A 114,645-nucleotide genomic window follows, 5' to 3' on the forward strand; every position below is an offset into this window, starting at 1 on the left:
CCGAGCCTTATACGGTCTCCACCGGCGTGGTGGTGACCAAGAGCGATAACAGCGACATCACTTCTTTCCAGACGCTGAAGGGCAAGACCACCGCCCAGTCGCTGACCAGCAACTTCTATGAGACCGCCAAGGATGCCGGCGCAAAGGTCGAGCCGGTTGAAGGCTGGGCCCAGTCGATCACCCTGCTCAAGCAGGGACGTGTCGATGCGACCGTCAACGACAAGCTGACTTTCTTGGACGCGCAGAAGACCAACCCGGACGACAGCATCAAGATCGCTGCCGAATCCGAAGAGCAGAGCAAGTCCGCAGTTGCGCTGCGTAAGGACTCCCCCGAATTGGCCAAGGCCATCGATTCTGCCTTGGAGGAACTGCGCGCGGACGGTGAACTGGCAAAGATCTCCGAGAAGTACTTCGGCGAGGACGTCAGCAAGTAGCAAACTCTATAAGTAGACTGGCTCCACACGTACACGCGTGGAGCCAGCCTCATTTGCGTCAAAGGTAGTCCATGGATTCGAAATGGCAGTTACTACTCGACTCGCTCGGGCCCTTAGCGCTCGGTGCGATTACCGCAACGATTCCGCTGGCCTTGGTCAGCATGGCGCTGGGCTTGCTCATCGCCTTGCTGATGGCGTTGATGCGGATCAGCAAGAACCGCGTGATTTCCTCAATTGCCCGGGTATACATTTCGATCATCCGCGGCACCCCGCTGCTGGTTCAGCTGTTCGTGATCTTCTACGGCATGCCCTCGGTAGGGCTGACCATCGACCCGTGGCCCAGCGCCATCATCGCGTTCAGCTTGAACATCGGCGGCTACGCGGCTGAAATCATCCGCGCCGCGATCCTCTCGGTGCCTCAGGGCCAATGGGAAGCCGGCTACACCCTGGGCATGTCGCGCACCCGCACCCTGTACCGGCTGATCTTGCCCCAAGCTACCCGGGTGGCGGTGCCGCCGCTGTCCAACTCCTTCATCTCCCTGGTCAAGGACACCTCGCTGGCCTCCACGATCCTGGTCACCGAAATGTTCCGCAAAGCCCAGGAAATCACCGCTTCGACCTATGAGTTCCTACTGCTCTACTGCGAAGCGGCCGCCATCTACTGGGTGATCTGCCTGGTGCTCTCGGCCCTGCAGAACTCTGTTGAAGGAAGGCTCGAAAAGTATGTCGCCAAGTAACCCGCTGCTCAGCGTCACCGGCCTGCAGAAGGCCTTCGGCGAGAACCAAGTGCTCAAGGGCATCGACTTCACCGTTCATTCCGGTGAAGTAGTTGCACTGATTGGGCCTTCAGGCTCAGGCAAAACCACTGCACTGCGTTGCCTGAACGGCTTGGAAATCGCCGATGCCGGAACTGTTGGCTTCACCGGCGGCCCGGAAGTTTCCTTCAGCGCCGGACTGAAGCCCAAGACCGCCCAGATCCTGCGCAGCCGTTCGGCCATGGTGTTCCAAGGACACCACCTCTTCCCGCATCTGACCGTGCTGCAAAACGTGAGCATCGGCCCCATCGAGGTGCAAAAGCGCCCCAAGGACCAGGTGCTGGCCGAAGCTAAGAAGCTGCTGGCCCGGGTGGGCCTTGAAGCCAAAGCCGATGCCTACCCCAACTCGCTCTCCGGCGGCCAGCAGCAACGCGTGGGCATCGTGCGCGCACTGATGCAGCAACCGGACCTGTTGCTCTTCGACGAACCCACTAGTGCACTGGATCCCGAGCTGGTCGGGGAAGTTCTCACAGTCATCAAGGAATTGGCCCAAGAAGGCTGGTCCATGGTGCTGGTTACTCACGAGCTGGCCTTCGCCCGCGATGTGGCAGACACCGTGGTGTTCATGGATGGCGGAGTGGTCGTGGAGACTGGCCCGGCTTCCCAGGTGCTCAGCACCCCGGCTAATACCCGAACCCAAGCATTCGTACAACGTCTTTTGCACCCGTTCTAAAACCAATAGAGTGAGATCATGACCCAGGAAACGAATTCTTTGCTGACCGGCCTCATCGAGGGCTACGACTTCGAGTCTGAGTGCTTGGAGCTCGGGGCCGCACTGATCGACGGGAAGCCCGAGCCAAGCGCCCAGGTGCGCTTGCCCCTGAAGATGCTCAACCGCCACGGCTTGATCGCCGGTGCGACCGGTACCGGCAAGACCGTGACCCTGCAGACCATGGCCGAGCAGCTCTCTGTCGCCGGTGTTCCGGTTTTCCTCGCCGATATCAAGGGCGACCTGACCGGCCTGGCGCAATCAGCCAGCTCCTCGGAAAAGCTCACTGCCCGTCTGGCCGAGCTGGGCCATGAGTTCACCCCGCGCACCAACCCGGTGGAATTCCTTGCCCTGGGCGAAGGAGAAGGAGTGCCGGTTCGCGCCAGCGTCGACGCCTTCGGCCCGATCTTGCTTGCACGCGTCCTGGAACTGAATGAAACCCAGGAAGAGTGCCTGCAGCTGATCTTCCACTACGCCGACTCCCACCAGCTGCCACTAGATGACCTCAGCGATCTGAAAGCAGTGATCAGCTTCCTGCTCAGCGAAGAAGGCGCCGAAGCCCTCAAGGAACTAGGCGGCGTATCATCTTCCACCGCTTCGGTGATCCTGCGAGGCATCACCATCATGCAGACCCAGGGCCTGGATCAGTTCTTCGGCCAGCCCGAGTTCGACACCGCGGACTTCCTGCAGATCCGCGACGGTGCAGGGGTCATCAACATCCTGGAACTGCCTTCGGTCAGCGCCCAGCCGATGCTTTTCTCCACCTTCCTCATGTGGCTTTTGGCCGACCTGTTCGAAGACCTGCCCGAGGCCGGCGACCTGGACAAGCCCAAGCTGGTGTTCTTCCTCGACGAAGCCCACCTGCTGTTCAAGGATGCGACCAAGGCATTCACTGATGCCATCATCAACACTGTACGGCTGATCCGCTCCAAGGGCGTCGGGCTGTTCTTCATCACCCAGTCCCCTACCGACCTGCCCGATGAGGTGCTCGGCCAGCTGGGCAACCGCGTCCAGCATGCGATGCGCGTGTTCACCGCCAAGGACCAAAGCGCACTGAAGCAGATCATCAAGACCTTCCCTCAAGGCCAGCTGGATCTGAATGAGGCGCTGACCCAGGCCGGTGTCGGCGAGGCTGTGGTGACGGTCCTGAACGAAAAGGGTGCACCTACCCCGGCCGCTTGGACCAAGATGACTTCCCCGGGATCCAACATCGGTCCGGCCAGCGAGCAAGTGATGACCCAGGTGCGAGGCACTTCAACCCTTGCTGGGCAGTATGCGGCCGCGGTAGATCGGGATTCTGCGCGTGAAATGCTCGAAGCAAAGGCAGCGCAGTCCGCACCAGCTCCAGCGCCAGTTCCTGAATCGGCGCCGCAGCCGCGCCGGCAATCCGCTCCTCAGCGACGGTCTTCCAAGGAAGAGAATCCGATGATGGACATGGCAATGGATGCCGCCAAGGTGATTGGTCGGGAACTGATTCGCGGCTTCTTTGGCAATCGCAAGCGCCGCCGTTAATACGCTCACGTTGCAGCGCGCCGTTGACTGCCCTATGCCGGAAACCGGGTGGCCTGGCAGCAGATGAGCACTAGTGCATGACGAATTCCCCAAATACCGGGGCCGAAGAGGAAATATGCTGGCGAAAATGAAGAACTACTGGATCATCGCACTGGCCGCCAGCCTGACCGCCCTGGTCTGCGGCGGGGTGGCGCTATTCAACGCGGGCGTCATGATTGACGAAAATAACGTGCAAAACATCATGATTACCCCGCTGTGGTTCATCTTCGGCCTCGGCATTCTCGGGACTGTCATCGCGCTGCCCGGATGGGCCGCCAGTAGAAACAACGCCAGCTCAAGAGTTGGCTAAATGGTTGATGATCGGCGCAAAGGCAATTGGTACCGCACCGGGTGATGGATGCGGCCAAGGTGATTGGATGGGAGAAGAGTGGCGGCTTCTTCGGCAACCGCAAATGCCGCCGCCGTTAATACGCTCACGTTTCAGCACGCCGTTTACTGCCTCGGGGCGGAAACCAGATAGCCTAGCTACTGATGAACACTCGTAATTCCAAGCCGATCTCCGCTGCCCGACTAGCCCTGCGCTGGGCTCTGGCCGCAATGGTTGTGATTGTTCTGGTCTTAGCCGGAACGATTCTTGCCAACCGTACCCTCTTCTCCCCTCAGCACCAGGTGCAAGCCTTGCAGCAGCTGCTGGCCCAGGGCGAAGGCGCCAAGGCCTTGGGCTTGATGCAGGCCAAGGTCCCAGCCGGCGATGCGGTTGCCCTGAACGGGGAGGTCCTGAAGCGGACCCAGGCCGGAATTACGGATTTCACCACCGATGAGGCCCAGCCGGTAGAGGGCGAGGACCAGTTGCGCACCGTCACCGCGCATTACAAAGCCGACGGCGTCCAGAAGGAATCGAGCTACACGCTGCGCCACGACGGCAAGTCGTGGTTGCTCTTCGACAAGTGGGTTTTCGCGCCGAGCACGCTGCCTACAGTGAGCATCAAAGCCAACACGGTCAACGAGGTCACGGTCAACGAACAGAAGATCCCGCTGGCTGCCGGAGTGAGCACCCTTCCGGTTTTCTATCCTTCGATCCTCGATGCGAGCTTCAGCACCAAGAACTTTGCCGCCGATACCCGCGGCATGGTGGTCACCAAGCCGGCCAAGGAACCGGTAGAAATCGCATTGCAGACCAAGCCGACCAAGGAATTCATCGCGGCCATCAACGCCAAGGTCAAGAGCTACCTCGATAAGTGCGTCAGCGAACAGGTCCTGATGCCAGCTGGCTGCCCCTTCGCGTACACCACTTCGGCGCGCGTTAATCCGGCCACCATTGACTGGTCCATCGCAAAGTACCCAACCATTGAAGTGAACTACTACAACGGCGCCTGGGTGCTCTCCCCGCTCACCACCTCCGCCACCTTGACCTTGACCGAGCAGGATCTGCGGACCGGAGCCAAGGAAAAGAAGACGGTCAAGGACGAATATTCCTTCACTGCCAAGCTGACTACCAGTACCACCGAAGTTTCGGTGCGCCCGGTAGCCGATGGCGAACAGGTTGCCGGCTAGCGTCCGAGCATTTCGCGGAACTGGCTGCGCAGCGGCACCGCGTTGGTCTTGAACTTCTGCCAGACCAGCAGCGCGACCAAGCTGGCAGCCAGTGACAGCCCAGCCCCAATGCTCACGGCAACCTGGATTCCAAAGAGCTCGGCGAACCAGCCGATCAGCGGCGAGCCAATGGGCGTACCGCCCATCACCACCATCAGATACAGCGAGAGCACCCGCGCCCGGTATTGCGGCGGCACCGAGGTCTGCACCATGGTGTTGCAGCTGTTCAAGAAAGTCAGCGACCCCAGTCCCACCGGGATCAGTATCAGCGCAAAGGCAATGTAGTTGGGCATCCACGCGCTGCTGACACCGGCAACGCCGAAGAATACTCCTCCGCCGATCAGGTAGCGCCAGCGCGGCGCCGAACGCCGTGCGGCCAGCAGCGCACCGCCGAAGGTGCCCACGGCCATGATGGAGCCCAGGATCCCGTACTCCCCTGCACCTACGCCGTAGACCTCGGTGGCCATCAGCGCATTGGTCATCTGGAAGTTCAGCCCGAAGGTGCCGATCACTCCGGCTAGGAAGAAGATGAGCATCAGGTCCTTGCGGTTCTTCACGTAGGCGAAGCCCTCGCGCACCTGTCCCCTGGCGCGGGCAACCGGCTTGGACGGGTTCAGTGCTTCCTTGCGCATGAACACCAGCGAGGAAATCACCGCCAAGAATGAGCCGCCGTTGATCAGGAACGCCGGTCCGGTGCCCACCAGTGCGATCACTGCACCGGCCACGCCAGGACCTGCCAGACGGGCTAAATTGAAGTTGGCGCTGTTCAACGCGACCGCGTTGGCCAGGTGCGTGCCGGGAACCACTTCGGAAACGAAGGCCTGGCGGGCTGGGGCGTCGAAGGCCGCGCCGATGCCCAGCATCGTGGCCAGCACGTAGACATGCCACAGCTGTGCGGTGCCGGTGACGACCAGCAGGCCCAGGATCACCGCGCACAGTCCCATGAAGCTTTGGGTGAAGATCAGCAGCTTGCGCTTGTTGAAGCGGTCTGCGATCAGACCGGCATAGGGTCCCAGCAGCAGTACGGGCACGAATTGCAGGCCGGTGGTGATGCCGGTGGCTACCGCGTCGTGGTCGGTCAGTTCGGTGAGCACCAGCCAGTCCTGGGCTACGCGCTGCATCCAGGTGCCGATGTTGGAGACCAGGGCACCGATCACCCACAACCGGTAATTCGGTACTTCCAGTGCACTGAACATTTTTGACGACATGAACAATTGCCGGATCCCTCCGGCGCCTCCCGCACACCAGTCTAGCCACCTGGACGGAAAATTGCTGAGGTTTCCTCAGATTCCTGCGCGCCGCCGGATACGCCAAAGGCGCACCATTTCTGGTGCGCCTTTGGTTTCGTGCGAGCTAGTTCACCCCGCGCAGGTCCAGCAGCAATTCATTGTCGCCTTCAGCATCGAGCACGACCGGGATCCCCCAGTCCTGCTGGTACAGGTGGCAGGCCGCGTGATCCGGAATCTCTCCGCCTGGCTCGCCATCGCAGGCCGCGGCACGTGCGGTAATGTGCAGCACGCCGTCGGCAATTTCAGGATTCAGCTCCAGGGTGCGGGTCAGGCCCACCGAGGTTCCTGCGCCTTCCAGGATCAGTTCCTCGGGGCTGGCCGAGATCTTCAGCTGGGTCGGATCGCCCCAGCGGTCATCGAGCTTCTGCCCCTTGGGAGCCGCGAAGCGCACCAGGATCTCGTGCTTGCCGGCGCGGACCGGGGTCTTGGGACGCTGGGTCTGGCTGGCGCCCTCATCGACTACCAATGCTTCGGCAGGAATCGGGATGCGCACCAGCTGGTGGGTGTTGGTCTCCACGACCAGCAGCACCGGATCCCCATCCACGGAAGTGTCCACCAGCACATCGGCTGGCTCCTTCAGCCCCTTGGCCAAGGTGGATACGGTCTTGGTTGCCGGGTCGAAGCGGCGCACCGCACCGTTGTAGGAGTCGGCAATCGCGATCGAGTGATCGGGAAGCACTGCTACGCCCAGCGGGTGCTGCAGACGGGCCTGCTGCGCATCGCCATCGCGGAAGCCGAAGTCGAACAGGCCGGTGCCCACCGCGGTGTTCACGCTCTGGGCCTTGCCCTCTTCAACCTCGATCCAGCGCAGCGCACTGGTTTCCGAATCCGCGATCCAGACGTTCTGCCCATCTAAGGCCAGTCCCGAGGACTGGGCGAACCAGGCCTCGTCCGGTGCCCCGTCGGCCAGGCCTTCCAGCCCGGTGCCGGCGAACACCGAGACCGCTGAGGTACGCGGGTTGAAGGCGAAGATCTGGTGGGTGCCGGCCATCGCGATGATGACTTGGCCCGATGGGTGGTAGAGGACATCCCATGGGGAGGAAAGCGAAATGTTGGTGGCGTCGGTGCCCAGCTCGGTGCGCTGGACTTCCTGGCGCGCGTTCTCCGAATCCAGCAGGCGCTGCACGCCATTGCCGGCCAGGGTGCCCACAACACCGGTTTCCAGGTTCACCGAGCGCAGGCGGTGGTTCACGGTGTCGGCGACGATCACGTCGTAGCCTACTTCAGCGGCTAATTCTGCTGGCAGCGCGGTCAGGCCCTGCAGCTCGTTGAACTGCGCGGTTTGTGCATCCCCGTCGGCGTAGCCCTTGACTCCCGCACCGATGGTGCGCACCACGGTGGACAGGTCGCTGGCCAGCTCGACCAGGCGGTGGTGGCCCGAATCGCCCACCAAGAAGTTGCCGTTGGCCAGTGCGATGGCCTTGCCCGGGAAGCGCAGGTCGCCTTCGCGGGCTTCGGGGGCCACATACGGGCCGTTGCCGCGGTGCAGCGTGCCCTTGGCTTCATGCTCTGCAACCAGTTCCTCGATCAGCGAGCCCAGGCCCTGGGCATGGCCCTCGCCGGAGAGGTGCGCGACGATGTAGCCTTCAGGATCCAGTACCACCAGGGTAGGCCAGGCGCGGGCGCCGTAGGCCTGCCAGGTGACCAGTTCCGGGTCATCGAGCACCGGGTGGTGGATTTCGTAGCGTTCGACCGCCGCGGCCAGCGCATCCGGATCCGCTTCGTGCTCGAACTTCGGCGAATGCACGCCGACGGTGACCAGCACGTCCTTGTACTGTTCTTCCAGCGGACGCAGTTCGTCGAGCACGTGCAGGCAGTTGATGCAGCAGAAGGTCCAGAAGTCCAGGATCACGATCTTGCCGCGCAACGCTTCCAGGTCCAGTTGCTTGCCGCCGGTATTCAGCCAGTTCCGGCCCAGCAGCTCGCTGGCGCGCACCTTGTAATTGGCGCGGACGGATTCGGTAGCGCTCATGGTCTTCCTTTCGCAGTTGCCGCGGCTGCGGCGTTTGGAACCTCAATTATCTGCCACCGGCCCCCACGGGGACTAACGGTGTTAAGCAACATTGAGGAAATTGCGGGTTGCATGATTGGCAACCAGCAGTGCCCGGCTTCTATTCCGCTAGGGCAGCTGGGCGATCGCGGTATCCAAGATGCTGGTGGCCACCTGGTTGAAGGCGTCCTCTTGCAGCGAGGTAGCGGACATGAAGGAAACCATCACCACGTACTTCTGCGTGGACTTGATCAGCACCAGCGAATCCTGCGCATACTGCCCATCGCGGCTGTAGTAGAGCGAGGAGTCCGCACCGGCCACGGACGGGTCGGAGAATTTCAGCGTCTCCCGGTAATCCAGGCCGTTGAGCTTCACGGTCCGGCAGTCTTCCAAAATGGTAGCCACATTCGCGTTGTGCGCCTTGACCTTCGCCGCATTCCCATCGAGCTTCGCTACCTCAACGGAGCCGGTGATCGACTGGTTCTCATTGGTGAAGTCGGTACGCGCCGCTTCGGTGCCCAGCTGGACCGGCGACCAATTCAGGTCCTCGATCGGCGCCGAGCACTGCGAAGGCAGCACCACGATGTCCTTGAGCGTGTCGGTCGGGGCGGTGGCCAGGGATTCGAGGTCCTTGCCTTCGATCTTCGCGCTGGAGCCGAAGCCCAGCTCGGCGGCCATCACTGCCCCAGCGGTGGTCGCCACCTGCGCGGTGCTCAGTTCTTCAGGCTCTTCTGGCTTTTCAGTTTCCTGGCTCGCGCTGGGCGAAGCGGTGCCCTGCACAGCGATCTTGTGCGTCTCATCCTGCGGCATCTCGGCTTCGGAACAGGCGCTCAAAGCCAGCAGCGCGCCGATCGCGAGCGAGGCGGCAACGGTCTTCTTGGTGCTAGGCATTCGGGTCCCTCCGGTCAGCCTGCTTGAAGCGGGCGAACATTTCGTTGTAGGCGGCCAGCTCAGCGTCATTGTCGCGCTCTGCCTGCCGGTCGTAGCGTTTGGTGTCCTTCTTGTCCTGCTTCAGCCAGGAGATAACCACGAAGATGGCCAGGACCAAGGTGGGCACTTCGCCGATAGCCCACATCGCCCCGGCACCGACCACTTGGTCTTCCAGCGCGGTGCCGCCCCAGGTGCGGCCCATGTTCCCGAAGTAGTCCGGGGCCAGCAGGGTTTCGGTGCTCATCAGCGCCACGCCGAAGAAGGCGTGGAAGGCGACGGTAGCCAGCAGCACCACCAGGCGCATCGGGTACGGGTAGCGCTTGGGGACCGGGTCGGCATCCACCAAGGACAGCGCGAACAGGTAGCCGGTGAGCAAGAAGTGCAGGTTCATCAGCTCGTGGCCCGCGTGGTAGCGCATCGCTGGCTCCAGCAGCGGAGTGAAGTAGAAGACGACGATCGATCCGGCGAAATTCACGGCCGCGAAAATCGGGTGGGTGATCACCTTCGAATACGGAGAATGCACCAGGTAGAGGATCCACTCGCGCGGACCGCGGGTGCCGTCGCCGCGCGACGGCAGCACCTTGAGCAGCAGCGTGATCGGGGTGCCCAGCACCAGGAAGATCGGCACGATCATGGTCAGCGACATGTGGTCGACCATGTGGGTGGAGAACTGGATCTTGCCGTAGACGGCCACCGCGCCGCTGGTCACGTAGAACAGGGCGAACAGGCCCACGATCCAGCTGGCCAGGCGCAGCACGCTGGGCTTGTCACCGCGGCGGGCGAGGGTGATGAACGCCCATAGGTAGACGGCCAGGCCGAACAGGCACACAGCCACCCAGATCCAGTCCATCCGCCAGGTGGTGAACCAGCTGGCGGTGTCCGGGGCCGGTGGCAGGTCGTAGCCGGTGAGCAACCGTGCAGGGGTCGCTTCGACCGGCGGGGTGTCAGGCGTAGGCGGGGCGGTGCGGGCCAGCACGGTAGCCACCGACATCACCGAAGCCATCAGGATCACTTCGCCGAGCACTACCTGCCAGGCTGCACGCAGCGCAGTGTATTGGCCGGCCAGCAGCTTCGGGATCACGAAGCGGCGGTGCGCCAAGCCCAAGACGCCCAAGACCAAGGTGATCCCGAGCTTCGCCAGGACCAGGATGCCGTACGGGGTCAGCCACTGGTTCCAATCAGTGATGCGGATGACTGCCGAGGCCAGCCCGGAGCCGACCATCAAGAAGACCGCGAAGGTGGCCAGCACCGAATAGCGCTTGAGCACCACCCCGGCAAGCACCTGTCCGCGTTCCCGGCCCGGCGCTTCACCGATGAGGGCCGGAGCCAGCAGGGCCAGCACCATGATGCCGCCGAACCACAGGACCACAGCCAGCAGGTGCAGGCCGATGGAGTTCACCGCGGCGAAGTGGTCATCTCCCCCGGCGGCGTGGCCGATGAAGGCCAGCGGCAGGATGCCGAACAGCGAGAAGAACGCGGCTAGCCCCACGGTGGTCTTGGAGCGCATGGCCAGCGCCAGCGAGCTGGTGATTGCGGCGATCACCACCATCCAGGCCCAAGCCCGGCCGGTGGTGATCGCCAAGATGTAGTCCAGAATCGCGGCCGAATACTGCGGATCCATGCTCATCGGGATGCCGGCCAGATCCCAGAAGGTCAGCAGCATCACGGTGGCCGCGGACAGCGTCCATACCACTGCCGCACCGGCGGCGATGTTCATCGTGCGGGCAAAGGCCGGATGCTCGTGGCCTTCGGTGGTGCGGGTGACCTTGGCGGCCCGAGGGATGATCGCAGCACCGAAAATCAGTGCGGCGATGCTCAACGACATCGACGCGTGGTGGATGGCGCGGGAAATGGGCAGGGACCAGCGCACGAACGCCCCGGGATCGGCCAGTTCCGCCGGCCGGGCAATGCCGGTGAACAACACTGCTGCCAGGAAGACGATCGCCGCAGCGAAGATTCCGGGCAGGATGAAGCGGGTGGCTGTTACCGTGCGTTGTGCTGTATCCATAACCTTCTCATCATCTCATTTTTCCTCGGGCCGTGGCCGCTACGGAGCCTCGAAGACCCCGCCTTAGGCCTATCTCACACCGCCTCCAACCATGTCTGCCCCAGGTAGCAGCCTTCGCGCACCCCGGGCAGGATCGCGTACAGCCCCGAACCAACGGGCTTCAGCCAGGTATTCAGCGCGTCCGCAGCCGCCAATCGGTGCTGCAACGGGATGAAGCTGGTGGCCGGGTCGCGCTGGTAGCTGGCGAACAGCAACCCGGAGGTCTCCCCGGCGAAGTTATAGCCGCGCCGGTGGATCACCTCCTCCCCGCTGGCCGGACGGGCCAGGGCCACATGGGCGTTAGCCGCGATTTTCGGCAACCCGAGCTCGTTGGCGGCGTGCACGTCCACCGGGTCATCAACCTGCTGCCCCGACAGCGGTGCGCCGTCGGATTGCCGGCGCCCCAGGGCATAGTCGCGTCCGGCCCGGTCCACGGCGTCCCAGCCATCCAAATCCATTTCGAAACGACGCAACGCCAAGGTGGTCCCGTGCTCGATCCAGCTGTCCTGCCCGCTGCCGAATACCGCTGCCTCGCGAAGCTGCCCGGCAGGGTTATTGATCCCGTCCAGCTGCCCGAACAGGTTGCGGAAGCCGTGCTCAGCGGGCTGGATGAACCCGGTTTGGGCGAAGCGCCTGGTGGCCAGCCCGCGCAGGTTCTTGGACACCGCCCGCACCGCATGGTGCAGCACGGTGGGATCCTGCGCGCAGAACTGGATGAGCAGATCGCTTTGCCCATACCGTTCTTGCAGCTGGTCGCCGGGAAATTCGGGCATGGTGCCGATGTGGCCATGCCCGGCCACATCCAGCAGGGCCTGTCCCACCCCGGCAGTCAGGCTCAGCTGGCACGGCGGCTGCGCCATTTCCGGTTCGGTATCGGCGAGCACTCCACGCCCACTGGCCAGCCGGGCTGCGTCGTCGGTGAGCATCTGCAGCAGGGCTCGCAGCTGGTCCTTCTTGGACCCGGCGCGCCAGTGCAGGTCCCATCCGGCGAATACCGCATGCGTTTGCTGCGCGTCGAGGATCCCGCGCTGGTGCTTCCCGTAGAACGGCAGGTATCCGTCAGCATTGACTGCGGTGGCTTCGCGCGGGCTGCTCATCCGTCCGGTGCCAAACCCGGTCAGCATCCCGCCTAGCGCTGCGGCCGCGGAACTGCCCAGCACGAGTCGGCGCGGAAGCTCAGTGCTCGCCATGGCCGTGCTCGTCGTAGCTTTCCTTTGCGCCGTCGAAATTGCGGATCGGGAAGTCCACTTCCGCACTGGAGCCATCGGCGAATTCCAGTTGCAGCCTCACGCTCTGGGCGGCAAGCAGCGGCCGCTTCAGGTCCATGAACATGAAGTGGTTTCCGCCCGGGGCCAGCACGAGGTCCTGCCCGGGTTCGATCACCAGGTCCCCGTCAAGCTGTGCCATGCTCATGTCATGGCCGCTGCCGCGCATCTCGTGGATCTGGATTTCGTCACCGAGTGCGTTGCTGACCTGGTGCAGGGCCAGTGGCTGGTCCGAATCATTATGCAGGACGCCGAATGCGGCGCTCATTCCGGACTCGGCGGCCTTTGCCCAGGTCTCGCTGGCCACAAGCGCGTCGGCCTGGGTTTCCTTGATCTGCTGGTTCTCAACGGCGCTGGTAGCGTCGGCGCCTTGGGCGCAGCCGGTCAGCAGCAGGCCAACGGCCAATACGGCAATTTTGCGAAAATGCATGTTCTCAAGCTTTCAGATTCTGGCCTTTGGGCACGCCAAAGGCATCGGTGGCCGTGGGCGCACCGGGAAGACGTCGGTTATTTGGAGTTGCGCATGAACTTGGCCAGCACGCCGATGGCGCCGCCAAGGATGATCAGGCCGATGATGACCCATACGATCGGGCTCACCGAGCTGCCCAGATCCTGCAGCGGAGCGTTGGAGTCCTGCGTGGCAGGGCTTTGGCTGGCTTCAGGCGAGGCGGTAACCATCGTTGGAGCATCGAGGGTGAAGTTGATCTTGTTCTCGATCGGATGTCCATCGGAAGAGACGACGCGGTAAGCCAGGGAGTACTTCCCGCCTGCCAATTCCTCACTCGGAGTCACGATGACCTTCGTGCCCTTGGTTTCGGCCTCGGTCTGGACCTGCTGCCCGTCTCGGGTCAGGGCGATGACGGTAGCATCCACCCCGGACAAGCTCTGCAGCTCACCGGAGAATTCAAGGGTGATCTCCTTCGGAGCTTCCTCGATTGTTGCGCCGGCTTTCGGGGACGAGCCGATCAGCTGGTCGTGCGCGGAAGCAGCGCTGATTGAGGTGAACAGGGCCAGCAACGACAGTGCGAACACGGCGATCAGGCGCGTGGCGGTTTTTACGGTACTCATGAGGTTCCTTCCAAGCCCAAAATGGGCGCTTCGTTTCTTTGACTTATGCGGCAAGAACGAAGTGCGGAGGACCTCGGCGTTCGGGCAACCTGGCCAATTGCGCCAGCTTGAGTTGGAAGCGCAATGGGTAGTAGGCCGGGACGCGACGCGGCTCGGGAGCCAGAATGCGGATCAGGTGCAAGATCCGTCGGACCCTGGCCAACGTCAGGCAGCTGCCGAGCAATTTCAGCAGCCGTTCGCCGCAGGTGAGCACCGCAATGCTGACCAATGCTGCCAGCACATGGGCGTAAAACATCGATTCCGTGTGCACGTCGGCGTACTGGGCGGTGATGTGCTGCCCCAATTGCACGATGCGGCCTGTGTGCTGCGCATGCTCCATTACGGACAGGTCGCCACGCGGGTGGCTCATGACCGACAGGCTCAGATGGTAGAGCCCTTGGCTGGCGAGCACCACGAGGCTGGTCGCCCAGAGGGAGAATTTCTTGCCCACCAGAATTCCTGCGACGGCCGCCGAAATGCACGTAATGAGCACCATGGCGATCAGCGACAACGTGGTCGGCGCGCTATGGGCGTGGGCGGCGAAGGCGGTCCAGGTGCACACGCTTGCCGCCAACCAACCGGGAGCTACGCGGGTTGCGGGGGTGTGTGACACGGTGGGCTGCCATTTCTTTTGAGGGGGTTCGTCGACCATGCTCGATTCTACGCTAAGTAGAAGATGGGCTCAAACGGTTCCGAAAGCAAAAAGCCCGACCTGTTCCGGAACATTCCAGAACTGGTCGAGCCTGATGCAAAGCTTAAAGAAGCTTACTTCTTTGCTACAGCAGCCTTCAGCTTCGAGCCAGCGGTCAGCTTGACCGAGTGGCCTGCAGGAATCTGGATCGCTTCGCCGGTCTGTGGGTTGCGGCCGGTACGAGCTGCACGGTCGGTGCGCTCTACAGCCAACCAACCTGGGATCGAAACCTTCTCACCCTTGGAAATCTGGTCGACGAAAACCTCGAAGACTGCATCCAGAACACCGTTGACGGCAACCTGGGAGTTTTCGGTCTTCGCTGCAACAGCAGCAACAAGTTCGCTACGGTTCATAGCCAATGTATGGTCCTCCTGGACTAGTGATCCAAAGCCCGATGCCGGGCCCCGAACGCCGCACGGTCGCACGGTCTTATCAGTGAGAACATATCAAACGTTTCGCCCCAAAACGCCGGAAAACAGGCGAAAATCAGGGATTTTTTCAACTAATTGCAGATTTCTTGGCTCAACGGCATCATTTTTGGGGTCAACGCCGGGTTTTGCAACGTTCCTTAACGCACCAAGACCTGCCATCCCATCACGGAACAGCAGGCCTTGGAGAGCGTTTAAAGAAGCTTACTTCTTTGCTACAGCAGCCTTCAGCTTCGAGCCAGCGGTCAGCTTGACCGAGTGGCCTGCAGGAATCTGGATCGCTTCGCCGGTCTGTGGGTTGCGGCCGGTACGAGCTGCACGGTCGGTGCGCTCTACAGCCAACCAACCTGGGATCGAAACCTTCTCACCCTTGGAAATCTGGTCGACGAAAACCTCGAAGACTGCATCCAGAACACCGTTGACGGCAACCTGGGAGTTTTCGGTCTTCGCTGCAACAGCAGCAACAAGTTCGCTACGGTTCATAGCCAATGTATGGTCCTCCTGGACTAGTGATCCAAAGCCCGATGCCGGGCCCCGAACGCCGCACGGTCGCACGGCCTTATCAAGAGTTGAACTTACCAGCTGATGGTGACAAAAAGTGCATCGTCACGCGGATTTTGCTGACTTTTTAGGTTAAACCGGGGTGTCAAAATTCACCCGGAGCCTACAGGGCGAACGGATCCAGGCCTTCATTTGCCCGCACAAACAGCTGCCAGGCCTTGCTCTGAAGTTCCTTGCCCCTAGTCGCTTTCGCCGGTCTGGCCAGTGTGATTGCGCCCTTGGTGAGGTATTTGGGACCCAAGTAGCTGCCCCGCGGGGCGACATCAAGCTCCGGGGCCAGCGCCGCTTCCACCAACGCCACCGCACCTTCGTGTTTGCCCTGCGCGAAACTTGCCTGCAATTGGCCGGCCAACCGCTTGGAATACCCGGGTTCGTTGATCTGAGCGATCTGCGGGCTCAACCCGGAGACCGAGTATCCCGGGTGGATCGCCAGCGCTCGGCCGGGTAATTCCAGCTGGCGCAACCGGTGATCCAACGCGATGGTGAACGCCTGCACGATTGCTTTGGACTGCACATAGGCGCGGTAGGGATGGTAGTCGCGCTCCAGGGCCAGATTCTGCGGGTCGGTGCTGAGCATGCGAGTAGACATCGATCCCAGCCCGATGAATCTCAATGGCTGGCTGAAACGCTCGGCGAGTTCGCCAACCAGTCGGGCATGGCCGATGAAGTTAGTGCTCATGATCTGTTCATAGCCCAGCAGGCCCTCGTGGCGGATCTGCGGGGCGCGGATGATCCCTGCGTTGGCGATCAGCACATCCAGCGGCCGATGACGCAGCTCGGCGGCCAGCCCCATGGCTGATTCAATGCGTGCTGAGTCGTACTGCATGAATTCCAGGTCGGCGCCCGGTACCCGCAACCGGATCTGTTCCATGGCGGCCTCGGCGCGGCTCTGATTGCGGCAGGCCAGGATTACCTTGGCACCAGCTTGGGCCAGGCCCAGGCTGGCGAAGAAGCCCAGTCCGCTGTTCGCGCCGGTCACTACGACCGTTTTGTCCTGCCCCAACTGGGCCCAACGCTGCCGATTCGCGAAAATGTCCGTTGCTGGTTTGGAATAGGGCATCGCTGGCTTCATGGTTTACACGCTACTACAGCGGCACCTTCCCGGCCGGACGTTCTTGGCCAGAGCCGCCGGTGGCTGTCGTTGCCCGCCTGGCACCACGGTGGGATCATGGAGGGATGAAGCACAATGAGGATGCGGCACTGAATGCGGCTCGGTACCAGATGAAGCAGGAGCAAGAGCCGATGCCGGCCGATGAGTACGCGCAGGCAACCGCCATGGCTTCGGTGACCGAGCCGAAAACACCGTTGCAGATCTACGCTCAAGATGAGGCGTGGGAAGTGGCCAACTCCGTGCTCGATGAGGCGTTCGCTAGAGGCGACTTCGACAATTTGGCTCTGGCAGGCCAGAAGATCGATCACATCACCAACAATGATGATCCGGATTGGTGGCTGAAGTCGATGATGCGCCGCGAGCAGCTGACCGGGCTTGGTCCCCCGGCACTGACGTTGCGGGTGGAAGATGAGCATATGGCCGAGGTCCTGGATCAGCTGCCGACCAGTGCTGCAGTGCGTGCGCATGTGGAAGATTTCAATGCCCGCATCAAGGAAGCGCGGCTTCAGCTGTTGGGCGGGCCGCCGGTCATTACGCCCTTGCGTGATGCCACCACCGAGGTGCTCGCCTGGCAGCAGCGGCGGGCTTCAACGCCTGAACCGGCACCGGATGCATCGAAGAAGAAGCGGTGGTGGTGGCGGCGTTAAATGGCGAAGCCGCCCTCCCGAAGGAGGGCGGCTTGCTAAGTCAAAAGACTTGCAGGTCTTACCAGGAAGACTTGGTGATGCCCGGAAGCTCACCACGGTGTGCCATGTCGCGGAAGCGAACACGGGAGATACCGAACTTCTGGAAGGTACCGCGTGGGCGACCGTCGATTGCGTCGCGGTTGCGAACGCGGATCGGGGAAGCGTCGCGTGGAAGCTTCTGCAGGCCTACGCGTGCAGCTTCGCGAGCTTCGTCGGTTGCGTTTGGATCAACCAGGGTCTTCTTCAATTCGAGACGCTTTGCAGCGTAACGCTCGACAATGACCTTGCGCTGTTCGTTCTTTGCGATCTTGGACTTCTTGGCCATGTCTTAGCGCTCCTCTCGGAATTCAACGTGCTTGCGGACGACTGGGTCGTACTTCTTCATGACCATGCGGTCAGGATTGTTACGACGGTTCTTACGGGTGACGTAAGTGAAACCGGTGCCAGCGGTGGACTTCAGCTTGATGATCGGACGTACGTCCTTATCCTTCTTTGCCATTTTTAGAGCTTCACACCCTTCGCAATCAGGTCAGCAATAACAGCGTCGATACCGCGAGCATCGATTACCTTGATGCCCTTGACCGACAGGGTCAGGGTCACCTTACGGCGCAGGGAAGGCACGTAGTAGGTCTTCTTCTGGATGTTCGGATCGAAACGACGCTTGTTGCGACGGTGCGAGTGGGAGATGCTATGTCCGAAGGCCGGAGTAGTACCGGTTACCTGGCAAACAGCTGCCATGATCACTCCTCAGTTAGTTAGTAGTAAAATTCGGCGGTACTCGCGCACAGTGCCCATACCTAAATATCGACACCGCTTGATGCGTTATGAGTCCCGCCAACCAGTGAAACACCGTTAATACTGCACACTAGGAAGGTAACCAGGCTGGGTGAGAACCAACCGAAGAGCCTTAAAGTATGTAAGTCGGTGAACTTCGCAACCGGTCGAGCAATGTCCCCGTACTCAGTTGGCTACGATATTCGGTATTACGGGCAACGCGTAGTTGTTCGTCCGTTAGACGGCATAACAACACACGCGATTAACGCCTGATTAGCTTATCGAGAATTCCTCAGTGTTCCAAATCGGAGTTATCCGAATTCAGGATCCAATGATCCGCGTCAAGCGAGGTGGTAATTTTGCGTGCGATCCGGGTGAGATCGTTAACGTCCTTGTCATCGAGGGTATCGAAGAGAAGCCCGTGTACCGAAGCCACGTGATGCGGCGCCATCTGCTGCACAGCTTCCCAGCCAGCGTCCGTTAATGAGGCGATTTTCACACGCGCATCTTCGGCGGACTGCTCGCGTGCGACCCAGCCACGTTTCTCCAGCTTCTTCACCACGTGAGAGAGGCGGGACAGCGAGGCGCTGGTGCGTGATGCCAAAATGGTCATCGTCAACTGGCGATCCTTGGCTTCGGAGAGCATCGCCAGCATGTGGTAGTCAAACAGTGTGATGCCTTCCAGCCCCTGGAGGTCGGAATCCAAGGCAGCTGGAAGTAGTGTCATGACAGCATGTAGTCCAAGCCAGGCATCGCGTTCGGGCTGAGAAAGCCAAACTGGCTTATCACTCATGAAGTTTCCAATCATTTCAAGACCTGCATTCACAGGCCCGCAAGGTATCGACTCGTAGACCATATATTGTAGAGCTAAGTATTTGCTAGGCGCTGTGGCTCTCGCCTCGGTACCGGTATCCCGATTTTGTTGCGCAAATAGCGTTGACTGCCCATGCATGTGATCGTTTCCGCAAGCGATGATCCCGCGGGTGCTCTGGAACAGCACGGACCCTCCGAGGATAATCCAGACAAGGCAAGCTTAATGCAGATGCTGCGCCAGGCAGCTCCAAGATGCGAGCTAAGTAACGATCATGTTAGTGAATTTCTTTGTTTTTGACTAGCTTGTGCCTTAAGGCAAGAGGTCCGCACGCAACCGTGCAGACCTCTTGCTCCTAGGAATTTTCTAGCTGTTTCTTCTTCCGATAGCTGATCACCTGGCCGATAACCACCACGAGCAACGCGATAATGAACATCGCCGAGCCAATGACATTGGCCTGGGCCGGGATGCCGCGGGTCGCTGCGACGTAGATGAACTTCGGGAAGGTCTGGAAGATACCGGAGTTGAAATTCGTGATGATGAAGTCATCGAAACTCATCGCGAACGACAACAGCGCCGCAGCCACAATGCCAGGCAGCAGCAGCGGGAAGGTGACCTTCCAGAAAGCCATCTTCGGTGAGGCGTAGAGATCGGCGGCAGCTTCTTCAAGCCGCGGATCCAGGGAGGAGACGCGTGCCCTGACGGTCACGATCACAAAGGACATGCAGAATACGATGTGGGCGATGACGATTGTGGTGTAGCCCAATTCCCAACCGAGGTTCAGGAACTGTGCCAGCAGCGATGCACCAAGCACCACTTCCGGGGTAGCCAGCGGCAAGATGATCAGCACGTCGGTGATCTTGCGGAAGCGGAACTTGTAGCGCACCAGTCCAATGGCGATCAACGTGCCCAAGGCAGTAGCCACAATGGTGGCCACGGTGCCCACCTGCAGCGAATGCACCAGCGATTCGCAGACCGCCGGAGCCCCGCACGGGTTCTGCCAGTTATCCAGCGTGAAGCCGCGCCATTCCAAGTTGGTCCGGCCTGCATCGTTAAAGGAGAACACGAAGATGTACGCGATCGGGACCAACAGGTAAATGAAGGCCAGCCCGCCGACCACTGGGATGAACCAGCGTCCAATTTTCTGCTTCACGCTACATCAACTCCTCGGTGCCGAAGCGGCGGATATAAATCGTGACCAGGATCAGGATGGAAATCATCAGCACGAAGCTCAAGGCTGAGGCACCGGGGTAATCGATGACCTTGAAGAACCTGGAGTCGATGACCTGGCCGATCATGGTGGTATTGCGGTTATTGCCCAGCAGGGCCGCGTTGACGTAGTCGCCGGCAGCCGGGATAAAGGTCAGCAGGGTGCCGGCGAAGACACCGGGAGCGCTCATCGGCAGCGTGACCTTGAAGAACGAGGTCATCGGGCTGGCGTAGAGATCCCCGGAGGCTTCAAGCAGGCGGGTATCGAGCCGGCCTAGGTTCGCGTAGATCGGCAGCACCATGAACGGCAGGAAATTATAGGTCAAACCGGCGACCACCGCGAAAGGCGTGGCGGTCAGGTGCCCATCAGCCGGCAGGATCGCCAGGAATTTAAGGCTCTGGGCGATGAACCCCTCATCGGCCAGGATCTGCTTCCACGCCTGGGTACGCAAGATGAAGCTGGAGAAGAACGGGGCGATGAGCAGGACCAGCAAGATGCCCTGCAGCAGCGTCTTCTCGCGCAGCCGAACTGCCACCAGATAGGCCATCGGGAAACCGATCAGCAGGGCCAGGACCGTAGCGATCAGCGCGAACCCGAAGGAACGGATCAGATCCGGCCAGTAGGCGGCCAGCACGGTGGCATAGTTGCTGATTTCGAAGCCGGGCACGAACTCGCCAATTTCGGCGCCTTCGGGCTTGACGTACAGGCTCATCGCCAGCAGCACTACCACCGGTAGGGCGAAGAACAGCGCGAGCACCAGCATGCCCGGGGCAATCAGGAAGATCCCGGTGCGGCCCTTGCGCCGCTCGGCCCGGATCTCCTCGGCGCTGCGCAGGTCGGTCAGGCCCTTCTTGGTCATCACCGTCATGGCTGATCAACTCCCGCGTCCTCGTGCTCATTGCCGGCCAGCCCGAAGGAGTGCCGCGCATCCCAGGACAGGTAGACGGTGTCGCCTTCTTCGGCCGGCTGCTGCCCGCGGTTCTGCGAGAACGTGCCGATGGTGCCGATCCCGTCCACCTCGACCAGGTACTCGGTGGTGGTGCCGGTGAAGGACACGTCGATCACCGTGCCGGACAAGCGGTTCTCCCCCTCATAGCCTTCACGCGAGATCGAGATCTTCTCCGGACGTACTCCCAGCACCACTTCCCCGCTGTTCTGCACCGCCCGGTCCTCGGGAAGCAGGATGGTCTGGCCATTGACCAGCACGCTGAGCATTCCTGCGTTGTTCTGGGTCACCTTGCCCCGCATCAGGTTGGATTTGCCCAGGAAGTTCGCGACGAAGGCGGTTTTGGGCAGTTCGTAGAGCTCGCGCGGCGGGCCCATCTGCTCGATCTTCCCGCCGTTCATCACCGCGACCACGTCGGCCATGGTCATGGCCTCTTCCTGGTCGTGGGTAACGTGGATGAAGGTCAGGCCCACTTCGGTCTGGATGTTCTTCAGCTCCAGCTGCATCTGCCGGCGCAGCTTCATATCCAGCGCACCCAGCGGCTCATCGAGCAGCAATACCTGCGGCCGGTTGACCAGCGCGCGGGCCAGAGCCACGCGCTGCTGCTGTCCACCGGAAAGCTGGATCGGCTTGCGGTTGGCCAGATGCCCCAGCTCCACCAGCTCCAACCCGGCCTTGGCCTTCTCCATGGCCTGCTTGTCCTTCTTGCGCTTCAGTCCAAAGGCCACATTTTCCAGCACGCTCATATGTGGGAACAGCGCGTAGGACTGGAATACCGTGTTCACCGGACGCTGGTGGCTGGCCAGCCCGGTCACGTCCTGGCCGCCGATGGAGATGCTCCCCTCGCTGGGAGCTTCTAGGCCTGCGATCATCCGCAGCGTGGTCGATTTGCCGCAGCCCGAAGGGCCGAGCAGTGCGAAGAAGGTACCCGAAGGGACTACCAAATCCAGGTCCTTGACGGCCACGAAGCTGGCAAACCGCTTGGTGATGCCCGACAGGTGAAGGTCCGCTCCGGTAGTTGTCGTTTCGGTGCGCGATGCCAAGGTGGTCATACCCCAATCACTTCCTGGAACTGGTTCTGGAAATCTGTTTCTTCTTCCACCGACAATTCACGTTCGGTGGTTGCCCGCTTCAAGAAGTCCTGCGTCGGGAAGATCAGCGGGTCGCTGACCAGTTCCGGATCGATCTTCTCCATCTGTTCCTGCGCGCCATCCACCGGGCACAGGTAGTTCACGTAAGCGGCGACTTCGGCGGCCACATCGGGCTGGTAGTAGAAGTCCATGAGCTTCTCGGCGTTGGTCTTGTGCGTGGCACCCATCGGAACCATGAAGTTATCGCTCCACAGCAGTCCGCCCCGTTCAGGCAGTGCGAACTCCCATTTGTTCCCCTCTTCGAAGTTCAGCTGGGTGATGTCTCCGGAGTAGGCCAGGCCCGCGATCGCGTCCCCGGAAATCAGGTCCTGCTTATAGGAGTTGCCCTTGACCTGCCGGATCATCCCGTTGCCGATGTTCTTCTCCAGCACTTCCAAGGCGCTGGAGTATTCATCCTGGCCCCAGTTCCCGGCGATATCCACGCCCTGGTCGAGCAACAGCATCGGCATGGTGTCGCGCATTTCATCGAGCATCGTGATCCGGCCCTTGAGCGCTGGATCCCAGAGGTCCTCGACGTTTTCCAGGCCCTTGGGGAATACGTCCTTGTTCCACACCAGGCCGGTGTAGCCCGACTGCCAGGTCAGCGACTTCTTGCGTCCCGGATCGAAACGAACGTCCTGCAGCTGCGGCAAGAGGTTCTTGATATTCGGGATGTTTGCGTGGTTCAGGTCTTGCACGTAGCCCTGGCGGATGATGCGTTCGGCCATCCAGTCGGTGAGCACCATCAGGTCCTGGCCAATATCCTGGCCTGCAGAGAGCTGGGACTGCACCTTGCCGTAGTAGGAATCGTTGGAGTCGATATCCTCGACGTAGTTGGCCTCCAGCCCGCTTTCCTTCATGAAGCGCTGCAAGGTCGGGTACTTGCGTGTTTCATCGTCGTAATCCAAGTACAACGTCCAGTTGGCCCAGTTCACGATTTTTTCGGAATCCGAAAGGTCCTTCGCTGGGCTCAGCGCCGCGCTGGCTGCGGTGCCGGTGCTTTTGGTGCCGCAGGCCGAGAGCAGCCCGGCCAACGCCAGGCCCGCAGATCCGGCCAGTACCGATCGGCGTGATGCCTGGGCGGAGCCGATGCCGCGCAGCAGGCGCTGGCGTTGGTCATTGATGGCTCGCTGTCGAGTCATGTTTTTCCTTGCTTTCTATGCGCCGATTGCACTCTGGAATTCAGAGTTCAGCGTGGTTTCTTCATCCGCTTCCAGGGAGCGGAATACATGGGCCTTGGCCAGGTCCACATCGGTCGGGAAAATCAGCGGGTTGCCGACCAGCTCCGGATCGATCTTTTCCATTTCTTCCTTGGCGCCTTCCACCGGGCAAATGAAGTTCACATAGGCTGCGACTTCGGCGGCCACGGCCGGGTCGTAGTAGAAGTCCATGAGCTTCTCGGCGTTGGTCTTGCGCGGGGAGCCGACCGGAACCATCATGTTGTCGCTCCACAGGGTGCCGCCGGCCTCCGGGATGATGAATTCCCATTGGTCATCGTTCTCGAAGTTCATCTGCACGATGTCGCCGGACCAGACGATCCCGGCGATTGCATCGCCGGAGATGAAGTCCTGCTTGTAGGAGTTGCCCTTGACCTGGCGGATCTGGCCGTTGTCGATGTTCTTGCGCAGCAGGTCGGTAGCTGCACCGAATTCGTTCTCGCCCCAGTCCCCGGCGATATCCACGCCGTTTTGCATCATCAGCAGGCCGATAGTGTCGCGCATTTCATCGAGCACGGTGATCCGGCCCTTGAGCGATGGATCCCACAGGTCCTCTACGGACTTCATGCCCTTCGGGAAGGCCTTCTTGTTCCAGGCGATGCCCGCGTAGCCGGACTGCCAGGTCAGCGAGTGCTTGCGTCCCGGGTCGAAGTCGACTTCCTGCAAGCTAGGCAGCAGGTTGGCCGAGTTCGGAATGTTCGCCAGGTTCAGCTCCTGGGTGTAGCCCTGGCGGATCAGGCGTCCGGCCATCCAGTCGGTGAGCGTGATGATGTCCTGGCCGATGTCCTGGCCTGCTTTGAGCTGGCCCTGCACCTTGCCGTAGTACGAGTCGTTGCCGTCGATGTCCTCGACGTAGTTCACCTTGATGCCGCTCTGCTTGGTGAAGGCATCCAGCGTTGGGTAGGTCTTCTTCTTTTCGTCGTAGTCCAGGTAGAGCGTCCAGTTGGCCCAGTTCACGGTGGGATCCGAAGAGGAGATGTCCTTGACGGCTTCGGCGTTCTTGGTGCCGCTGCTTGAACCTCCGGTGCCGCAGGCGGCGAGCAGTCCGGTCAGGCCTAGGGCGCCGGCGGTGGAAAGCACCGAGCGGCGGGAGTAGCTGCGCTGTCCCATCGCCTGGACGAGGGCACGTACTTGCGGATCTTGCGGTAGTCGGCGTTGCGAGTGCGACATGGCTTCAGTCCTAACATCGGATGCAGTGTGATCGTCCACACATGAAAGTGTTGACGTTCATCCTGCCAGCAATGCACAGGTCCAACAAGACCTAGACGAAAGATTCCTTGTAAAAACTGCGTTACTAAAACTGAAATCTTTCAGAAATACCCCTTTCGCAACTGAATCAGTGAAGGTAGGGTCATTGGAAAGTCCCTTAGACCTAGGAGGTCGATATGACGTTGCCCCCGCACCCAGCGCAGGCCATTGATGAAATTTCCAAGGAGATCATCGAACAGCTGCAGGAAGACGGCCGCCGCTCATATGCGGCCATCGGCAAAGCAGTGGGCCTGAGCGAAGCTGCTGTGCGCCAGCGCGTGCAGAAGCTGGTCGAGAGCCGCGTTATGCAAATCGTCGCAGTCACCAATCCGCTGGAGTTGGGGTTCACCCGCCAAGCCATGATCGGCGTCGTCGCTGCCAATGACATCAGCGGCACCGCCGACCTGATCGCCGAATTGCCGGAGGTCGACTACTGCGTGGTCACCGCCGGCACCTCCGATATCCTCGCCGAGGTCATCTGCTCGAACGATGAAGACCTTTTGCGCGTGATCGGCACGATCCGTGGGATCGAAGGCGTGGTCAGCACCAACACGTACACCTACCTTTCACTCAAAAAACAGGAATACAACTGGGGAACACGATGAACACACCACGTGGTACCGATCGCCAGCAAGCCGCCCGCGATCACCTTTGGATGCACATGGCCCGGCACTCCGGGATCTCACAAGGCGGGCACGTGCCGATCATCTCGCGCGGCGAGGGACACAAGATTTACGACGATGCCGGACGCGAATACTTCGACGGGCTGGCAGGTCTATTCGTCGTCAATGCCGGACACGGACGTGCCGAACTAGCCGAAGTCATGGCCAAGCAGGCCGAAAAGCTGGCCTTCATGCCGCTATGGTCCTACGCCCACGAACCAGCCATCGACCTGGCCGAACGTCTGGCCAGCTACGCGCCGGGCGATTTGAACCGCGTCTTCTTCACCACCGGCGGTGGCGAAGCCGTGGAATCGGCCTTCAAGCTGGCAAAGCAGCACTTCAAGATGAAGGGCAAACCTGGCAAGACCAAGGTCATCTCCCGCGCACTGGCCTACCATGGCACCCCGCAGGGCGCACTGGCCATCACCTCGCTGCCGGATATGAAGACCCCGTTCGAGCCATTGGTCCCGGGCACCTTCCGCGTACCGAACACGAACTTCTATCGTGCGCCGGAAATGTTCGCCGATAACGAGAAGGACTTCGGGCTGTGGGCTGCTGAACGCATCCGCGAGGCCATCGAATTCGAAGGGGCCGATTCGGTAGCCGCAGTCTTCCTTGAGCCGGTGCAGAACTCGGGCGGCTGCTTCCCGCCGCCACCGGGCTACTTCGACCGGGTGCGCGAGATCTGCGATGAGTACGATGTACTGCTGGTCTCCGATGAGACCATTTGCGCATTCGGCCGCATCGGCTCGATGTTCGCCTGCAACGACTTCGGCTACGTGCCGGACATCATCACCTCAGCCAAGGCACTGACCAGCGGTTACGTCCCACTGGGCGTGATGGTCGTTTCCGATAAGCTCTTCGAGCCATTCACCAAGGGCGATAGCACCTTCTATCACGGCTACACCTTTGGCGGGCATCCGGTCGCCGCGGCAGTGGCCATGGCCAACCTGGACATTTTCGAGCGTGAAGGGCTCAACGAAAACGTCAAGAACAACGCCGACGCGTTCAAGTCCACCCTGTCCAAGCTCACCGATCTGGACATCGTCGGCGATGTGCGCGGCGCCGGCTACTTCTACGGAATCGAGCTGGTCAAGGACAAGGCGACCAAGGAAACTTTCAACGACGCCGAATCCGAACGCCTGCTGCGCGACTACCTCTCCCCTGCACTATGGGAAGCGGGATTGTATTGCCGAGCCGACGACCGTGGCGACCCGGTCATTCAGTTGGCTCCGCCGATCACGATCGGACAGCCGGAGTTCGACCAGATCGAGTCGATTCTTCGAACTGTCTTGAAGGAAGCAGCTAATAAAATCTAGTCAGACAAGGGTTCGCAGGCATTGCCTGCGAACCCTTATCTCTAGTCAGAGGGTGTTACTTCACGAAACTGCACTCAATTGGTACTTTGTGGCACACACCACTAGTCTGAGGTCATTAGGCGATTAAGATCGGCTTTTGGAAGATTGCAGGAACCTCATGACTTTGGAACCGACCAGAATCAGGTTGGCACGCGAACGTGCAGCGCTGAGCCGGTCCGCCTTGGCCGCCTCGCTGGGTATTTGCGAGCGCGAACTCGCTCATGCTCCCGAGGCTCTCTCCCTTGCCCTGGCCGAGGCGCTGGGCTGCGCACCGCAGTTCTTCCAGCTTCCAGCAACCCAGGCAATCGACATCGGACGAATCTTCTTCCGCTCCCCTCGACGCACCAGCACCGCGCAGAAGGTAGCCGCCGCCGCGCTGGGCCGCCACGGCGTGGAACTCTACAACTTGATTACCCAAACCTTCCGGCTCCCGCAGACCGAGGTCCCCGAGCTGTGTGGCTTCACCCCAGAAGATGCCGACGCGCAGCTGCGCACCGAATGGGCGCTGGGCTGCGGCGCACTGCCCGATGTCCTGCACCTGCTCGAATCCCACGGGGTGCGGGTGCTGAGCCTTCCGGCCTCACTGGAGGAGGTCAAGACCTTCAGCTTCTGGGAAGACGGCCAAGCATTTATCTTCCTGGCCTCCGGCAGCCGCAATGCACAGCGCCTGGCCCTGGCCCACGAACTGGGGCATCTGCTGATGCACTCCACGCTGGGCGAGAACCGCGAACAGCTGGCGGTTGCCGAACGAGAAGCCGATGAATTCGCCGCCCGGCTGCTCTTGCCCGCACTGTCCTTGCAGGTACGGGTTTCCGATTCCCTGCAGATCCCGCAGCTGCTCTTGCTCGAAGAGCATTTTGGGGCGCCGGCCAAGGTAATCCTGGCTCATGCGCGCGCTTGCCACCTGTTGGGCGAGGACGCCTACCAATGGCTTTCGCAGGAGTTGGCCTTAGAGCCTCCAGCCGAGCACCAGCAACTGGTGTCCCGGGTGTTCTCCCTAGTCTTCCCTTCCCTGCAGCGCGATCATCGGGCCAGCACGGCGCGGATCGGACGCGAATTGGGGCTGACTGCCGAGCAGATCCACGAGCTGAGTTTCGGGCAGGCCTTCGTACTGCTTGAAGGGCAGAATCGATGCGATACCGGTGAAGCGGTACGCGGGCACCTACGCGCACTTTAGCGCAACGGTCGCAGCTTAATCGGCTGGGCTCAAGGCTCGACGATTTCCACTTCGATCAACCCTGCCCGCCATTGCCTGGTCGCTTCCTCCGCCAGTGTGTTTGCGGCAGATGCCTCATCCGGGGTCATGAAGTACGTATTGAAACGCAGCTTCTGCTCGGGATCGAGTTCCGGCGGCAGCAGCACCATCGGGCGACTGCCGGGCACCTTGACGGCGTGGAATAGCCCGCAGTGCCTGGCCGGGTGGTGGATCAGGCAGTTCAAGTCAGCGGATTTGATATCCGTGCGTCCGCCTTTCTCCCAAGGATCCAGATGATCGATCTCGCACTGTTCGGCGGGCATGGAGCAGCCAGGATAGGAACAGCCGCGATAGGCTGCCCGGATGGCTCGGCCTTGGGCCTTGGAGAAGAACCGCTGGGTTCTGCCCAGATCCAGCGGCAGGCTCTTGGAATTGAGTACCAGTGGATAGATCCCGGCATTGCACAGCGCTGCCCTGGTTTCCCCCGGTGAGAGCGGTGTTCCTGCGGAAGTCACCGCGAAGCTGCTGGCTTGCTGCTGCATCTTCTCCCAATTCAAGATGATGCTCACCTGTGCGCGCGCTAGGCCCGGTATTTCTTCTGGCTGGCTACCGGTGGGTTTGCGGTCGGTCATCAACAAGGCCATGAAACCTACCAACCGTCTTCGTTCGGGTTTCAAATCCTCCCACTGTCCAGGTTCTCCCTGGCCGGTGGCCCGATTTTCCTTGGAATCGGATAATTCCTGCTCGGAGTCTGCATCTTCCCTAGCCCATTCGGGTTTGGTTTCCCCATCGTCCCAATCACTGGCTTCTTGGCCGGTGAATTGGGCCTCGGCGTCTTTCAGGCCTTGGCGATTGCCTGCTGCCGTGGCCGGATTGCCCAGCCGGGTGAAGAAGGCTTGCACATAGGCGTCTTGGGAGGGCAAGACGCGCAGCAGGTATTCGACCAGCCCCTTGCGCATGCCGCGCTTGAAGATGCCAATTTCATCGAGCAGGGCCTTCATCGGACGTTGGCCTGATTTGATCTGGCTGATCAGGTCGTTGATGTGCTTGCGCGCCGTCTTGGGTTCCGCACGCAAGAATGCGGTGGCTTGGTCCTGCAGTTCCTGCTTCTTCGCTTCCCCCGCTGTGCCTTCGCCGAGGTCTTTGCGGGCGGAGTGCAGCTTGAGCGCTGTGGAAGCTACCAGTCGCGGATCCAGATTCCGGCCTTCGAATTCTTCGGCCAGTTCCGGCAGCCACGCGGCGATTGGTTGCCCGGCATCATCGACCCCGCCAATCAGGCAGTCGGCCTGCACCAAGCGGGTTGAGGCGGCGCCCAAGGCGATGCCCAGCCAGTGCACCATCAGCCCTTTGGCGTCCTTGAAGTGGGTGCGTCCGGTGGTGGTGCGCCCTTCTGCCGCTTCCAGCTGCTCCATGGTGGGATCGAGGCCTGCCTCGGTGATGTTTTGCAGGCTGTCCTGGGTCAGCTTGTGGGCACCGGTGGCGCGCAGACTGTGGGCGCAGTGGATTTGTTCGCGGGCGACGTCTTCGGAGACCGCTTCGATGAGCATTGCCTTGCAGGCGGCGTGGCCGGCCGGAATGTCCCCGGAGAGCCGCTGCAGAGCAGAAGCCATCAAGGCCTTGGCATCGGCCAGGTCTTTCAGGGCTTGTGCGGTTTGGGTGCTCATGGAAAACATGATGCCCCGGAACCTGCCGGTGGCGGTGGCGCCTAGGATCGCATGTGGATAACTCAGCCGTGCATGCGATACCAGAGCAGCGCCACCTGCAGTGAGGCACGGGATTCGGCCGAATCCAGCTGCACGCCGAGTTTGGTTTCGAGCTTGGCCAGCCGGGCATAGAGGGTCGGCCGGGAAAGGTACCCGGCCTTGGCAAGCGCGGATTTGTTCCCACCGTGGGCCAGGTAGAGTTCGAGCAGTTCCAGGGCCGGTTCGTCCACCGGGCTGAGCAGGCCGGAAAGTTCGGCCAGTGCGAAGGTGCGCATTTTCGGGTCGGCGCCCATGGCCGAGAGCACCCCGCGCAGGCGCAGGTCGGCGAAGCGGTAGTAGGGCTGGGCGCGGGTGGGCAGGTGCGGGACGATTTGCGCCACGTGCGCTGCTTCTTCCAGTCCGGCGATGCTGGCGGCCAGGGTTCCTTCGGTTCCGACGCCGATGGCTGCCGGGGCGCGCAGCTGCTCGGCCAGCCGTCGGGTGAAGCCTTGCAGGGTCCAGTCCACCAGTTCGCGGGCGCGCAGCGGCAGGATCAGTCCCAGGTATCCGGGTTTCAGCGAGCCGGCGAGGATGCCAAGGTGCAGGGTGTCGGCGAGCTGATCGAGCACGTCCAGCAGCGCACGGTCGGCCAGCTGGGTTTCGGTGGGGGTTCCGGAACCGGCCAGCGAAATGACCACCGGGACGTAGTAGGGCGCGGCGGCCAGGCCCAGCGCTTGGGTGCGGATGGCGATCTCCTTGGGCGTGTAGCTGTGCCCGGCCTGCAGTTCGTGCAATGTGGAGGTGCGCGCCTGGTAGAGCAGTTCACGCTGGTCGCGTCCGGAAAGCCGGGCGATGGTCAGCGCCTGGCCGGCGCGTTCCAGGACCAGTGCGGCGCGGTCATCGTCCTCCAGGGCTTCCGGGATCACCAGCCGTCCCCAGCGGCTGCGCACCGCACCGACCGGGGTCTGCAACCAGTTCTCTGCACCCGCGCGCCCGGTGTGTTCCAGGAAGCCGACGAATTTCGAGCGGTCGATCCAGCTTTCCAGTTCTGCACCGGATTCAGCGAGCACGTGGTGGCGCAGGTCTTCGAGCACCACCGGGGCATCGAGCAGCTGGGCGGTGCGGGTGACGATTTGCGCTTCGTTCGCTTCGGTCAGCGAGAGCTCGGTGTAGATTTCGTGCACGCGCCGGGAGAACTGCAGGGCTTCGAGCTGCTGGGCCACCAGCTTCTGGTGGATGACCTCGGTGATGGACACGAAGCGGGTGGTGTTACGCAGGGCGATCACCGGGATGCCCAGATCGGCGACGTCCAGGGCCATTCCGGTGAGTTCTTCGATGATGACACCGACGGCGCCGGCATTACGCAGGGCGGTAATGAAGGCGCGGACATCGCTGACGTTGCGCAGGGTGGTGAGGATCAGCTCGCGCCCCAGCAGCAGGTCGATGTTCTCGGTGGATTCGGTGACGTGCACCCAGCGCAACTGTGCCTCCAGCCCGGTGCCGCAGAGGACCTGCGGGGCCGCGGCCTGGACTACTGGCAGCTGCAAAACCTCGTTCACTGTCAACATTTTTTACACTCCGTAATCGTCCGCGCTTAAATCATGACACAGTGATGGTGTTGCCGCTCACATTGATGACCCATGATGAATGCAAGAACCCAACTTCGAAAGGCCGATACGATGACCGCAACGCTGACCGACACCCTGCAGCACTGGATCAACAACGCCAACTACTCCGCCGATGACCGCAGTGGCAAGGTCTACAATCCCGCCACCGGCGAGGTCTCCGGCCACGTGGCGCTGGCCTCGAAGGCCACCACCGAGCATGCCATCGCCGCCGCGGCGGCCGCCTTCCCGAAGTGGCGCGACACCTCGCTGGCCCGCCGCACCGCGATCATGTTCAACTTCCGCCAGCTGCTGGCCGAGCGCAAAGGCGAGCTGGCCGCGATCATCACCGCCGAACACGGCAAGGTGCTGGACGACGCGCTGGGCGAAGTGGCCCGCGGCCTTGAGGTCGTCGAGCTGTGCTGCAACGCTCCGTACCTGCTCAAAGGCGAGTTCTCGCAGAACGCTTCCACCGGCATCGATGTGCAGTCCATGCGCCAGCCGGTCGGCGTTTCGGCGATCATCTCCCCCTTCAACTTCCCGGCCATGGTGCCGCTGTGGTTCTTCCCGGTAGCCATCGCTTCGGGCAACGCGGTAGTGCTCAAGCCATCGGAGAAGGACCCGTCGGCCGCCAACTGGCTGGCAGAGCTCTTCGCCGAGGCCGGCCTGCCCGAGGGCGTGCTGAACGTGGTGCACGGCGATAAGGAAGCGGTGGACACGCTGCTGACCGATCCGCGGGTGAATTCGGTGTCCTTCGTGGGCTCCACCCCGATCGCCCAGTACGTCTACTCCACCGGCACCGCGCACAACAAGCGCGTGCAGGCCTTCGGCGGAGCGAAGAACCACATGCTGGTGCTGCCCGACGCGGACCTGGATTTGGCAGCCGACATGGCGGTCAATGCCGGATTCGGCGCGGCCGGCGAGCGCTGCATGGCGATCTCCGTGGTCGTCGCGATCGACACCATCGCCGATGAGCTGGTGGCCAAGATCGCCGAACGTGCCAAGACCCTGCGCGTGGGCGATGGCACCCGCGGCTGCGACATGGGCCCGCTGATCACCGGCGAGCACAAGGCCAAGGTGGCCGGCTACATCGAGGCCGGCATCGACGCCGGCGCCGAGCTGGTGCTCGATGGGCGTACCGGCACCGTGGATGCCGATGGCGAAGGCTTCTTCCTGCATCCGACGATGTTCGACCGCGTGGGCACGGACATGTCCATCTACACCGAGGAGATCTTCGGTCCGGTGCTTTCGGTGGTCCGCGTGGACACCTTCAACGAGGGCATCGATTTGATCAACTCTTCGCCGTACGGCAATGGCACCGCGATCTTCACCAACGACGGCGGCGCGGCCCGCCGCTTCGAAGACGAGATCCAGGTGGGCATGGTCGGGGTGAACGTGCCGATTCCGGTACCGGTGGGCTACCACTCCTTCGGCGGCTGGAAGGCCTCGCTGTTCGGCGACCAGCACGCCTACGGACCGGAGGGCTTCAAGTTCTTCACCCGCAACAAGGTGATTACCAAGCGCTGGCTGGATCCAAGCCACGGAGGCATCAACCTCGGCTTCCCGCAGAACGACTAGGACCATGAGCGAGCAAATGACTGAAGAAATCACCGGCGAGCAGATCGCCGCCGGGAAGCGCGCCTACGAGCTGGACCGCGAACACGTCTTCCACTCCTGGCAGGCCCAGGGCCCCTTCACCCCGATGACGGTGCTCAAGGCCGAGGGCTCCTATGTGTGGGATGGCGAAGGGCGCAAGCTCATTGACCTCTCCAGCCAGCTGGTGAACACGAATATCGGCCACCAGCACCCCAAGGTAATCGCGGCCATCCAGGAACAGGCCGGCAAGCTGGCCACCATCGCCCCGCAGCATGTCAACGACGCGCGCTCGGAAGCAGCACGCCTGGTTGCCAAGCACACCCCCGGTGAGCTGAACAAGATCTTCTTCACCAATGGCGGAGCCGATGCAGTGGAGCACGCGGTGCGCATGGCGCGGCTGCATACCGGCAAGCACAAGGTGCTTTCGGCGTACCGTTCCTACCATGGCGGCACGCACCTGGCGGTGAACATCACCGGGGATCCGCGACGCTTCGCCTCGGATCATGCAACCGACGGGGTGGTGCATTTCTTCCCGGCCTACCCGTACCGCTCCTACTTTAATTCAACGACTCCCGAAGAGGAGACGCAACGGGCGCTCAAGCACCTGGAAGACACGATTCTGCTTCAGGGGCCGGGCACCATTGCCGCGCTCATCCTGGAATCCATTCCGGGCACGGCCGGGATCTACCTGCCGCCTCCGGGCTACCTTGAAGGGGTGCGCGAGCTGACTAAGAAGCACGGCATCGTGTACATCGCCGATGAGGTGATGGCCGGCTTCGGGCGCAGCGGTAAGTGGTTCGCGGTGGATCATGCCGGCGTGGTTCCGGATCTACTGACCTTCGCCAAGGGCGTGAACTCCGGCTACGTGCCTTTGGGCGGCGTGGCGATCAGTCCGGAAATCTTCGAGACCTTCCGCGAGCGGGTCTACCCGGGCGGTCTGACCTATTCTGGCCATCCGCTGGCGTGCGCGGCGGCGGTAGCCACCATCACCGCGATGGAAGATGAAGGCATGGTGGAGAACGCCAAGAGGTTGGGCGAGGAGATCATCGGGCCGCGCCTGGCGCAGTTCGCGGCCGAGCACCCATCGGTGGGAGAGGTGCGCGGCACCGGGGTGTTCTGGGCGATCGAGCTGGTGAAGAATCGGGACACTCGTGAGCCGCTGGCTGCCTATGGCGGCAGCAGCCCACAAATGAACCAGGTGGTTGCCGCGGCGAAGTCCGCAGGGCTTTTGCCTTTCGCCAACTTCAACCGGCTGCATGTGGTGCCTGCAATGAATATCGAGGACGACGTGCTGATCGAAGCACTGGATCGCCTTGAGCAGGCACTGGCCGTGGCCGACACGTTCGTTCAATAATCCCCTACTGGCAGGACAGCACCGCTGTCCTGCCAGTTCTCTTAACAGGAGTCCCCCGTGAATGCAGCCGCCACCCACGCCGTACTCAGCGCCCACCCGCGTGCCTCGCTCGATGAGGCCGAGCGCCAAACAGCCAGTATTGACCGCTCCGGCTATGTGCCCCCGAGCTTCGCCGACGGGGTGATCTTTGCCCAGAGCATCGATGACGTGGTGCTGGCGATGAAGCTGGCCCATGAGCATGGGGCGGTGATCGTGCCGCGCGGAGCCGGCACCGGACTGGCGGCAGGTTCCAGCGCGCAGGCCGGGCAGATCGTGCTGGACATGTCCCGGATGGACAAGATCCTGCACATTGATCCGGTGGAAGCCACCGCTCTGGTGCAGCCCGGGGTGATCAACGCGGCGGTGAACCAGGCTGCCGGGGAGCATGGGCTGTTCTACGCCCCGGATCCTGCCAGTACCGCGATTTGCTCCATCGGCGGCAATATTGCCACGAACGCCGGGGGCATGTGGTGCGCCAAATACGGGGTGACCCGTGAGTCGGTGCTCAGCTTGCTAGTGGTCTTGCCCGATGGGCAGCTGTTGCGCACCGGTCGGCGGACCATCAAGGGCGTGGCCGGCTATGACATGAATGCGCTGATGATCGGCTCGGAAGGCACCTTGGGCATTGTGGTCGAAGCGCTGCTGCGCTTGCGCCCCAAGCCCAAGCACACCGCCACCTTGGTCGCCTACTTCCCCGATGAGGATACTGCTGCGCAGGCCGCTTCGGCGGTGATCGCCCAACGGCTGACTCCTTCGGTGCTGGAGCTGATGTGCGGCAAGACCTTGAAGGCCGTTGATGCCGCCCTGGGTACCGAGCATGAATCACGTGGCGGCGCCTTGCTGCTGGCGCAGACCGACGGCTATGGGGCACAGCTGGAAATGCAGGCGCTGCGCGATGCGATCGCTCCGCTGGCCGGGCGCATCGAACTGGCCAAGGATGCCCAAGAAGCCGAGGCGCTGATCGAAGCCCGGCGCCAGGCCATCCCGAGCATGGAGAAGCTGGGAACCGCGTCGATCTGCGATATCGGGGTGCCGCGCAATCGGCTGGCCGAAGCTTTCGCTGGCCTGCACCGTATTCAAGATGAACGCGGAGTCTCGATCTTCACCATCGCCCATGCGGCCGATGGCAACCTGCATCCGATCATCGTGGTGCCCGAGGACCAATCCATTACTACCGGTGCACCCAAGGCCGCATTGGGAGACATGTTCTACCTGGCCCAGTCCTTGGGCGGCACGCTGACCGGAGAACACGGAATCGGCCGGCTCAAGCAGGATTGGATGGCAGAGGAACTGGGTGAGACCTCGCTGGACCTGCAACGACGGGTCCGCGCAGTCTTCGACCCGCAAGGCATCCTCAACCCCGGAAAAGCGATCTAAATCTAGAAGTTCGCCACTGACTTGGGTAGGGTAAATACATGGATGAGTATCTACCGGTGGCGTTCGGCCTGCCGCTCATGGCGGTGGCAATTTCTGTGGTCTTCCTGCTGATCGGGTTGGCACTGCTGCCCCACGCCCTGTTTCGCCGCAGAAGCTTCTCACGCTTGCGTGACGGGGAACAGACCTACGCCCGGCGTGCATCCATTCGTACCGAGTTCATTGTCGCGGCAGCTGCCGGGGTCATTACGGCCGTCTTCCTGGCCGTGGGAATCACCGGCTACAACAACGCGATGAGCAACCTCGAAGCGAACGTCCACAAGGCGTACAGCCCTGCCGAGCTGGACATCAAGTATTGGAATGGTTCATGGGCCACCGCTGATGTCACCTTTGCGGATGGCACGACCTACAAGGATGCCCAAATCTCCATGCAGGCGGCTTATCGTCCATTTATTGAGCAAAAGATGACGATGGATTAGCTGTCAGAGAACGTACAGCCCCTGCTCTAACGCCTATATGAAATACTGACCACAGAGTATTCTTACACCGATATCCTGTGGAGGGAAAAGATCATGACCGGAAATGGTGCGCCAGCAGGCGATCCGTTCCAGCCGCACCTCGAGTGGGGTCTGAAATCCTCGTTCGTAGGCTACATTTCTTCCCTTGCCGACGGACGCATTGAAGCTTCCAACGGGGTCTGGCAGGTAGGTAATGCTCTGGCGTTTCCTGTCTCCCCCGCGGTTGAGGTTCCCGAGAACGAAATCTGGTTCAACGGTCGTGTTTCCTTCTCCGGCCATGGCGGCATGATGAAGCTGAACCTGATTGAGCCACGCATCGTGAACCATGATGAGACCATCACCTTGACCATTGACGAAGCAGGCGAGCGCATTGCCATCGCCGAGCTCACCGAAACCAGTGTTTCGAACGCTTTTGGCTTGGTCAAGACCCGCTTCGCAGCGGTACTCACCGAAGCAGGATCGAAGCTCTTCAACGGCCAGTACCCTGCTGGTCAGCAGATGGAAGAAGTTGAGGTCGTGCTGCGCGGCTAGCAGCTGGTTTGCACCAAGGCTCGGCATGGAAGTGCCGGGCCTTTGGCGTATCTATCACCCGTGTTCAGTTGCCCGGGCTGGTTATCGTCCTTTAATATGGTAGGTTCGGATAATGTCGAGAACTTTCCTGTCGAAGATCAGAATCCTAACTGCGCTGAGCATTGCGATGATGGCTTTGTCTTTCGTCATGGCTCATTCGTGGTTATTGCAGATCATCACGCTGGGTCTAGGCGCTTCGGCGCTAATATCGGTCTTCGCCCGTCTATGCCAAATAAGGCGCACAAGTGCCGACAACCAGTCACTTCTGCTTCCCTCGCTCGCCATCACCGCGGCAGGTGCATTCATCTTCCGGTTCTTCATCTTTTGGGCGACATCTAGGCCTGCAAGGTACGCCGACTACATGCCCGAGAACGGTGTACCGATCACGAATGGAATTGCATTGAACACGCAATTCTTCCAGTTGCTATCCATGGGATTGATCGTGCTCTTGCCGATCGCGTTCTTCGTCCTGCTGATGGTATTTTTTCGTGGAAAGAACATCATAAGCCAGGTGAATACCGCCAACTAGGGCGCGTACTGATATTCGGGGCTTCAGGATCCCAGGGAGAATTCGGAGGCACGCAATACCTGCTCTTCACTTAGTGAATGGCCGGTGTACTTCTGAAACTGCGCCGCGGCCTGCAGGGCGATGACTTCTGCCCCGGTAATAATCTGCTTGCCAGCACTCCGTGCTTTGCAGATCAAGGGCGTTTCACTCGGGAAAGCCACCACGTCGAAGACGGTTCGTGCGGCATCAATCTGCTGAGTGCTAAACGCGAGCTCCTCAGACTGCGCGCCGTCCATGCCCAGCGGCGTGACGTTCACAAGAATCTCGTGTCCTGGAGCCGGGTCAGCACCGGTAAATCGGTAACCGTATTTATCAGCTAAGGCTTGGCCGGAAACTTCGTTGCGTGCCAGCACTGTCAGGTCGTTGAATCCGGCTTCGCGGAAGGCGGCTACGACGGCCTTGGCCATTCCTCCGGAGCCTCGGACAAGTACGGTGCTTGCAGGATCGAGTAGATGGCGTTCGATGAGCCTGGCGATCGCTTCAAAATCGGTGTTTGACGCGACTAATCGCCCATTGGTGTTCACGATGGTGTTGACCGAATCGATGGCTTTCGCGGAGGCTTCGATCTCATCGACCATCGCCATGACGTCTTCTTTGAAAGGCATGGACACGGAGCAGCCACGGATGCCTAAGGCACGGACCCCGGCAATGGCGCCGGCCAGGTCATCGGTGGAGAAGGCCTTGTAGATGAAGTTCAGGCCGAGTTCTTCATAGAGATAGTTATGGAAGCGAGTACCGATATTTGCCGGTCGACCCGATAACGAAATGCATAGGGTCATGTCCTTGTTCAAAATAGGCACGCGTTGCTCTCCCGCCGTAGTCATTGGTTCGCTACTCAATATACGCGGGTTGCACTTACCGGTGCTTTCGCGAATCCAGGCCGGCGATTATCCTCTTGGGGTATGAACAAGGAACTTGATAGCGGTCCGTTCTACCACGGCACCAAGGCCGCATTGCAGCCAGGAGATCTGCTGGCGGCCGGTTTCCCTTCGAATTACCGCCCGCAAATCATCATGAATCACGTGTATTTCACCGCCTTGGTCGACGGCGCCGGCTTGGCGGCTGAAATCGCCGCGCTGGACGGTACCCCGCATGTCTATGAGGTGGAGCCAACGGGTCCCTTTGAAAACGATCCCAATGTGACCGATAAGAAGTTCCCGGGCAATCCGACGCGTTCCTATCGCACTACGGAACCGGTACGGGTCATTCGCGAAGTCCATGAGTGGACCCGGCTGAGCGCCGAAGCTTTGCAGGAATGGCGCGAGAGGATCGCGCAGCTCACCGAGGATCCAAGCGCTGAAATCATTAACTAGGGCAAAGGCAACGACCGGTGTCCGATGCTCCCACCAGCATCGGACACCGGCCGCTTTTCCAGTGTTTGCCCCTGATCAGCCCTTGATAATCTGAGGCTGGGCCAGCGCCTTCAATCCGTCGAGGCCGAATTCCAGACCATATCCGGACTGCTTCGCTCCACCAAATGGGATACGGGGGTCAATGGTGCCATGGGAGTTGATCCATACGGTGCCAGCCTGGATCTGTGCGGCAACTCCAAGGGCCTTCTCGCGGTTGCTGCTCCAGACCGACGCGCCGAGTCCTACTTCCAAGGCATTGGCGTGCCTAATCGCTTCGGCGCTGTCTTTGACCTTGATGATCGGCAGGGCTGGACCGAACTGTTCCTCGGTGACCAGCCGGTTGCCCGGGTCGATATCGGCAATCAGCGTGGTCGGGTAGAAGTAGCCGGCGGCGCTCTCGTCCGGGTTCGCACCGAGCAGCACCTTCGCGCCCGAATCCACGGCATCCTTGACCAGGGAAGCGACGATGTCGTACTGGGCCTTGTTCTGCAGCGGGCCGAGCACGTTGTTCTCATCCAGCCCGGGACCCATTGGCATCGCCTTGGCTACGGCGGTTAGCGCTTCGCAGACTGCGTCATAGATGGATTCGGGGACGTAGAGGCGCTTGAGTGCCGCACAGGTCTGGCCAGTGTTGATGAACGCTCCCCAGAAGAGGTCCTCAGCGATGGCCTGCGGGTCGGCATCTTCCAGCACGATGCCCGCGTCATTGCCGCCCAGTTCCATGGTCAATCGCTTGACCGTGTCGGCCGAAGAACGGATGATCGCCTTACCGGTACGGGTGGAGCCGGTGAACATGATCTTGGCGATGTCCGGATGCGAGGACAGCTTTTCTCCCACTTCGCGGCCACCGGCCACAATCTCCAGGACATCGGCGGGCAGTACTTCATTCAATACATGAACCAGTGCCAGGACCGAGAGCGGGGTGTATTCGCTGGGCTTCATCACTACGGTGTTGCCCATGCGCAGGCTCGGGGCCAGCTGCCAGATGGAAATCATCATCGGCCAGTTCCACGGGCCGAGGGCACCGACCACACCCAGGGCGCGGTAGTGCTTGGCGGCATAGGTTTCGCCATCGTCCACGACGACTTCTGGATCAACCTCGTAAGCGGTCGCTGCACGCAGCCAGGCCGCCGCACCTCCGACCTCGAAGCGCGCATTCGGCCCGTTCAACGGCTTTCCCTGCTCGCGGGAAAGCAGCTCAGCCAGCGCCTCGGCGTTGGCCTCGATTTGGTCAGCGGCGGCATTGAGCAGGCGCTTGCGTTCGGCATGCCCCAAGGCATCCCAAGCAGGCTGCGCGGCCTTCGCTGCGACGACTGCAGCATCAAGATCCGCTGCATTTTGCTCGGCTACACGGCCAACCAGTTCCCCTGTTGCTGGATCGAGAATTTCGGTGCCACCGTTTGCTGGCTGGATTGCTTCCAGCAGTTCTTGGGCATTTGCGTAAGCCATCTTTGAGCTCCTTTGTACTGAAGTGTTATCCGACGGGAAGTTTGTTAGCTTTCGGCGCTTTTCGCGCAGAGGACCCGATAACCAGGGCCAGCACCCAGGCGATGAGGCCCGGGAGAATCACGATGCCTTGCAGGACATAACCGAGCATGCCCGGTTCTTCCATGCCAAGCAAGATCTCGAAGTTGATGATGATTTGCATGAAGACATATGCCAGCGCAATGCCGGCGATCAACGGTGCGATAACTCGGGTGATGACTGAATCGGAGGTGCGATTTCGCTTGAAGTATCCGATGACAGCAAACGAGGTCAAGGACATGAGCAGCACCAAGCCATAGGCAGCAGAGTTTGTCATCCAAGTGAACATCGTAAACACAACATACATTGGGTCTTTGCCGTGGGAGATGACAGCGAATATCAAGATCACGAGCAAGCCCAAGGTTGACTGTGCCAACGACCCAGCAACGGGTGCGTGGGTGGTGCGCGAGGTGGTAGATAGGAGCTTTGGCAGTGCCCCGCCTCGGCCCATGGCGTAGAAGTATCGGGCGATGACGTTATGGAATGCCAGCAACGCAGCGAAAAGACTGGTGATGAACAGGATATTGGCTAGGTCCACGAACCACAGCGGGGCATGGGCACCGAAGAAAGCGAAGATCAGGTCCGGACCTAGTTCTACAGAAGCGCCAATGACATTCGAAGCACCTTCTCCGACGGCTACGGCAAAGGCCGAGAATGCGTAGAAGCAGGCGATGATCACCACGGCAATCATCGTGGCACGACGAGCGGTGCGCTTCGGATCCTTCACTTCCTCGTTGTAAATGGTGCCTGATTCAAACCCCATGAAAGCAGCAATGGTGAAGGCCATAACCGCGCCCATTCCCGGGGCCACCGCATCAGCGAGGTTGAAGGATGTTGCCGGCTCAGGTGCTTCGGGAGCCACTGCGAAGGCCATGATGTTGTAGATGATCACTATGAGGAATTCGGCGGCGACGACGATGCCCAAGACCTTGACCGAGAAGTCGACACGGTTCATGCCGAGGAATCCGACTACTGCCCACGCGGCCAAGGCCATAACCCACCACGAGATAGCGGTGCCAAAGGAGGCATTCGCGAAAGATGAGGCGGCGAAACCGAACAAGCCGTAGATACCGATCTGCATCAGGTTGTAGCTGACCAAGGCGATCATGGCAGCGCCCACGCCTAGCGCACGGCCTAGCCCCTGGGCTACATAGGCGTAGAATGCTCCGGCATTGGGAATGTAGCGGCTCATAGCGGTGTAGCCGATGCTGAAGATCAACAGAATAGCACCAATGATCAGGAAGGACAGGGGCACGGAGGCCATGCCAGTCACTGCGTAGTTGGTAGTCACGCCTCCAGCTACAGCCGTCAGCGGAGCGCTTGCGGCAATGATCATCACGACCAAGGCCGGCACGGTGAGTGTGCGTTGTTCGAGTCCCATTCGTTCTCCCCTTAGGTGAGTGTTCCGATATCAGGATCTCGTGAAGCCGGATTTTTTCCTTGGCCTTGCGTGCAGGAGAATTGCCTGCGCGTGCAGAAACGTGTTCCAGCTCTCATGAAGCATTCCGGTATTTGCCCGGGGTTGCGCCGAACTCCTTGGAGAACATGCGGCTGAAACCGGCCGCATCAGCAAGGCCCACCCGTGCACCGATTGCTTGCACCGGAAGGTCTGCCAGGAGCGGGTCACGCAGCATCCGCGCGGCTTTGGCCAGCCGGCGATGGCGGATCAGTGCAGCCACACTGAATGGTTCTTTTTCAAATAGGGCGTGCAGGCTGCGCACGGACATGAAGTGAGCGGCAGCTATGCGCGCCGGGCCGAGTTCGACATCATCCAGGTGCGCCTCGATATAGCTGTTGACCATTTCGCGCTGCCGGCTCTTGGCATCAGCATGGCATTCGCCGCCCATTGCACCGTCCAGCGCGGTAGCCAGCAGGTCTACGGTATTGCGGGCCAGCTGGTACCCGCCGAATTCGTCCCATGCCGGCAAGTTGGAACCAAGATGGCGTAACAACGGAGCTACCGTTCCCGATAGCGGGTGGGTCTGCTTCAGCGATACTGCGGTCAGTTGGGAAACCTGTTGCTGAGACAGACGGAACTGGTCATGCGGTATCAATGCGACCATGACGGAGGCAGGTTTTTCGAAGGCCAGAGTGTAGGGACGCTGCGTATCGTAAATAGCCAGGTCTCCGGGAGCGAGCAGGGTCTCCCGACCGTCCTGGATCAGCAGACCATACCCATCGAGCTGGTATGAGACCTTGTAGAAATCCCCATCTCCGCTGGAAGTCAGGTTCTCGGTGCGTTGCACCGCGTGAGGTTTCGCTTGGATGCGCATCAGTCCGATATCACCGAGCATGGTGGCGCCAAGAGTTGCAGTGAAATGCCCGCCAGAAACTTGCTCGCTTTGCAGACGCACAAAGGCATCTGAGATGAGCCGCGACCATGCGGTGAACGAGTCCACGTGCTGAAGTTGATACATCCTTACCTCCCCATCGATCCCCCGAGCTGTGTCGGGCATCACGAATGAGGGTACGCCGAGCGGGAAGAAAAGTCACTATTTTCTTCACGCGGAGAATATCCGCTAGGAATCCTTGCTTAATCGACGCAGGGCATCAAGGCGGTACTGGAGCTGCTCTTCCAAGGCTTCAGCAGTATTGACGGCCTCATCGAGCACGCTGCTGATTTGCGCGCCCATCAAGAAGTTGATCATCGAGTCACGTGCCGCCCGCGCCTTGGGGTGCCCAGCTCCGAGCACCTCCTCAAACCAACTGTCCGCAAGCTTGCGCCAGCGGTCCATAGTTTCGGCATTGACGGTGGCCAAGGCACGGTCCGCCAGGGCCAGGTGCCAGAAGTGCACAGCAATACGACCTTCGTTGCGTCGCAACTCGTCCAGCGGCAGCACCTCGCGAGAGAATGCCTCCAATGCTCCCAAGCCCCGAAGGCCCTTGCAGCTGCGGGCAATGCGCCGATCGGTCGCTTCGGCGACATAGCGGAAAGTGGCTACGAGCAATGAGTCGCGCGTTGGAAAGTATGGCTTGAAGGCCCCGTTGGAGTAACCGGCGGCTGCGGCCAAGTCACGCAAATTAAGTTTCTCAATACCCTCGCGGGCAATGAACTTCCAAGTGACTTCAACAATCTCCCGGCGACGCTGATCATGATCCACGATTTTTGGCATGGTTAAAGATTAGCCATAAACACCTTATTTCCCGCGGAGGGTTGCATCGCAGTGGGTCCAGCCGTATTCTCTACAACCAGAGAATAATAAATGTTGTAGATCACACTTCACCGCCGAAGGAGCAGGCCCATGCCTACCACCACCGCCACAGATTTCACGTTGCTCTCAGAAGCAGAAATCACTGCTGCCAAAGAATTGCTGGTTCGCCACCAGTTGTTCACCGAGCACACCCGAATCACCTACATGGGCTTAGAGGATCCGCGCACCGACCGACCGGGACGTTTCGTTCGCGTGATGCTCATGGATAAGCTGACCAACTCCCCAAAGGATGTTCTCCTGAATCTGACCGCAGCAGCGGTGGTCTCGAAAATCGACCTGGATCCTGCCAAGGTCGGCCAGATGCCCGTGCTGCTGGAAGAATTCGAAATGGTCGAGACCATTCTGGCCGATGACCCGCAGTGGGCTGCAGCCTTGGCCAAGCGCAGCCTGAAACCAGAACAGGTTCGCGTCGCTCCGCTCTCGGCCGGTGTCTACGAGGACGAATACCCGCAGGAGTCGGGCCGCCGCATCCTGCGCGGACTGGCCTTCCGCCAAGATTTCGCCGAAGACTCAGCCTGGGCGCACCCGGTGGACGGACTGGTGGTGTACATCGACACCATTGCCGGCAAGATCGACCAGCTACTGGACTTGGAAATCATCCCCGTCCCTGAAACTCACGGCAACTACACCGACCCCGAGATGACCGGCCCGGTGCGCACCACCCAGAAGCCAATCAAGATCACCCAGCCCGAAGGTGCCAGCTTCACCGTGAGCGCAGGCAACCACGTGGAATGGGAGAAGTGGTCGCTGGATATCGGCTTCGATATGCGCGAAGGGCTTGTCCTCTACAACATCGCCTTCGATGACAAGGGCACGCAGCGCCGCATCCTGGACCGCGCATCCATCGCCGAAATGGTGGTCCCTTATGGCGACCCTTCCCCGGTGCGAAGCTGGCAGAACTACTTCGACACCGGCGAATACCTGATCGGCCGGCTGGCCAACTCGCTGGAACTGGGTTGCGATTGCCTCGGCGAAATCCACTACATCTCCCCGGTGGTCACCGATGCAGATGGCAACGCCCAGACAATCGCCAACGGTATCTGCATGCACGAGGAAGACGCCTCGATCCTCTCCAAGCACGCCGATGACTGGTCAGGAGTGAAGTACACCCGGCGCAACCGCCGCTTGGTGATCAGCTTCTTCACCACCGTGGGCAACTACGACTATGGCTTCTACTGGTACCTGTACCTCGATGGCACCATCGAATTCGAAGCCAAGGCCACGGGCATCGTGTTCACCTCGGCCATGATCGATGACCGCTTCGCCTCGGAAATGGCCCCAGGTCTCGGCGCCCCCTTCCACCAGCACATCTTCGGCGCTCGGCTGGATTTCGCCCTGGATTCCGGGCCGAGCCGCGTGATCGAGGAAGAAGCTGTGCGCCTGCCGATCAGCGCGGAAAACCCGCGCGGCAACGCCTTCACCCGCAGCCATACGGTGCTGGGCACCGAAAAGCAGGCGGTGCGCGATAACAACCCGACGGCCGGACGCACCTGGGTGGTCACCAACCCGGAGTCGAAGAACTACCTGGGCAAGCCGGTGGGCTACAAGCTCATGTCCCAGGGCCTGCCGACCTTGCTGGCGGCGGAAGGTTCCTCCATCCACCGCCGCGCTGAGTTCGCTTCCAAGGCCCTATGGGTCACCAAGCGCGACTATGATCACCGCTACCCGACCGGCGACTTCGTGAACCAGAATCCAGGCGTGGATGGCATCGGCTCATGGATTGAGGATGACAAGAACATCGATGGCGAGCAGATCAGCCTCTGGCACACCTTCGCACTGACCCACTTCCCGCGCACCGAGGACTGGCCGATGATGCCGGTGGATACCGTCGGTTTCACCATCCGCCCCGAGGGCTTCTTCGATCGCTCGCCGGTGCTCGATGTTCCTGCCCCGGTCCAGCATGGTTGCTGCTCCACCGAGGTATCCGATGGCTGCTGTGGCAGCGACAGCTAGCCATATCCACAGCCGTTCAAGCGGACACCGCGCGCTGGGTCTGGCTTCCTTGGGCCTGGCCGCGGTTCATCTGCTGGTGCTTGCATTGCTGCCACATAACGTGTGGTGGGTACTGGCTCTGGGAGCCATGACTTTGTGGTGCCTCAAGTGCTCGTGGTGCGTATTGCGTGGGGGTTCGCCTTTGAGCCTGCTGTCGATGAGCGCGCTCATGGGTTCCTGCCACGTAGCAATGGTCATCGGGCTACCGTGGTTTGCCGGCCACCACCACAATCATTCCGGGCATGCTGCCACGCATGCGTCGCTCATGCTGGGCATTGCGGTTGCCGAATTCCTGCTGATGTATGGCGCGGCATGGCTCAGCCGCATAGATCAAGACAGGGAAATCCAAGCTCAGTACGGGAAATCAATCTCGGCGCCCATCTAGCGGAACCCGGTCGTCGACGCACGGAATAAGACTGTCGGATACTGGGTTCCGCCTCAGCTGATGAACCTTGACAACCTTGCGCAAGGCAAGCTTAGATGAGTAATGAATCACATTCACTTTGATTCATCTTTTTCGAGAAGAGGGATAGCCTTGACCGCCGAATGGCTCTCATCTGGCATCCTCGGTGCCCAGCAGACGGCAAAGCCGCAAGGACCGCTCGTTGTGCCATTGCCTCGATAGCGACTACTGATCCAGCTATCTTCGAGGAAAGAACCAATGAGCACCATCAATGAACTGACTTTCGACAGGCATGAAGCCGAAGTCTCCCCCGCACTGATCTCCCAGGCACTGGCATCCGCCAAACGCACCAGCTACTGGCTGGACGATGAGCGTCGCCCCGCACCCCACCCGGCACTGCACGGTGCGATCAGTGCTGATCTGCTGATTGTCGGCGGCGGCTACACCGGGTTGTGGACAGCGCTTCAAGCCAAGGAACAGAACCCCGACCGTCATGTGGTGCTCATCGAGGGCCAACGCTTGGGCTGGGCCGCATCGGGGCGCAATGGTGGTTTCTGTGAAGCATCACTGGTGCACGGCGAAGCCAATGGCGAAAACCACCTGCCCAAGGAGAACGCCCTGCTGGCCGAACACGGTCTTCAGAACCTCGATGAATTCGAGCAATGCGTCAAGCGCCATGCCATGGACGTGGATTTCATCCGTGAAGGGGCCCTGAACGTCGCCACCGAGCAGCATCAGATTTCGTGGGTAGCCGAAGAAGCTGAAGCCGAAGGCGTTGAGTACCTCGATGCCCACGAGGTCAAACAGCTGATCAACTCCCCAGATTTCCTGGCCGGCGCCCGCGACCGCCATTCCACCGCGCTGGTCCACCCCGCCAAATTGGTCTGGGAACTGGCCCGGGTCTGCCGCGATCTAGGCGTTGAATTCTACGAGCACACGCACGCCGTGGAATTGAAAGATGAGGGCAGCCAGATTCAGGTGCTGACCGCCGATGGCCAGATCAATGCCAAAAAGGTCGCACTGGCAACCAACGTGTTCCCGTCCCTGCTCAAGCGCCACCGCTCCCGCATCGTCCCGGTGTACGACTATGCCCTGATGACCGAACCGTTGACCGTTGAGCAGCGAGAGGCCATCGGCTGGGATGAGATGGTGGGGTTGGCTGACCTGAACAACCGCTTCCACTACGCCCGGCCCACCATCGATGCCGGAGGCAACTTCCAAATTCTTTACGGCGGCTACGACGCGGTCTATCACTTCGGCGGTAAGGTCCGATCCAGCTACGACACTAATCAGCAGACCTTTGAGAAGCTCGCAGCGCATTTCTTCGGCAGCTTCCCGCAGCTGGCGGATGTGAAGTTCTCCCATGCGTGGGGCGGTGCCATCGATACCTGCTCGCGCTTTTTCTCCTTCTTCGATCTGAGCCACGGAGGCAAGGTTGCCTACTGCGCAGGTTTCACCGGCCTCGGCGTTGGAGCCACGCGATTCGGGGCCAAGGTCATGCTGGATCTGCTATCGGGCCAGAAGACCGAGCTGACCGAATTGGAGCTGGTTCGCACCAAACCGATCCCCTTCCCTCCGGAGCCCGCTGCATGGGTGGGCGTGAAGCTCATGACCGATCATCTGATCAAGGCGGATCACAATTCAGGTGAGCGTTCGGCCTTCCTGAAGCTGATGGACAAGATCGGAATGGGGTTTGATTCCTAATGACCAGCAATTCGCTTCGGGCCAGCCATCATCAAGCCAGCCGCCTTGGACTCCCCCACCAAGAGATCGAATCCGAACAGCAGCTAGCTGGTCAGCCGGCAGCGACTGTCGGCCTCATGGAACTAGGCACCCTCGACGATGCTGAAATTGGCGTCTGGGAAATGTCTGTTGGTGCCATGGCAGATATCGAAAACGACGAATGGTTTGTCGTGCTTTCAGGACAGGCCACAGTGCAGATCTTGGAGGCCGGCGGTTTCGCCGCTCAAGAAATTGAGTTGGCCCCCGGCAGCGTAGTTCGGCTCCATCAGGGCATGGAAACCCGGTGGACCGTTACCCAGACGCTACGCAAAATCTACTTCGCCCGCTGAATCTTCACAGGAGAACTCCCATGACTACTTACGATTTTTCCCTTGGACATCAGTTCATCAATGGCCAGCAAGTCCGTGGACGCGGCCCGGTATTGGAACGCGCCAATCCGGCGACCGGGCTCAAGTTGCTGGATGTCGATACCGCTGACCTGGAACAGGTCGATCTCGCGGTGCAAGCCGCCGCCGAGGCCTTCAAGACCTGGTCCAAGCTCACTCCCGGCGAGCGCTCCGACCATTTGCTGGCCTTCGCCCGCGAACTTGAAAAGCGTGCTGATCTGATCGCCGAGGTGGAGACCGCGCAGACCGGCAAGACCATCCGCATGTCTACCGAATTCGATGTTCCCGGGTCCATCGACAACGTGAACTTCTTTGCCGGTGCCGCACGCAACCTGCAGGGATTAGCGGCCGGGGACTATGCGGGGAATACCACCTCGATGATTCGCCGCGAAGCGATCGGCGTAGTCGGTTCGATCAGCCCGTGGAACTATCCGCTGCAGATGGCTGCGTGGAAGGTTCTGCCAGCGATCGCTGCCGGCAACACCATTGTGCTCAAGCCCAGCGAGCTGACCCCGGGCACTTCGGTGCTCTTTGCCCAGACAGCCAAGGATGCAGGACTGCCCGATGGCGTGATCAATATTGTCGTCGGCGATGGGCCCAATGTTGGTGCGCCGTTGGTGCGCCATAAGCAGGTGAAGATGACTTCCTTCACCGGTTCAACCGCCGTGGGGCTGAAGATCATGTCCATGGCGGCCGAGACCGGCACCCGTGTTCATCTTGAGCTCGGCGGCAAGGCACCGTTTGTAGTCTTCGACGATGCTGATATTGAGGCCGCTGCGCACGGTGCGGTGGCCGGTTCGACGATCAATTCCGGCCAGGACTGCACCGCTGCCACGCGTGCTTATGTGCATACCTCGGTCTTCGAGAAGTTCACCAGCAGAGTCGCCGAGTTGATGGATGCCATGGTGGTGGGTGATCCGACCGATCCGGACACCGACATGGGCTCAATGATCAGCCAGGCGCATCTTCAGAAGGTTTCTTCGATGGTTGAGCGTGCTAAGGAGGACGGTGCGAGGGTACTGGCTGGAGGCCAGCAGGTATCTGGGGCGGGCTACTTCTACCGTCCGACCTTGATCGTGGGCGCGACCCAGGATTCTGAGATTGTGCAGCAAGAAGTCTTCGGCCCTGTTCTGGTGGCCTTGCCATTCGACAGCGATGAGGAGGCAATCGAGCTAGCCAACGACACTCCTTATGGTTTGGCGGCCAGCGCCTGGACCAAGAATGTTGATCGTGCCATGCGTGCCAGCGCTGAAATCCAGGCCGGGTGCGTGTGGATCAACGAGCATATTCTGATCGTGTCCGATATGCCTCATGGCGGTTGCAAGGCCTCAGGAATGGGCAAGGATATGAGCCAGTATTCCTTCGATGAGTACACCAACGTTAAGCACGTGATGATCTCTCATGATCCTGCCGCTCATCGGCAGTGGCAGGATACGGTCTTCAAGCAGCGCTAGGACGCCACGAAGGCAGACCGTTGAGCAGCTGGTTCAGTTTCTTCGTTGCCACCCCAGGTTCGGTGGTGGCAAAGAAGTACTGGGCCAGCTGTTTTTGCGCTCCGGCAACTCCCGAAGCAGCGAGTTCCGCCACCCTCTGGGCCAGGCCGTTGGCGTTGCCCAGGTGCTGGCCCAAGGGCAGTCCGTCAAGGAGCTTGCTTGGCCGGTCCCCGGAGAGAAGCAGCGGGATGTTCAGTGCTACGGCGTCATAGGCCATGGCCGAGGTATCGCAGATGGCAACATCAGCCCACACCATTGACTGCGCCGCATCACCGACAGGGTCCAGTGTTTGGGCATAAGCGCTTTTGAGGCCCGTGACGGCCTTTTTTGCCTCGGCCGAAACGTCTCCGGTCTTTGGATGCGGACGGAAGCGCACTTCGAAACGCTCGTCGCTAGTGAGTTGGGCTAGGATCCGCTCGCCCAGCGTACTCACCGAAGAGTACGCCATTGCTTTCGAATCGCCTTCCCAGGTCGGTGCATAGAGCACGCGGATTTTTTCCGATGGGCGGGGCAGCTCCAGTTCGTCGAGCTGCGGGCGTCCGATCTGCACCAGATGCTTTGGGTCGAAACGGGCTATGTTCTCGGTGATCCGTTCCACGGCTGCCGGTCCGGCTACACAAGCGAAGTCATAGGCTTTGAGCTGGTTGGAGACCATGGAAGCCTTTTCGCTTTCGCCATGGTTCAGGTGGATATGCGCCGGTCCGTTAAGTCGAAGCATAGTGAAGTTTCGCTGCGCGTTGTTCACGTAATTGATGGATTTGGTATCCCACTCGCGCAGCTTGGTCTCGATCTGTTCAATGGAACGCGAGAACAAGATCGGCAAGCTGGTGGCGGCCAGGGCTTCGCGTGCGCTCAGGGCGTCCATGAGCACGACTCCGACTTTGAGTCCTTGGGAGGCCAAGCGCTCAAAAGTAGCCAGCCAGACCCCGAGCTGATAGAACTGCCCAGGGCCTTCGGCAAAGAAGATCACATGATCTGCTTGTTCTATTCCCCGGCCAGCGTCCGCGATTTCTGTCCGCACGGACCGCTCCGCTAGAAGGGAGCGTGCCTTACCTGTCGCTTGAGTGATCTGGGAAGAGAACAATGCCATGCAATAAGTCTACGTAGATTTACCCGTTGATCGCGGAATCCAAGTCGGAAATGTTGGATTCCATCCATTCAAGGTAGCTGGAATCATCCTGAATGGTCTCTGTAAAGTCCACTACCGGCACCTCGCCCTGTTCAGCGCTTTTCTTCAGCTGCTGGGTTTCGCTGCCTTCGGTTTGCACGTTGTATGCCAGGATATCCGCTTCGCCGGCAGCAAGCTTGTCCTTAGCAGTTTTCAGGGTCAGCGGCGCCACGCCTTCGCCTTCTTCGATGGCTTCGCTCAACCCTTCGGGGGTGAGATTATCCATGCCAGCGTCCTGCAATAAGTGGAATGGAACAGGCTCGGTCATCATGAAGCTCTTACCATCAAGCTTGGCGGCTTGAAGCTGACCCTCCAGCTTGGCCAGTCCTTCGGTGAAGGTTGCTGCGTTCTGCTTGTACTGCTCGGCGTTGGCGGCATCGAGCTTGGAGAAGGACTCTGCTAGCTCGCCGGCAAGTGCCTCCACGGAATCCAAGTCGTACCAGATGTGTTCGTTATAGCCGGCGTGTGCGTGTCCTTCATGCTCGTCTTCGGCTTGCTCTTCATCAGCGTGCTTCGCATGCTCCTGAGCGCTCTCGCCCTCATGCTCCGCCTCATCAGCGTGCTGCGCATGCTCCTCGGCACTCTCACCCTCATGCTCGTCTTCAGCCTGCTCGGCTACCGGCGAAGAATCGACCGCGTGCATGAGCGTGATCTGTCCCAATGCCTTTTTCGGGAGGGAAGAAACCAGAGAATCCATGAATTGGTCATAGCCTCCGCCGTTTGCCAGAACCACGTCCGCCTCGGAAATCGACAGCTTGTCGCGGGCAGTTGGTTCATAGGAGTGCGGATCCTGCGCGGTCGAGGTGATGATCTCGCTGACCGCGACGCTCTCCCCGCCGATGGCACGGGCGATCTGGCCATAAACATTCGTGGTGGCCACGACGCTCAGCGCAGCATCGCTTTGCGAAGCTTCGCTCTCGGTGGGGCTACCGCATCCGGCAAGGATCAGTCCGGCAGCAGGCAGTGCGACAGCAGCTGCGAGCAGTTTGCGGTAGTTCTTCATGGGACTCTCCATCTATGTCAGGTCGCTATTGAGAACTATTCTACATTACATATGAGAACGGTTCGCACCTAGGAATCTGATCCCACACTTTGCAAAGTCCGTTTACCGTGTGCGCCACCGGTACCCGTGGCCTTCACAACCATGACAGCAATAGCGGTAGTGACCGGGATTGCGAGCACCAATCCAATGGAACCAATCAGAATACGAATAACTTCTTCAGCCATAGCGCCAGAGCCAAGAGTGATTCCAAAACTCTGATTGCTCAAGGCCGCGATGGCCAACACCGGCAGCGCCGCGCCAGCATAGGCAAAGGCAATGGTGTAGACGGTCGAGGCGATATGGTCGCGGCCGATGCGCATGCCTCGGAAGAACAGCTCCTTGGCCGGGGCCTTGGGCGAGGATTCTGCCAGCTCCCATACGGTTGCTGACTGGGTAATTGTCACATCGTTGAGCACACCCATGCCACCGATCAGAACACCGCAGATTAGCAAGCCAGGCAGGGAAATTTGCGGGGCCACCGTCGATAAGGTGATCGCCGATTCGTCATTGGCGCCGGTCAGCGCCGCTGCATCGGTCAGCCAGAGCACCATGCCAGCTGTAACGCCCAGGCCAAAGAGCGTCCCCAACAGCGCAGTAGATGTCTTTGCGTTCAATCCGTGGGCGAAATACAACGCGACAAACATGATGGCAGTAGAACCGGTGAGACCCACCAGCACCGGATTGCCGCCTTCCAGCAGGGCCGGAACCATGAAGACGACCATGAAGGCGATGCCACCGACCAAGCCAATCATCGCGCGGGTTCCACGCCATCCAGCAACCAGCACCACCACCAGTCCGTAGGCGATCGCCAGCAGCACCATCGGCAAGGTACGCACGAAGTCAACGAACACGTAAGGGCTTCCGCTGGTGGTATCTACGGCAGACAGATCCAGATAGCGGATGCTGTCGCCGGCACGCGCATCACGTGATTGCAGCATTTCTGGTGGGATTTCGAGCTGGATTTCTGCCCCGCCGGATTCAGGCATGACGTAGGTGACTTGGCATTCGAGCACTTTGCCGCCGACGTCTTCCAGACCTTGGGAAGATGGGCAGTCACCTACGACATTGCGCGTGACGGTGCCAACTTGCATGGTGGCTCCACCGGCGGTGTCCATTGCACCGTTCAGTGCGAATTTGTCGTAGTTTCCTTGCGGCCACAGCAAGATGACCATCACCAGGGCCAGGGCACCTACGGGCGCAAGCAATGCCCATAAGATGATTGAAGCCCGACGGCGTCGTTTGGGATCCTGCAAAATCGGTTCGTCATGGTGATGATGGCCCACGGGGTGTTGCTCCAAATCAAAGAAGGCGAATCGTTCTTTCCAAGTCTAGGAGCAAGCCGAACAGAATTCGGCGTGCAGGCCACGTGCCTTGCGTGCGGTCCGTGTCGATGACGTTCGAAAGGATGACCTGATAAATCCTCCGTAAGGTTCATGTCTTCACACGCCGTTGAACGAGAGAATTGACTCATGAGCCTGCCAATGAATTTGCCACCTGAGGTGCAACGCCCCGAGGGTGAAACCGAGTATCCGTTCCATCGCCTGATGCGACGCAGCCAGAACTACCGCTGGTGGAAACCGTTGGCGTTCACGGGCACTGGCATTGGCTTCTTCGCCGCGGCACTTGTCATCGCCATCGTGGTCATGGTCGTTGCATTGCTGGCCAATCCGCTGACCTGGAATGCGGAAAATCCAGATGAAGCTCCTAACGCTTTCCTGATGAATCCTGACCTGAACATGGCTTCGGCCGCGGACTTCTCGATAACCATGGCCTCCCTGATCATCATGATTCCGGCGGTTTACCTGGCCTACCTGCTCCTGGGACCCAAGCCTGTTGGCTTGCTGCTCTCGGTGGCTGGCAAGTTGCGCTGGCGGTGGTTCGGACGGGCCATCGGGATTAGCGCCCTTTTATTCGCCGTGTATTTCGCACTGAACTTCGGATTAAGTGCATTAGGTATTGGCGAGTCCGCCCCCGTGCCTGCCAGCAGCATACCGACCGATCCGCTGTTCTATGCGCTGCTGGTCATCTTATTGACGCCATTCCAATGCGCTGCTGAAGAACTGGTATTCCGCGGCGCATTCATGCAGGTGATCGGCAGCTGGCTGAAGCATCCGCTCTTTGCCATCCTGTTGCCAGTACCGTTCTTCGCCATCGGCCATCTCTACGATATCTGGGGGCTCCTGGATGTGTCGGTGTTCGCGATTGCGGCGGGCTATCTCACCTGGCGCACCGGCGGCTTGGAAGCAGCAATTGCGATGCACATCATCAACAACACGTTCTTGTTCTTGCTCGGGGCAATCGGCGTGGTTGATCTCAACGCTACGGAATCCAATCCCCTCTCGCTGGTCTTCTCGATCTGCTTCACCGCCCTAATGACCTTCGTTCTGGTCAAGCTCGCGGCAAAGCACAATATCGCGCGCTCCGCTGGCCCGCTTCCGGCAGTTGTGCCGAGCCCGATGCTGCAGCCGTGGCAGATGAACCAGCCGCCGATGAACCCGAATCAGGCCTACTGGGCTCCTCCTGCCTACCAGGCCGGCACCCCGCAGGGTGTTTCCAGCGATCCAGCGGTTGCCCCGCCGACTTCCCCAACTGCCGATTTTCCAGATCGGCAGAGCCCAGACAGCTAGAACGTAAATTGATCCGCCCAATTTCTTGGGCGGATCAATTTAAGTGCCACGCTATTTAGGATTTCGCCCAACGTAGCAGGGCTGCGATTCCTGCTCCATCGGGCAGTAGCGAATCCGGGACGTAGCGAATACTTGCATCAGTCAGTGCGGTTGCCCGCAGCAGAACTTCTGGCGCTGGCCATTCTCCGAGGACCGACTCTGCGTGGTCTTCGCCTTCTTGATGGGCAATCCATGGTTCCGCGCTCAAGGCGCGCAGGGTGTGCTCGCTTTGATATTGGCCAACAAGCACCATTTCGGCCTGCGCTGATTGCAACGCAGTAACAACTTCGTCGAGCCCAACTGCTAGTTGCGCTCTTCCGTTGCCGGACTGGGCAGCGACCTTTGATTCCAATTCAGCCAGGGCATTGGCTTTCACGTCCTCTACGAGCTTGGTAATTTGCGCATCAACATGCTTGGCATCTGCGCCGCCGGTGCGCGTATGCGAGTCGATGACGTCTACGTAATCCTTCAGTGTTCCAGGAAGGGCACCTAAGACTGCTTCACGAGCCTTGATATCGCCAGAAAGAATGATCAGGCGAACGAAGTTCTCGTTGGACATTTCACTGATTAGTTCGGCAACTTCATCCGCATTTCGACGAACCATCTCATCGGCTGCGGCCTGTGCCTTGGGCTGGTCGTATTCGCCGGGCACCTTGCGCGCATGGTGGATTTCCTCCGGTAATCCGACAATCCCGCGACTGCCCAGGCGTTCAGGGGACGCGGTGTTATACAGGTGTACCTCGCCTCCGTCCTTGCTCACCTCGGCTACGAGGTAGGAGAAGGATCCGCCACGAGATCGAGCCAGCGCCGTGAAGTTCGGGAACGGACCGACATCAACTGATGAATTGGAAACTTTCAGGCCTGGGATGACTTCGTTCAAGACGACTTCACCACCATGCACAGCTACGAACCTTGCTACTGGTGCTTTCAGTCCTTGGGCTGGCTCCAGTGCGCCGATTAATGCTTGGACATCGCCGGGCTGCGCCTGCTGGCTCTTGAGCAGCTTGGCCACCTCTTCAGGAAGTCGATCCGCCGCTTCTTGAGCGGCAGTGGTTCCTAACGATGCATCCACAAGAGCTGTACTCCATGAGCCACTTCTCCGATAAAGCGAAGCGTCGATTCCATTAGAATCCGCGCGTAGTGCCATGCTGACTCCCTTCCGCACGCGAGCCTTGGCCGCGATGCGACTAGATCCGTGGCACTAACCTAACATCACTATTCAGTGGCTGGAAGAGGTAACCAGAAACTATGTCGTTGTTTGGACGAAATCAGCAAGATAAGAACTGTTTACCAATGGCCACGCCAGTATTGTGCAGGAGCTGCCATCTCGGCACCCAGCGCTTGGGCGGCACGGTTGGGCCATTGGGGATCGCCCAACGCCGCACGCCCGATGCAGACCCCGTCAGCCTGCCCGGTCCCAACGATCTGTCCAGCCTGAGCCGGTTCGGTAATGACACCCACCGCGGTGACGAACGCATCCTCCGGGAGCGCTTCTTTTACAGCCTGCGCCAACGGCACTTGGTATCCCGGACCAGAAGGTCCGTAGAACTTGCCAATGCCTGCACTGGACAGATCAAAGTGGCGCACCCCGAAGCCGTAAAGCTCCTTGGCAAGCTGGATCGTGTCAGCAATGACCCACCCTTCTTCAACCCAGTCTTCACCCGAGAAACGGATGCCCAAGGCCTTGTTCTCTGGCCACACAGCTGCCACAGCCTCGATGATTTCGCGTAGGTAACGAGTACGGTTTTCAAAGCTTCCACCGTATTCGTCGGTGCGCTTATTAGACAGCGGCGATAAGAACTGATGCACCAGATATCCGTGCGCAGCATGGATCTGGACCAGGTCGAAACCTGCAGCGTCGGCACGCTTGGCCCCCTGAGCCCAGTCCTGCACCGAGTCCTTGATCTGTGCTGTACTCATCTGTGTTGCCGGCTTCAGCCCGTAAAGCTCGCTCGGTGAGGAAGTGAAGGTTTCCCAACCGCCTTCTTCATCGCCGATGCTGCCCACTTTTCCTGCATCGGCCAAGTCTTTGAGCCAGCCATAGGTCGATGCCTTGGCTCCAGCATGTGCCAGCTGCACCCCTGGCACTGCCCCTTGGGAGCGAATGTATTGGGTAATCGGCTTCCACGCTTCGACCTGTTCTTCATTCCACAGACCGGTATCGCGATCGGAAATTCTGCCAGCAGCCACTACCGCTGTTGCTTCGGTAATCACCAGGGAGTACCCGCCATGGGCCATGGAGCCCAGGTGCGCCAAGTGCCACGCCGTTGGAACGCCATCGCGTTTTTCGACGGAGTATTGACACATGGGCGGAAGGACGACGCGGTTGCGCAGCTTCAGGCCTTCGCCGCTTCTGGTAGGGATGGTGACAGGCGCAAAGAGTTGGCTTTGGGGCATACCTAGTACGACACTGGCGTAGCCGAATTTATTCCTTGCACGACACTGCGACTAGAGGCTATCCAAGAATGAGTACAGCAACAGAAAGGTAGACGATCAGTCCGGCAGCATCAACGAAGGTTGAGATGAACGGGTTGGAGAACACTGCAGGGTCCACCTTGAAGAATTTTCCGATAATCGGCATCACCCCGCCAATGGCAGCAGCAATACTGCACAGGGCCAATAGGCTAATCCCGATCACCAAACCGATGCGCGGGTCGAAAATGATTCCGGTAATGGCCCATGCCGCTGCGCCTAGGCAAGACCCCAAGGCCGCACCAATGCGCACCTCGCGCAGCAGGACCCTCCAGAAATCGCTTCCCCTCACATCGCCCATAGCCAAGGCACGAGTCACCGTGGTTGCCGCTTGGTTTCCGGTGTTGCCTCCGATCCCTACGATCAGCGGGATGAACAAGCTGAGCACCACCATGGACTCCAGAGTCTCCTCGAAACTGGAGAGCACTTTGACCGTCAAGGTTGCACCGATGGCCAGCACCAGCAGCCAGGTGATGCGGGCTTTGACCAATTGGCGCAGCGGCGTCCCCAGATATGGCCGGTACAGCGGTTCTGCTCCGGCGCTTCGTGCTGTGCGGCGTTCCTCCGCATCCTCCAAGATCTGGATCGCCACGGGCAGGCTTACTACTCCAAGCAAGCGCCCTTCCTGGTCAAGCACCGGCAGCAAGCTCAGTTTCTGGTCTGTCGCCAAGCGGGCGGCCTTTATTTCGGCATCGGTGGCTTGAATGCTGGGGCTCGGGCGGTACAGTTCGGCTACAGGCCTTTGGGCAGGTTCGGTGAGCAGTTTGCTCAGCTTGAGCGCTCCCAGAAGCCGGCGTTCATTATCAATCACCATGATCAGCCCGGGTTGTTCTGTCCGCTCCAGCTGCGAGCTGAGGCGTTCTATGGTTTGGGCTACTGAAAGCTGGGGGTGGGTCGCCAAGAATTCCGGATTCATGGTACGTCCAACACTGGCTTCCGGGTATCCCAGGAGGATTCCCGTTGATTGGCGTTCGTCCTTGGATAGTCCGGCCAATAGTTTGGTGGCCACGATTGCGGGCAGTTCATCAAGCAGCGCTACCCTTCCGGCAACCCCAAGCTGGGTGAAAGCATCGATGACCGTTTCTGATTGCAGCGAACGTACCAGTTCGGCTTGCACCGCGGCATCGAGCTCTTGGAATACTCGTACCGCAGTTTGCTTATCGAGCAGACGGTAGGCCACTGCTGCGTCGGTTGCATCCAACGCTACGAGATGTGCGACGCATTGTGCGGTTCCCAAACCGGCAAGCAGGGCCGCGGCGAGGTGGAGATCTGCGCGATTCAGGTGTGAGCGCAGGGTGCAGGAAATAGTAGAGAAGTCTACCTTTTCTGGTGAGATCATGAGTTTGGTCCAAACGGCTCATTTGGCGCAGGAATACGGTCCTGCCAGCAACTTCTCACCGCTTTATCACCATGAGAAAACAGGGAGATAAATCAGTCAATATTTGCGTTCAGGTCTTTGCGCCGGTGACATGGATAAGAGTCACGAACTCGAGGGGATCTCATGGCTTGGGGCGTGCCCGATGAGGCTGCTTCAGCTACGAATTTCCGGGTGAGTTCGTGTGCATAGATCGACTAGAACTGTCTTCCACGACGCTCACCTCCCTGGGTTAGTTTGCGAATATACGCAGTGGGCCTACGTCAAGTTCTATCAGGAAATACGGAGCATTGCTCCACCGTAGGGCCAAGATCACGTTTAACTAACGCGGGAGGCCGGCAAAAGCCGACCTCCCGCCAACAGGCTACTACTGGAAAACTAGCATTCAACTACGTTGACGGCCAGGCCGCCCATGGCAGTTTCCTTGTACTTGTCGCTCATGTCCTTGCCGGTTTCGCGCATGGTGATGATGACTTCATCCAGGGTAACGTGGTGCTCGCCGTCGCCCATCAGGGCCATCTTCGCAGCGTTCACTGCCTTCGAAGCGGCGATCGCATTGCGCTCGATGCATGGGATCTGCACGAGGCCGCCGATTGGGTCGCAGGTAAGTCCGAGATTGTGTTCCATCGCGATTTCCGCGGCGTTCTCGACCTGGGCGGGGGTGCCACCAAGGATTTCGGCAAGGCCGCCGGCAGCCATGGAGGATGCCGAACCGACTTCACCCTGGCAGCCGACTTCAGCACCGGAGATCGAGGCCTGTTCCTTGTACAGCACGCCGACAGCACCGGCTGTCAGCAGGAAGCGGACAACCGCGTCATGCTTTTCTTCTTCGTTCCAGTACTTGGCACCCGGAGCGTAGTGGGTGGCATAGAACAGTACCGCTGGGATGATGCCCGCTGCACCGTTGGTTGGCGCCGTGACGACTCGTCCGCCGGAAGCATTTTCTTCGTTCACTGCAAGTGCGACCAGGTTGATCCATTCCTGCCAGTAGACCGGATCCCGGTCCTTGTCTTCCTTGCGCAGGCGTTCGTGCCATTCCGGTGCACGGCGGCGAACCTTCAGGCCGCCTGGCAGTACTCCGGTGCGTTCCAGCGCCGAGTCCTTGCAGGCTTCCATCACTTCATAGATGTGGACCAGGCCATTGCGGATTTCTTCGCGGGAACGGTAGGCCATTTCATTGGCCATCATGATGTCGGCAATGGACAGACCGGTTTCCTTCACATGCTCCAACAGCTTGGCTGCCGTAGTGAAGGGATATGGCTGCTTGTTCAGTTTGGCTTCGAGGTTTTTCTCAATGCGGTCTTCGGCGCCTTCGCGCACGATGAAACCGCCGCCGACGGAGAAGAAGGTTTCATTGGCTAGTTCGTTGCCCTCAGCGTCGAGGGCGATGAACTTCACGCCGTTGGTGTGGCGTGGGAGGACAGTCAGCGGGTGCTGGACCATGTCTTCGACCTTGTAGTCCAAGTCTTTGCGATGCTCCAGCTGTTCTGCCAAGCGCAGGGTGCCGGTAGCTTCCATGTCGGCCAACCGCTCATCAACCTGAGCTGGGAGCACGGTTTCCGGTTCAAAGCCTTCAAGACCAAGCATGATTGCGGTGAAGGTTCCGTGGCCGCGTCCGGTAGCGGCCAAGGAGCCGTAGACATCGACTCGGATATTTTCCAGCGCGTCGAGTTTGTCGTCGCGGATTACTTGAGCAATGAATGCGTGTGCTGCACGCATTGGCCCCACGGTGTGGCTGGACGATGGTCCGATGCCAACCGAGAAAAGATCGAATACGCTAACCGCCATGGCGGGTCACATCCTTAGAACTTGGGTAATCCGTGAATTCGAGTTCCGGATCATTGGAATGTAGTTCCAGAGCTGTGCAGTGCGCTGCATGTCTCGGTGACGCGGTGCGCTGCTCTGGGTGATGAAAGACCGCGGGCCCGAAAAGCGAATGATTCCACTTTCCGGGCCCACATCTTCACGAGGTGATGTTACTCGGAAACCTTAGCCAGCTCCGGGTACAGCGGGTGAGCCTCGGCGAGCTTCAGAACACGTTCTTTCAGCTCTGGCAGCGCAGCAGTGTTGCCTTCTGCGCCGGCGATCAACGTCTGCGCAATGATCTCCGCAACCTCAGCAAACGCAGCCTCAGAGAAACCACGAGTAGCCAACGCAGGAGTACCAATACGCAAACCCGAAGTCACCATCGGCGGACGAGGATCAAACGGCACCGAATTACGGTTCACCGTAATCTCCACCTGAGCCAACAAATCCTCAGCCTGCTGCCCATCAAGCTCCGACTCACGCAGATCAACCAACACCAAATGCACATCAGTGCCACCAGTCAGAACGCTAATGCCCTGAGCCGACACATCAGCCCGGGTCAAACGCTCAGCAAGAATCTTCGCCCCAGCCAAAGTACGCGCCTGGCGCTCCTTGAACTCCTGGGATGCAGCAATCTTGAAAGCCACAGCCTTGCCAGCAATCACATGCTCCAACGGACCACCCTGCTGACCAGGGAACACCGCAGAATTCAGCTTCTTCGCAATCTCAGCATCATTCGAGAGGATAATGCCGCCACGAGGACCAGCAAGAGTCTTATGCGTAGTCGACGTCACCACATGCGCATGAGGCACCGGCGACGGATGCAACCCTGCAGCCACCAAGCCAGCGAAGTGAGCCATATCCACGAACAAGTACGCGCCGACCTTGTCAGCAATCTCGCGGAAACGCTTGAAGTCCAACTGGCGTGGGTACGCCGACCAGCCAGCAACAATCATCTTCGGCTGCTTCTCCACAGCAAGGCGCTCCACCTCGTCCATGTCCACTTCATAAGTTTCCTCGTCCACACCGTAAGGAACGATGTTGAACAAGCGGCCCGAGAAGTTCAGCTTCATGCCATGGGTCAAGTGACCACCATGAGCCAGGTTCAAACCCAGCACGGTATCGCCCGGGCGGACCAGAGCGTGGTACACCGACGCATTAGCCTGAGCACCGGAGTGAGGCTGCACATTAGCGAACTTCGCACCGAACAATTCCTTGATGCGCTCGATAGCCAACGTCTCAATCACGTCAACCTCTTCGCACCCGCCGTAGTAACGGCGGCCCGGGTAGCCTTCGGCGTACTTGTTGGTCAGTACCGAACCCTGCGCCTGCATCACTGCCTGCGCGGTGTGGTTCTCCGACGCGATCATTTCCAGACCGCGCTGCTGGCGAGCCAGCTCAGCGTCGATACGCTGCGCCACCTCCGGGTCCAGCGAAGCCAGCGACTGAGTCAGCGATGCTGCTGCAACGGATTCAAAAGTCTGGTTGCTCATTACTCGACGTTTCCACCGTTCGTGCTAGCGTAGTCGGCTGCCGAGAGCAGCGGTCCTTCTTCGGCGACCTCAACGGTGAACAGCCAGCCGGCGCCGTATGGGTCTTCGTTCAGGATGGCTGGGTTATCTACTGCCTCGTCGTTGATGGCAACAATGGTGCCGGTCACGGGCGAGTACAGGTCGGAAACCGACTTGGTCGATTCAACTTCGCCACAGGTCTCGCCTGCGGTTACGGTGTCGCCAACCTCTGGCAGGTCTACGTAGACCACGTCGCCCAGGGCGTCTGCGGCAACCTGGGTGATGCCGACCTTTGCTGGCGATGCTGCATCGATCCACTCGTGCTCAGCCGAGTAGCGCAATGACGAAAGAACTTTACTCACGGTATTTCCTCTCCCAAGGGAATTTAGCGGGCCTTCAGCTTGGCCCTACTGATGTTTAACGTTACTTGGCTCGGGTGTAGAACGGCAGTTCGACGACGACAAAAGGCAAAGTCTTACCACGAAGATCTACTTCTAGCTCGGTACCAACTTCACCGAATTCGGCATCGACATAACCCAGTGCTACTGGGTAGCCCAGGGTTGGCGATGGCTGGCCGGAGGTGATTTCACCAATGGTCGCGCCATCTTTAACAATCGCGTAACCTCCGCGTCCAGCGCGCTTGCCCAGACCCTTGAGGCCAACTAGCTTGCGCGCCGGGGTGGCACCGCGCAGGGCTTCAAGTGCCTCTCGTCCGACGAAGTTCTCTTCCTTCTTGAAGGAGACAACCGGGCCGAAGCCCGCATCGAACGGGGTGCGTTCCAGTGAGAGCTCGTTGCCGTACAGCGGCATGCCCGCTTCCAGGCGCAGCGAGTCGCGGGAAGCCAGGCCGCAAGGAACCAGCTCGTGGTCCTTGCCGGCTTCAACGGTCTTCTCCCACATGGCTGCTGCATCTTCGTTTTCGATGATCAGCTCGAAGCCGTCTTCGCCGGTGTAGCCGGTGCGGGCCAGCAGCACGTTGATGCCGCCAAGCACTACGTTCACAGCTGCGTAATATTTCAGCTCGGTCACGGCCTGGACGGTGGCTTCGTCGGCAGATAGGTTCTTCAGGATCGCTTCAGCGTTTGGTCCCTGGACTGCGATCAGCGACTGGCGATCCGAGGCGTCGTCAACGACCACGTCGAAGCCAGCGGCGCGGGCAGCCAGTTCGGCTGCAACCACTGGAGCGTTGCCGGCGTTTGGAACCACGAGGAACTTTTCCTCTTCGAGACGGTAGACGATCAGATCATCAATGATCTTGCCTTCGGCGTTCAGGATCAGCGAGTACTTAGCCTTGCCGACCTTCATCACGTTCAGGTTGCCTGCCAGCGCGGTGTTCAGCGCCTTGCCAGCTTCTGGACCGGTCAGGTAGACCTCGCCCATGTGCGAGAGGTCGAACAGGCCGGCGGTGGAGCGTACTGCCTTGTGCTCGGCCAGTTCCGAACCGTACTTCAGTGGCATGTCCCAGCCGCCGAAGTCGGTGAAGTTGGCGCCGAGCTCTTCGTGCTGCGCGTGCAGTGCGGTGTGCTTGAGTGCTTGGGTAGTCTCAGTCATCTCTAACTCTTCCTTAGTCTTCGAAGGCTTCAGGAGCCGGGCAGGAGCAGATCAGGTTGCGATCGCCACCGGCGCCGTCGATGCGGCCCACGGTTGGGAAGTACTTGTCGAACTTCAACGCTGGTACCGGGAAGGCAGCCTGCTCGACGGAGTACTTGCGGTCCCAGCTGCTGTTGACCACTGCGGAAACCGTGTGCGGTGCGTTGCGCAATGGGGATTCTTCGATGCTGTAGGCACCGGAGAGGACCTCGTCCATTTCCTGGCGGATGGTGATCATCGCTTCGATGAAGCGCTCGATCTCGCCCAGGTCCTCGGATTCGGTCGGCTCGACCATCAAGGTACCTGCTACCGGGAAGGACAGGGTTGGTGCGTGGAAGCCGAAGTCGATCAGGCGCTTGGCGACATCCTCAGCGGTGACCCCGGTCTTGGCGGTCAGTTCGCGCAGATCCAGGATGCACTCGTGGGCTACCAGGCCCTTATTGCCGGTGAACAGGATCGGGAAGTGCTCGTTCAGGCGCTTGGCGATGTAGTTGGCGTTCAGAATCGCATGCTTGGTGGCTTCGGTCAGCCCGTCCCCGCCCATCATCGCGATGTAGGCCCAAGAGATCGGCAGGACGCCGGCCGAGCCGAAGGCGGTAGCCACAACTGGCACGCCGTCACGCTCGGTGTAGGTGCCCGAGGCATCGCCTGGCAGGAATGGCAGCAGGTGCTCGCCGACGCCGATCGGGCCAACGCCCGGGCCGCCGCCGCCGTGCGGGATGCAGAAGGTCTTGTGCAGGTTCAGGTGCGATACGTCGCCACCGAACTTGCCTGGCTGGGCCAGTCCGACCATGGCGTTCATGTTCGCGCCGTCGATGTATACCTGTCCGCCGGCAGCGTGGACCTTGTCGCAGACCTCGCGCACATCGGCATCGTAGACGCCGTGGGTGGATGGGTAGGTGATCATGATGGCCGCAAGGACGTCCTTGTTGGCCTCGATCTTGGCTTCCAGGTCATTGGCGTCAATGGTGCCATCGGCAGCAGTCTTCACAACAACCACGCGCATGCCGGCAAGTACTGCCGAAGCGGCGTTGGTGCCGTGGGCCGAAGCCGGGATCAGGCACAAATCGCGCTGGCCTTCGCCGCGCGAACGGTGGTAATCCGAGATGGCCAGCAGGCCTGCGTACTCGCCCTGCGAGCCCGCGTTTGGCTGAATCGAAACGCCGGCGTAGCCGGTGATGGCGGTCAGGCGGCCTTCCAGGTCGGTGATCAGCTCGCGCCAGCCCTCGGTCTGCGCTGCAGGTGCGTAAGGGTGGATCGAAGCGAATTCAGGCCAGGTGATGGATTCCATCTCGGCAGCCGAGTTCAGCTTCATGGTGCACGAGCCCAGTGGGATCATGGTGCGGTCCAACGCCAGGTCGCGGTCCGAGAGGCGGCGCAGGTAGCGCATCATCTGGGTTTCCGAGGAAATGGTGTTGAAGATCGGGTGGGTCATGTAGTCGCTGGTGCGGACCTGGCCGGCAGGGATCTCGAATCCTTCAGGAGCCGAGAGCTGCGCGCCGAAGACCTCAAGCAGGGACTTGACGATGGCGCTGGTGGTGGCCTCATCGGTGGAGATGCCCACCTGGGTGTCGTTGACCTTGCGCAGGTTGATGCCCGACTCGATGGCCTTTGCGACAATGACGTCGGCGTTCTCCACGTTCACCACAACGGTGTCGAAGAAGGAATCCGAAGCCAGGGTGAAGCCGGCGGCTACCAGCGAGCTGGCGATCACGCGAGCGTGGTTATGGGCGCGGGTTGCGATCTGCTTCAGGCCGGCTGGGCCGTGGTAGACCGCGTACATCGATGCGCAGATGGCCAGCAGGGCCTGTGCGGTGCAGATGTTGGAGGTCGCCTTTTCGCGGCGGATGTGCTGTTCGCGGGTCTGCAGTGCCAGACGGTAGGCAGGGACTCCGGCATCGTCCACCGAAACGCCCACCAGGCGTCCTGGCATGGAGCGGGTCAGGCCATCAGCTACTGCCATGTAGGCTGCGTGCGGACCGCCGAAGAACAGCGGCACGCCGAAGCGCTGGGTGTTGCCCACGGCGATATCTGCACCCTGCTCACCCGGAGGGGTGATCATGGTCAGAGCCAACAGGTCGGCGATGACGGTGACCATGGCGCCGGATTCCTTGGCCGCTGCGATGATCGCAGCGTGGTCGGCGATCGAGCCGTTGTTGCCTGGCTGCTGCAGCACGACACCGGAGATGTCGCCTTCTGGCAGGCCTGCGGAGAGGTCGGCGATTTCAACTTCGAAGCCCAGCGCGTCGGCACGGCCCTGCACGACCTTCAGGGTCTGCGGGAAGATGTTGGAGTCCAAGACGGTCTTGCCCTTGGACTTCTTCTTGTTGGCGCGTCGCATCATCAGCACGGCTTCGGCTGCGGCGGAGGATTCATCCAGCAGCGAGGCGTTGGCGATTGGCAAGCCGGTCAGGTCCATGACCATGGTCTGGAAGTTCAGCAGGGCTTCAAGGCGGCCCTGGGAGATTTCTGGCTGGTACGGGGTGTATGCGGTGTACCAGGCTGGGTTTTCCACGATGTTGCGACGGATAACCGCTGGGGTGATGGTGTCGTAGAAGCCCTGACCGATCATCTGGGTCTTTATGACGTTCTTCGAGGCAAGCGCACGCAGGTGGGCCAGTGCTTCGGTTTCACTCAGGGCATTGGGGATATCCAGTGCGGATTCCTGGCGGATGTCAGCCGGAACGGCAGTATCGATCAGCGCTTCGAGGCTGTCATAGCCCAGAGTCTGAAGCATGGTGGTTACGTCCGATGGACGCGGGCCGATGTGGCGGGCAACAAATTCAGTATTCGAAGGTGCCGAAGTCTGCGTGATGGTCATGGTGCTGGTATCTCCATGGGATCTGTCTTGGCGCATGCCAAAGGAAGGTCTTTTTACCTCCCCATCCCTGTTGCATAACCTGAGAGTTTTACGCATCCAGCAAACTAAGCCGGACACTTGCACCTTCGGTGAACCGGAACGGGCCGGTTTCTTTCCAGAGTTGCCTCGTGATGGCGGTACGGGTGCCTGAGAGTTTCCTGGGGAGGAATTGCTCCTACGGCGCCCGTCCATGGTGTGAACGGGACTCTCCCGCCATCCGTCTGTGGCGTGTGCTGCGGGTCGGAGACCTGCAGGACACAACCATGTTACCTGCCCCGCTCCGAAGGTCAAACAGGAGCAGCGCCAGGAAAAGTCATAAATGTATTTAGTTTGCGTCGACGGTTAATCGGATGTAATCAGGATATTTCGCTGACAAGGAATCACCCGAAGACGTACCGGTTAAACGGCGCTTGACCCACGGAGCTAAATGTTCTTTGGCCCAGCCCAATTCCTGCCTCAGCTTCTCGCCTCGGGAGTTCACCGCAAAGTCCGGCAAGGAAGGCTGCTGGATCTTCGAAGACCAGTTTTCATCGGTAATGCCCTGGGTGCCGAGGACCTCGAGAACCTTGGCGGCCATCAGCGCATGGCCCAGCTCGTTCATGTGCAGCCGGTCAACCGCCCAGTAGCGGATATCCGAGAACTCGCGCCAACGCCAGTAGTCAGCGATGACCGCCCCGTGCTGATCCGCGATTTCACGGACCTTCTCGTTGTAGATGGCAGTGCGCGGACGGGTCTTGGAGAACAATGGCGATTCCACGGTGTCGAAACCGGTGAACAGCACGATCTTGCTCCCTGCTTCGGCGAATCGGCGCACCATGCCTTCATAGCCGCGCATCAGCGCATCCAGGTCTGCCTTGGGGCGCAGGATGTCATTGCCTCCGGCGTAAATGGTGACCAGATCCGGGGACAGTGCCAGCGCCTGGTCCAGCTGCTGGTTGATCACCTGGCCAATTTTCTTGCCGCGCACCGCCAGGTTGGCATATTCCCAATCCCCTTCGGCGCAGAGCACCTCGGCGACCCGGTCTGCCCAGCCGCGCATCTGATTAGGTCGGGTTGAATCAACGTCGCCAACGCCCTCGGTGAACGAGTCACCTAGTGCCACAAACTTCTTCACTTCACTCCTGCTTGGTTTCTACTCGGTATCCGGGCTACGCGTTGCTGCCTGCAGCCTAGGCCTTCATGTTCTTCTGCATGATCAGCTGGCGGGCCAGCTGGCTGAGCTTCACTCCCGTGGAAGTTTCCTTCAGGCCTTCATTGCGCGATGGGATGTAGCCGAATCCCAGCTGGTAGGCCGGGTCGGCAAAGGCCAGCGAGGAGTTCGCACCATCATGGCCGTAGGCGAAGATCGATCCGTAGTTGTTCCGGGCGGTGGCCTTCATGAACCCCAGCGCGAAGGCCTGCAGCAGGCCGCTGGTCCGGTCATGCCCGTAGACCAATTCGGTGGAAACCTGGGACCAGGTGTCCTCGGAGAGCAATCCCTTGCTCACGCCCAGCTGAGGTACTGCCCCGAAGGAGGCCGCGTAGATGGCGGCCAGCGACTGGGCATTGGCTACCGCACCCATGGATGCCGGTCCCAGCTGGCGCACCTGCGGAGAGTTGGCCAGTTCGTGCCAGTTGTAGACCGGACCGGATTCCAGTGCGAAGCCGGAAGCCGAGTTCACTGCGAGGCCAGCCGGGGAGAACGGGTCGAAGAATTCCGGGCGTTCTTCCGCTGCCGTCAGCACGTCGCGGTAGCGCGATTCCAGCGCTGGGTCCTGGCCGATATAGGCGTCGGCACCCAGCGGCTTGCGAATGCGCTCTTCGAAGACTTCCTTCAGTTCCTTGCCGGTGACCCGTCGCACCAGTTCTTCCATGAGCACGCCCATGGTGATGGCGTGATAGCCCACGATGTTCTGGCCCAAGGGCCAGATGCTTGGCATGGAAGCCAGGACCTTGGCGTATTCGGCGGAGTTCAGCAGGATCTTGCTTGGCACTCCCCCGGGCACGCCCAAGACTCCGGCCTGGTGGCTGAGCACTTCACCGACGGTGAGCTGGCCCTTGCCGTTGGCGGCGAATTCCGGCCAGTAGGTGGCCATCGAGGCCTTCGGTTCGATCAGGCCGTCTTGCACCAGCAGCGCCACGACGAGCGCGCTCAATCCCTTGGTGCAGGAGAAGACGCAGGTCAGCGCATCCCCGGCCAGGTGCTCGCCTACGCTGTGGCTGAGCACCAGTTCACCGCGGTGGTAAATGGCCAGCTGCGCCGAATAATTCTCTTCTTCAGCGGCTCGTGCTTCCAGGGCCTGTGCCAAGGGCGCGAAATCTTCAGTGATCACCGATTGCATCAAAATCCTTAAAGTGCTTGTCTCTCTTCAACTACCCCTAGTCGCTTTGATCGTATTCGCTCAGGGTTCTACACGCTGATTCGATACTAAGCGCACAGGTACGTCAGCTCACACAATCAGCGCTCTTCCCCCCACTCATCGACGGCAGGTGACCGCTCATCCCACGCATCTGTGAGCCAGCCCGGAGCCTGGTTTGCCCAGTTCAATCGCTGACCCTAAAGTTGTAATGTTTGCCTACAAAATTGAAGGAGATGATCTCGATCGCATGACTGTGAACAGTGAAACGGCAGTAACCGACGGCAAAGAAACAGAACTCCACAGGGTGATTGGCCCGAAACTGCTGCTATTCCTCATCATGGGCGATATCATCGGTGCCGGCATTTTCGCCATCACCGGCAAAGTTGCCGGCCAGGTTGGTGGGGCCGCATGGTTGCCGTTCCTGATCGCTTTCACGATCGCGACCCTTACCGCTTTCAGCTACCTCGAACTGGTCACCAAATACCCGCACGCTGCCGGTGCCGCCCTGTACATCCACAAGGCTTTCGGCATCCACTTCGTGACGTTCCTGGTGGCCTTCACCGTCGCCTGTTCGGGTATTACCAGTGCCGCGACCTCAGCCACCTTGGTGGGGCGGAACCTGCTGATTGGCATCGGCCAATTTGTTGAGGGCGTGCCGAACACTCCCGAGGCCGGCATGTGGGCAGCGATCGCCATCATCGTGATTCTTGCGATCATCAACTTCCGCGGCGTGGGCGAGAGCGTGAAGTTCAACCTCGTGCTGACCATTGTTTCGCTGGCCATCATGGCTGCGATTATCGGTATCGGACTGTCTGTCATCGCCTCCGGCCACGGAGATATTTCCCGTCTGGTGGTCTTCGAAACCCCGAACGACCGCAGCATCTTCGCCGCAGTGACCATGGGTACCGCCATTGCCTTCTTCGCCATGGTGGGCTTCGAAGACTCGGTGAACCTGGTGGAAGAAACCAAGGATCCCAAGAAAACTTTCCCGAGGATCATGCTCATCGGCTTGGGCATCTGCGCAGCGATCTACATGCTGGTGGCAGTCACCGTGATCATGGTCATCCCGACCGGTGACCTGCTGAACCCGAAGAACCCTGATGCCGGCATCCTGCTGGATGTGGTGCGCATTGGCCTGCCCGGCTTGCCAGTTGACGCGATCTTCCCATTCTTGACCGTCTTCGCAGTGGTCAACACCGCGCTAATGAACATGCTCATGGCCAGCCGCCTGCTGTACGGCATGGCCCGCCAGGGCGTGCTGCCGCAATTCCTGGGCAAGGTGCACTCGACTCGTCGTTCCCCATGGGCAGCGATCTTGTTCAGCACCGTTCTGGCCGTGGCACTGGTGGCTTATGTGAATCTGGACAAGGAGAACAGCATTGTCGGTTCGCTGGGCGGCACTACTGCGCTGCTGCTGCTCTGCGTTTTCGCGGTAGTCAATGTGGCCCTGCTGGTGCTCCGCCGCGACAAGCCTGAACCTGGTGCGTTCCGCACGCCAACGATCATCCCGATCCTCGGCGTGGGCTTCTGCCTGTTCCTTGCAGGCCCATGGGCCCGTTCCCGCGAAGACTGGATCCAGTATGAGATTGCCGGCCTGCTGCTGGTCATCGGCGTAGCCCTGTGGGCAGTGACCTGGTTGATCAACCGGATCAACTACAAGAAGGGTGTCATCGAGACCCGTCCTGGTCAGTACTGATCCCCGGCTGTTAACGCAGTGAGGCCCGCCAATTGGCGGGCCTCACTGCGTTAACAGCCGTTCTTAGGAGTTTTGCTCGACGGTTTCTTGGCGGAAACGGAGCTTGAGACCGCCATCGGTGCGCTGCCACCACGACGAAACCACAAGCACCGGAGCATCGGCCGGTTTCATCCGATAGGCCAGCAGCACCATCTGCGCGTCCACTTCACGAGCGGCGAGGACCTGGACTTGTCCGGTGCCGGGCAGGCTCGCTCCGGATTCCAGCATGGCACGGACCGTGGCCACATCCAGCAGCCCGCCGTGGCGGGTCACTTCTTGGTAACCGGGATGCAGGAAGTCGTTGAGTTCCGCGAAGCTGGAACGGATCTGCGGGTCCAAGAAGCCTTGTTCCAGCTCGTAGACGGTGGCGGCAAGGTCCACGGCGGGTTCAGGTGCGGGGACAGGTTCTGCCTCGGGTGCGGCCACTGCTTCAGCCGCGGCCGGCGCACTGGAAGCAGCTGCACCACCAGCGGCGGTGTATCCCGGGCCGGACTCGACCGCGGTGCCTTTCTGGTGCGCGGTGGCAGCTGCGCGTGCGCGATCATCGGCAGCTTCGTTCAGGTCATGGCCGGCATGGCCCTTGACCCATTCAAAGGTGTATTTGCGTCCGGCGATAGCCTGGTCAAGTTCCTTGAGGATGTCCTGGTTCAGTACCGGCTTGCCGTCGGCCTTTTTCCAGCCCTTTTTCTTCCATCCCGGCATCCATTTGCTGATGCAGTTGATCGCATACTGCGAATCGCACAGGATCCTCAGTTCTTCTTCCGGCAGGTGTTCGGTGGCGCGGAAGAGTTCGAGCACCGCTTGGAGTTCGCCCATGTTGTTGGTGCCATGGTCCCACCCGCCTGCGGCCCAGTTGTCCTGATCCACGTACCAAGCCCATCCGGCTGGTCCGGGATTTCCTAGGGCTGATCCATCCGCAGCTGCAATGATCGTCATAGTTTAATCCTGCCATGTCGATGGCCACGCATGCTTTCATGCCCCCGGTCATGTCGTCATCCATTGTGTGCTTGATGAATCACAGGTTATCGACTGGACTATGCCTAGGATTGAGTGGTGAAAAAGATTCTGCCGCTACTGGCCGTACTAGCTTTGGTCCTGTCGTCCTGCACTGGTCCTTCGATCGATGAGCTGCGCGAGCAGGATCCAGAAGGCCATACCGCATGCATCCACTTCGGCGGCGGCTTGATCAGCCCTGAAGGCGCCGGTGCCTTGAACATGAAGAAGGCCGCCGAGCATGGCGCTGCGGCCTCCACCACCGAGATCAGCGCTGCGGTAGCAACCGATGAATCCGGTGCACCGAAGATCACCGACTTGGAGGCCTTCCAGAAGGCCTGCGAAGCCCGAGGCTTCGATTTCGAATAAACGCAAACGACTGCGGACACCAACTCCATGTTGGTGCCCGCAGCCGATGTACTGAAGTTTTCGGCAGCCTAGGCCGGGTATAGCGGGTTATGCCCGCTTTGGACGCGCTCTTCGGCACGAACTTCGCCCGGTGCCGTGCCGTCTAGGAACGGGCCGTTGTCGGCCAGTTCTTCGCGGCCGGCAGCTTCGAGCCAGTTGTCCAGCTCCGGTCCCTTGGGGATGATCTGCGTTGGGTTGATGTCTTCATGGACCACGTAGTAGTGGGCCTTGATCTGCTCAAAGTCGATGGTGTCGCCGAAACCTGGGGTTTGGAACAAGTCCCGTGCGTAGCCCCAGAGGTTTGGCATGTCGATGAGCTTATTGCGGTTGGCCTTGAAATGGCCATGGTAGACCGGGTCTAAACGCACCAGGGTGGTGAACAGCCTGACGTCGGCCTCGGTAATGCAGTCGCCCATCAGGAAGCGGCGAGTCGCCAGCCGCTCTTCGAGGTAATCCAAGGCGGCAAACAGGCGGTCATAGGCATCGTTGTAGGCCTGCTGGTCTCCGGCGAAACCTGCCCGGTAGACCCCGTTATTCACCTCGGTGAAGATGCGCTTGATCAGCGGAAGCATCTCTTCGAGCTGGTCCTGAGGAATCAGGTTCGGTGCGCCTTCACGATGGAATTCCTTCCACTGCGTCGACATGTCCCAGGTGATCTGCGGGTAGTCGTTAGTGACCACAGCTCCCGTTGGGATATCTACGATGGCCGGAACGGTGATGCCGCGCGGGTAGTCGGCAAAGCGCTTGAAATAGTTTTCCTGGACTCGCTCGGTACCCAAAACCGGGTCCTTGCCTCCTGGATCCAGGTCGAAGGTCCAGCTGCGGGCGTCGTGGGTTGGCCCGGGCAGGCCAACGGACAGCGCATCTTCCAAACCCAGAAGACGGCGAACAATCAGGGTGCGGTTAGCCCATGGGCAAGCGCGGGCAGCCACCAGGTGGTAGCGTCCGGCTTCCACCGGCCAGAGCTGGGCGCCTTCGGATAGCCCGGCATTGGGGTGTCCGATTTTGCTGTGGCAATTCCCGTCCCCATAGTGCTCGGCGCTGATGTCGGCCACGATGCGGTCTTGGATGTAGTTGGTATCTCGGGTGAATTCTCCGCCAGTGACGTAGGCGCCCTTGGTTGAATATTCCTGACTCATCGCATTCCTTCCAAAGAATTTTGAAGTCCCGTGCATAAACCACTCACATCGAGACTATGACAGTTGATCGGGTAAGGAAATGGCCGAAAGCTGTTTTCCAGCTCCCTTCCACTTTCAACCGAATGTGCGCATCGAAATGCCTAGCCTTTGAACAGCGGGCTGAGGCCGGAGATCTGTAGGCGGGCGATCTGCAGTTCCGAATGGATGCCTTGCAGGTGCTCTGCTTTATGCATTGCCAGTCGGCGCGTTCTCCAGCAGGTCGCATTCCTTGAAATCCTGCGACCAATTTTTAGTTGACACGTCACTATCTCTTGCAAAATTCAACTATACACGAGATGATTGATGCGTCAACAATATTTCTTGCTCCATCTTGGAGCACCGACGGCGAGGAAGAAAATGAAGAGCGAAGAGACCCGCTGGCTCACCGATGCTGAGCAGGAACTCTGGCGGACCATACGCGAGTTCCTCTGGCAGTTTCCAAGTGCCATGGATCGCCAGCTGCTGCGCGATTCAAATATGCTATCCGGAGAATATTCCGTGCTTGCCGTACTTTCAGAAAGCACTGAACCAAGCTTGCGCCCGGCCGATGTCGCCACCGCACTGCGCTGGGATCGCTCACGGCTCTCCCACCTGCTGCGCCGAATGGAGTCCAAGGGTCTGATCAGCCGTTGCGCAGATGAGACTGACCGCCGTGGTCACCAGATTACCTTGACTGCCCAGGGCCGGACGACCGTGGAGGAAGCCGCGCCTGCGCATGTCAGCTTCGTGCGTGAAGCCTTCTTTGACTCGCTGAATAAAACCGAACGCTCGGCGTTGGAATCCGCACTGCCCAAGATCCTGGCTTCTCTGGAACAGCAGGGTCTGAAAGACGGCTCGTGCTAGCTGGCCCGTTGAGCCAGTTCGTTTCTTGATACCAGCTGGGCGAAGCGTCCACCTAGCTGGAGCAATTCGTCATATGTTCCCGATTCGGCAATCCGGCCATCTTCGAGCACCACGATGCGATCAGCTCGCATCACGGTACTCAAGCGGTGCGCAATCAGCAAGGTAGTGCGCCCCACGGCAAGTTCATCCAGCGCTTGCTGGACTAGCGCTTCGGTCACCGTATCCAATGCGCTGGTAGCTTCGTCCAGAACCAGGACCTTGGGCCTGCGCAGCATGGTGCGGGCAATGGCCAGACGCTGTTGCTCACCGCCGGAGAACCGGTGGCCGCGCTGCCCGACCTGGGTCTCCAGCCCCTGCGGCAGACCGCGAACCAGCTCCGCAATTTGCGCGGCTTCCAGCGCCTGCCAGAGTTCAGCTTCAGTTGCCTTCGGCGCGGCCCACAAGAGGTTCTCGCGCACCGAGGCATGCAGCAGGTAACTTTCTTGGGCGACCACGGAGACCACCTGGGCGATGCTTTCAGGATCAAATTCCTTCAGGTCTACCCCGTCAAGCAAGACCTGCCCGCTAGTGGGATCCAATAGCCGGGGCAGCAGTGATCCGAGCGTGGATTTACCCGACCCGGTCGCTCCGACAACCGCGGTCATGGTTCCGGCCTCCAGCACGAGGTCCAATTGGTCCAAGGTGGCGCGGTGTGCTTCGGGGTAGCGGAAACTGACATCGCGCAGCTGCACTTCACCACGCAGGTTTTCAGCATCAATGGCGCGCGGCCGCGGCGCGACAGGCAGCGCCTGGTCCGTGTCGAGATATTCAAAGACTCGGCTGAACAGGGCCATGGCAGAAACCCATTGGACGGAAATCTGCATCATGCCCATCACCGGCCGGAAGATGCCGGCTTGCAACCCGGTAAAGGCCACCAGGGTGCCGATGCTCATTCCTTGTCCGGTGGCCGGCAGGCCAGCGACAAGGTACAGCACCGCAGGAATAGCGGCGAAGATGATGCTCATGGTTGCCATCCGCCAGCGACCGGCCAATGCACTTTTCATTTCCAGGTCTATGAGCTTGTGGCTGGAATCCTCAAAGGCCGCCGCATCGGCGCTTCCGGTGCCCATGATCTTGGCCAAGCGGACACCTGAGATACTCAACCGCTCTTCGATCAAGGAAGTCAGGTTGGACATCTCTCGCTGGCGCTTTCCGGTCACTGCACGGCGCAGTTTTGCCGTCTGCTTTGCCAGCAGCACCGCAGGAGGCAGTACTACCAATGAGATCAGGCTCAGCTTCCAGGAAATCGCCACCATGGCGCAGGCGGTGGCCACCACGGTGGTGAGATTCGAGGCAATGCTGGTTGCCGAATTGGTGATCACCGACTGCATTTGCCCGACGTCGTTGATCAGTCGAGACTGCACGTCTCCGGAGCGCGAGTTGGTGAAGAATCCTAATGACTGCTTTTGCAGATGCGTGAACAGACCGGTGCGCAATCCATGCATCACGCGCTGGCCCATCAAGGTTGCCCGCCAGGTCTGGATGACTTCCAGGATCGCGGTGACCAAGGAGATCAGCACCAATCCCCCGGCGCCTAAGAGCAGCAATCGGACGTTGCTATTGGGAATGGCGTCATCAATGAGTTCGCGGACGATAAACGGTTGCGCCAAGCCGATGATCGATGAGGCCACGATCAGCGCCATCACCACGCCGACCGAGGCCAGATGCGGCCGGAAGAGTGCTGCAATACGCTTCAGGGATACCGGATGTTCGGATAGCCATTGCTTGTCTTGTGCAGAGTTCCGGCCTGAACCGGGCCCGCCGCCGGGCATACCCATTGGATTCATAGGCACCGCCTTTCGCTGATTCTTGTAAATCAAGAATAGCAGAGGTCACCTCACTATGTGGTCGCATCTTGAAGTTGTTCGCAGAAACACACTATCCTTGAACATATGCAGAACGACGAGTCCAAGCCTGACTTGGCAGATCTTTTCCTCCACGCCTCTCGCATGCTTCGCGGGCGCTGGAGAGACAGTTTGATTCCCCTGGGGATCACGCCGCACCAGTCCCGGGTGCTGACTTTGCTGTCCCGCGCCGACGAAGTTGGGCTGCGCAACTCGCAGCTGGCAGAACAACTGCACATCGCAGCACGCTCGACCACCGAGGTAGTCGATCAGCTTGAGGCCAAGTCACTGGTGGTGCGCACCCCCGATCCTGCCGATCGCCGGGCTACCTTGATTGCGCTGAGCCCTACCGGGCGGGCGCAGCTGGGCGAATTGGCCGAACTGCGCCGTTCCAGCATGGAAGGCTACTTTGACAAGCTGGGCACCGAGGAACGCGCCGAGCTGACCCGCCTACTGGGGATCTTGGACCGGGAGAACCCACGCCCAATTCGCGCCGGCTGCAAGCAACCGGCCAAGGACAGCTAGAAGCCGCCCTCGGCCCGAAGGCCGCTAGTTTTCGGTCTTGCCGCGACGCCAGTAGCCCATGAAGGCCACCTGCTTGCGGTCCACACCAGCATCGCGCACCAAATAGCGGCGCATTTCCTTGACCGTGCCGGCCTCACCAGCAATCCACGCATAGAACGGGGCGGTGTTCGCCTGGCCGGTTTCCCACAGGATGTCGGCATCAACGTCGATATCTTCCGGCTCGGCATTGGTATGCACCACGCCGGCAGCTGGAATGGCCACGACCTGGCGCAGCGTCGAAAGCAGCAATTCGCCGTGCTCGTGGCTGCCACGGGTCAGCCACTGCACCGAGACACCCGAACGGGTGGACGCACCGAGGATGTCGGTGGTCTCTGGAACTTCAATGAGCGCATGGCCGGTGACATTCGACGGCAGGGCTTCGAGGATCGCGCAAATGGCCGGGGCCGCAGTCTCATCGCCAGCCAGCAACACGCGAGTGGCATCCCCGCGGCGGAACTCGATACCGCCGTAGCTGGAATCGTTGAGCATCTTATTTGGCCCCAGCAGCAACAGCGGGTCGCCCACCTTGGCGCGGTCGCCGAATTCGGTGGCCGGACCGCCCTGAAGCTGCCCGTCAACCATGTGGCCGTGCATCACGAAGTCGATATCCAGTTCGGAGGTGGCCCCGATGTTGTCCCGGTGGCCGGCTTCACGGAAGGCACGCACGGTGTAGGTGCGCATGTAGCCGCGCGTATCTGGATCAATCGATAGCCAGCGCTTGTACCAGCCCTGCTGCTCGGCCGGACTGGTCATCGCCAGCGGACGCATCGATTCGATTTCTTCGGTCAACGCAGAGCCGCCAGCCGGTGGCAACAGCAACTTAATGCGCATATCCAGCGGATGGCTGTTGGTGCCAAAGTACTCCAGATCCTGGCCGCTGACAGTAACGCGGCGGAAGGATGGTGCCAGCTGCTGGCTGTTGACCACGGTAGTCTCGAAGGCCAGCGTCGGCACATGCTCATAGGCAGGGCGCATGGTGTTCGGATCCAGTTCGGCGGCGGCCTGGATCGCCTGCTGCACATCGACTACCTGCTCGGATTCGGTGTTCTTACGTGCGGCCTCGGCACGGAAGATGCCCTTGGAGGCCAGCACCTGTTCGGTGCGCAGCACGCGGTGGCGGCCAATGGGCAGAACCAGCGGGGTGCCGCCCACCGGGTCAGGGATCACACGGCTTGGCATGCCGAAAACATCCTTGACGGTCTTCTCGGTGACCACTTCATTGGGATGTCCGGCGGCGTAGATCTTGCCGTGGCGCAAGGCCACCAGGTAATCGGCGTAGCGCGCCGCCAAGTTCAAATCATGCAACACGATCACCACGGTGATTCCGCGGCTGCGGTTCAATTCACTGACCACATCGAGCACTTCAAGCTGGTGCGCCACGTCCAAGAAGGTGGTCGGCTCGTCCAGTAGCAGCAAATCGGTTTCCTGGGCCAGCGCCATGGCGATCCAGACACGCTGGCGCTGGCCGCCGGAGAGCTCATCGACCGAGCGTTCGGCCAGCTCGGTGGTTCCGGTCAGCTCCATGGCGCGGTTCACCGCCGCCTCGTCCTCGGCGGAGAAACGCTTGAACAGTCCCTGATGCGGGTAGCGGCCACGGCTGATCAGCTCACGGGCGGTGATGCCATCCGGTGCGGTGGGCGACTGCGGCAGCAAGCCCAGGGTCTTGGCAACTTCCTTAGCCGGCCTGGAATGGATATCGGCTCCGTCCAGCAGCACCTGGCCGCCAGCTGGCTTGAGCAGCCGCGACAAGGCGCGCAGCAAGGTGGACTTGCCGCAGCCGTTGGCGCCGACGACGATGCTCACCTGCCCGGTGGGGATATCCAGTGACAGCTCGTCGACGATGGTGACCTTGTCATAGGCCAAGGTCAAATCGCTAGCCTGCAAAGTAGCCATGGTTATGCACCGCTTCCAGTTGAGTTTGCGCGCACCAGGATCCAGATCAGGAATGGTGCGCCGAATGCGCCGGTGATGACTCCCACCGGCAGTGACAGTTCTGCGAAAAGGTTCGCAGCAAAGAAATTGGCCACGATCACCAGCGTTGCCCCGGTTAAGCCCGAGAGCAGGATGTTGATGGGACCGCGGGTCAGCGCCGCAGTAATCGGCCCGGCCAGGAACGCCACGAAGGCCAGCGGCCCGGTGACGGCAATCGGCAGGGCACCCATGGCTACCGCGGCAAAGACCAGCAGTGCCCGGGCCCAGCCCACGTGCAAGCCCAAGGCGGCTGCGGTGTCCTCCCCCAGCTCCAGCATCTTCAGCTGGCGCAGCACCACCGGCAGCAGCAGAATTCCAATAACACCCAGGGACACCAGCAGCAGCAGGGCGTTCTCCCAGTTGCTCGATGACAGCGAGCCGGTCAGCCAGTGCATGACGTCGCTGGCGGTGTTCACCTGCGCTTGGGTGAGCAGGTATTGGATCAGCGCCTGCAGCATGGCCCCGATGGCCAGGCCTGCGAGAATCAGCCGGGAACCGGTGCGCTTGCCTGAAGCCGAGAGCCAGTAGATCAAGGCGGCGATCAGCAGACCGCCGGCAAGGGAAAAGGCGTTGAGCTTCCAGTCGTTATAGCCCAGGATGATCACCGCAAGCACTGCGGCCGCCGAGGCACCATAGCCCACGCCGATCACATCGGGGCTGGCCAGCGGGTTGCCCAGCCAGCGCTGGAACAGGGAGCCGGAGATGCCCAGGCCGGCACCGGCCAAGGCGCCTACGGCTATCCGGGGAAGGCGGTCTTCGATGATGATGAAGCTGGTGCCCGGAACGCTTTGCCCGGTCAATACCTGCAGCACTTCATCGGCCGGCAACCGGTCCCGTCCCCAGAAGAGGTAGGCCGCGATGGCCAGCAGCAGGGCCAGGATCATCCACAGCGCGGTACGCCGCGTACGGCTCTTGCGGCGCGAAGCCAGGGGCACTGCGGTGATCGCTTTCGGTGCCTGCGCGGAGCTGTCCGAGTCTTTGGTCTTGCTAGGCTGGGTCATTTCGGCTGCTGCCATTTCGCTTGTACTCACAGGCTCACCGACTTCATGCCGCTGCGCATCATGATGATGAAGATCGGTCCGCCGAGCATGGCGCACATGACGCCGACTTGGATTTCACCAGGCGGGGCGATGATCCGTCCTACGGTATCAGCTACCAGCAGCAGAATCGGTCCGGCGATGACGCACGCGGGCATCAGCCAGCGGTAGTCCGAGCCGACAAGCAAGCGGACAGCGTGCGGGATCATCAAGCCCACAAAGGCGATGGGGCCGGCCACTGCGGTGGCCGTACCGGCAAGGATCACCACGCCGATGGAACCAATCAGCCGAGCCCGGCCAAGATTGAAGCCCAGGGCAACTGCCGTGTCATCCCCCATGGAGACGGCGTTGGAAACTTTGGCAGTGGAAAGCACGATTACCGTGCCGATGGCCACAACGGGGATGGCACCGAGGAAGGTGTCAATGCCGCTGCTGGAGATCGAGCCGATCTGCCACATGCGGAATCGATCCATGGTGGCATCGGAAATCATCAAGATCGCATTGGTAATCGCGCCCACGCCTACCGCCATGGCGGCACCGCCCAGGGCCAGCTTGATGGGAGTCGCACCGTCGCGGCCCACATTAGCCACCAGGTACACCAAGGTCATCACCACCGCGGCACCCAAGAAGGCGGCGATCATGATTCCGGTCAAGGAGCTCACGCCCAAAAAGGCGATCGCCAGCACCACTGTCATGGAAGAACCTGCGTTCAGCCCGAGGATGCCGGTATCGGCCAGCGGGTTGCGGGTCAGACCCTGCAATCCGGCGCCGGCCAGGCCCAGGGCAGCGCCCACCACCAGGGCGCCAACGGTGCGCGCAAAGCGCGAAGCCACCACGCCTTGGTCCGCGTTGTCCGGGTCAAAGGCCCAGATCGCATCAAAGACGGTACCCAGCGAAACGCTTCGCGCCCCGAGCAGCAACGATGCGAAGAGCGCGAGGGCCAGCAGCACGAAGAGCAGCGCAAAAGCACTGAGCTTCCGGCTGGTCTTTGGTGCTTTGACAGGCCGTGCTGGGCGCGTAACACTTTCAGTCGCGGTCATTGGTTCCTACACTCATTGCTATGGCTCTTCTTCCCTCGCCCACCATTATCGCCCCAGGCATCGGCTTGCTGCGTGCCCAGAACCCTTCTGAAATGACGTTGGACGGGACTAATTCTTATCTGCTGTTCGATCCTGCTTTGGATGAACTGGCGCCCGGAACACCTGCGGTGCTCATTGATCCGGGGCCGGATCTTGAAGACCATTTGCAGGCCTTGGCGGCCTTTGATATCCAATTGGTGCTCATTACCCACCGGCATTCGGACCACACGGGAGGAATTGATTCCTTCTACCGGATGACCGGGGCGCCGGTGCGCGCCGTGCTGCCTGAGTTCTGCCGGGATGCTGCGGTCTTCACCGATCAGGAAGTGGTCAACGCTGCCGGGGTGGATATCCAGGTGCTCTTCACACCGGGCCACACCTCGGACTCGGTGTGCTTCATCCGCCAGGGCCAAAGCGACCACCTGTTTACCGGAGATACGGTGCTGGGCCGGGGTACCACCATCTTGGAACATCCCGATGGCACCCTGGCCGATTATCTGGGTTCCTTGCAACGGCTGCTGGACTTGGAGGATATGGCTTTGCATCCGGCCCATGGCCAGCAGCACGATTCCTCGCATCCGCTGCTGCGGATGTATTTGGAGCATCGGCATGCGCGTTTGGATCAAGTTCGCGCCGCTTTGCAGAAACTCGGCAAGGCCGGGGCCGACGCGCGACCAGCTGAATTGCTGGAGCTTGTCTACCCCGACCTCGATGCGCGCCTGGCGGGCGCGGCTACCCATTCCCTGGAAGCGCAGTTGCACTATCTGTCAGTGAATCCTTAGCCGAATTTACTTTGCTGCGGCTGCGTTTTCGGCAGCCTTGACGATACCGGGAACGACGTTCTCCAGTGCCCATTCAATGGACAGTGGCGAAGCCGAGGAGATTGCCAAGGTTGCTTCATCGGTGCCCGGCAGTGCTACGGCATCGTTCTTCGCTGCTGGGATCTGGCCGTACAGCGGCTGTCCCTTGATGATGTCTTCCATCGTGTTGCCTGCAACGGCCGAGGAGAAGACGATATCCGAGTCCCACTCGTTGACCTTTTCAGGGGAAACGGTGAAGTAGAAGGTGTCCTTGGCCGCGTTCTTCTGCACGTAGTCGGCCTGGGTCATGCCCAGTGCGCTCAGGAAGCGTGGACGGGTGTCGCCTTCGGAGTAGACGTAGGCGGTCTCAGGGGCCGAGAGGTCAGCGGCGATGAAGGTGGTGTCCTTCAGGACTGGGTTCTCTTCGCCCACATTGGCCAGCTTGCCTTCGATATCTTCGATCAGGGCGTCAGCTTCTTCTTCCTTGCCCAGCATCTGGCCGGCAGCTTCGGTGACCTGTTCCCAGCTGGTCAGGTAGCTAGGCTCGATGGGGCCAACCACCGGAGCGATTTTCTGCAGCTTCTCGTATTGCTCTTTTGCCAAGCCCGAGTACGGGGCGAAGATGACATCTGGCTTCGAGGCGGCGATGCCGGTGTAGTCGATGTCGTCGCCGACCTTGTACTGCACTGGGGCATTCTCGGAACCGATGGAAGCGTCCAGCCCTTCAAGAGCCGCGTCCTTCCAGGTGGTGGAGTTGTTATCGTTCATGCCGTAGGTGTCGGCATCCATGCCCACAGGTACGGTGTCCAGCGACAGCAGGACATCAGCGTTGACCCACGAGATGGTCGCAACGCGCTCTGGGGCTTCTTCAATCTTGGTTTCACCGTAGATGTTCTTGATGGTGACCGGAGTGAAGTCTTCTGCACCCTGTGCCGAAGAATCAGTCGATGGCTCCGCGGTGGTGCTCGACGCCCCACAAGCGGACAGGCTCAGCGCGAAAATGGCAGTTGAAGCGGCGATGATTCCGGCGCGACGTGAATTTTTCATGGGTCGGTGATTCCAGACTATGCGAGGTTCTGTAAACGTATCGGTTGGCTAGGTTAGGCATGCCTATCCGAGCCGTATGCCACAATACGCGTTAAATTCACCATTACGCAACACGGAACGTCCCTAATCACCGACTCTGAAGTGACCCTAACCAAAGAGGTACGGATTTTGGGCTAGTTGACCAGAGATTTTATTCTCTAGTTGCTAGCAGCTTCTGCGGATCGGCTACCAAAATTGCGCCCCGGATCAACAACATGCCAAGTAATACACACGCAACTACCGTGATGACCGTCAACGGCTTGAAGATGATGGCGGCTCCGGCCAACGGCAATACGAGAACCGTGGAGGCAATGGCAAACCCGATCGAGGCAGTCAATGCCGGGATCATGATCGACTTGGTCCGTGCGGCGTTCATCGTTGCCCACGGCATCCCCAGCCGATGCAGCCCGCGATACAGCTCGGCACGGTCCAAGGTGCTGGCACTTTGGGAGATCGCCGCCGAGGCGGCCACGCAGAAGAAGCTGATTGCCAAGGTCACCAGCACGCCGGTGGTGACATCGGCTGGAACGTGTTCCAGCCAGGTGCCGCGGGAAAGGCCATCATCGGTCATTGACATCATGGCTGCGCCGCTGCCTCCCACCACGGCCACAAAGGACGCCATGGCTACCCCGGAAACCTGGCGCCAGGATTCGGCAGGGCTTTCCAGGATCATGCGGGCTGACAAGAGTTCTTGCGGAGTATTGGCCTTGCGCAGTTTGCGCTTGCCAACCTTGGAAACCAGAAACGGGCCAATCAGGTTCATGATCAGCAAACCAAATCCGAACCCGCCAACCACCACCGCAATGATCGCTGCGATTGATTGCAGGAACTGCCCCATATTGGCAAACACCAAGCCCAGCACCACGATCCCGCCTACGGCTATAACCGCACGCAACCAGCCGGGGGTGGGAACCTGGCGACGGCTTGCGACCGCCAACGGGGTGATCACCAGTTTGCGCAGGCCCGCAGCTGCACTTGCTGCAGAAAGGAGCACGACAGCGACTACTGCTATCACCAGCATGCACAGCGGCAGGTAGATTGCCGACCCGATGGGCGCACCCTGGAACCGGAGCATCGATGCAAGCGGAGCGACCAGGAAATACAGCAGCACTCCGGTCAGTGCACCGGCGAGCGCAGTACCTGCGGCCTGCAGCACGGCGACCAGGCTGATCTGCCTACCTGTGGCACCAAGCAGCCGCAGCGAGGACAGGGCCCGGTCATTGGAGCGCGCCGAAAGCCTTGCAGCAGCTGAGCCCAGCACCAGCAGCGGAACCACGAGCAGTACCACGGCGAATGCTGCCAATGGCAGATACATGCTCTGGGCTTCGAGGCTGAAGCTGGTAAAGGAGTAGGCGCCACCCAAGACGATCAGCAGGATCGCACTGACCATTGCGTAGGCGCAAGCGGTCAAAACCTGTGGAGCCAACCGTGATTTGGCCGGACGGCCGAGCATCCATGAAAGGTGCAGGATATTCACTTCTGCACACCGCCGTGCATGGTGTTCAACGGCTGCGGGCTATCGCTGATCAGCTTTCCATCTTGCAGCTGCACCACGCGATCGCAGCGTGCGGCCACATTGGGATCATGGGTCACCATCACCAAGGATTTCCCTGCACCCACGGTGCACTCCAATAAGGTTTCCAGTACCTCGAAGCCTGTGGTTGAATCCAATGCGCCGGTCGGTTCATCGGCAAAGACCACCATCGCCCCGGTCACCTGGGCACGGGCGATGGCCACGCGCTGCTGCTGCCCTCCGGAGAGCTGGCCAATGCGGCGTTCTTCCATGCCTGCCAAGCCCAGATCTGCCAAGGCAGTTGCGGCCCGTTCAATCGCAGTGCCGCGCGGCACCCCGTTGATCATCAAAGCCATGGCTACGTTCTCTTGGGCGGTGAGCTCTGGAATCAGCAGCCCGGATTGGAAGACAAAGCCAAAGGATTCACGGCGCAATCTGGTTCGCGCTTTATCTTTGAGTCCTTGGATGTCCACCGGTGCCCGTCCTGGCAGGTTCAGCATGATGCTTCCTGCATCGGGCAGTTCAATGCCTGCCAGTGCGTGCAGCAACGTGGACTTGCCTGAACCCGAGGGTCCCATGATGGCCAGGGATTGGCCCAGCGTGATCTGCAGGTCGACACCGTTCAGGGCCGTGGTGGAGCCAAAGGCGCGGTAGAGTCCATGGGCGGCGAGTACAGGTGGATATCCAAGGGAATTTTCAAGCATGCCTCCATGTTTTCAACAATGGGTACATACGCGCATCAGCGCAGGGTTCCATTTGGCCGCCAGCCAGACTCATCCCCCGGTATCAGTTGCCGGTAGTTTGTTCACATCCACAGCAGGAGCATTTTGCAGCCGATGAAGTTGGAACTATATACGCAACCGTTTTGCGCGCCTTGCGTGCGCACCCGGCTTACCGTTGCCCGCGTCCAGGAATTGCTTCCCGAGCTTCAGGTCGAAGAGATCAATGTGGTCGCCCAGGTGAGTCGTGGCGAAGAAATGGGAATCACCAGCACCCCGGTAATCCGGCTATTGCAGGAAGGCACGGAGAAATTCCGCTCCAGTCAAACACCGACTGTCAATCAGCTATTGACCGCCATCGCACAAGCCAGCGACTAGTCTCACTTCAGTTCCAAGCCCAGGCTGCACGGTTCTGGCCCTTTAATGGGGAAGAATAGATGAAGTGATTACTGTGCCCGGCGCCCGACATGAATGCTTCGAACGTATTTTAGCTGACTCTTCAAACCGCATCGAGTGGTTGCGTGCACGTTCCCAGGGCATCACGGCGACGGATGTAGCCAAGTTATCCACCGAGAAGTCCATCAAGAATGCAGCATGGGACAAGCTCTACGGCAATGGCTTTTCCGGTAATCCCTACACCGATCACGGGCGCAAGCGCGAACCTGTTATCGCTGCGTGGGTCCAGGAGAATTTCAATATTTTCCCCTCCTCCCAGCTCTTCCACTCGCAGCATTCGAAATTGCATCTAGCAACTCCCGATGGCTTGGGTTTTGACGCATCGGGCATTCCGGTCTTGGCGGAAATCAAGACCACCAATAAGCCATTCAAGAAGATCCCGAAGAACTATTTGCGCCAGGTGCTCTGGCAGCAGCATGTGATTGGTGCCGAACGCACATTATTCGTGTGGGAAGAGCACGAAAACTTTGTGCCGGTACGCGCGGTACCCGAATACCTGTGGGTGGAACGCGACGACGAGCTGATCCAAGATCTCATCGATAAAGCTGAATCACTGATTTCGGCCCTGCGTGAAGCAACCGCCCGCCAGCAGCGCTACAACGACTATGGCCCGGCGGCCTTGCGGCTCTAGGCTCGCAGAAAACAAAAGCCACTGTTCTCCAGTTCAATAAACTGAAGCCAGTGGCTTTCGCTTTGCCCCTAGACCGGGTTGCCCGGAATCATCCGCGGATCAGGCAGGCACTCTGGGTAGTTCTCCACCAGCTCGGCCAGCAGCTTCTCGCGGAGCATATTGCGCAGGTTCCACAAGTCTCCGGCATCGCGTGCTGATAAATAAATGGTCACTGTTTGCAGGCCGTTTTGCGCGTCGGTCACAAGTAGCTCATTGGTACGGCCATCCCACCAGTCGGAGGATTCAAGCAGTTCGCTGCTGCGCTGGCGCAGGTAGGCAATTGGAGCATTGAGCTTGAGCTGCAGTGCGACGTTGCCGGTGATCTCGGTGCTGCGCCGCGACCAGTTCTCGAATGGAGTCGTGGTGAAGTAGGTCGATGGCAGGATCATCCGGCGTCCGTCGATCAGCAGAACCACAACGTAGGACAAGGTGATCTCTTCAACCGTGCCGCGCTCGCCTTCGGCCACCACGGTGTCATCCACCCGGATGGAGTCGGTAAAGGCGACCTGCAGACCAGCAAAAACGTTGGCCAAGGTGGACTGCACTGCCAAGCCGACGACTACCGATGCCAGGCCGGCCGAGGCCAGCAGACCGGCTCCTAGTGCCCTGACTTGTTCGATTGTCAGCAGCACGGCGGCGACCGCGATGATGCACAGCACCGCAATCAGCACCCTTCGCATCAGACCGACCTGGGTCTGTACCTTGGCCAGTCGCCGTCCTGGCCCGAATTTCGCTTCGAAGCGGGCCATCATGCCGGCCTCGATGACGCGAACCAGTTTGATGGTGAACCAGGTCAGGAAAATGACCAGGACGATCAGGATGGCAAATTGCCATGGGTTGTACCAAGGCTTGCCGCCATAGAAGATCGCGAGAGCGGACTTGGCAACGATGGATGTCACCAGGCCGAAGAATGGGAATCGGGTGGCCTTCACATCGGCTTCGTCTACGCCGATTCGGCGCAGCACGCGCCGGGCCACGCCACTGAAGACGAATGCCAAGATTGCAGCTACGACAGCACCGACGAGCAGAACAACCCAAAATTGCAACGATTCGGGGAGGAAGCTTGAAACTGTAATGACTTCCTCGACGGTTTCGTCGATGGGATCAACGGGGGTAGGTGTCATGAATAAAGCATGTCACATGGCGCTTAATAAATGCTGTGCGCAACCTTGTTCTAGCCTTCTGGAGCGGGCATTGCGCAACCAGATTGCAGATGCGTCTCGGAGCGATTCCAATTCCTTTTTGCCATTGCCTCGCAGGTTTCCAAGGCCTTTAGTTGATTCACCGGCAGTACCCGCTGCCGCTCGGCGCAAACCAAGAAAGCCGGTGATCCAGATGCGCCAGAAAAAAATTGGAATTCTCTTGGGCACGATGGCAGCTGCCATGCTCGTGGTCGCCCCAGCAGCTGGTGCCGTGCCGGCTCCTGCAGCCCAAGCTACTGTCGCCTGCCCTACGGTGTACTGGGGTTCGCTGGCTAAAGCCAGTTCCTTGTCCACCCAGTCCGCAGTGGAAAATCTTCGGACCGGACGCCATGATTGCTTTGACCGGCTGGTCATTGACCTCTCCGGACCTGCAGCCAGCTATTCGGTGAAATACGTCAATAAGCTAACGGGAATCGGATCAGGCTTGCCGGTCGCTACAACCGGTGGTGCCAACCTGGAAATCCTGGTTCATGCTTCAGCAGACCAGGGATTCAACCCCGGCACCCAGGTGAAGAACTTGGGCTACACAAGCATGCGCCAGTTGGTGTGGCTGGGCAGCTTTGAAGGCCAAACCAAAGTCGGGCTATCGACCAGGGCACGGCTTCCTATGAGGGTCTTCACCCTGGCCGGACCTGAGGGCGGATCACGCCTAGTCATCGATGTTGCGCATCATTGGTAAAGAAGGTTCACGACGATGATGGGTTAGTAACTTTTTGCGTGACGTACCACGTAACACCGGGTCAACCTGCTGGTTAATGTGCCACCATGCTAAGTATGTCGCGCACATTCTCATATCAGCAGGTTGACGTTTTTGCTCCCACTGCTTTCAACGGCAATGGTCTAGGTGTCGTGTTCAATGCTGACAGCCTGAGTGATGAGCAGATGCAGCACTTTGCGCAGTGGATGAATCTTGCTGAGACAGTATTCTTCGTCGAACCTACCGATGAAGAAGCGGACTATGCGATTCGCATTTTCACTCCGAGCACTGAATTGCCTTTCGCTGGCCACCCCACCCTCGGTGCGGCCCACGCTTGGCTGGAGTCAGGTGGCGAAGCAGGCCCGTCCGGCCATTTGATTCAAGAATGCGGTTCCGGGTTGATTCCGGTGCGTGTAGAACGCGAAAGCAGCGAAAACCATTCGCGCCGCTTGGCTTTCCTGGCTCCCCCACTGACCCGCTCGGGCCCGTTGGAGCCAGATGTCTTGCAGTGGGCCGTCGCGGGACTGGGCATTGAAGAGTCCGACGTGGTGGACCACCAGTGGCTGGTCAACGGTCCGCACCCTGCAGGCCTGGTGCTGCGAGACGCGGATGTCGTCTTGGGCATTGAACCGGACTTTGCAGCACTGCAGGGGCTGGAAGTTGGAGTGATCGGTCCGTATACCGCTTCCAGCGTTTCGCAAGGCGTGTGGCAGCCACGCCAATCGGTGTTGCCGCGGCTCTCCGGTACCCGTGAAGAACTTCGCCCCTTGGACTTCTCGGACTTCGAACGCTCCGAAGAGCGCTTCCGCAATGTCGTGCTCCAGCCGCCTGCAGACTATGAAGTCCGCGCGTTCATTCCCGGCGAGGCGGTTCCCGAAGATCCTGCCACGGGTTCGCTGAATGCCGCATTCGGCACCTGGCTAACGCAGTCCGGCTATGCACCGCAGCGCTACACCGTGCGACAGGGCACTCGCTTGGGACGCGAAGCGATCTTGCATATCGAAGCCACCGAACGCGGTGTCTGGGTCAGCGGCGATGTCGCCACCCGCATCAGCGGTGATGTGAGTTTCGACTAATTTCCTTTCCATAGTTTCGCTATCCGTTTCGTATTTGGCCAATAGGGACTAGCCTTGACCAGTGCCTGAAACTGCGAATACCGAAATACCTTTTGACAAGAAGTCTGCTTGGCGTGCCCTGTGGGCATTGGTCATCGGCTTCTTCATGATCCTTCTTGACACCACGATTGTGTCCACCGCGATGCCTGCCATCATGAGTTCGCTGGATGCCGACATCTCAAGCATCTTGTGGGTCAACAGCGCCTACCTGCTGACTTTTGCGGTGCCGCTGTTGATCACCGGCCGCCTTGGCGACCGCTTCGGTCCGCGCAATATCTACCTCATCGGCATGGTCATCTTCTCGCTGGCCTCGCTGTGGTGCGGCTTATCCGATTCCTTGGGCTCCCTGGTAGCAGCCCGCGCGGTTCAGGGCCTTGGCGCGTCGATGATTTCGCCTCAGGCCATGACGCTCATTACCCGGCTCTTCCCCTATGAGCATCGTGGCGCAGCCATGGGCCTGTGGGGTGCGGTCGCTGGCATCGCCTCGCTGATCGGTCCCATTGCAGGCGGCTTGCTGGTGGACTCCGTCGGCTGGGAGTGGATCTTCTTCATCAATCTGCCCATTGCGGTGTTCAGCTTGATCATGGTCTTCAAATTCGTTCCACGCCTCGAATCGCATGCGCATTCTTTCGACTGGTTTGGAGTCTTCCTTTCCGCATTGGCAATGTTCTGCCTGGTCTTCGGCATCCAGGAAGGCGATGCAACTAACTGGGAACCATTTATTGGCCCGCTTGGTTCGTGGCATTTGATCATCATTGGCATAGCACTGTTCGGGGTGTTCATCTGGTGGCAGAACAAGACCACCGCTGAACCGCTGGTTCCGTTGCGCCTGTTCAAGGTCCGCAACTTCTCCTTGTCCAATGTCGCGATCTCGTTCATGGGATTGACCATTTCCACCATTGCGCTGCCTATGGTGTTCTTCTTGCAGAACGTTCGCGGGCTGACTCCAACCCAGTCTGCCTTGATGATCTCGCCGATGGCAGTGGTGGCGATTTTCATCGCCCCGCAGCTTGGCAAGAAGGTCAACCAGCTCAGCCCCCGCATCCTGGCAGTACCCGGGTTCTTCCTCTTTGGCGGAGCCACCGTGGTTTATGCATTCATGATGCACGCCGAGATCCCGTTGTGGACGTTATTGATTCCTTCAGCGGTTCAGGGCATCGGTTCGGCGATGATCTGGCCTTCGCTGTCGCTGGCAGCCACCAAGGATCTGACGGCACGTGATGCCGGGGCTGGTTCCGGAATTTACAACACCACCCGGCAGATCGGTTCGGTGCTTGGTTCGGCGCTGATCGCGGTGATGATGGAGGCGCGTGTTTCCGCATTGATCTCCCAAGCGGACTCCAAGGATCCGGCGGTGATCATGGAAGCGACTTCCGCTGGCTTGGGCCAGGCCTTGATGCTGCCCGGCTTCATCGCAGTAGCGGCTGTACTGGTGGTTGCATTCTTGTTTGATGGCAAGAAAGCACAGCGTTAGGCACTACCGGCAACGCACAAAAAATAAGCGCCTGATCCTGGTTTGAAAACCATTGGATCAGGCGCTTATTTTGCGGCTTCTAGGTCTCGTCTTCAGCTTCTTCCGACTCTTCGCCGTCTTCGCCGTGCTTGAATTCGTCGACTTTCTCGCCGATCTTTTCTTGGGCATCGGAGGCGAAGCTCTTGATGTTTTCGGTAGCGTCTCCAGCGAAATCCTTCGCGTTCTCGACTGCTTCGCCCAGCTTCTTCTTTGCATCATCTAAGAAACCCATTGGTTCTCCTCTTAGCTTGTTGTCCAAATGTGGCCGCTGAAAATCGCAGTCTTCAAGATCAACTTACGGCCTGCTGAGTGTTTTGCTCAAGAGCTTTGTGCTGCTTATTTTGCTTTCTTGATCTTCTTGGCGCCCTTGCGTCCGAAGATCAATGCCACAGCGATGCCTGCCAGCCAGACATCCTTGGCCAGTGCGGTGCCATCAGCGGTAGGGCGGATGCCATCGGATTCGGTCATCCCCGGGGTGCGCAGGTAGGAAGCCAGCAAGGCTCCGGAGAATGCGCCCAGGCCCAGACCAGCCAACCGCGTTGGAATCAGTGGCAGGAGCAATGCGCTTCCGAGGGAGATTTCACCGATAGACAGTGCCTTGCCGAAAACTGCTGGCTCTACTTCAGCCAACTGCGGCACGCCGTTGGCTGCCATCTGCTGCAGGCCGGCAGCACTGGCCTCATCAATGCGCAGCTTGTTGATACCGCTGTTGAGAATGAATGCGCCACTGACCAAACGTAGCGCGGCGTTTGCGATCGAGATTCCCATGGGCCCTCACTTCTCTTTCAATTGAACTAAAGATGACGTCTTTATTCAGAACGTCTTGTTGTTCAGCGTAGTCATGGCGACACTAGTACACAATCATTTACGCGGCGCGCTCAGCAGAACACTAGGAACCAGCCCCTTGAATCGTGCTAAATTCGTGAATCATGATCGCTTCTTCCGCAGTGCCCCCAGCAGCCCTCGACCTACTCATCACCCAGGGCTTCGACGCCACCAGTGTTGACGAGTTAGCTGCGGCCGCGGGAATTTCGCGTTCCACTTTCTTCCGCCGCTTCGGCTCCAAAGAAAATATGGTCTTTGCGGACCAGGAAATGATCATCACCCACGTTCAGACCACGCTGGCCGCGTCGTCGGTTGATGCGATCACTACCCTGATCGATGCCGCCCACGTGGTTTTCGACCAATACACGGTCAACCCCGAAGGCGCCGCGCTGCGCCATAAGCTGCTTTCCTCGGTGCCTTCGCTGCGTGAGCGCGAACTGGTTTCCACGCACCGTTACGAACGGGCTTTCTACGGATTTTTGAACCGACGCGAATTGGCCAAGACTGCCACAGAGAAGTCGCTGTGCTTGGGAGTGAGCGCTGGCCTGGTTGCAATCCACAACGACCACTTGCGCAGCTGGCTCAAGGATGCAACCAGCACAGACCGCACCAAATTGGCCAATGACGTCCGCCAGTTCCTGAACCGCTTCGCAGATCTGCTGGACCCGGAACAGAAAACTGCCGCTCAGAAGCCGGCCGCTCCGACCGTGGTGGTTTCAGTCTTGGATGCCGGTGCCGATGAGCAGTCCATCCTCCAAGCGGTCTCCCGCGCGCTGAGCGAACACGGTAAATAATCGAAGACACTACGCAATTGAAACCAAGTTCCTTGACATGGCACTGCGTTCCATTAGGCTAGGGGTGAAGCTTTTTCACCACAGCTACCAGGAGCATCTGTCATGACCCAGCCGGAGACCGGTTTCGAATTCCCAGCCGGCGTTGTTGAACCCGAATATGATCTGTGGTCCGGCGACGTCAATATCGATCCGACAGGAGTCTTCGCCGAAGTAGGCGAAGCCGATAACGCTTGGCGCGCCAAAGCCCGCAAGTTCATCCTCGACGAGGTCAAGAAAAATATCCACGAGTACTGGGACAAGGCTGACTACCCGCTGCACCTGATCAAGAAGCTGGGCGACGCAGACCTTCTGCGCGATGGCCTGAACCTTGAGGGCTACGAGCAGATGAGCCCGCTGGCCGCCGGCCTGGTCAATATGGAAATGGCCCGCGGCGACGGCTCGGTGTCCACCATTGTCGGTGTCCAGGGCGGCTTGGCGGTGCGCTCCGTGCTGTACTGCGGCAGCGATGAGCAGATTCAGAAGTACGCACTGCCCATGCTGCGTGGCGAACTTCCCGGAGCCTTCGCACTGACCGAGCCAACCCACGGCTCTGACTCCGTTTCTTTGGAAACCCGAGCTGCCAAGGTCCAGGGCGGCTACCGCTTGAGCGGTGAAAAGAAGTGGATCGGCAACGGCTCCATCGGTGGCGTGTCCATCGTGTGGGCCCGCGATGAGCAGGGCAAGGTCCGCGGTTTTATCGTCCATCAGGATGCCGAGGGCTACAGCGCAACCACCATTGAAAATAAGCTTTCGCTGCGTGCCATCTGGCAGGCGCATATCCGCATGGAAAACGTCTTTGTCCCGGATGAAGATGTCATGCCTAATGCACAGAGCTTCAAGGACACCTCCCGCGTGCTGTTCGCTACCCGTCTGGGCGTCGCCTGGTCGGCAGTAGGCCACGCAACTGCCTGCTACGAGTCGGCAGTGAACTACGCCAAGCAGCGCGTGCAGTTTGGCCGACCTCTTGCCCAAAGCCAGATTGTCCAGGAACGCCTGGCCCGCATGCAGTCGGAGCTGGCCACCATGCAGGTGCTGGTCATGCAGGCTACCAAGCGCGAAGGCGCAGGCGACCTGACCGGCCCGCAGGCTTCGCTGGCCAAGTACACCGCCACCCGCACCGCGCGCGTCATTGCCTCCAACGCACGTGACCTGCTCGGCGGCAACGGCATTCTGACAAGCAACCGCGTGGCACGCCACTTCGCCGATGTAGAAGCAATCCATACCTATGAAGGCACCGAAACCGTGCAGGCGCTGATCATGGGCCGCGACATCACCGGCTTCTCGGCCTTCGCCTAAGCACGCACAACTAAGTACGCCGGGAGGGCGGGTGTTTTTCACCCGCTCTCCCGGCGTACTGCTTTCTACTGCCTGTTCAAGCGATTCTTCGTCTTGGCGGTAGCCACGTGGTCCCATGGGTTCTCTGGCCATGGATGCTTCGGGTAGCGCCCGCGCATTTCAGCGCGAACCTGCGCATAGGGGCCATTGAAGAAACTGACCAAGTCGTCGGTGACCGCCAGCGGATGCCCTCCCGGTGAGAGCAGATGAAACTGCACCGCAAGCTTGCCATTGACCAGGCGCGGGGAAGTATCCATTCCAAAGCATTCTTGTAATTTCACCGATACGACAGCTGGCCCCGACTGGCCAATCTCCGGATACGCCACGGAAATCCTGGACCCGGAGGGCACCTGTAGCCTTTCTGGCACCAGTGCATCAAAATCATGGACATGCTCCCAAGGCAGCAACGTGCGCAACGCCGAATACAAATCGACCTTGGCCACGTTCTTGCCCGAAGCCACCTGACGCAGCACCGGCTGCAGCCAGTTCCCTGCAGATGCGATCAGGCTCTGGTCATCTACCGCGATGTAGGGTTCGCCCAGCAAGCGATGAGCCGTATCCATACGCCGGCGCAAGGCCTCGAATTTATCGTGGGTGCCGAAGAAGCCAAGACCTTGGATGGCAATGGCATTAGCAACTGCTTCCTTGCCCAACTCTTCGGTGGCCTTGATGGGATGGGCTGCCAGCTCGATTGCACCAAAGCTCTCAACCTGCCGGGCACTGATCTTCCCGTCAACCAGTTCTGCCGTCTCCCGTTTCTGGTGAAGCTGCGGCAGCAGTTCCAAGACAGTTTCAAAGTCAATGCCAATAGCCCGACGAATCATGGATTTGGAACCAGTGCGGGAGACTTCGGCGACCGCAATAAATTCTTCATGCACCAATTGACTGCCGCGGGGCAGTGCAGCACGGGTGCCCGAAGCCAACAGGTATTCTTCATGGCCGACCTTGCGCGCAATCCATTGCGGATACGCCAGAGCGCACACCCCGGCCAGCCCCTGGGCAGCTGAGGCAGGCTGGCGGCCTGCACTGTTTCCGGCGACGCCCAGAAGCTTCTCCAAACGCTGCGCCTCGTGCTTCCAGGCTCGGTTCGCCGGATGCGAGCTCCGGCGCACGGCGCTGAGCAATTCGTTCAGATCCGCGCTGGCAATGCGCTCCGAACTGGAAAGCAAAGCCACCGCCTCGGCTGCCGCCCGGGTGCCGAAAATCTGGTTCCCTTCCAAGAGGGCGCGTGCGGTACGCGGATCAGTTGGAATCTTCATCATCTGCTCACCCAATGAGGTGATCTGCCCGGAGTCGTCAACCGCGTCCAGTGCGCGCAAGACCTGCTCATCATGAGCCATGGTGGCAGCCGGCGGGGCTTCCCACATGCTTAGGCCTTCACCGCGCGGTGTCCCCCACGCGGCCAGCGACAGCCCGGCAGCAGCCAGGTCGCCGGTACGGATTTCCGGTGTGGAATGCGCTGGGGCGGCGGCAAAGGATTTGGGATCCAAGGTCCGCACCACCTTGCCCGGCCCCAGGCGTCCTGCACGTCCGGCCCTTTGGGTGGCCGCCGAACGGCTGGCAACCACCGTCATCAGCCCGGAGAAACCTCGCGAGCTATCCCGGCGAGGTTCACGGGCGTAGCCTGCATCAACGACCAGGTGCACCCGTGGCACGGTGACCGACGATTCGGCGATGGAGGTGGCGACAATAATCCGTGCGGCGCTGCCTGCTGCGGGTTCGCTGAGGATCTGGTCCTGTTCTTTGGAGGAAATCTGCGAATGCAGGGCCAAGGCCTGTCCTCCGGTGGCCGCCACCTGTGAGCAGACGCGTTCTACTTCCCGCACGCCCGGGACAAAGACCAAGGTATCGACCGGGGTGCTGCCTGCTGCATTGGCTGTGGCCGAATGCTTTACTGCCACGGTTGCTACATGGCGCAGGTACTCGTCCTTCAACCCGTGTTCGGTATTGCGCGTTCCGGGGAAGCTGTCGAAAGCTTCTTGCACTTCATGCTGCGCTGTTTGGGCGCTGAGCACCGCAGCTGGCTTCTCGCGTGCCAGCAGCTGTGACAGCTCTTGGGCATGCAAGGTGGCACTCATGACGATCAGCGACAAGTCATCGCGTAGTTCGCTGACCTGGTTGACCATCGCCAGCAGCAAGTCGGTATCGATGGAACGCTCATGGACTTCATCAATGATTACCGCGCTGACACCGTCAAGATCCGGATCGGCCAGCAGCTTGCGCAGCATCAGGCCCGCGGTCACGAATTCGATCTGGGTCTGTGCCGATGCCCTGCGTTCGCCACGAACCGCGAATCCGACCCGCTCGCCCAAGGCCGAGCCATCAAGCTGGGCCAGGCGGCGGGCTGCGGCACGGGCTGCGACACGGCGTGGCTGGGTCACCATGATTTTGCCAGTCAACCCGGCCTGTTCCAGTGCGTTGGCTACCGTAGGAGGAACGATCGTGGTTTTACCGGATCCCGGTGGCGCTTGGATAACCAGCGGCTGCGCAGGATGCGCTGCCACGGAGGCGTAGAGTTCTTCGCGGCTTGGTCCGAAGGCCAGTCCCGAAGAAATCTTCTCCAAGTCAAAGCGAACCGGGTTCATCGCTGGCGTCCGGTCCAAAAAGACTGGATTGCGTTCACTACCGGTTCGATGGGGAACAGCGTGCTGCCGTGCGTTCGCTCTGGCAGGACCACCATGCGTGCATCGGGCAAGGTGCGGACCATGATCTTGTTCTGGTCGAAGCGCGGCTGGTCCCTGGTTCCGATCAGCAACAAGGTAGGGATCCTGATTTTCGCAAGGTCAGCCAAGTCGATATTCTGCAAGGTCTCGGCTGCTTCGTAGTAAGCCGCCAGGGCCAGCGGATCATTGGATTTGAAGGCCAGGCGCGTGGACGGATCAAGGCGTCCGTTCTTTTCCTGCCCGATGACAAAACCCTCGATATCGCCGTTTCGAAGCACCTCGAGATAGCCAGGGAAGAACAGCTTTCCAATTTCGCCGTCAGTGATTTCGTAGGTGCCGCCGAGCATGATCAAGGAGATCACTTGCTCGGGGTGATGCATGGCCATATGAAGTCCGGTGCGTGCGCCGAAGGAATAGCCGACGATATGGATGCGTTCAATGCCCAAGTGATCCAGCACCGCTTGGATATCCCCGACCACCTTATCCATGGTGTAGTCAGCCACGTCGTGGGATTTGGCGGACTTGCCATGCCCGCGCAGGTCCATCCGGATGGTCCGGTGCCCCTCGCCCAGTGCTTTGGTGTATCCCAGGCCGCGCCAAATAGATCGTGACAGTGCGGAACCGTGCAGGAATAGAATCGGTTCGCCCCCGTCCTGGTCATCATCAAAGAAGATTTCGGATCCATCGGCGGGGTTATTGATCATTGGCATACCTACGATTAAATCCTGTCCGTGCGATGAAGCCGAAATCAGAGTATTGCTTTGCCCTCGACAACCATGGTGAATGGGTGAACACTGAAGGAACAGGGACAAGTCATCTTTGCCGAAGGTGGCGAACGGATGTTGGGAGGAAGAGCATGTCTGAACAAACAGGTGCCGGGCTGGCCGGTGGTGCTGAAGAGGAAAAGCAACGGCTTGCCGCAGAAGAGAAGAAACGGCACGACGAGCATGATGAAGAGCTAGTCGAAGAATGGGAAGACGAATCCTTCCCCGCTTCCGACCCGCCCTCGAATTATTAGAAACAGCATCTTCCTAAGAGAGAACACACGTGGTATTCAGCTACCTTCAAGATTCAGCTCCTAGTGTGGTTAATACCTTCTCAAGGTGCGAGTGATCTAGATGAACCGATCCGCACAGGCGTTACCTCCTTGGCCTGGCGGGTCGGTTCCTCATTTAACACTTCTTTCTGCAGCCCGGTTACGCATTGAGCGGATTCATCGCATGGCTCTGTAAAACACTAAGTAATCTGACATATTCTGGTAACGAAGATCTCATATCCTCCACCGTCGCCAGCATATGCGCTGGCAGAAAGGTGCCTCGTGGAATACGAACGCCTCCCTTCCATCTCGGAACTGCACCGCCCATACACTGCTGCCGCGGACCGTTATGAGCACTACGGCTACCGCCGCGTTGGCGATTCGGGCCTGCGCCTTCCCCCACTTTCCTTGGGACTTTGGTGGAACTTCGGTGACAACCGTCCATTCGACACCCAGCGCGAGATCCTGCGCCACGCTTTCGACAACGGCATCAACCACTTCGATTTGGCCAACAACTATGGCCCACCAGCAGGTTCCGCCGAAGAGAACTTTGGCCGCATGATGGCCAAGGATTTCAAGCCCTACCGCAACGAGCTGGTCATCTCTTCCAAAGCCGGCTACGACATGTGGCCTGGTCCGCACGGAACCTTCGGTTCGCGCAAGTACCTGCTTGCCTCATGCGAAGCATCGCTGCAGAAGATGAATCTGGACTACGTGGACATCTTCTATTCGCACCGCTTTGATCCAAAGACGCCCCTGGAAGAAACCATCGGCGCACTGGATACACTGGTTCGCCAGGGCAAGGCCACCTACGTAGGCATTTCCTCCTACTCCGCTGAGCGCACGGCAGAAGCTGTGGCAATTGCCAAGGACTTGGGAACTCCGCTGGTTATCCACCAGCCGTCGTACAACATCCTGAATCCATGGGTTGAGCACGGACTCTTGCAGACCCTGCAGGAAGAACGCATGGGCGCCATCGCCTTCACCCCATTGGCTCAGGGCCTGTTGACCGACAAGTACTTGGAGACCACGGATGTGGTTCGCCAGGGCGGACGCCGTTCGCTCGAAGCCCAGCTCACCGAAGAGAACCTGACCAAGGTTCGCCGCCTGAACGAAGTTGCGCAGAAGCGCGGCCAGTCGCTGGCCCAGATGGCCCTGGCCTGGCTGCTGCGTGATGGCGCGGCGACCTCGGTGCTGATTGGCGCCTCGTCGACCAAGCAGCTTGATGAGAACTTGGGCGCACTGGAGAACGTTGATTTCACCGAAGCTGAATTGGCTGAAATCGCCAAGATTGCCCAGGGCGATGCCGGCATCGATTGGTGGCGCGCTTCCGCTATCGGCTAGCAACCCACTAATCACACCCGAATTTGGCGTGCATTGAAGTCACGGTTTGCCAAGGATATCTTGGCAAACCGTGACTTTTTCTTTCCCTTCGGTCAGCATCCAGATTTTCAGCCCAATGCCTGCTGTTCTGTGGTGGCTCAAAATGGTTTCTCCAGATAGGCTCAAAGTAGACGAAATATGAAGTGAATTACATTCATTTATTGCGTGAAGTTCGATAGCGTAAGCGCATAGGGCTTACGCCAACCACTTTGGTACCTACGACAGGAGCATTGATGAGCGCCCCAACCTACAAGGTCTTGAACCCGGCTACCGGTGAAGTTGTTGAAGAATTCAACGCGGCAACCGATGACCAAGTTCAACAGGCACTGACCGCAGCGCAAAGCGCCTACGAGTCATGGCAGGACGTTGATATCACCGAGCGTGCCAAGATTGTTTCCAAGGTCGGCGCACTCTTCGCTGAACGTGCAGCGGAACTGGGCAAGATCATGACCACGGAAATGGGCAAGCCATTGTCTGAAGCCGTGGGCGAGGCAGAATTTTGCCAGGAAATCTTTGAATACTTCGCTACCGAAGGCCCGACCTTGGCCGCAGACCAGGAAATCAAGTCCTTCTCCGGTGGCAAAGCCATCGTGCAGAAGCGTCCAGTTGGCCCGCTGCTGGGCATCATGCCGTGGAACTTCCCGCTGTACCAGGTAGCCCGTTTCGCAGCGCCTAACCTGATGCTGGGCAACACCATCATCTTGAAGCATGCAGAATCCTGCCCGCGTTCGGCACTGGCCATCCAAGAAATCATGGATGAAGCCGGCGTCCCGGCAGGTGTCTACAACAACCTGTTCGCTACCCACGACCAGATCTCCACCATCATCGCCGACTCCCGCGTCCAGGGCGTCTCGCTGACCGGCTCGGAGCGCGCTGGCGCAATCATCGGCGAGCAGGCCGGACGCAACCTGAAGAAGGCAGTACTGGAGCTGGGCGGCTCGGATCCTTTCGTTGTGCTGGACTCCGATGATGTCTCGGGCATTGTGGATACCGCCTGGGGCTACCGCATCGATAACACCGGCCAGGCATGCAACTCGAACAAACGCATGATTGTCATGGACGACATCTACGACGAGTTCGTTTCCGAACTGACCAAGCGCGCCGAAGGCCTGAAGCCAGGGGACCCAATGGAAGAAGCCGAGGGAACCTTCGCTCCGCTTTCCTCGCGCCAGGCTGCAGAAGCGCTGCACGAGCAGGTTCAGGATGCGGTCGCCAAGGGCGCTACCCTGCATGCAGGCGGCGTGCTGCATGATGGCCCTTCGGCCTACTACTCCCCTGCTGTGCTCACCGGGATCACCAAGGACATGCGCGCCTACTACGAAGAGCTCTTCGGTCCGGTAGCCGTCGTCTACAAGGTATCCAGCGACGAAGAAGCAACCGAGCTGGCCAATGACACCATCTACGGCCTTGGCGGATCGGTGCACTCCACCGATGTTGAGCGCGCATCCAAGGTGGCACAGAAGCTGCAGTCCGGCATGACCAACGTCAACGCAGCCAGCGCCGAAGGAGCAGAGATGCCATTCGGTGGCGTCAAGCGCTCAGGCTTCGGCCGAGAACTTGGACCACTGGGCATGGACGAGTTCGTGAACAAGCGTCTGTTCTACGTAGGCGAGTAATCCGCCTAGATCCGCAACAGCGACGCAAAGTACCAGCTACATAATTTTAGGGGCGAACCAAAACGGTTCGCCCCTAAATTTATGCTCAAGAGCCTCTTCGGCTAAGCGTTGGAAGAGACTTTTTCGGCTGATTTCTCGTTGATTTCGATCTTTTCAGAAATCTTCAGCGACGGCTTCTTCGTACGGAACCGGTCGTTCCACACCCCGTACAGCCAGCGCTGAATCGTCAGCCAGGTCGCGCTAGACACCAGCACCGCGTCTGCGGAAGCCATAATGCCTGAGAAGAAAGGGAGGCCCATAACAACTGCGATGCCGATATGCATTCCAAGAATAGTAACCAACGCAATTCTCCGGCTGATCTTATGGAACAGCATGAATGGGAATGCAATTTGAGCAACAACAGTCACGTAGGTAGTCAAAGCAACGATCCACGAATTCGTGGTAATTAAATCGCTAAGCCAAGGGAAGACACCGTACGCCTCGGAACTAACCGGATAGTACATTGCCGTACCGTTTTGCCAGAGTTTGCCTTGAACCTTGTACAGTCCTGCTTCAAGATAGACCATGCAAAGTTGGGCTACAACCAGGCACAGCGCAAGGTTGTGCAGGACCGTAACTGCTTCGATTTCCTTTTTCGTTTTCCCTGCGCGTCTACGTAGCCAAGAATCCACAGACCAGTGCTTAGACAAGTCAGCAAAAATCAAATAGATCAGCATGATACGGATGAAGTAGTTTCCACCGTCGGAAACTGGCGTATTTTGTGCGTTGATCGCCGTATAAAAAATGAAGAAGAGCGGAGTGACAAATCGAGTTTGCCAACCAACCACAAATACGATTGCCAATACGATAGCCATCACGTACCAGAAGACGAAGAACCCGAGCCCCGCATCTCGCAGAATGTCCAAAGGCCATTTGTAGCCAAGCACAGAACGATAGGGTTCAAGGTACTCAGAACCCGGCCCCCAGATCTTGGTAGCGACAGGTATGTTGGCGATCAACCAACCCAGAATAAAAAGTCCCGACGCCATGCGCATGACTGCAAGACCGTATGGCGCATGCCGGTTCGCGGTAAACCATCTGTAGACCCAGGTCAATGCATTGGGGAAGAAAGCGCGATTCTTAGAGATCCATCCGCCGATCGAAGGAGCACTGCTCGTTTGATGTTTCAGCTCCATACCAACACCGCCGCTTGGCTAAATTCCTTGGTATCTCGCCATCCGATGTAGGTTTCGCGAGTTTTCGTTGTTGAGTTCTCGTCGTTTCGCTGAGCGAACGGAACAATCGGTTCGCGTCGAAGCTTAATTTCGACCATTGATGCTCCGCCCCACTGTTCTATGGCGTAAAGCGATGCGAATCCGACGGCTGTATCTTCCATGCGTTTATAGGCTCTTAGATTACTCAATGCTGTTGCAGAATATTTCTCGCGAGCCTCATCTGAATTCAGGTCCACGCCGAAGACCGGTGTTCCCTGAATAAACGGTCTAGCGATTTGCGATCGAGAATCCGCGGTCAAATTCGATGCAGCGCTCCACAGCCGTCCGTGAATAGACTTAGACTGTTTTGATTCACGATTGGCAAACATATTGCCGGCACGGCTTTCCATTTCCTCGGCCGTAACATCGCGCCACTCAGAAAATTTAGCGCCATGCTTGCTGCCTTTGGCACAAATTTCCGCGCTGGAGAGACATGCACGCATTGTGAAGTATTCATCCTGCGAATACGGCCCAGGTGCAAAAAGACTCCAGCCTTGGTCCAGCGGTCCAAGAAAATACTTGTTCAATTCTGGCTGTAATGATGACTTGATGGGTGTTGAAGGACCGGTAAACGCCAATGTGGCACCGACGTGCCCCAAGGCGGCCACACCCGCAATTAAAAGCACCAGCACTGTAAACAGCTTGGGCTTAGTTTTCTGTTGCCTCATCAAGCTATTGTCTCCAAATTCTTCGACACCCGTGAATTGTTGTAAAGACTACTAGAAAGCGAAATGGGAGGGGCATCGTTTAAATGCCCCTCCTATTTCAAATTACTGCAATTCGACTATGCTGAACGCTTTCGCGCGAGCACAGTCACACCGGCTCCGAGCAGTACAAGTGCCAGCGCACCTGCACTAATCCAGAGAGCTCCACTAGAACCGGTATCTGCCAGGCGATCCTTCTTGGAATCGTCCTTCTGGGTTCCCTTGGAGTCATCGGACTTTGAGTCCGAGTTATCCGAGGTGTTCGCATCAGCGTTATCCGCAGTGTTCGCATCGGTGTTCGCATCAGCGTTATCCGCAGTGTTCACATCCGTGTTCACATCCGTGTTCGCGTCCGTGTTCGCATCAGCGTTATCCGCAGTGTTCGCGTCCGTGTTCGCATCAGCGTTATCCGCAGTGTTCACATCCGTGTTCACATCCGTGTTCGCGTCCGTGTTCGCATCAGCGTTATCCGCAGTGTTCGCGTCCGTGTTCGCGTCAGCGTTATCCGCAGTGTTCACATCCGTGTTCGCATCGGTGTTCGCATCGGTGTTCGCATCAGCGTTATCCGCAGTGTTCACATCCGTGTTCGCATCGGTGTTCGCATCAGCGTTATCCGCAGTGTTCACATCCGTGTTATCTGCCGTGTTCACATCCGTCGAATCGTCAGCCACAACGGTGAAGGTTGTGAACCCGTATGCGTCGCTTTCAGCATCAGTTGCAACGATCAAGTAGCTACCAAGTGCCAAATCAGTCGAGTCGACCTCGAAGCTAATGTCGCCCTTGTCGTCAGCGGTAACGGTTTCAGGCATGGCAGCAGCAGCGATCTTGGCTACGTCCGAGCTGGTGTCGCCCAGCTGGCTCTGCTCGACCTTGACTTCACCATTTGCGGTGAACTCTTTACCGGTTACGATTCCCGATTCACCCTTGACCAAACGATTAGGAGTGATATCGATGTGAACTTCGTTCTCAGCGGCATCGTCCGGAGTTACCTGGAAGTACTCAGTGTAAGTCTTTCCGGTTTCTTCGTCCGTCACTTCAACGGTGTAGATACCCTCTGGCAAGCCACCGGTATCGTACTTGTACTCGAATCGACCATCTTCATCAACGATGACATCGCCCTCATGTACTGGGGTTTCTTCACCATTTGAGTTTCGGATGATTACCTTGACGTTGCCTTCCGGAGTGAACTTGTCACCAATCACGGTAACTTCGTCGCCTTCCGTAACGGAATCAGGCACAACGCTGACGATCGGGTGCTCAGTGTTGTCCGCAGTGTTGTCGCCAGTGTTCTCAGCCGAATTATCCGCCGTGTTGGCATCGGTGTTCGCATCAGCGTTATCCGCAGTGTTCACATCGGTGTTCGCGTCAGTATTCGCATCCGTGTTGGCATCGGTGTTCGCATCAGCGTTATCCGCAGTGTTCACATCGGTGTTCACATCCGTGTTGGCATCGGTGTTCGCATCAGCGTTATCCGCAGTGTTCACATCGGTGTTCGCATCCGTGTTGGCATCGGTGTTCACATCCGTGTTGGCATCGGTGTTCGCATCAGCGTTATCCGCAGTGTTCACATCGGTGTTCGCGTCAGTATTCGCATCCGTGTTGGCATCGGTGTTCACATCCGTGTTGGCATCGGTGTTCGCATCAGCGTTATCCGCAGTGTTCACATCGGTGTTCGCGTCAGTATTCGCATCCGTGTTGGCATCGGTGTTCGCATCAGCGTTTTCCGCAGTGTTCACATCGGTGTTCGCGTCAGTATTCGCATCCGTGTTGGCATCGGTGTTCGCATCAGCGTTATCCGCAGTGTTCACATCGGTGTTCGCGTCAGTATTCGCATCCGTGTTGGCATCGGTGTTCGCATCAGCGTTATCCGCAGTGTTCACATCGGTGTTCGCGTCAGTGTTCGCATCCGTGTTGGCATCGGTGTTCGCATCAGCGTTATCCGCAGTGTTCACATCGGTGTTCACATCGGTGTTCACATCCGTGTTGGCATCGGTGTTCGCATCAGCGTTATCCGCAGTGTTCACATCGGTGTTCGCATCCGTGTTGGCATCGGTGTTCGCATCAGTGTTATCATCAGTGTTCACATCAGTGTTCGCATCAGTGTTATCATCAGTGTTCACATCAGTGTTCGCATCAGTGTTCGCATCAGTGTTGGCATCAGTGTTCGCATCAGTGTTCTCATCAGTGTTCACATCAGTGTTCACATCAGTGTTCGCATCAGTGTTCGCATCAGTGTTCGCATCAGTGTTCGCATCAGTGTTCTCATCAGTGTTCACATCAGTGTTCGCATCAGTGTTCGCATCAGTGTTGGCATCAGTGTTCGCATCAGTGTTATCATCAGTGTTCACATCAGTGTTCGCATCAGTGTTCGCATCAGTGTTGGCATCAGTGTTCGCATCAGTGTTATCATCAGTGTTCACATCAGTGTTCGCATCAGTGTTCGCATCCGTGTTGGCATCGGTGTTCGCATCAGTGTTATCATCAGTGTTCACATCGGTGTTCGCATCAGTGTTCGCATCCGTGTTGGCATCGGTGTTCGCATCAGTGTTATCATCAGTGTTCACATCGGTGTTCGCATCAGTGTTCGCATCCGTGTTGGCATCGGTGTTCGCATCAGCGTTATCATCAGTGTTCACATCGGTGTTCGCATCCGTGTTGGCATCGGTGTTCGCATCAGCGTTATCCGCAGTGTTCACATCGGTGTTCGCATCAGTGTTGGCATCGGTGTTCGCATCAGCGTTATCCGCAGTGTTCACATCGGTGTTCGCATCGGTGTTCGCATCAGCGTTATCCGCAGTGTTCACATCGGTGTTCACATCCGTGTTGGCATCGGTGTTCGCATCAGCGTTATCCGCAGTGTTCACATCGGTGTTCGCGTCAGTATTCGCATCCGTGTTGGCATCGGTGTTCGCATCAGCGTTATCCGCAGTGTTCACATCGGTGTTCGCTTCGGTGTTCGCGTCAGTGTTCTCCGCCGTATTATCCGCGGTGTTCTCATTAGTATTGGAAACCACAATGCTGAACGAAACTTCGTCCGTGGACGCATCGTCGTCGTCTCCGTCAGTCGCTACTGCAGTCTTTTCACCGGGAGTCACACCTTCAAAGTCGACGGTCCAAGTTCCGTCTTCGTCAACGATATCTTCCCGGGTCAAATCATCTAGCGTTACGGTGATGGTCTTGCCTGGTTCAGCAGTACCTTCGACTGTAACGACTTCGCCTTCCGGAATCTGTGCACCAGTTTCCGGGGAAGTGATGATGACTGATGCTTCATCCGCAGCTCGTACCTCGGAACGTGCAAACGAGATCTTGTTTGCACTATGACCCATTGCAGGCAGCAGCGTCACCGAAAGCGCAGCAACGTAGTCGCCAGCCTCCGTGGATTCCGTGTCAGTTATCGGATCGTAGATTGCAGTGGATCCCTGCTCATTGACGGTGATCTCAACGATCTCGTTCAGAACCCCTTCTACTACTGGTTCCAGAGGCTCCGTTACGTCCTCGACGATTCCAGTGATCGTGCCGGCAAGACCGTTAATCATAGGGTTGATCGCCGTGCCAACTGCACCCCCAACGATTCCAGTTACGCCTTCAAGCAGTGGAGTTACAACGGCGCCGAGATCCAGACCCAGAACATCCAGGTCAACGACAGTGGTTGGGTCTGTTTCGACCAGGCCCAAGAAGCTTGCAACACTGCCAGTGATATCAGCAGTGCCGTCGACTAGTCCGAGATTGACACCAAGATTTACTACGATGTCGATTTCGTCCAAGGCCGCAACCAGAGTATCGCGCAGATCGGTAATCAGGTTCGACAACGCCAAGGTAATTTCATCGGCGATTTCTTGGACAGCGGTGGGGCTCAGAACTTCATAGTTCGGCGTCTTGCCATTTAGTCCGCCCGTGGTGATTTGCGCAAGATCGACGGTAACATCTCCCGATCCCAGATCAATGGAAACGAGCCCCGTATTAGTGGTGATAACACCAGTTAGGACGTCGTTCTTCACCTGGTCGAGAGCTGCTGCCAACCCTTCGAGACCAACGCTGGCTTCCGTCACACCTAAAGTTCCCAAGAGTCCCAATGGGATCGAGAGGGCCTCAAGCTGCGAGACAATAGTACCCAGCGCGCCGTCAACTGAGAGAGTGGTATTCAGGGTGTCGCCGAGACCATCAACAACGGATCCAAGGGAGCCGGTCAACCCTTCGACTGCAGGGCTGCTAACGGTGGCAGAGGCGCCTGCGACTAGGTATTGCCTGTCCAAGGTGCCGTCGGTCTTGTCAGCGGTTGAGCCCAACGCGCCGATCTCCAGCGATGCTTCGTCGATAATCTGGTCGGTCAATCCGTCTACACCGAGTTGACCAAGCAATCGGGTCAAGTCGACGTTCGCAGTCATATCGTCCGAGCTAATGTCGTCGAGACCGATTGCACCGTCGGAGCTAACTGCGCCTGCTCCTGCCTTCGCGCTAGTAGTACTCGGGGCCTCGGCGTATGAGCTAACAAGACCTGCTTCGCCCAAGGTCAAAAGTCCGTCACCATTGCCATTGATCAATGGCATTGTGCTTAGTCCGGTACCCAGGTCAAGGGTCAGACCGCTTAAAACTTCAACGTTTAGCGAATCATGAACTGGGCCCGGCGAGCTTGGATTACCGGCGTAGGCAAAACCAGCGTCAGCAACAGGAATATCTAGCAAGTTCACGTCCAGCACGCGGCCCAATGCTTCAGAGCCATCAGCAGGTGCCGCGTATGCGGCAGTTACGGTAGGAGCCACGAAAAGACTGGCAACGACTGCACCGGCAAGAACTCGGCGTGCGGCACGCGGTTTCTTGCCATTCTTAGGTGACAAATTATTTGCTTGCACCACTATCCTCCAAAAGATGGTTGTGATCAGGAAACTCGTAAAAGCCCACGTTTGACTCTACGGTTAATGAACCCTGACTCACAGGTTTCTTTCAGCCATTTCTTTGCATACTCAGGTCAAATTTCTTAGCCACACGGTCAGAATCGATGGCCAGCAGGTAATACTGAGCAGTAATTTAACTTCTTGCCATTAGAGAAAATAACGCACTTACAACGGCTGACCTGAAATTTACCCAAACAGTGATGTAACAATATGACAACAACCTCGCGGTGCTAACTGTCAAGTCAAGAAATTGGGCCAGATGGCCATAGACTGGTGTTTCACCTGCTACCGCACGTCGCGACTGGATGCGGTGCGACGGCTTGGCCAGGACAACAGTGGTTTTAAGGACTGAGGATTCTTGTATGTCGCACATCCGTATTCATCTGGCCGATAGTGATCATTTTTCACGGGCCGGGATTGCTGGCGTCTTGGCTGAGGCCAATGACATGGTGATCGAGCACGTTTCGGATTGCATGTCCGAGGCTGTTCAAGCGGCGATCGATTTGAAGCCGGACATCGTCATCCTGGAATCATCGCTGAACGGAACAGACCTGCTCAGTTCGATCAGAGAAATCACCGAAAAGACGCCAACTACCAAGATCGTTGTACTGGCTACCCGATACCGGAGAGACGAGATTTCCCAAGCGTACGATGCTGGCACCTCTGGGCTGATATCGAAAAGCTCCATCAGCTCAGAACTGCCCAGCGCTTTGCGGATGCTCACCGCCGGTTATCAGCTTTTCGCGCAACCCGAAGACGGCTGGGAGCCGACAGCACGCATTGTCCGGCGGTCCACTCAGCAAACTGCCGTACGCAAGCTCAGCGAACGCGATCGCAGCCTTGCGCGCTTGGTCGCGGCAGGCCTGACCAATTCGCAGATCGCGCGCATCGCACACATTTCCGAAGGATCAGTGAAGCTCCACTTGGCACGCATCATGGAGGAACTGGACGTGACCAATAGAGTGCAGCTTGCGGTCATTGCTACAGAATCCGGATTAGTTTCTTCAGCAGATCTGCAGATCGCCTAGCGGTAACGTCCGGCTCGTTAATACACTGTCCGCAGTTGGCTGGCAGGGATCCACATTTCCTCGCCGTCACGGTCGATCCGCCGCCACGCGCCCTGACGGGCCACAATGACAACCGCCGTATCCGCCGGGAGAATACGCACCAGCGAATAATGATCCCCTGGACCGCGACGCGCGTTCAGACCAATAGTGGTCAGCGCACGCTGATTAGGAACCGCAATCAATCCGCCCTTTGCTGGACGCGATGGAACCTGCTGCAAGTACATGCTTGGAACCCAACCCAGCAACTTGCCGCACTGAACCTGGGACCACAGTCCCTGCTGAAGCATTGAACGAACCTTGGAACCCTGGTCAATGACCTTGAGCACCGGGTAACCAGTTCCGCTGCCTTTGCGAAGATTCAACGTTGCCGTTGTCACGTGGGTGGCTTCAATCAATGAATAACGAGAAAGAACTGGCTCGGCCAACTCATCCTCGTCCTCGGAAATTACAGGCTCGTCAAAGACCGCCGGAATCGCCTCAAGATAGACGTTAGGCAGCCAACCGTACGTTTGGTGCACGAGTACATGCGCCCACGAACCCTTGACCTCGATCAATACAAGCTCGGTGCCCTGATCTAAATGACTCTGTACAACGTAGTGCCGGCCGGCACCTTTGCGTAGCTTGAGTGAGGCAGTCGTCCGGTGGGTATTGGTAACGGACGACGTCCGAGCCGACTGATGTGGAAAGCCCACCTGGTTCACAACCACCTCAAATGAAAAAACTTAGGGAAGCAACCAGCGGTTGCTTCCCTAAGTTTATTCCATTTTTAGAAGATGCGTACTTCGTGCCTTCTTAGGAAGCGGAAGAACGCGAGCCGAGCTCTGCGTCCAACCGCAGAAGGCCACTGCCATCGTTGCCGATCATCCTGACGCGGTCCAAGATTTCACCAACGGTGGCCTCTTCTTCAACCTGCTCGTCGATGAACCAGTGCAGCAGTGGAATCGAATCGATGTCGCCTTCGGTCTGTGCCAGTCGGTACAGCTCGCGAATCGCTTCGGAGACCTTCTGCTCATGGGCCAAGGAGGCTGCGAAGGCGTCTGCAACGCTCTTCACGTTCAAGGTAGGTGCTGGTTGCTCGCCAATCTTCGGGTGGGCCGAGCGGTCGGTCATGTGGGTCATGAACTTTTCCGCGTGCACGATTTCCTCGCCGGCCTGGGCGCGGAACCAGCCAGCAATGCCTGGAAGGCTCAATACCTCCATTTCAACTGCCAGCTGACGGTAAACCGTTGCTGCGGTTAGTTCGAGAGTTACTTGTGTGCTGAAGGCTTCTGCCAGTTTTCCTGTAAGTTCCATGTCATCAGACTAAACCTGTTTTGCCACCTTGTCACCGAAGTTCGCACTCACTTAGTCAAACCTGAATTAGGGAATCATCCCAAGTTGGGATCGAGTTAATGTAGCCGATACTAACCTAACTTAGGCATGCCGATACGATGCTAACCTACTTGCCCAGTCCTGCTCTACGCAGCGCCTCGGCCATCGCGGTGTTGCCCGGTGCAGCCGGTTTGCCCTGCGCGGGCTGGGCCTTGCGGTTCTGCCCAGTGCGGTTCTGCCCAGTGCGCTTCTGGCCCGAGCGCGCCGAACGGCCAGCTCCCGGTCCCTTGCGTTCGCCTGGTCCGGAGTTCCTGGCCTCCGCGCCAGCAGCAGGCAGTTCGTCATCCAGTCGCAGAGTCAGCGAAATACGCTTGCGCACGGTGTCCACTTCCAGCACCTTAACCTTCACGATCTGCCCGGAGCTGACCATTTCGCGCGGATCCGAAATGAACTTGTTGCTCATCGCAGAGACATGGATCAAGCCATCTTGGTGGACACCCAAGTCCACGAACGCACCGAAGGCGGCAACGTTGGAAACGGTGCCTTCCATGATCATCCCCGGCATAACGTCCTTGATGGTCTCTACACCCTCCTTCAAGGTGGCCGTAACAAACTCACCACGAGGGTCGCGAGCAGGACGGCGCAATTCAGCAATCACGTCACGAATGGTCGGTTCGCCGAACTGCTCGGTGACGAACTCCTGCAAATTCAGCTCTTCAAGTCGGCGGCCCTGTGCTTCGGCACTGGACTGCAAGGTTTTGGCCAAAGCATAGGCTTCGGGGTGGACCGAGGACGCATCGAGTTTTTCCTTGCCACCAGTAATGCGCAAGAATCCAGCACACTGTTCAAAAGCTTTCGCGCCCAAACGCGGAACCTTCAACAAATCCTTACGGGTAGCGAAAGGACCGTTGGCGTTGCGGTGATCCACGATGTTGCGGCTGAGCAGCGGTCCCACACCGGCCACGCGAGCCAGCAAGGCTGGCGAAGCGGTATTGACGTCAACGCCTACGGCATTCACGCAGTCTTCAACCACGGCATCCAGTGCACGATCCAGCTTCGAAGCGGTGACATCATGCTGGTACTGGCCTACGCCAATGGACTTCGGATCAATCTTCACCAGCTCAGCCAGCGGATCTTGCAAGCGGCGAGCAATCGATACTGCGCCACGCAACGACACATCCATGTCCGGCAGTTCTTGGCTGGCCAGTTCAGAGGCAGAGTAGACCGAGGCGCCAGCTTCGGAGACGATGACTCGGTCAACGCCCGCGCCGCCGAGCTCCTTGATGACTTCTGCCGCCAGCCGGTCCGTTTCACGTCCGGCGGTGCCGTTGCCGACAGCGATCAGCGAGGTGCCGTGCTTCTTTGCCAGTTTGATGAGCACAGCCAGGGATTCATTCCACTTATTGGCGGGAGCATGCGGATAGATCGTTGCCGTTTCTACCGACTTGCCGGTCAGGTCGACCACGGCAACCTTGACCCCTGTGCGCAGGCCTGGGTCCAAACCCAGTACTGCCTTGTTTCCAGCCGGTGCGGCCAGCAGGACATCGCGAAGATTTGCCGCGAAAATTTTCACCGATTCATCTTCAGCCGCTTCAAACAAGCGTGAGCGAAGGTCGGATTCGAATCGGGTGAGCAGGCGGGCCTTCCACGCCAAACGCACGGTCTGCGAAATCCACTTCGCAGCTGGTGCACCGGTTGGAACATTCAGTCCCAGCGAAGAAGCAATCGCGTTCTCATACCCACTGCGTGCTTCATCCAAAGCCGCCTCATCGCGTGGATCGGCTTCAGCCAGCTGCAGGTTCAGCACGCCTTCGCGTTCGCCGCGCAACAATGCCAGCACGCGGTGGGATGGAAGCCGGTCAAGATCCGCCACGTAGTCCAGGTAGTCCGAGTACTTGCCTTGCCCTTCTGCGGTGGCACCTGACGCGGCGCTCGCACCAATCTTGCCGGTATTCCACAGACGTTCACGCAGTTCGCCAGCAAGGACGACATCCTGTGAAACACGCTCGGTCACGATGGAGCGCGCACCCGAAAGCACGTCTTGGTCCGTGGAGAATCCTGCCTCTGCATTCAGGTAGTCGGCAGCTGCCTGCACCGGGTCCGTCATTGGGTCCGAGAGCAGCAGATCAGCTAGTGGTTCCAGTCCTGCTTCGCGGGCAATCTGGGCCTTGGTGCGACGCTTGGATTTGAACGGCAGGTAGAGGTCTTCAAGTTCAGCCTTGGTGCTGGCCTGTGCAATAGCTTCGGCAAGCTGGTCGGTGAGCTTGCCGGCTTCAGCGATGGCTTCCAGAACTGTTGCGCGGCGCTCCTCCAGCTCACGCAGGTAGCGCAGGCGCTCTTCGAGCAGGCGCAGCTGACTATCGCTGAGCATGCCGGTAACTTCTTTTCGATACCTGGCAATGAAAGGAACGGTCGAGCCAGAGTCCAAAAGCTCAATGGCTGCCGTAATCTGCCAGGTTGCTACCTTGGATTCAACGGAGAGTTCTTGGGCCAATTGAGCGATGATTCGCTGCTTGGTGGCACTGTCATTTGCGGTGTTCTTCTGCTCGCTAGTCACCGATCCATTGTGCATCACCGCCTGCAATCTTCAGATGATCGACTCGGTTGGCATTCAGCAGAATCTCATTCTCAATGGCTAAGATTTATTGCTATGGGGATTGAGAAAGTTCGGAAGCTAGCAACGGTAGTTGCTATCTCAGCTATGGCATTGTTGAGCACCGGTTGCGCGTTTGTTGAGGATACTGCCAACGGCGCGGCTAGCCAGCTCACCGACGCGGCTTCTAAGGAAATCGTGCGTCAGGCATGCGCCCCGGTCCAAGACGGCACCATAGATGCCAGCGAATTGCGTGTTCTTTCTTCCATCGTGAAATCTGTTCAGGGCGGTGGGCTGCCGCAGGAACTAGTTGATGTGCTGCAGGAACTGGCTAATTCCGGAGATCAGGCACCTGAGGCATTGCAAGAGCGCCTAGTTGAGATTTGCGACGACGCAACGGTGTCCAACTAGTTCCAACTGCGGCTCTAACAGGTCGCTGATCTAGACTTTTGCCATGGTCCAAATTCCAACAAGCGGCAAAGTTCGTCTCGATGCATGGCTTTGGGCAGTACGCATCTATAAGACCCGTTCTGCCGCAACTACTGCGTGCCGTGCTGGCCATGTGCGTTTGAACGGCGACCCGGTCAAAGCTTCGCAAACCGTTGTGCCAGGCGATCGCATCCGTGTGCGCAAGGACGGATTCGACCGCGAATTGGAAGTCAGCGCACTGATTTCCAAGCGTGTTGGCGCACCAGTTGCCGTCAAGTGCTACATCGACCACACCCCACCGCGAGAACGCCTGATCATTCCGCAGGTCCCGATTCGTGAACGTGGCGCAGGGCGGCCTACCAAGAAAGATCGCCGCGAAATGGATCGCTTGCGGGATTCTTGGCAGGCACCTGATTCCGGTGTTGATCTGCCCTAGGACAATTCGATACTTGGCACGTCGGTCTGGAACTTGAAGATCTGCGCGTAGAAAGCCAAAGAGCTTTCCAGCGCCTTGATGATGTTCTGGGACTTCCTGAAACCATGCTGTTCTCCTTCGAAGAGAATGTACGCATGGGCAATGCCCCGTTCGGCGAGCGCGTCGGCCACTACTTGCGATTGTGCCGGCGGCACCACCTTGTCCTCATCGCCCTGCAGGAGCAGGACCGGGCAGGAGATCTTCGAGACGTGGTTGATCGGAGCGCGTTTCTCATAGAGGTCTGCGGCTTCCGGGTACGGTCCGACCAGCGAGAACATGTACTGCGACTCGAAGTCGTGGGTGTCCTGAACCAGTCCTACCAGATCCGAAACGCCGTATCGGCTGATGCCTGCGGTGAAGACATCCGAGAACGTCAGAGCGCACAATACAGTCCAGCCGCCGGCGCTGCCCCCTTCGATGCCGATGCGTGCTGGATCAGCAATTCCCTGGGCAACCAATGCGTTGATCACCGCGACGGTATCGGCCACGTCCACCACGCCCCAGGCCCCGCGCAGGCGATTTCGGTACTCACGTCCGTAGCCGGTGGAACCGCCGTAGTTCACGTCCACCACCCCGATGCCGCGTGAGGTGTAATAAGCCACCGTGGCACTGAGCGTGGGTGAAGCTTGGCTTGTCGGTCCACCATGCACAAAGGTGACAAAAGGCGGCAGTTCCCCTTCCATCCCCGCGTAGCCTTCTTGGGCTGGGCGGTAGAGCAAAGCGTGGACTGACTGCCCAGAGAGGTTCTTGCACTCGAATTCTTCAACCTCAGGAAGCATGGACGGCTCGGGCAGCTTCGCGATGGCACGGGTCACCGCGTGATGATCCAAGGTCTCAAGGTTGATCAAGGTAATTTCTTCACCTTGGGTCATCGATGAGGTACCGGCAAGCAGCCAACCGTCGCGCAGTGCGAAAGGACGGATTCGGGTGAAGGGCAACGCCAGATCTTCTAAACCGCCGGTATCCGAGTGCAGTCGCGCCAGCTTGGTGGTGCCAGTCCCGTAGGAGCACAGCAGTGTGTGGGCGTTTTCTACCAAATACCAACTGGTTCCCACCTGCCACAGCGGACCGGCAAATTCTGCTGGGCGGTCTACTAACCTGGTGGTGCGCGCCGAGCTGTCCTGGTAGAGGTAAGGGTTCCACCAGCCGCTGGCGTCAGAGATAAAGGCCAGCTGGTCATCATCGAGCCACTCTGGCTGCATTACCGAGATTTCTTCGCCCCCGGCAATGACTGTGTCCTCGAGGATGCCTTGCTCAGAGAAGTCAGCCAGGTGCAGTTGCGTGGAATCCCACGGCATATTCGGGTGTTCCCAGCTGATCCAGGACAGCCGGGTTCCAGCTGGGTTCAAACGCGGCGCTGCGACGAAGCGTGCAGGTCTGCTCAAGATGCGGATCTTGCCCAGATCGTTAGCTGCGCTGCCATCAAGCGGGATCTGCACGATGTGGCGCACCGGTTCAGCCCGCAGGTCTTCCATAATGGCCAGAACGGTGCCTTCGGGTCCTGGGGTGAACTCAGCGAAGCGCAGCTTCGGATCCGCGTTCTCACCACTGGCCGCAGTCAGCTCAATGGCATCGTGTCCGCCTGCGGTCTGGGAGTAGACCCGCTGGTCAGCGAAGTTCGCAAAGACAACGGTTGGGGTGGCGCCTTCGATCAGCATCCAGCTGGACCCACCGTATTCGTGGACCCGCGAACGCACATTGAATGGAGCGGCAATGAGCTCAGCACCGGGTGTTCCGTCGGTGCCGTATTCCATCAGCGTGATGCGTCCGCCTTCGGCAGGACGGCCTTCTTGGACAATGAGCTTGTCCGCAAAGAAGCAGGCGCCTCCCAGTGGTTTGGTTCCGGCGGCAACTTCTTGCGCGGAAATTGTTGATGGCCATGATCCAAAAGGTAAGTGCTGAGGCATGTTCTTGATCCTAGCGATCTTTCGCCTGCAAAACGATGCTCGACAAGCATCAATCGGATGCGCTTGGATTGTCTTATGACTAGATACGCCGTATTTCTGCGTGGAGTAAACGTCGGCGGGGTCAAAGTTCTGATGAAAGATCTGACGCAGCTGCTTCTGGATGCTGGTTTCACCGAGGTGAAAACACTTTTGGCCAGTGGCAATGTGGTGCTCAGCGTTCAGATCACCGATCCGCTGGCAATCCAAGAACAATGCAACGCGCTCTTGGCATCTCATTATCAGCGCCCAATTCCCACGCTTGTTTATACCGTTGAAGAAATCCAGCAGCTCTCCGCGGCGTTCCCGTTGCCTTTGCCGCAGCCAGCTGGCGAGCATCATGGGTACTACACGCTCTGCGAAACGGCACAGGATGCCCAAGAGATTGGAACGGCCATCGATGGGCTGGAGAACCATGGTGAATACGCTATCCAGGGCCGTGCGGTGGCATGGATTGTGCGCAAGGGAGAAAGCACCACTAATCCCATTGGCAAGCTCATGGATGCGCAGGCAAAGCAGCGCATCGTGAGCACACGAAATCACAACACCTTAGTGAAGGTCGCAAAGCTTCTCATCTGAGATCAATGGTGCGCAATAACTGTTCCTTGTCCGACCGATTGACCTGTCAGAGGCCTTGAATGTACATCCTGATTGAACTCATTGGCATTTTCTTTTTCGCCGTCGCGGGTTCCCTGATGGCCGCCCGCCGCGGTTTTGACCTGCTCGGGTCAGCTTTCCTTGGCGGAGTCTGCGGCCTAGGTGGCGGCGTGGTCCGAGACTTGATTCTCAATCAGTCCCCGGCAACATTCGCGCATCCGATCTACTTTATTCCACCGGTACTCGCAGCCCTATGCGTTTATGCATTCA

At 59.2% G+C, this 114,645-nt stretch carries 105 protein-coding genes and 1 riboswitch (2 of these 106 running past the window's edge); of the genes, 43 read left to right on the forward strand and 62 right to left on the reverse strand.

All coding sequences use genetic code 11. The annotated features are described in order from the left end of the window. The 6 genes from AARI_RS13790 to AARI_RS13815 form a co-directional block, all read left to right on the forward strand. Positions 1–434, forward strand: the 3' portion of a protein-coding gene (locus AARI_RS13790; protein ID WP_013349892.1) for an amino acid ABC transporter substrate-binding protein. The gene continues 394 nt to the left of window position 1, outside the view; the window shows 434 of its 828 coding nt (coding positions 395–828); the start codon falls outside the window, past its left edge; it ends in the stop codon at positions 432–434. Positions 435–505: 71 nt separating this feature from the next. Next, entirely contained in the window at positions 506–1,171 is a 666-nt protein-coding gene (locus AARI_RS13795; protein ID WP_013349893.1) for an ABC transporter permease subunit, read from the forward strand. Beyond that, positions 1,158–1,922, forward strand: a complete 765-nt coding sequence (locus AARI_RS13800) for an amino acid ABC transporter ATP-binding protein (RefSeq protein WP_013349894.1) — start codon at positions 1,158–1,160, stop codon at positions 1,920–1,922. The genes AARI_RS13795 and AARI_RS13800 overlap by 14 nt, the downstream gene beginning before the upstream one ends. Before the next feature lie 18 nt (positions 1,923–1,940). After that, positions 1,941–3,470, forward strand: coding sequence for a helicase HerA-like domain-containing protein (locus AARI_RS13805; protein WP_013349895.1), 1,530 nt, complete (start codon positions 1,941–1,943; stop codon positions 3,468–3,470). Positions 3,471–3,585: 115 nt separating this feature from the next. Beyond that, complete coding sequence (locus AARI_RS13810) at positions 3,586–3,819, forward strand: hypothetical protein (protein ID WP_013349896.1); 234 nt, start codon at positions 3,586–3,588, stop codon at positions 3,817–3,819. A gap of 182 nt (positions 3,820–4,001) precedes the next feature. Further along, a complete protein-coding gene (locus AARI_RS13815) occupies positions 4,002–5,024 on the forward strand; it encodes a zinc ribbon domain-containing protein (protein WP_013349897.1) in 1,023 nt (340 codons plus the stop codon). On the opposite strand, the gene AARI_RS13820 is transcribed toward AARI_RS13815, so the two are convergent. The 11 genes from AARI_RS13820 to AARI_RS13870 all read right to left on the reverse strand — a co-directional run bounded on the left by AARI_RS13820 (position 5,021) and on the right by AARI_RS13870 (position 16,431). Beyond that, the gene (locus AARI_RS13820) at positions 5,021–6,271 is read right to left on the reverse strand and encodes an MFS transporter (RefSeq protein WP_231849395.1); all 1,251 of its coding nucleotides are present in this window, start codon (positions 6,269–6,271) and stop codon (positions 5,021–5,023) included. The genes AARI_RS13815 and AARI_RS13820 overlap by 4 nt on opposite strands. Positions 6,272–6,416: 145 nt before the next feature. Then, a complete protein-coding gene (locus tag AARI_RS13825) occupies positions 6,417–8,324 on the reverse strand; it encodes an NHL domain-containing thioredoxin family protein (RefSeq protein ID WP_013349899.1) in 1,908 nt (635 codons plus the stop codon). A gap of 147 nt (positions 8,325–8,471) precedes the next feature. After that, positions 8,472–9,233 carry a hypothetical protein gene (locus AARI_RS13830; RefSeq protein ID WP_013349900.1) on the reverse strand — a complete coding sequence of 254 codons (762 nt, stop codon included), beginning with the start codon at positions 9,231–9,233 and terminating at the stop codon, positions 8,472–8,474. Continuing rightward, on the reverse strand, positions 9,226–11,280 hold the full coding sequence (locus tag AARI_RS13835; RefSeq protein ID WP_013349901.1) for a cytochrome c oxidase assembly protein: 2,055 nt from the start codon (positions 11,278–11,280) through the stop codon (positions 9,226–9,228). Before AARI_RS13835 ends, AARI_RS13830 begins: the two co-directional genes overlap by 8 nt. A 74-nt stretch (positions 11,281–11,354) precedes the next feature. Beyond that, positions 11,355–12,509, reverse strand: coding sequence for a Dyp-type peroxidase (locus tag AARI_RS13840; protein ID WP_013349902.1), 1,155 nt, complete (start codon positions 12,507–12,509; stop codon positions 11,355–11,357). Next, positions 12,496–13,014, reverse strand: a complete 519-nt coding sequence (locus AARI_RS13845; RefSeq protein ID WP_013349903.1) for a copper chaperone PCu(A)C — start codon at positions 13,012–13,014, stop codon at positions 12,496–12,498. The genes AARI_RS13840 and AARI_RS13845 overlap by 14 nt, the downstream gene beginning before the upstream one ends. Positions 13,015–13,091: 77 nt before the next feature. Next, positions 13,092–13,652: a copper resistance CopC family protein gene (locus AARI_RS13850; RefSeq protein ID WP_013349904.1), complete on the reverse strand. Its 561-nt coding sequence runs from the start codon at positions 13,650–13,652 to the stop codon at positions 13,092–13,094. A gap of 43 nt (positions 13,653–13,695) precedes the next feature. Then, positions 13,696–14,343 carry a hypothetical protein gene (locus tag AARI_RS13855; protein ID WP_013349905.1) on the reverse strand — a complete coding sequence of 216 codons (648 nt, stop codon included), beginning with the start codon at positions 14,341–14,343 and terminating at the stop codon, positions 13,696–13,698. Positions 14,344–14,456: 113 nt separating this feature from the next. Beyond that, complete coding sequence (locus tag AARI_RS13860) at positions 14,457–14,741, reverse strand: HU family DNA-binding protein (RefSeq protein WP_013349906.1); 285 nt, start codon at positions 14,739–14,741, stop codon at positions 14,457–14,459. 273 nt (positions 14,742–15,014) lie between these two features. Continuing rightward, the gene (locus tag AARI_RS13865) at positions 15,015–15,299 is read right to left on the reverse strand and encodes an HU family DNA-binding protein (RefSeq protein WP_013349906.1); all 285 of its coding nucleotides are present in this window, start codon (positions 15,297–15,299) and stop codon (positions 15,015–15,017) included. Between the two features lie 175 nt (positions 15,300–15,474). After that, positions 15,475–16,431 carry an SDR family NAD(P)-dependent oxidoreductase gene (locus tag AARI_RS13870; protein WP_049862651.1) on the reverse strand — a complete coding sequence of 319 codons (957 nt, stop codon included), beginning with the start codon at positions 16,429–16,431 and terminating at the stop codon, positions 15,475–15,477. 116 nt (positions 16,432–16,547) lie between these two features. On the opposite strand from AARI_RS13870, the gene AARI_RS13875 reads away from it, so the two are divergent. Continuing rightward, entirely contained in the window at positions 16,548–17,129 is a 582-nt protein-coding gene (locus AARI_RS13875; RefSeq protein WP_013349908.1) for a DnaJ family domain-containing protein, read from the forward strand. Between the two features lie 58 nt (positions 17,130–17,187). On the opposite strand, the gene rpsN is transcribed toward AARI_RS13875, so the two are convergent. The 9 genes from rpsN to AARI_RS13920 form a co-directional block, all read right to left on the reverse strand. Then, positions 17,188–17,493, reverse strand: a complete 306-nt coding sequence (gene rpsN / locus AARI_RS13880) for a 30S ribosomal protein S14 (protein ID WP_013349909.1) — start codon at positions 17,491–17,493, stop codon at positions 17,188–17,190. A 3-nt stretch (positions 17,494–17,496) separates the two neighbouring features. After that, a complete protein-coding gene (rpmG, locus tag AARI_RS13885) occupies positions 17,497–17,667 on the reverse strand; it encodes a 50S ribosomal protein L33 (protein WP_013349910.1) in 171 nt (56 codons plus the stop codon). 2 nt (positions 17,668–17,669) lie between these two features. After that, complete coding sequence (gene rpmB / locus AARI_RS13890; RefSeq protein WP_013349911.1) at positions 17,670–17,906, reverse strand: 50S ribosomal protein L28; 237 nt, start codon at positions 17,904–17,906, stop codon at positions 17,670–17,672. 328 nt (positions 17,907–18,234) lie between these two features. After that, the gene (locus AARI_RS13895) at positions 18,235–18,735 is read right to left on the reverse strand and encodes a MarR family winged helix-turn-helix transcriptional regulator (RefSeq protein ID WP_013349912.1); all 501 of its coding nucleotides are present in this window, start codon (positions 18,733–18,735) and stop codon (positions 18,235–18,237) included. Between the two features lie 373 nt (positions 18,736–19,108). Further along, entirely contained in the window at positions 19,109–19,906 is a 798-nt protein-coding gene (locus AARI_RS13900; RefSeq protein WP_013349913.1) for an ABC transporter permease, read from the reverse strand. A gap of 1 nt (position 19,907) precedes the next feature. Next, a complete protein-coding gene (locus AARI_RS13905; RefSeq protein ID WP_013349914.1) occupies positions 19,908–20,831 on the reverse strand; it encodes an ABC transporter permease in 924 nt (307 codons plus the stop codon). Beyond that, on the reverse strand, positions 20,828–21,961 hold the full coding sequence (locus AARI_RS13910; protein WP_013349915.1) for an ABC transporter ATP-binding protein: 1,134 nt from the start codon (positions 21,959–21,961) through the stop codon (positions 20,828–20,830). The genes AARI_RS13905 and AARI_RS13910 overlap by 4 nt, the downstream gene beginning before the upstream one ends. After that, on the reverse strand, positions 21,958–23,181 hold the full coding sequence (locus tag AARI_RS13915; protein WP_013349916.1) for an ABC transporter substrate-binding protein: 1,224 nt from the start codon (positions 23,179–23,181) through the stop codon (positions 21,958–21,960). The genes AARI_RS13910 and AARI_RS13915 overlap by 4 nt, the downstream gene beginning before the upstream one ends. A 15-nt stretch (positions 23,182–23,196) precedes the next feature. Next, a complete protein-coding gene (locus tag AARI_RS13920) occupies positions 23,197–24,426 on the reverse strand; it encodes an ABC transporter substrate-binding protein (protein ID WP_013349917.1) in 1,230 nt (409 codons plus the stop codon). 215 nt (positions 24,427–24,641) lie between these two features. Between AARI_RS13920 and AARI_RS13925 the strand changes: the two genes are divergently transcribed. The 3 genes from AARI_RS13925 to AARI_RS13935 all read left to right on the forward strand — a co-directional run bounded on the left by AARI_RS13925 (position 24,642) and on the right by AARI_RS13935 (position 27,701). Beyond that, positions 24,642–25,109 (forward strand): Lrp/AsnC family transcriptional regulator, encoded by a 468-nt coding sequence (locus AARI_RS13925; RefSeq protein WP_013349918.1) that lies wholly within the window; start codon positions 24,642–24,644, stop codon positions 25,107–25,109. Then, positions 25,106–26,485: an aspartate aminotransferase family protein gene (locus tag AARI_RS13930; RefSeq protein ID WP_013349919.1), complete on the forward strand. Its 1,380-nt coding sequence runs from the start codon at positions 25,106–25,108 to the stop codon at positions 26,483–26,485. The genes AARI_RS13925 and AARI_RS13930 overlap by 4 nt, the downstream gene beginning before the upstream one ends. Before the next feature lie 157 nt (positions 26,486–26,642). After that, positions 26,643–27,701: an ImmA/IrrE family metallo-endopeptidase gene (locus AARI_RS13935; protein ID WP_013349920.1), complete on the forward strand. Its 1,059-nt coding sequence runs from the start codon at positions 26,643–26,645 to the stop codon at positions 27,699–27,701. Positions 27,702–27,730: 29 nt separating this feature from the next. Here the strand turns inward: AARI_RS13935 and AARI_RS13940 are convergent, their stop codons facing one another. Together AARI_RS13940 and AARI_RS13945 are read right to left on the reverse strand one after the other, a co-directional pair. Beyond that, the gene (locus AARI_RS13940; protein WP_013349921.1) at positions 27,731–29,383 is read right to left on the reverse strand and encodes an HNH endonuclease signature motif containing protein; all 1,653 of its coding nucleotides are present in this window, start codon (positions 29,381–29,383) and stop codon (positions 27,731–27,733) included. A gap of 62 nt (positions 29,384–29,445) precedes the next feature. Further along, positions 29,446–30,969: a PucR family transcriptional regulator gene (locus AARI_RS13945; RefSeq protein ID WP_041648974.1), complete on the reverse strand. Its 1,524-nt coding sequence runs from the start codon at positions 30,967–30,969 to the stop codon at positions 29,446–29,448. 111 nt (positions 30,970–31,080) lie between these two features. On the opposite strand from AARI_RS13945, the gene AARI_RS13950 reads away from it, so the two are divergent. From AARI_RS13950 to AARI_RS13975, 6 genes are all read left to right on the forward strand, one after another. After that, complete coding sequence (locus AARI_RS13950; protein ID WP_013349923.1) at positions 31,081–32,583, forward strand: CoA-acylating methylmalonate-semialdehyde dehydrogenase; 1,503 nt, start codon at positions 31,081–31,083, stop codon at positions 32,581–32,583. A 4-nt stretch (positions 32,584–32,587) separates the two neighbouring features. Then, positions 32,588–33,955 (forward strand): aspartate aminotransferase family protein, encoded by a 1,368-nt coding sequence (locus tag AARI_RS13955; RefSeq protein WP_013349924.1) that lies wholly within the window; start codon positions 32,588–32,590, stop codon positions 33,953–33,955. A gap of 57 nt (positions 33,956–34,012) precedes the next feature. Then, complete coding sequence (locus tag AARI_RS13960; protein WP_013349925.1) at positions 34,013–35,371, forward strand: FAD-binding oxidoreductase; 1,359 nt, start codon at positions 34,013–34,015, stop codon at positions 35,369–35,371. A gap of 38 nt (positions 35,372–35,409) precedes the next feature. Next, positions 35,410–35,847: a hypothetical protein gene (locus tag AARI_RS13965; RefSeq protein ID WP_013349926.1), complete on the forward strand. Its 438-nt coding sequence runs from the start codon at positions 35,410–35,412 to the stop codon at positions 35,845–35,847. A 93-nt stretch (positions 35,848–35,940) separates the two neighbouring features. Beyond that, on the forward strand, positions 35,941–36,417 hold the full coding sequence (locus tag AARI_RS13970) for an HtaA domain-containing protein (RefSeq protein WP_013349927.1): 477 nt from the start codon (positions 35,941–35,943) through the stop codon (positions 36,415–36,417). A 112-nt stretch (positions 36,418–36,529) separates the two neighbouring features. Continuing rightward, positions 36,530–36,985, forward strand: coding sequence for a hypothetical protein (locus AARI_RS13975; RefSeq protein WP_041648976.1), 456 nt, complete (start codon positions 36,530–36,532; stop codon positions 36,983–36,985). Between the two features lie 23 nt (positions 36,986–37,008). Here the strand turns inward: AARI_RS13975 and AARI_RS13980 are convergent, their stop codons facing one another. Beyond that, the gene (locus tag AARI_RS13980; protein WP_041648978.1) at positions 37,009–37,824 is read right to left on the reverse strand and encodes a shikimate 5-dehydrogenase; all 816 of its coding nucleotides are present in this window, start codon (positions 37,822–37,824) and stop codon (positions 37,009–37,011) included. 102 nt (positions 37,825–37,926) lie between these two features. Here AARI_RS13980 and arr point away from each other — a divergent pair, with 102 nt between their 5' ends. Next, entirely contained in the window at positions 37,927–38,337 is a 411-nt protein-coding gene (gene arr / locus AARI_RS13985; protein ID WP_013349930.1) for an NAD(+)--rifampin ADP-ribosyltransferase, read from the forward strand. 75 nt (positions 38,338–38,412) lie between these two features. On the opposite strand, the gene AARI_RS13990 is transcribed toward arr, so the two are convergent. The 4 genes from AARI_RS13990 to AARI_RS14005 form a co-directional block, all read right to left on the reverse strand. Further along, positions 38,413–39,825, reverse strand: coding sequence for an aldehyde dehydrogenase family protein (locus AARI_RS13990; protein WP_013349931.1), 1,413 nt, complete (start codon positions 39,823–39,825; stop codon positions 38,413–38,415). A gap of 25 nt (positions 39,826–39,850) precedes the next feature. Further along, on the reverse strand, positions 39,851–41,281 hold the full coding sequence (locus AARI_RS13995; protein WP_013349932.1) for an APC family permease: 1,431 nt from the start codon (positions 41,279–41,281) through the stop codon (positions 39,851–39,853). A gap of 112 nt (positions 41,282–41,393) precedes the next feature. After that, on the reverse strand, positions 41,394–42,317 hold the full coding sequence (locus AARI_RS14000) for an AraC-like ligand-binding domain-containing protein (RefSeq protein ID WP_013349933.1): 924 nt from the start codon (positions 42,315–42,317) through the stop codon (positions 41,394–41,396). A 102-nt stretch (positions 42,318–42,419) separates the two neighbouring features. Further along, on the reverse strand, positions 42,420–43,013 hold the full coding sequence (locus AARI_RS14005; RefSeq protein WP_013349934.1) for a TetR/AcrR family transcriptional regulator: 594 nt from the start codon (positions 43,011–43,013) through the stop codon (positions 42,420–42,422). 129 nt (positions 43,014–43,142) lie between these two features. Here AARI_RS14005 and AARI_RS14010 point away from each other — a divergent pair, with 129 nt between their 5' ends. The 5 genes from AARI_RS14010 to AARI_RS14030 all read left to right on the forward strand — a co-directional run bounded on the left by AARI_RS14010 (position 43,143) and on the right by AARI_RS14030 (position 49,090). Beyond that, the gene (locus AARI_RS14010) at positions 43,143–45,065 is read left to right on the forward strand and encodes a primary-amine oxidase (protein WP_013349935.1); all 1,923 of its coding nucleotides are present in this window, start codon (positions 43,143–43,145) and stop codon (positions 45,063–45,065) included. Next, on the forward strand, positions 45,040–45,489 hold the full coding sequence (locus AARI_RS14015; protein WP_013349936.1) for a hypothetical protein: 450 nt from the start codon (positions 45,040–45,042) through the stop codon (positions 45,487–45,489). Before AARI_RS14010 ends, AARI_RS14015 begins: the two co-directional genes overlap by 26 nt. A 276-nt stretch (positions 45,490–45,765) precedes the next feature. Then, positions 45,766–47,211 (forward strand): NAD(P)/FAD-dependent oxidoreductase, encoded by a 1,446-nt coding sequence (locus tag AARI_RS14020; RefSeq protein ID WP_013349937.1) that lies wholly within the window; start codon positions 45,766–45,768, stop codon positions 47,209–47,211. Next, positions 47,211–47,579 (forward strand): cupin domain-containing protein, encoded by a 369-nt coding sequence (locus tag AARI_RS14025; RefSeq protein ID WP_013349938.1) that lies wholly within the window; start codon positions 47,211–47,213, stop codon positions 47,577–47,579. Before AARI_RS14020 ends, AARI_RS14025 begins: the two co-directional genes overlap by 1 nt. Positions 47,580–47,599: 20 nt before the next feature. Next, complete coding sequence (locus tag AARI_RS14030) at positions 47,600–49,090, forward strand: gamma-aminobutyraldehyde dehydrogenase (RefSeq protein ID WP_013349939.1); 1,491 nt, start codon at positions 47,600–47,602, stop codon at positions 49,088–49,090. On the opposite strand, the gene AARI_RS14035 is transcribed toward AARI_RS14030, so the two are convergent. The 3 genes from AARI_RS14035 to AARI_RS14045 all read right to left on the reverse strand — a co-directional run bounded on the left by AARI_RS14035 (position 49,077) and on the right by AARI_RS14045 (position 52,622). Beyond that, the gene (locus tag AARI_RS14035) at positions 49,077–50,150 is read right to left on the reverse strand and encodes a CDP-glycerol glycerophosphotransferase family protein (RefSeq protein ID WP_157867157.1); all 1,074 of its coding nucleotides are present in this window, start codon (positions 50,148–50,150) and stop codon (positions 49,077–49,079) included. The two genes, AARI_RS14030 and AARI_RS14035, sit on opposite strands and share 14 nt — an antisense overlap. Positions 50,151–50,238: 88 nt before the next feature. Continuing rightward, positions 50,239–51,300: a metal ABC transporter solute-binding protein, Zn/Mn family gene (locus tag AARI_RS14040; RefSeq protein WP_013349941.1), complete on the reverse strand. Its 1,062-nt coding sequence runs from the start codon at positions 51,298–51,300 to the stop codon at positions 50,239–50,241. 68 nt (positions 51,301–51,368) lie between these two features. Next, entirely contained in the window at positions 51,369–52,622 is a 1,254-nt protein-coding gene (locus AARI_RS14045; protein ID WP_013349942.1) for a YibE/F family protein, read from the reverse strand. A 186-nt stretch (positions 52,623–52,808) separates the two neighbouring features. Here AARI_RS14045 and AARI_RS14050 point away from each other — a divergent pair, with 186 nt between their 5' ends. After that, complete coding sequence (locus AARI_RS14050) at positions 52,809–53,966, forward strand: CPBP family intramembrane glutamic endopeptidase (RefSeq protein WP_013349943.1); 1,158 nt, start codon at positions 52,809–52,811, stop codon at positions 53,964–53,966. Positions 53,967–54,021: 55 nt separating this feature from the next. Here the strand turns inward: AARI_RS14050 and AARI_RS14055 are convergent, their stop codons facing one another. From AARI_RS14055 to AARI_RS14100, 10 genes are all read right to left on the reverse strand, one after another. Continuing rightward, entirely contained in the window at positions 54,022–55,077 is a 1,056-nt protein-coding gene (locus AARI_RS14055) for a baeRF2 domain-containing protein (RefSeq protein WP_013349944.1), read from the reverse strand. Positions 55,078–55,292: 215 nt separating this feature from the next. After that, a complete protein-coding gene (locus AARI_RS14060) occupies positions 55,293–56,402 on the reverse strand; it encodes an NADH:flavin oxidoreductase/NADH oxidase (protein ID WP_013349945.1) in 1,110 nt (369 codons plus the stop codon). Positions 56,403–56,460: 58 nt separating this feature from the next. Further along, the gene (mgtE, locus tag AARI_RS14065) at positions 56,461–57,816 is read right to left on the reverse strand and encodes a magnesium transporter (protein WP_013349946.1); all 1,356 of its coding nucleotides are present in this window, start codon (positions 57,814–57,816) and stop codon (positions 56,461–56,463) included. 414 nt (positions 57,817–58,230) lie between these two features. Further along, the gene (locus AARI_RS14070; protein ID WP_013349947.1) at positions 58,231–59,640 is read right to left on the reverse strand and encodes an L-serine ammonia-lyase; all 1,410 of its coding nucleotides are present in this window, start codon (positions 59,638–59,640) and stop codon (positions 58,231–58,233) included. Positions 59,641–59,828: 188 nt separating this feature from the next. Then, entirely contained in the window at positions 59,829–61,151 is a 1,323-nt protein-coding gene (gene glyA / locus AARI_RS14075; protein WP_013349948.1) for a serine hydroxymethyltransferase, read from the reverse strand. Further along, positions 61,151–61,531 carry a glycine cleavage system protein GcvH gene (gene gcvH, locus AARI_RS14080; RefSeq protein ID WP_013349949.1) on the reverse strand — a complete coding sequence of 127 codons (381 nt, stop codon included), beginning with the start codon at positions 61,529–61,531 and terminating at the stop codon, positions 61,151–61,153. The genes glyA and gcvH overlap by 1 nt, the downstream gene beginning before the upstream one ends. A 61-nt stretch (positions 61,532–61,592) precedes the next feature. Continuing rightward, complete coding sequence (gcvT, locus tag AARI_RS14085) at positions 61,593–62,720, reverse strand: glycine cleavage system aminomethyltransferase GcvT (protein ID WP_013349950.1); 1,128 nt, start codon at positions 62,718–62,720, stop codon at positions 61,593–61,595. A 13-nt stretch (positions 62,721–62,733) separates the two neighbouring features. Then, the gene (gene gcvP, locus AARI_RS14090) at positions 62,734–65,580 is read right to left on the reverse strand and encodes an aminomethyl-transferring glycine dehydrogenase (RefSeq protein WP_013349951.1); all 2,847 of its coding nucleotides are present in this window, start codon (positions 65,578–65,580) and stop codon (positions 62,734–62,736) included. Between the two features lie 164 nt (positions 65,581–65,744). After that, positions 65,745–65,842: riboswitch (glycine riboswitch) on the reverse strand. 102 nt (positions 65,843–65,944) lie between these two features. Continuing rightward, complete coding sequence (locus AARI_RS14095) at positions 65,945–66,733, reverse strand: SGNH/GDSL hydrolase family protein (RefSeq protein ID WP_041648980.1); 789 nt, start codon at positions 66,731–66,733, stop codon at positions 65,945–65,947. Between the two features lie 55 nt (positions 66,734–66,788). Beyond that, the gene (locus tag AARI_RS14100) at positions 66,789–67,931 is read right to left on the reverse strand and encodes a serine hydrolase domain-containing protein (RefSeq protein ID WP_157867158.1); all 1,143 of its coding nucleotides are present in this window, start codon (positions 67,929–67,931) and stop codon (positions 66,789–66,791) included. Positions 67,932–68,205: 274 nt separating this feature from the next. Here AARI_RS14100 and AARI_RS14105 point away from each other — a divergent pair, with 274 nt between their 5' ends. After that, entirely contained in the window at positions 68,206–69,654 is a 1,449-nt protein-coding gene (locus AARI_RS14105; protein WP_041650050.1) for an APC family permease, read from the forward strand. Between the two features lie 63 nt (positions 69,655–69,717). Here AARI_RS14105 and AARI_RS14110 read toward each other — a convergent pair whose 3' ends face one another. Next, the gene (locus tag AARI_RS14110; RefSeq protein ID WP_013349955.1) at positions 69,718–70,629 is read right to left on the reverse strand and encodes an RNase H family protein; all 912 of its coding nucleotides are present in this window, start codon (positions 70,627–70,629) and stop codon (positions 69,718–69,720) included. Positions 70,630–70,746: 117 nt separating this feature from the next. Between AARI_RS14110 and AARI_RS14115 the strand changes: the two genes are divergently transcribed. Beyond that, positions 70,747–71,055 (forward strand): hypothetical protein, encoded by a 309-nt coding sequence (locus AARI_RS14115; RefSeq protein WP_013349956.1) that lies wholly within the window; start codon positions 70,747–70,749, stop codon positions 71,053–71,055. A gap of 68 nt (positions 71,056–71,123) precedes the next feature. On the opposite strand, the gene AARI_RS14120 is transcribed toward AARI_RS14115, so the two are convergent. After that, entirely contained in the window at positions 71,124–72,233 is a 1,110-nt protein-coding gene (locus AARI_RS14120; protein WP_013349957.1) for a glutathione S-transferase C-terminal domain-containing protein, read from the reverse strand. Between the two features lie 396 nt (positions 72,234–72,629). Here AARI_RS14120 and AARI_RS14125 point away from each other — a divergent pair, with 396 nt between their 5' ends. Further along, a complete protein-coding gene (locus tag AARI_RS14125; protein WP_013349959.1) occupies positions 72,630–73,115 on the forward strand; it encodes a MarR family winged helix-turn-helix transcriptional regulator in 486 nt (161 codons plus the stop codon). On the opposite strand, the gene AARI_RS14130 is transcribed toward AARI_RS14125, so the two are convergent. Beyond that, a complete protein-coding gene (locus AARI_RS14130; protein ID WP_013349960.1) occupies positions 73,112–74,941 on the reverse strand; it encodes an ABC transporter ATP-binding protein in 1,830 nt (609 codons plus the stop codon). The genes AARI_RS14125 and AARI_RS14130 overlap by 4 nt on opposite strands. A 189-nt stretch (positions 74,942–75,130) precedes the next feature. Here AARI_RS14130 and AARI_RS14135 point away from each other — a divergent pair, with 189 nt between their 5' ends. After that, positions 75,131–75,523 carry a MarR family winged helix-turn-helix transcriptional regulator gene (locus tag AARI_RS14135; protein WP_226910850.1) on the forward strand — a complete coding sequence of 131 codons (393 nt, stop codon included), beginning with the start codon at positions 75,131–75,133 and terminating at the stop codon, positions 75,521–75,523. Positions 75,524–75,547: 24 nt separating this feature from the next. On the opposite strand, the gene AARI_RS14140 is transcribed toward AARI_RS14135, so the two are convergent. From AARI_RS14140 to AARI_RS14150, 3 genes are read right to left on the reverse strand one after another with little or no spacing between them, the layout of a single operon-like run. Next, positions 75,548–77,455: an SIP domain-containing protein gene (locus AARI_RS14140; protein WP_013349962.1), complete on the reverse strand. Its 1,908-nt coding sequence runs from the start codon at positions 77,453–77,455 to the stop codon at positions 75,548–75,550. Between the two features lie 2 nt (positions 77,456–77,457). Next, positions 77,458–78,534: a FecCD family ABC transporter permease gene (locus tag AARI_RS14145; RefSeq protein WP_157867159.1), complete on the reverse strand. Its 1,077-nt coding sequence runs from the start codon at positions 78,532–78,534 to the stop codon at positions 77,458–77,460. Positions 78,535–78,560: 26 nt separating this feature from the next. Next, a complete protein-coding gene (locus AARI_RS14150) occupies positions 78,561–79,610 on the reverse strand; it encodes a FecCD family ABC transporter permease (RefSeq protein WP_013349964.1) in 1,050 nt (349 codons plus the stop codon). Between the two features lie 20 nt (positions 79,611–79,630). Between AARI_RS14150 and AARI_RS14155 the strand changes: the two genes are divergently transcribed. Then, positions 79,631–80,431 carry an MBL fold metallo-hydrolase gene (locus AARI_RS14155; protein WP_013349965.1) on the forward strand — a complete coding sequence of 267 codons (801 nt, stop codon included), beginning with the start codon at positions 79,631–79,633 and terminating at the stop codon, positions 80,429–80,431. Positions 80,432–80,437: 6 nt separating this feature from the next. Here AARI_RS14155 and AARI_RS14160 read toward each other — a convergent pair whose 3' ends face one another. The 3 genes from AARI_RS14160 to AARI_RS14170 form a co-directional block, all read right to left on the reverse strand. Continuing rightward, positions 80,438–81,496 carry an ABC transporter substrate-binding protein gene (locus tag AARI_RS14160; protein WP_013349966.1) on the reverse strand — a complete coding sequence of 353 codons (1,059 nt, stop codon included), beginning with the start codon at positions 81,494–81,496 and terminating at the stop codon, positions 80,438–80,440. Positions 81,497–81,686: 190 nt separating this feature from the next. Continuing rightward, positions 81,687–83,012, reverse strand: a complete 1,326-nt coding sequence (locus AARI_RS14165; protein WP_013349967.1) for an FtsX-like permease family protein — start codon at positions 83,010–83,012, stop codon at positions 81,687–81,689. Continuing rightward, positions 83,009–83,752 carry an ABC transporter ATP-binding protein gene (locus tag AARI_RS14170; protein WP_013349968.1) on the reverse strand — a complete coding sequence of 248 codons (744 nt, stop codon included), beginning with the start codon at positions 83,750–83,752 and terminating at the stop codon, positions 83,009–83,011. The genes AARI_RS14165 and AARI_RS14170 overlap by 4 nt, the downstream gene beginning before the upstream one ends. Before the next feature lie 132 nt (positions 83,753–83,884). Here AARI_RS14170 and AARI_RS14175 point away from each other — a divergent pair, with 132 nt between their 5' ends. Together AARI_RS14175 and AARI_RS14180 are read left to right on the forward strand one after the other, a co-directional pair. Further along, positions 83,885–84,145, forward strand: a complete 261-nt coding sequence (locus tag AARI_RS14175; protein WP_041648982.1) for a glutaredoxin family protein — start codon at positions 83,885–83,887, stop codon at positions 84,143–84,145. Between the two features lie 64 nt (positions 84,146–84,209). Continuing rightward, positions 84,210–84,854 carry a YqaJ viral recombinase family protein gene (locus AARI_RS14180; RefSeq protein ID WP_173362797.1) on the forward strand — a complete coding sequence of 215 codons (645 nt, stop codon included), beginning with the start codon at positions 84,210–84,212 and terminating at the stop codon, positions 84,852–84,854. Positions 84,855–84,922: 68 nt separating this feature from the next. Here AARI_RS14180 and AARI_RS14185 read toward each other — a convergent pair whose 3' ends face one another. Continuing rightward, on the reverse strand, positions 84,923–86,017 hold the full coding sequence (locus AARI_RS14185; RefSeq protein WP_013349971.1) for a mechanosensitive ion channel family protein: 1,095 nt from the start codon (positions 86,015–86,017) through the stop codon (positions 84,923–84,925). Positions 86,018–86,029: 12 nt separating this feature from the next. Continuing rightward, positions 86,030–86,278, reverse strand: coding sequence for a hypothetical protein (locus AARI_RS19850; RefSeq protein ID WP_146040883.1), 249 nt, complete (start codon positions 86,276–86,278; stop codon positions 86,030–86,032). Between AARI_RS19850 and AARI_RS14190 the strand changes: the two genes are divergently transcribed. From AARI_RS14190 to AARI_RS14200, 3 genes are all read left to right on the forward strand, one after another. Further along, on the forward strand, positions 86,265–86,774 hold the full coding sequence (locus tag AARI_RS14190) for an AMIN-like domain-containing (lipo)protein (protein WP_049862746.1): 510 nt from the start codon (positions 86,265–86,267) through the stop codon (positions 86,772–86,774). The two genes, AARI_RS19850 and AARI_RS14190, sit on opposite strands and share 14 nt — an antisense overlap. A gap of 95 nt (positions 86,775–86,869) precedes the next feature. Continuing rightward, the gene (locus AARI_RS14195) at positions 86,870–87,868 is read left to right on the forward strand and encodes a PhzF family phenazine biosynthesis protein (protein ID WP_102597235.1); all 999 of its coding nucleotides are present in this window, start codon (positions 86,870–86,872) and stop codon (positions 87,866–87,868) included. Between the two features lie 61 nt (positions 87,869–87,929). Continuing rightward, entirely contained in the window at positions 87,930–89,381 is a 1,452-nt protein-coding gene (locus AARI_RS14200; protein WP_013349974.1) for a DHA2 family efflux MFS transporter permease subunit, read from the forward strand. Between the two features lie 79 nt (positions 89,382–89,460). Here the strand turns inward: AARI_RS14200 and AARI_RS14205 are convergent, their stop codons facing one another. Together AARI_RS14205 and AARI_RS14210 are read right to left on the reverse strand one after the other, a co-directional pair. Beyond that, positions 89,461–89,652: a hypothetical protein gene (locus tag AARI_RS14205; RefSeq protein ID WP_013349975.1), complete on the reverse strand. Its 192-nt coding sequence runs from the start codon at positions 89,650–89,652 to the stop codon at positions 89,461–89,463. Between the two features lie 104 nt (positions 89,653–89,756). Beyond that, positions 89,757–90,188: a DoxX family membrane protein gene (locus AARI_RS14210; RefSeq protein WP_013349976.1), complete on the reverse strand. Its 432-nt coding sequence runs from the start codon at positions 90,186–90,188 to the stop codon at positions 89,757–89,759. 161 nt (positions 90,189–90,349) lie between these two features. Between AARI_RS14210 and AARI_RS14215 the strand changes: the two genes are divergently transcribed. Beyond that, on the forward strand, positions 90,350–91,039 hold the full coding sequence (locus tag AARI_RS14215) for a TetR/AcrR family transcriptional regulator (protein ID WP_013349977.1): 690 nt from the start codon (positions 90,350–90,352) through the stop codon (positions 91,037–91,039). Positions 91,040–91,141: 102 nt separating this feature from the next. After that, positions 91,142–92,374, forward strand: a complete 1,233-nt coding sequence (locus tag AARI_RS14220) for an acyl-CoA dehydrogenase family protein (RefSeq protein WP_013349978.1) — start codon at positions 91,142–91,144, stop codon at positions 92,372–92,374. A gap of 65 nt (positions 92,375–92,439) precedes the next feature. Here the strand turns inward: AARI_RS14220 and hrpB are convergent, their stop codons facing one another. Together hrpB and AARI_RS14230 are read right to left on the reverse strand one after the other, a co-directional pair. Further along, positions 92,440–94,998, reverse strand: coding sequence for an ATP-dependent helicase HrpB (hrpB, locus tag AARI_RS14225; protein WP_013349979.1), 2,559 nt, complete (start codon positions 94,996–94,998; stop codon positions 92,440–92,442). Then, positions 94,995–95,780, reverse strand: coding sequence for an alpha/beta fold hydrolase (locus AARI_RS14230; RefSeq protein ID WP_013349980.1), 786 nt, complete (start codon positions 95,778–95,780; stop codon positions 94,995–94,997). The genes hrpB and AARI_RS14230 overlap by 4 nt, the downstream gene beginning before the upstream one ends. Before the next feature lie 152 nt (positions 95,781–95,932). Here AARI_RS14230 and AARI_RS19730 point away from each other — a divergent pair, with 152 nt between their 5' ends. The 3 genes from AARI_RS19730 (at position 95,933) to AARI_RS14240 (ending at position 99,111) form a co-directional block, all read left to right on the forward strand. After that, positions 95,933–96,094 carry a hypothetical protein gene (locus AARI_RS19730; protein WP_013349981.1) on the forward strand — a complete coding sequence of 54 codons (162 nt, stop codon included), beginning with the start codon at positions 95,933–95,935 and terminating at the stop codon, positions 96,092–96,094. A 300-nt stretch (positions 96,095–96,394) separates the two neighbouring features. Beyond that, the gene (gene mgrA / locus AARI_RS14235) at positions 96,395–97,456 is read left to right on the forward strand and encodes an L-glyceraldehyde 3-phosphate reductase (RefSeq protein ID WP_013349982.1); all 1,062 of its coding nucleotides are present in this window, start codon (positions 96,395–96,397) and stop codon (positions 97,454–97,456) included. 272 nt (positions 97,457–97,728) lie between these two features. Beyond that, positions 97,729–99,111, forward strand: a complete 1,383-nt coding sequence (locus tag AARI_RS14240) for an NAD-dependent succinate-semialdehyde dehydrogenase (RefSeq protein ID WP_013349983.1) — start codon at positions 97,729–97,731, stop codon at positions 99,109–99,111. Between the two features lie 101 nt (positions 99,112–99,212). Here the strand turns inward: AARI_RS14240 and AARI_RS14245 are convergent, their stop codons facing one another. The 3 genes from AARI_RS14245 to AARI_RS19855 form a co-directional block, all read right to left on the reverse strand. Further along, on the reverse strand, positions 99,213–100,286 hold the full coding sequence (locus AARI_RS14245; protein WP_041648986.1) for an HTTM domain-containing protein: 1,074 nt from the start codon (positions 100,284–100,286) through the stop codon (positions 99,213–99,215). Next, on the reverse strand, positions 100,277–101,032 hold the full coding sequence (locus AARI_RS14250) for a DUF5819 family protein (protein ID WP_041648988.1): 756 nt from the start codon (positions 101,030–101,032) through the stop codon (positions 100,277–100,279). Before AARI_RS14250 ends, AARI_RS14245 begins: the two co-directional genes overlap by 10 nt. Positions 101,033–101,148: 116 nt before the next feature. Then, the gene (locus AARI_RS19855) at positions 101,149–105,903 is read right to left on the reverse strand and encodes a choice-of-anchor G family protein (RefSeq protein WP_013349986.1); all 4,755 of its coding nucleotides are present in this window, start codon (positions 105,901–105,903) and stop codon (positions 101,149–101,151) included. A gap of 419 nt (positions 105,904–106,322) precedes the next feature. Between AARI_RS19855 and AARI_RS14260 the strand changes: the two genes are divergently transcribed. Continuing rightward, entirely contained in the window at positions 106,323–106,988 is a 666-nt protein-coding gene (locus AARI_RS14260) for a response regulator transcription factor (protein ID WP_013349987.1), read from the forward strand. A 17-nt stretch (positions 106,989–107,005) separates the two neighbouring features. Here AARI_RS14260 and AARI_RS14265 read toward each other — a convergent pair whose 3' ends face one another. From AARI_RS14265 to AARI_RS14275, 3 genes are all read right to left on the reverse strand, one after another. Continuing rightward, the gene (locus tag AARI_RS14265; protein ID WP_146041039.1) at positions 107,006–107,545 is read right to left on the reverse strand and encodes an SH3 domain-containing protein; all 540 of its coding nucleotides are present in this window, start codon (positions 107,543–107,545) and stop codon (positions 107,006–107,008) included. Between the two features lie 274 nt (positions 107,546–107,819). Beyond that, a complete protein-coding gene (locus tag AARI_RS14270; RefSeq protein ID WP_013349989.1) occupies positions 107,820–108,320 on the reverse strand; it encodes a ferritin in 501 nt (166 codons plus the stop codon). Positions 108,321–108,465: 145 nt separating this feature from the next. After that, positions 108,466–110,910: a Tex family protein gene (locus tag AARI_RS14275; RefSeq protein WP_041648994.1), complete on the reverse strand. Its 2,445-nt coding sequence runs from the start codon at positions 110,908–110,910 to the stop codon at positions 108,466–108,468. A gap of 129 nt (positions 110,911–111,039) precedes the next feature. Between AARI_RS14275 and AARI_RS14280 the strand changes: the two genes are divergently transcribed. Then, on the forward strand, positions 111,040–111,342 hold the full coding sequence (locus AARI_RS14280; RefSeq protein WP_102599145.1) for a hypothetical protein: 303 nt from the start codon (positions 111,040–111,042) through the stop codon (positions 111,340–111,342). A gap of 43 nt (positions 111,343–111,385) precedes the next feature. Further along, entirely contained in the window at positions 111,386–111,796 is a 411-nt protein-coding gene (locus AARI_RS14285; RefSeq protein ID WP_013349992.1) for an RNA-binding S4 domain-containing protein, read from the forward strand. On the opposite strand, the gene AARI_RS14290 is transcribed toward AARI_RS14285, so the two are convergent. Then, positions 111,793–113,742, reverse strand: a complete 1,950-nt coding sequence (locus tag AARI_RS14290) for a S9 family peptidase (RefSeq protein WP_013349993.1) — start codon at positions 113,740–113,742, stop codon at positions 111,793–111,795. The genes AARI_RS14285 and AARI_RS14290 overlap by 4 nt on opposite strands. Here AARI_RS14290 and AARI_RS18715 point away from each other — a divergent pair. Continuing rightward, a complete protein-coding gene (locus AARI_RS18715; RefSeq protein WP_231849396.1) occupies positions 113,731–114,357 on the forward strand; it encodes a DUF1697 domain-containing protein in 627 nt (208 codons plus the stop codon). The two genes, AARI_RS14290 and AARI_RS18715, sit on opposite strands and share 12 nt — an antisense overlap. Positions 114,358–114,416: 59 nt before the next feature. Continuing rightward, positions 114,417–114,645: the beginning of a trimeric intracellular cation channel family protein gene (locus AARI_RS14300; RefSeq protein WP_013349995.1), read on the forward strand. Its footprint extends 428 nt past the window's final position; 229 of the gene's 657 nt are visible here — the first part of the coding sequence; its start codon is at positions 114,417–114,419; its stop codon lies beyond the right edge, outside the window.

The organism is Glutamicibacter arilaitensis Re117 (assembly GCF_000197735.1).
In the GTDB taxonomy this organism is placed as follows: Bacteria; Actinomycetota; Actinomycetes; order Actinomycetales; family Micrococcaceae; genus Glutamicibacter; species Glutamicibacter arilaitensis.

Bases quoted from the DNA above. Each gene is read 5' to 3' on its own strand.
- AARI_RS13905 (WP_013349914.1), bottom strand. From the start codon at position 20,831: ATGACGGTGATGACCAAGAAGGGCCTGACCGACCTGCGCAGCGCCGAG.
- AARI_RS13915 (WP_013349916.1), bottom strand. From the start codon at position 23,181: ATGACTCGACAGCGAGCCATCAATGACCAACGCCAGCGCCTGCTGCGC.
- AARI_RS13940 (WP_013349921.1), bottom strand. From the start codon at position 29,383: ATGAGCACCCAAACCGCACAAGCCCTGAAAGACCTGGCCGATGCCAAG.
- rpmG (WP_013349910.1), bottom strand. From the start codon at position 17,667: ATGGCAAAGAAGGATAAGGACGTACGTCCGATCATCAAGCTGAAGTCC.
- AARI_RS14140 (WP_013349962.1), bottom strand. From the start codon at position 77,455: ATGGCTACTTTGCAGGCTAGCGATTTGACCTTGGCCTATGACAAGGTC.
- mgtE (WP_013349946.1), bottom strand. From the start codon at position 57,816: ATGATCTCACCAGAAAAGGTAGACTTCTCTACTATTTCCTGCACCCTG.
- AARI_RS19730 (WP_013349981.1), top strand. From the start codon at position 95,933: ATGTCTGAACAAACAGGTGCCGGGCTGGCCGGTGGTGCTGAAGAGGAA.
- AARI_RS14070 (WP_013349947.1), bottom strand. From the start codon at position 59,640: ATGGCGGTTAGCGTATTCGATCTTTTCTCGGTTGGCATCGGACCATCG.
- AARI_RS13920 (WP_013349917.1), bottom strand. From the start codon at position 24,426: ATGTCGCACTCGCAACGCCGACTACCGCAAGATCCGCAAGTACGTGCC.
- AARI_RS14060 (WP_013349945.1), bottom strand. From the start codon at position 56,402: ATGCCCCAAAGCCAACTCTTTGCGCCTGTCACCATCCCTACCAGAAGC.
- AARI_RS14145 (WP_157867159.1), bottom strand. From the start codon at position 78,534: ATGACCCAGCCTAGCAAGACCAAAGACTCGGACAGCTCCGCGCAGGCA.
- AARI_RS14270 (WP_013349989.1), bottom strand. From the start codon at position 108,320: ATGGAACTTACAGGAAAACTGGCAGAAGCCTTCAGCACACAAGTAACT.
- AARI_RS14110 (WP_013349955.1), bottom strand. From the start codon at position 70,629: ATGACGATCATTGCAGCTGCGGATGGATCAGCCCTAGGAAATCCCGGA.
- AARI_RS14040 (WP_013349941.1), bottom strand. From the start codon at position 51,300: ATGAAGAACTACCGCAAACTGCTCGCAGCTGCTGTCGCACTGCCTGCT.
- AARI_RS14220 (WP_013349978.1), top strand. From the start codon at position 91,142: ATGACCCAGCCGGAGACCGGTTTCGAATTCCCAGCCGGCGTTGTTGAA.
- AARI_RS13965 (WP_013349926.1), top strand. From the start codon at position 35,410: ATGGATGAGTATCTACCGGTGGCGTTCGGCCTGCCGCTCATGGCGGTG.
- AARI_RS14260 (WP_013349987.1), top strand. From the start codon at position 106,323: ATGTCGCACATCCGTATTCATCTGGCCGATAGTGATCATTTTTCACGG.
- AARI_RS14245 (WP_041648986.1), bottom strand. From the start codon at position 100,286: ATGGAGCTGAAACATCAAACGAGCAGTGCTCCTTCGATCGGCGGATGG.
- AARI_RS14210 (WP_013349976.1), bottom strand. From the start codon at position 90,188: ATGGGAATCTCGATCGCAAACGCCGCGCTACGTTTGGTCAGTGGCGCA.
- AARI_RS14125 (WP_013349959.1), top strand. From the start codon at position 72,630: ATGAAGAGCGAAGAGACCCGCTGGCTCACCGATGCTGAGCAGGAACTC.
- AARI_RS14185 (WP_013349971.1), bottom strand. From the start codon at position 86,017: ATGACACCTACCCCCGTTGATCCCATCGACGAAACCGTCGAGGAAGTC.
- AARI_RS14240 (WP_013349983.1), top strand. From the start codon at position 97,729: ATGAGCGCCCCAACCTACAAGGTCTTGAACCCGGCTACCGGTGAAGTT.
- AARI_RS13995 (WP_013349932.1), bottom strand. From the start codon at position 41,281: ATGGGACTCGAACAACGCACACTCACCGTGCCGGCCTTGGTCGTGATG.
- AARI_RS13895 (WP_013349912.1), bottom strand. From the start codon at position 18,735: ATGAGTGATAAGCCAGTTTGGCTTTCTCAGCCCGAACGCGATGCCTGG.
- AARI_RS13925 (WP_013349918.1), top strand. From the start codon at position 24,642: ATGACGTTGCCCCCGCACCCAGCGCAGGCCATTGATGAAATTTCCAAG.
- AARI_RS14005 (WP_013349934.1), bottom strand. From the start codon at position 43,013: ATGCCAAAAATCGTGGATCATGATCAGCGTCGCCGGGAGATTGTTGAA.
- AARI_RS13825 (WP_013349899.1), bottom strand. From the start codon at position 8,324: ATGAGCGCTACCGAATCCGTCCGCGCCAATTACAAGGTGCGCGCCAGC.
- gcvP (WP_013349951.1), bottom strand. From the start codon at position 65,580: ATGACCATCACGCAGACTTCGGCACCTTCGAATACTGAATTTGTTGCC.
- arr (WP_013349930.1), top strand. From the start codon at position 37,927: ATGAACAAGGAACTTGATAGCGGTCCGTTCTACCACGGCACCAAGGCC.
- hrpB (WP_013349979.1), bottom strand. From the start codon at position 94,998: ATGAACCCGGTTCGCTTTGACTTGGAGAAGATTTCTTCGGGACTGGCC.
- AARI_RS14120 (WP_013349957.1), bottom strand. From the start codon at position 72,233: ATGAGTCAGGAATATTCAACCAAGGGCGCCTACGTCACTGGCGGAGAA.
- AARI_RS13855 (WP_013349905.1), bottom strand. From the start codon at position 14,343: ATGGTCGACGAACCCCCTCAAAAGAAATGGCAGCCCACCGTGTCACAC.
- AARI_RS14250 (WP_041648988.1), bottom strand. From the start codon at position 101,032: ATGAGGCAACAGAAAACTAAGCCCAAGCTGTTTACAGTGCTGGTGCTT.
- AARI_RS14275 (WP_041648994.1), bottom strand. From the start codon at position 110,910: ATGCACAATGGATCGGTGACTAGCGAGCAGAAGAACACCGCAAATGAC.
- AARI_RS14195 (WP_102597235.1), top strand. From the start codon at position 86,870: ATGTCGCGCACATTCTCATATCAGCAGGTTGACGTTTTTGCTCCCACT.
- AARI_RS13845 (WP_013349903.1), bottom strand. From the start codon at position 13,014: ATGCATTTTCGCAAAATTGCCGTATTGGCCGTTGGCCTGCTGCTGACC.
- AARI_RS14000 (WP_013349933.1), bottom strand. From the start codon at position 42,317: ATGTATCAACTTCAGCACGTGGACTCGTTCACCGCATGGTCGCGGCTC.
- AARI_RS13840 (WP_013349902.1), bottom strand. From the start codon at position 12,509: ATGGCGAGCACTGAGCTTCCGCGCCGACTCGTGCTGGGCAGTTCCGCG.
- AARI_RS13850 (WP_013349904.1), bottom strand. From the start codon at position 13,652: ATGAGTACCGTAAAAACCGCCACGCGCCTGATCGCCGTGTTCGCACTG.
- AARI_RS14025 (WP_013349938.1), top strand. From the start codon at position 47,211: ATGACCAGCAATTCGCTTCGGGCCAGCCATCATCAAGCCAGCCGCCTT.
- AARI_RS13955 (WP_013349924.1), top strand. From the start codon at position 32,588: ATGAGCGAGCAAATGACTGAAGAAATCACCGGCGAGCAGATCGCCGCC.
- AARI_RS14130 (WP_013349960.1), bottom strand. From the start codon at position 74,941: ATGAATCCAATGGGTATGCCCGGCGGCGGGCCCGGTTCAGGCCGGAAC.
- AARI_RS14230 (WP_013349980.1), bottom strand. From the start codon at position 95,780: ATGATCAATAACCCCGCCGATGGATCCGAAATCTTCTTTGATGATGAC.
- AARI_RS13815 (WP_013349897.1), top strand. From the start codon at position 4,002: ATGAACACTCGTAATTCCAAGCCGATCTCCGCTGCCCGACTAGCCCTG.
- AARI_RS13820 (WP_231849395.1), bottom strand. From the start codon at position 6,271: ATGTCGTCAAAAATGTTCAGTGCACTGGAAGTACCGAATTACCGGTTG.
- AARI_RS13830 (WP_013349900.1), bottom strand. From the start codon at position 9,233: ATGCCTAGCACCAAGAAGACCGTTGCCGCCTCGCTCGCGATCGGCGCG.
- glyA (WP_013349948.1), bottom strand. From the start codon at position 61,151: ATGAGCAACCAGACTTTTGAATCCGTTGCAGCAGCATCGCTGACTCAG.
- AARI_RS13950 (WP_013349923.1), top strand. From the start codon at position 31,081: ATGACCGCAACGCTGACCGACACCCTGCAGCACTGGATCAACAACGCC.
- AARI_RS14020 (WP_013349937.1), top strand. From the start codon at position 45,766: ATGAGCACCATCAATGAACTGACTTTCGACAGGCATGAAGCCGAAGTC.
- AARI_RS13835 (WP_013349901.1), bottom strand. From the start codon at position 11,280: ATGGATACAGCACAACGCACGGTAACAGCCACCCGCTTCATCCTGCCC.
- AARI_RS14190 (WP_049862746.1), top strand. From the start codon at position 86,265: ATGGCAGCTGCCATGCTCGTGGTCGCCCCAGCAGCTGGTGCCGTGCCG.
- AARI_RS14285 (WP_013349992.1), top strand. From the start codon at position 111,386: ATGGTCCAAATTCCAACAAGCGGCAAAGTTCGTCTCGATGCATGGCTT.
- AARI_RS14155 (WP_013349965.1), top strand. From the start codon at position 79,631: ATGGCTCTTCTTCCCTCGCCCACCATTATCGCCCCAGGCATCGGCTTG.
- AARI_RS13800 (WP_013349894.1), top strand. From the start codon at position 1,158: ATGTCGCCAAGTAACCCGCTGCTCAGCGTCACCGGCCTGCAGAAGGCC.
- AARI_RS13795 (WP_013349893.1), top strand. From the start codon at position 506: ATGGATTCGAAATGGCAGTTACTACTCGACTCGCTCGGGCCCTTAGCG.
- AARI_RS14150 (WP_013349964.1), bottom strand. From the start codon at position 79,610: ATGACCGCGACTGAAAGTGTTACGCGCCCAGCACGGCCTGTCAAAGCA.
- AARI_RS13945 (WP_041648974.1), bottom strand. From the start codon at position 30,969: ATGTTGACAGTGAACGAGGTTTTGCAGCTGCCAGTAGTCCAGGCCGCG.
- AARI_RS13910 (WP_013349915.1), bottom strand. From the start codon at position 21,961: ATGACCACCTTGGCATCGCGCACCGAAACGACAACTACCGGAGCGGAC.
- AARI_RS13870 (WP_049862651.1), bottom strand. From the start codon at position 16,431: ATGCCCTATTCCAAACCAGCAACGGACATTTTCGCGAATCGGCAGCGT.
- AARI_RS14170 (WP_013349968.1), bottom strand. From the start codon at position 83,752: ATGCTTGAAAATTCCCTTGGATATCCACCTGTACTCGCCGCCCATGGA.
- AARI_RS14160 (WP_013349966.1), bottom strand. From the start codon at position 81,496: ATGAAAAATTCACGTCGCGCCGGAATCATCGCCGCTTCAACTGCCATT.
- AARI_RS14105 (WP_041650050.1), top strand. From the start codon at position 68,206: ATGACTGTGAACAGTGAAACGGCAGTAACCGACGGCAAAGAAACAGAA.
- AARI_RS13810 (WP_013349896.1), top strand. From the start codon at position 3,586: ATGCTGGCGAAAATGAAGAACTACTGGATCATCGCACTGGCCGCCAGC.
- AARI_RS14015 (WP_013349936.1), top strand. From the start codon at position 45,040: ATGGCTGCTGTGGCAGCGACAGCTAGCCATATCCACAGCCGTTCAAGC.
- AARI_RS13935 (WP_013349920.1), top strand. From the start codon at position 26,643: ATGACTTTGGAACCGACCAGAATCAGGTTGGCACGCGAACGTGCAGCG.
- AARI_RS14205 (WP_013349975.1), bottom strand. From the start codon at position 89,652: ATGGGTTTCTTAGATGATGCAAAGAAGAAGCTGGGCGAAGCAGTCGAG.
- AARI_RS14010 (WP_013349935.1), top strand. From the start codon at position 43,143: ATGCCTACCACCACCGCCACAGATTTCACGTTGCTCTCAGAAGCAGAA.
- AARI_RS13930 (WP_013349919.1), top strand. From the start codon at position 25,106: ATGAACACACCACGTGGTACCGATCGCCAGCAAGCCGCCCGCGATCAC.
- AARI_RS13975 (WP_041648976.1), top strand. From the start codon at position 36,530: ATGTCGAGAACTTTCCTGTCGAAGATCAGAATCCTAACTGCGCTGAGC.
- AARI_RS13805 (WP_013349895.1), top strand. From the start codon at position 1,941: ATGACCCAGGAAACGAATTCTTTGCTGACCGGCCTCATCGAGGGCTAC.
- AARI_RS14030 (WP_013349939.1), top strand. From the start codon at position 47,600: ATGACTACTTACGATTTTTCCCTTGGACATCAGTTCATCAATGGCCAG.
- AARI_RS14050 (WP_013349943.1), top strand. From the start codon at position 52,809: ATGAGCCTGCCAATGAATTTGCCACCTGAGGTGCAACGCCCCGAGGGT.
- gcvT (WP_013349950.1), bottom strand. From the start codon at position 62,720: ATGACTGAGACTACCCAAGCACTCAAGCACACCGCACTGCACGCGCAG.
- AARI_RS13875 (WP_013349908.1), top strand. From the start codon at position 16,548: ATGAAGCACAATGAGGATGCGGCACTGAATGCGGCTCGGTACCAGATG.
- AARI_RS13970 (WP_013349927.1), top strand. From the start codon at position 35,941: ATGACCGGAAATGGTGCGCCAGCAGGCGATCCGTTCCAGCCGCACCTC.
- rpsN (WP_013349909.1), bottom strand. From the start codon at position 17,493: ATGGCCAAGAAGTCCAAGATCGCAAAGAACGAACAGCGCAAGGTCATT.
- AARI_RS14290 (WP_013349993.1), bottom strand. From the start codon at position 113,742: ATGCCTCAGCACTTACCTTTTGGATCATGGCCATCAACAATTTCCGCG.
- AARI_RS19850 (WP_146040883.1), bottom strand. From the start codon at position 86,278: ATGGCAGCTGCCATCGTGCCCAAGAGAATTCCAATTTTTTTCTGGCGC.
- AARI_RS14280 (WP_102599145.1), top strand. From the start codon at position 111,040: ATGGCATTGTTGAGCACCGGTTGCGCGTTTGTTGAGGATACTGCCAAC.
- AARI_RS13990 (WP_013349931.1), bottom strand. From the start codon at position 39,825: ATGGCTTACGCAAATGCCCAAGAACTGCTGGAAGCAATCCAGCCAGCA.
- rpmB (WP_013349911.1), bottom strand. From the start codon at position 17,906: ATGGCAGCTGTTTGCCAGGTAACCGGTACTACTCCGGCCTTCGGACAT.
- AARI_RS14215 (WP_013349977.1), top strand. From the start codon at position 90,350: ATGATCGCTTCTTCCGCAGTGCCCCCAGCAGCCCTCGACCTACTCATC.
- AARI_RS14175 (WP_041648982.1), top strand. From the start codon at position 83,885: ATGAAGTTGGAACTATATACGCAACCGTTTTGCGCGCCTTGCGTGCGC.